This is a genomic window from Providencia sp. PROV156 (genome assembly GCF_028480905.1).
Lineage (GTDB): Bacteria > Pseudomonadota > Gammaproteobacteria > Enterobacterales > Enterobacteriaceae > Providencia > Providencia hangzhouensis.
The window spans coordinates 1-115343 of record NZ_JAMPPE010000009.1 but is presented as its reverse complement, the minus strand read 5'-3'; the positions used below and the strand labels follow the sequence as shown (position 1 = coordinate 115343).

Annotated in this window: 106 protein-coding genes, 1 tRNA gene and 1 pseudogene (1 of these 108 running past the window's edge); 56 read left to right on the top strand and 52 right to left on the bottom strand. The window is 40.6% G+C overall.

Features of this window, described 5'->3' with window-relative positions:
- The 8 genes from pstB to hemN all read left to right on the top strand — a co-directional run.
- Positions 1-110 carry the 3' end of a phosphate ABC transporter ATP-binding protein PstB gene (gene pstB / locus PSF31_RS08945; protein WP_004262838.1) on the top strand. 667 nt of this gene lie to the left of the window's left edge, so the window shows 110 of its 777 coding nt (coding positions 668-777); the start codon falls outside the window, past its left edge; its stop codon occupies positions 108-110.
- A 13-nt stretch (positions 111-123) separates the two neighbouring features.
- Complete coding sequence (gene phoU / locus PSF31_RS08940; RefSeq protein ID WP_036958602.1) at positions 124-837, top strand: phosphate signaling complex protein PhoU; 714 nt, start codon at positions 124-126, stop codon at positions 835-837.
- Between the two features lie 625 nt (positions 838-1462).
- A complete protein-coding gene (locus PSF31_RS08935) occupies positions 1463-2302 on the top strand; it encodes an ABC transporter substrate-binding protein (RefSeq protein ID WP_094960826.1) in 840 nt (279 codons plus the stop codon).
- A gap of 110 nt (positions 2303-2412) precedes the next feature.
- Positions 2413-3165: an amino acid ABC transporter permease gene (locus PSF31_RS08930; protein WP_094960825.1), complete on the top strand. Its 753-nt coding sequence runs from the start codon at positions 2413-2415 to the stop codon at positions 3163-3165.
- Between the two features lies 1 nt (position 3166).
- Positions 3167-3919, top strand: coding sequence for an amino acid ABC transporter permease (locus PSF31_RS08925; RefSeq protein ID WP_096863540.1), 753 nt, complete (start codon positions 3167-3169; stop codon positions 3917-3919).
- A 185-nt stretch (positions 3920-4104) separates the two neighbouring features.
- Entirely contained in the window at positions 4105-5439 is a 1335-nt protein-coding gene (locus tag PSF31_RS08920) for an NCS2 family permease (protein ID WP_004262814.1), read from the top strand.
- A 496-nt stretch (positions 5440-5935) separates the two neighbouring features.
- Complete coding sequence (gene yihI, locus PSF31_RS08915; RefSeq protein ID WP_096863541.1) at positions 5936-6451, top strand: Der GTPase-activating protein YihI; 516 nt, start codon at positions 5936-5938, stop codon at positions 6449-6451.
- Between the two features lie 332 nt (positions 6452-6783).
- On the top strand, positions 6784-8157 hold the full coding sequence (gene hemN / locus PSF31_RS08910) for an oxygen-independent coproporphyrinogen III oxidase (RefSeq protein WP_096863542.1): 1374 nt from the start codon (positions 6784-6786) through the stop codon (positions 8155-8157).
- 175 nt (positions 8158-8332) lie between these two features.
- Here hemN and ampC(Phz) read toward each other — a convergent pair whose 3' ends face one another.
- Entirely contained in the window at positions 8333-9475 is a 1143-nt protein-coding gene (gene ampC(Phz) / locus PSF31_RS08905; RefSeq protein ID WP_232062756.1) for a class C beta-lactamase AmpC(Phz), read from the bottom strand.
- Positions 9476-9657: 182 nt separating this feature from the next.
- On the opposite strand from ampC(Phz), the gene PSF31_RS08900 reads away from it, so the two are divergent.
- The gene (locus tag PSF31_RS08900) at positions 9658-10539 is read left to right on the top strand and encodes a LysR family transcriptional regulator (RefSeq protein ID WP_096863543.1); all 882 of its coding nucleotides are present in this window, start codon (positions 9658-9660) and stop codon (positions 10537-10539) included.
- Between the two features lie 78 nt (positions 10540-10617).
- Here PSF31_RS08900 and PSF31_RS08895 read toward each other — a convergent pair whose 3' ends face one another.
- The 21 genes from PSF31_RS08895 to glnA all read right to left on the bottom strand — a co-directional run bounded on the left by PSF31_RS08895 (position 10618) and on the right by glnA (position 30510).
- Entirely contained in the window at positions 10618-10905 is a 288-nt protein-coding gene (locus tag PSF31_RS08895) for a helix-turn-helix domain-containing protein (protein WP_004262793.1), read from the bottom strand.
- A 100-nt stretch (positions 10906-11005) separates the two neighbouring features.
- Positions 11006-11227, bottom strand: a complete 222-nt coding sequence (locus tag PSF31_RS08890; protein ID WP_004262791.1) for a helix-turn-helix domain-containing protein — start codon at positions 11225-11227, stop codon at positions 11006-11008.
- A 189-nt stretch (positions 11228-11416) separates the two neighbouring features.
- Positions 11417-12403, bottom strand: coding sequence for a fimbrial protein (locus tag PSF31_RS08885; RefSeq protein WP_004262787.1), 987 nt, complete (start codon positions 12401-12403; stop codon positions 11417-11419).
- 9 nt (positions 12404-12412) lie between these two features.
- Positions 12413-12697, bottom strand: coding sequence for a helix-turn-helix domain-containing protein (locus tag PSF31_RS08880; protein WP_004262784.1), 285 nt, complete (start codon positions 12695-12697; stop codon positions 12413-12415).
- 44 nt (positions 12698-12741) lie between these two features.
- Entirely contained in the window at positions 12742-13239 is a 498-nt protein-coding gene (locus tag PSF31_RS08875; RefSeq protein WP_036958601.1) for a fimbrial protein, read from the bottom strand.
- A gap of 13 nt (positions 13240-13252) precedes the next feature.
- Positions 13253-13768, bottom strand: a complete 516-nt coding sequence (locus PSF31_RS08870; protein ID WP_004262778.1) for a fimbrial protein — start codon at positions 13766-13768, stop codon at positions 13253-13255.
- 9 nt (positions 13769-13777) lie between these two features.
- Entirely contained in the window at positions 13778-14761 is a 984-nt protein-coding gene (locus PSF31_RS08865; RefSeq protein WP_094960819.1) for a fimbrial protein, read from the bottom strand.
- Positions 14762-14773: 12 nt separating this feature from the next.
- Positions 14774-17284, bottom strand: a complete 2511-nt coding sequence (locus PSF31_RS08860) for a fimbria/pilus outer membrane usher protein (RefSeq protein ID WP_096863544.1) — start codon at positions 17282-17284, stop codon at positions 14774-14776.
- Positions 17285-17310: 26 nt separating this feature from the next.
- The gene (locus PSF31_RS08855; RefSeq protein ID WP_164561248.1) at positions 17311-17979 is read right to left on the bottom strand and encodes a fimbrial biogenesis chaperone; all 669 of its coding nucleotides are present in this window, start codon (positions 17977-17979) and stop codon (positions 17311-17313) included.
- 59 nt (positions 17980-18038) lie between these two features.
- Complete coding sequence (locus tag PSF31_RS08850) at positions 18039-18563, bottom strand: fimbrial protein (RefSeq protein ID WP_094960816.1); 525 nt, start codon at positions 18561-18563, stop codon at positions 18039-18041.
- A gap of 672 nt (positions 18564-19235) precedes the next feature.
- Positions 19236-19556 carry a helix-turn-helix domain-containing protein gene (locus PSF31_RS08845; protein ID WP_096863545.1) on the bottom strand — a complete coding sequence of 107 codons (321 nt, stop codon included), beginning with the start codon at positions 19554-19556 and terminating at the stop codon, positions 19236-19238.
- A 30-nt stretch (positions 19557-19586) separates the two neighbouring features.
- Positions 19587-19865 carry a helix-turn-helix domain-containing protein gene (locus tag PSF31_RS08840; RefSeq protein WP_110592680.1) on the bottom strand — a complete coding sequence of 93 codons (279 nt, stop codon included), beginning with the start codon at positions 19863-19865 and terminating at the stop codon, positions 19587-19589.
- 153 nt (positions 19866-20018) lie between these two features.
- Positions 20019-20516 carry a fimbrial protein gene (locus PSF31_RS08835; protein ID WP_094960814.1) on the bottom strand — a complete coding sequence of 166 codons (498 nt, stop codon included), beginning with the start codon at positions 20514-20516 and terminating at the stop codon, positions 20019-20021.
- 15 nt (positions 20517-20531) lie between these two features.
- Positions 20532-21047 (bottom strand): fimbrial protein, encoded by a 516-nt coding sequence (locus PSF31_RS08830; protein WP_036958600.1) that lies wholly within the window; start codon positions 21045-21047, stop codon positions 20532-20534.
- Positions 21048-21057: 10 nt separating this feature from the next.
- Entirely contained in the window at positions 21058-22041 is a 984-nt protein-coding gene (locus tag PSF31_RS08825) for a fimbrial protein (protein ID WP_094960813.1), read from the bottom strand.
- Between the two features lie 14 nt (positions 22042-22055).
- Positions 22056-24578 carry a fimbria/pilus outer membrane usher protein gene (locus PSF31_RS08820; RefSeq protein ID WP_164561247.1) on the bottom strand — a complete coding sequence of 841 codons (2523 nt, stop codon included), beginning with the start codon at positions 24576-24578 and terminating at the stop codon, positions 22056-22058.
- 25 nt (positions 24579-24603) lie between these two features.
- Positions 24604-25272: a fimbrial biogenesis chaperone gene (locus tag PSF31_RS08815; protein WP_096863579.1), complete on the bottom strand. Its 669-nt coding sequence runs from the start codon at positions 25270-25272 to the stop codon at positions 24604-24606.
- 57 nt (positions 25273-25329) lie between these two features.
- Positions 25330-25860, bottom strand: a complete 531-nt coding sequence (locus tag PSF31_RS08810; RefSeq protein WP_096863547.1) for a fimbrial protein — start codon at positions 25858-25860, stop codon at positions 25330-25332.
- A gap of 552 nt (positions 25861-26412) precedes the next feature.
- Positions 26413-27885, bottom strand: a complete 1473-nt coding sequence (gene glnG / locus PSF31_RS08805) for a nitrogen regulation protein NR(I) (protein ID WP_004262724.1) — start codon at positions 27883-27885, stop codon at positions 26413-26415.
- Positions 27886-27894: 9 nt separating this feature from the next.
- A complete protein-coding gene (glnL, locus tag PSF31_RS08800; protein WP_004262719.1) occupies positions 27895-28944 on the bottom strand; it encodes a nitrogen regulation protein NR(II) in 1050 nt (349 codons plus the stop codon).
- Positions 28945-29100: 156 nt separating this feature from the next.
- Entirely contained in the window at positions 29101-30510 is a 1410-nt protein-coding gene (gene glnA / locus PSF31_RS08795) for a glutamate--ammonia ligase (RefSeq protein ID WP_004262716.1), read from the bottom strand.
- A gap of 503 nt (positions 30511-31013) precedes the next feature.
- Between glnA and PSF31_RS08790 the strand changes: the two are divergent.
- Positions 31014-31235: pseudogene (locus PSF31_RS08790) on the top strand (colicin Z C-terminal domain-related protein); the annotation flags it as partial.
- Between the two features lie 570 nt (positions 31236-31805).
- On the opposite strand, the gene PSF31_RS08785 reads toward PSF31_RS08790, so the two are convergent.
- A complete protein-coding gene (locus PSF31_RS08785; RefSeq protein ID WP_232062921.1) occupies positions 31806-32615 on the bottom strand; it encodes a PadR family transcriptional regulator in 810 nt (269 codons plus the stop codon).
- A 433-nt stretch (positions 32616-33048) separates the two neighbouring features.
- Here PSF31_RS08785 and typA point away from each other — a divergent pair, with 433 nt between their 5' ends.
- Positions 33049-34872 carry a ribosome-dependent GTPase TypA gene (gene typA, locus PSF31_RS08780; protein WP_004262702.1) on the top strand — a complete coding sequence of 608 codons (1824 nt, stop codon included), beginning with the start codon at positions 33049-33051 and terminating at the stop codon, positions 34870-34872.
- Positions 34873-34953: 81 nt separating this feature from the next.
- On the opposite strand, the gene PSF31_RS08775 is transcribed toward typA, so the two are convergent.
- Positions 34954-35556, bottom strand: coding sequence for a hypothetical protein (locus PSF31_RS08775; RefSeq protein ID WP_004262700.1), 603 nt, complete (start codon positions 35554-35556; stop codon positions 34954-34956).
- 351 nt (positions 35557-35907) lie between these two features.
- On the opposite strand from PSF31_RS08775, the gene yihX reads away from it, so the two are divergent.
- The 3 genes from yihX to fabY all read left to right on the top strand — a co-directional run bounded on the left by yihX (position 35908) and on the right by fabY (position 37959).
- Complete coding sequence (yihX, locus tag PSF31_RS08770) at positions 35908-36522, top strand: glucose-1-phosphatase (protein ID WP_004262697.1); 615 nt, start codon at positions 35908-35910, stop codon at positions 36520-36522.
- 61 nt (positions 36523-36583) lie between these two features.
- Positions 36584-37021 (top strand): D-aminoacyl-tRNA deacylase, encoded by a 438-nt coding sequence (dtd, locus tag PSF31_RS08765; protein ID WP_004262693.1) that lies wholly within the window; start codon positions 36584-36586, stop codon positions 37019-37021.
- 23 nt (positions 37022-37044) lie between these two features.
- Positions 37045-37959: a fatty acid biosynthesis protein FabY gene (gene fabY, locus PSF31_RS08760; RefSeq protein ID WP_036958598.1), complete on the top strand. Its 915-nt coding sequence runs from the start codon at positions 37045-37047 to the stop codon at positions 37957-37959.
- 76 nt (positions 37960-38035) lie between these two features.
- Here the strand turns inward: fabY and PSF31_RS08755 are convergent, their stop codons facing one another.
- On the bottom strand, positions 38036-39793 hold the full coding sequence (locus tag PSF31_RS08755) for an AsmA family protein (RefSeq protein ID WP_096863549.1): 1758 nt from the start codon (positions 39791-39793) through the stop codon (positions 38036-38038).
- Positions 39794-39919: 126 nt separating this feature from the next.
- Positions 39920-41308, bottom strand: coding sequence for a uracil-xanthine permease family protein (locus PSF31_RS08750; protein WP_096863580.1), 1389 nt, complete (start codon positions 41306-41308; stop codon positions 39920-39922).
- A 235-nt stretch (positions 41309-41543) separates the two neighbouring features.
- On the opposite strand from PSF31_RS08750, the gene gltS reads away from it, so the two are divergent.
- Positions 41544-42758, top strand: coding sequence for a sodium/glutamate symporter (gene gltS / locus PSF31_RS08745; RefSeq protein WP_004262677.1), 1215 nt, complete (start codon positions 41544-41546; stop codon positions 42756-42758).
- Between the two features lie 97 nt (positions 42759-42855).
- On the opposite strand, the gene recG is transcribed toward gltS, so the two are convergent.
- Genes recG through gmk form a run of 5 tightly spaced genes read right to left on the bottom strand, consistent with a single transcriptional unit; the run spans position 42856 to position 48781 of the window.
- Complete coding sequence (gene recG / locus PSF31_RS08740; RefSeq protein ID WP_096863550.1) at positions 42856-44937, bottom strand: ATP-dependent DNA helicase RecG; 2082 nt, start codon at positions 44935-44937, stop codon at positions 42856-42858.
- Between the two features lie 15 nt (positions 44938-44952).
- Positions 44953-45666: a tRNA (guanosine(18)-2'-O)-methyltransferase TrmH gene (gene trmH, locus PSF31_RS08735; protein ID WP_096863551.1), complete on the bottom strand. Its 714-nt coding sequence runs from the start codon at positions 45664-45666 to the stop codon at positions 44953-44955.
- Between the two features lie 22 nt (positions 45667-45688).
- The gene (gene spoT, locus PSF31_RS08730; protein ID WP_004262666.1) at positions 45689-47806 is read right to left on the bottom strand and encodes a bifunctional GTP diphosphokinase/guanosine-3',5'-bis pyrophosphate 3'-pyrophosphohydrolase; all 2118 of its coding nucleotides are present in this window, start codon (positions 47804-47806) and stop codon (positions 45689-45691) included.
- 19 nt (positions 47807-47825) lie between these two features.
- On the bottom strand, positions 47826-48101 hold the full coding sequence (gene rpoZ, locus PSF31_RS08725) for a DNA-directed RNA polymerase subunit omega (RefSeq protein ID WP_004262665.1): 276 nt from the start codon (positions 48099-48101) through the stop codon (positions 47826-47828).
- Between the two features lie 56 nt (positions 48102-48157).
- Positions 48158-48781 (bottom strand): guanylate kinase, encoded by a 624-nt coding sequence (gene gmk, locus PSF31_RS08720; RefSeq protein ID WP_004262662.1) that lies wholly within the window; start codon positions 48779-48781, stop codon positions 48158-48160.
- Positions 48782-49101: 320 nt separating this feature from the next.
- Between gmk and ligB the strand changes: the two genes are divergently transcribed.
- Complete coding sequence (ligB, locus tag PSF31_RS08715) at positions 49102-50829, top strand: NAD-dependent DNA ligase LigB (protein ID WP_096863552.1); 1728 nt, start codon at positions 49102-49104, stop codon at positions 50827-50829.
- Between the two features lie 37 nt (positions 50830-50866).
- Here ligB and PSF31_RS08710 read toward each other — a convergent pair whose 3' ends face one another.
- Positions 50867-51481 (bottom strand): trimeric intracellular cation channel family protein, encoded by a 615-nt coding sequence (locus tag PSF31_RS08710; RefSeq protein ID WP_004262660.1) that lies wholly within the window; start codon positions 51479-51481, stop codon positions 50867-50869.
- Positions 51482-51603: 122 nt separating this feature from the next.
- Here PSF31_RS08710 and PSF31_RS08705 point away from each other — a divergent pair, with 122 nt between their 5' ends.
- Positions 51604-52935 carry a DUF3748 domain-containing protein gene (locus PSF31_RS08705; protein ID WP_176489279.1) on the top strand — a complete coding sequence of 444 codons (1332 nt, stop codon included), beginning with the start codon at positions 51604-51606 and terminating at the stop codon, positions 52933-52935.
- Positions 52936-53237: 302 nt separating this feature from the next.
- On the opposite strand, the gene PSF31_RS08700 is transcribed toward PSF31_RS08705, so the two are convergent.
- Positions 53238-53552, bottom strand: coding sequence for a YceK/YidQ family lipoprotein (locus tag PSF31_RS08700; RefSeq protein WP_096863582.1), 315 nt, complete (start codon positions 53550-53552; stop codon positions 53238-53240).
- A gap of 391 nt (positions 53553-53943) precedes the next feature.
- Here PSF31_RS08700 and PSF31_RS08695 point away from each other — a divergent pair, with 391 nt between their 5' ends.
- Positions 53944-55602 carry a putative transporter gene (locus tag PSF31_RS08695; RefSeq protein ID WP_004262657.1) on the top strand — a complete coding sequence of 553 codons (1659 nt, stop codon included), beginning with the start codon at positions 53944-53946 and terminating at the stop codon, positions 55600-55602.
- 330 nt (positions 55603-55932) lie between these two features.
- On the opposite strand, the gene PSF31_RS08690 is transcribed toward PSF31_RS08695, so the two are convergent.
- Both PSF31_RS08690 and PSF31_RS08685 read right to left on the bottom strand, forming a co-directional pair.
- Positions 55933-57189: a valine--pyruvate transaminase gene (locus PSF31_RS08690; protein WP_096863553.1), complete on the bottom strand. Its 1257-nt coding sequence runs from the start codon at positions 57187-57189 to the stop codon at positions 55933-55935.
- 205 nt (positions 57190-57394) lie between these two features.
- The gene (locus PSF31_RS08685) at positions 57395-57958 is read right to left on the bottom strand and encodes a DNA-3-methyladenine glycosylase I (protein ID WP_096863554.1); all 564 of its coding nucleotides are present in this window, start codon (positions 57956-57958) and stop codon (positions 57395-57397) included.
- A gap of 202 nt (positions 57959-58160) precedes the next feature.
- Here PSF31_RS08685 and glyQ point away from each other — a divergent pair, with 202 nt between their 5' ends.
- The 11 genes from glyQ (at position 58161) to PSF31_RS08630 (ending at position 72088) form a co-directional block, all read left to right on the top strand.
- Positions 58161-59069, top strand: a complete 909-nt coding sequence (gene glyQ / locus PSF31_RS08680) for a glycine--tRNA ligase subunit alpha (RefSeq protein WP_004262647.1) — start codon at positions 58161-58163, stop codon at positions 59067-59069.
- A 9-nt stretch (positions 59070-59078) separates the two neighbouring features.
- The gene (glyS, locus tag PSF31_RS08675; protein ID WP_004262644.1) at positions 59079-61148 is read left to right on the top strand and encodes a glycine--tRNA ligase subunit beta; all 2070 of its coding nucleotides are present in this window, start codon (positions 59079-59081) and stop codon (positions 61146-61148) included.
- 219 nt (positions 61149-61367) lie between these two features.
- Positions 61368-61444, top strand: a tRNA-Pro gene (locus PSF31_RS08670).
- Between the two features lie 177 nt (positions 61445-61621).
- Positions 61622-63208 carry a ShlB/FhaC/HecB family hemolysin secretion/activation protein gene (locus tag PSF31_RS08665; protein WP_096863555.1) on the top strand — a complete coding sequence of 529 codons (1587 nt, stop codon included), beginning with the start codon at positions 61622-61624 and terminating at the stop codon, positions 63206-63208.
- A 619-nt stretch (positions 63209-63827) separates the two neighbouring features.
- On the top strand, positions 63828-65435 hold the full coding sequence (dppA, locus tag PSF31_RS08660) for a dipeptide ABC transporter periplasmic-binding protein DppA (RefSeq protein ID WP_004262639.1): 1608 nt from the start codon (positions 63828-63830) through the stop codon (positions 65433-65435).
- Between the two features lie 168 nt (positions 65436-65603).
- A complete protein-coding gene (dppB, locus tag PSF31_RS08655; protein WP_004262635.1) occupies positions 65604-66623 on the top strand; it encodes a dipeptide ABC transporter permease DppB in 1020 nt (339 codons plus the stop codon).
- Positions 66624-66633: 10 nt separating this feature from the next.
- A complete protein-coding gene (gene dppC, locus PSF31_RS08650; protein ID WP_004262633.1) occupies positions 66634-67536 on the top strand; it encodes a dipeptide ABC transporter permease DppC in 903 nt (300 codons plus the stop codon).
- Between the two features lie 12 nt (positions 67537-67548).
- Positions 67549-68529, top strand: a complete 981-nt coding sequence (gene dppD / locus PSF31_RS08645; RefSeq protein ID WP_094960799.1) for a dipeptide ABC transporter ATP-binding protein — start codon at positions 67549-67551, stop codon at positions 68527-68529.
- Complete coding sequence (gene dppF, locus PSF31_RS08640) at positions 68526-69530, top strand: dipeptide ABC transporter ATP-binding subunit DppF (RefSeq protein ID WP_096863556.1); 1005 nt, start codon at positions 68526-68528, stop codon at positions 69528-69530. Before dppD ends, dppF begins: the two co-directional genes overlap by 4 nt.
- 193 nt (positions 69531-69723) lie before the next feature.
- The gene (locus PSF31_RS08635) at positions 69724-70422 is read left to right on the top strand and encodes a HAMP domain-containing protein (RefSeq protein ID WP_036958595.1); all 699 of its coding nucleotides are present in this window, start codon (positions 69724-69726) and stop codon (positions 70420-70422) included.
- Positions 70423-70591: 169 nt separating this feature from the next.
- Complete coding sequence (locus tag PSF31_RS08630) at positions 70592-72088, top strand: insulinase family protein (protein WP_036958594.1); 1497 nt, start codon at positions 70592-70594, stop codon at positions 72086-72088.
- A 66-nt stretch (positions 72089-72154) separates the two neighbouring features.
- On the opposite strand, the gene PSF31_RS08625 is transcribed toward PSF31_RS08630, so the two are convergent.
- Complete coding sequence (locus PSF31_RS08625) at positions 72155-73153, bottom strand: serine hydrolase domain-containing protein (protein WP_176489280.1); 999 nt, start codon at positions 73151-73153, stop codon at positions 72155-72157.
- 209 nt (positions 73154-73362) lie between these two features.
- Here PSF31_RS08625 and PSF31_RS08620 point away from each other — a divergent pair, with 209 nt between their 5' ends.
- A complete protein-coding gene (locus tag PSF31_RS08620) occupies positions 73363-74424 on the top strand; it encodes an NAD(P)H-dependent flavin oxidoreductase (protein WP_096863558.1) in 1062 nt (353 codons plus the stop codon).
- Positions 74425-74469: 45 nt separating this feature from the next.
- Here the strand turns inward: PSF31_RS08620 and yhjD are convergent, their stop codons facing one another.
- Together yhjD and PSF31_RS08610 are read right to left on the bottom strand one after the other, a co-directional pair.
- The gene (yhjD, locus tag PSF31_RS08615) at positions 74470-75462 is read right to left on the bottom strand and encodes an inner membrane protein YhjD (RefSeq protein ID WP_004262608.1); all 993 of its coding nucleotides are present in this window, start codon (positions 75460-75462) and stop codon (positions 74470-74472) included.
- Between the two features lie 204 nt (positions 75463-75666).
- The gene (locus PSF31_RS08610) at positions 75667-76071 is read right to left on the bottom strand and encodes a DUF1090 domain-containing protein (protein WP_036958592.1); all 405 of its coding nucleotides are present in this window, start codon (positions 76069-76071) and stop codon (positions 75667-75669) included.
- Between the two features lie 233 nt (positions 76072-76304).
- On the opposite strand from PSF31_RS08610, the gene PSF31_RS08605 reads away from it, so the two are divergent.
- A complete protein-coding gene (locus tag PSF31_RS08605) occupies positions 76305-77147 on the top strand; it encodes a 23S rRNA (adenine(2030)-N(6))-methyltransferase RlmJ (RefSeq protein WP_096863559.1) in 843 nt (280 codons plus the stop codon).
- 138 nt (positions 77148-77285) lie between these two features.
- The gene (gorA, locus tag PSF31_RS08600) at positions 77286-78638 is read left to right on the top strand and encodes a glutathione-disulfide reductase (protein ID WP_036958623.1); all 1353 of its coding nucleotides are present in this window, start codon (positions 77286-77288) and stop codon (positions 78636-78638) included.
- Positions 78639-78695: 57 nt separating this feature from the next.
- Here the strand turns inward: gorA and PSF31_RS08595 are convergent, their stop codons facing one another.
- The 4 genes from PSF31_RS08595 to mobA form a co-directional block, all read right to left on the bottom strand.
- Complete coding sequence (locus PSF31_RS08595) at positions 78696-79295, bottom strand: glutathione S-transferase family protein (RefSeq protein ID WP_096863560.1); 600 nt, start codon at positions 79293-79295, stop codon at positions 78696-78698.
- 49 nt (positions 79296-79344) lie between these two features.
- Positions 79345-80043: a helix-turn-helix transcriptional regulator gene (locus tag PSF31_RS08590; RefSeq protein ID WP_096863561.1), complete on the bottom strand. Its 699-nt coding sequence runs from the start codon at positions 80041-80043 to the stop codon at positions 79345-79347.
- Between the two features lie 78 nt (positions 80044-80121).
- Positions 80122-80640 (bottom strand): molybdopterin-guanine dinucleotide biosynthesis protein MobB, encoded by a 519-nt coding sequence (mobB, locus tag PSF31_RS08585; protein ID WP_096863562.1) that lies wholly within the window; start codon positions 80638-80640, stop codon positions 80122-80124.
- Positions 80637-81230 (bottom strand): molybdenum cofactor guanylyltransferase MobA, encoded by a 594-nt coding sequence (gene mobA, locus PSF31_RS08580; RefSeq protein ID WP_096863563.1) that lies wholly within the window; start codon positions 81228-81230, stop codon positions 80637-80639. The genes mobB and mobA overlap by 4 nt, the downstream gene beginning before the upstream one ends.
- Positions 81231-81446: 216 nt before the next feature.
- Here mobA and PSF31_RS08575 point away from each other — a divergent pair, with 216 nt between their 5' ends.
- The 5 genes from PSF31_RS08575 to PSF31_RS21105 all read left to right on the top strand — a co-directional run bounded on the left by PSF31_RS08575 (position 81447) and on the right by PSF31_RS21105 (position 86977).
- The gene (locus PSF31_RS08575; protein ID WP_004262581.1) at positions 81447-81716 is read left to right on the top strand and encodes a YihD family protein; all 270 of its coding nucleotides are present in this window, start codon (positions 81447-81449) and stop codon (positions 81714-81716) included.
- Between the two features lie 6 nt (positions 81717-81722).
- On the top strand, positions 81723-82718 hold the full coding sequence (locus PSF31_RS08570; protein ID WP_096863564.1) for a serine/threonine protein kinase: 996 nt from the start codon (positions 81723-81725) through the stop codon (positions 82716-82718).
- Positions 82719-82751: 33 nt separating this feature from the next.
- Positions 82752-83372 carry a thiol:disulfide interchange protein DsbA gene (gene dsbA / locus PSF31_RS08565; RefSeq protein ID WP_004262579.1) on the top strand — a complete coding sequence of 207 codons (621 nt, stop codon included), beginning with the start codon at positions 82752-82754 and terminating at the stop codon, positions 83370-83372.
- Between the two features lie 398 nt (positions 83373-83770).
- Positions 83771-86563 (top strand): DNA polymerase I, encoded by a 2793-nt coding sequence (gene polA, locus PSF31_RS08560; protein WP_096863566.1) that lies wholly within the window; start codon positions 83771-83773, stop codon positions 86561-86563.
- Positions 86564-86929: 366 nt separating this feature from the next.
- Positions 86930-86977, top strand: coding sequence for a hypothetical protein (locus PSF31_RS21105; RefSeq protein WP_438361642.1), 48 nt, complete (start codon positions 86930-86932; stop codon positions 86975-86977).
- Between the two features lie 112 nt (positions 86978-87089).
- Here the strand turns inward: PSF31_RS21105 and yihA are convergent, their stop codons facing one another.
- On the bottom strand, positions 87090-87701 hold the full coding sequence (gene yihA, locus PSF31_RS08555) for a ribosome biogenesis GTP-binding protein YihA/YsxC (RefSeq protein WP_036958591.1): 612 nt from the start codon (positions 87699-87701) through the stop codon (positions 87090-87092).
- A gap of 323 nt (positions 87702-88024) precedes the next feature.
- Between yihA and ppiA the strand changes: the two genes are divergently transcribed.
- The 3 genes from ppiA to PSF31_RS08540 all read left to right on the top strand — a co-directional run bounded on the left by ppiA (position 88025) and on the right by PSF31_RS08540 (position 90966).
- Positions 88025-88597, top strand: a complete 573-nt coding sequence (gene ppiA, locus PSF31_RS08550; protein WP_004262568.1) for a peptidylprolyl isomerase A — start codon at positions 88025-88027, stop codon at positions 88595-88597.
- Between the two features lie 431 nt (positions 88598-89028).
- On the top strand, positions 89029-89604 hold the full coding sequence (locus PSF31_RS08545; RefSeq protein WP_004265957.1) for an aminodeoxychorismate synthase component II: 576 nt from the start codon (positions 89029-89031) through the stop codon (positions 89602-89604).
- Positions 89605-89733: 129 nt separating this feature from the next.
- Positions 89734-90966, top strand: a complete 1233-nt coding sequence (locus PSF31_RS08540) for an aspartate aminotransferase family protein (protein ID WP_096863567.1) — start codon at positions 89734-89736, stop codon at positions 90964-90966.
- 151 nt (positions 90967-91117) lie between these two features.
- Here the strand turns inward: PSF31_RS08540 and PSF31_RS08535 are convergent, their stop codons facing one another.
- Both PSF31_RS08535 and crp read right to left on the bottom strand, forming a co-directional pair.
- Positions 91118-92443, bottom strand: coding sequence for a hypothetical protein (locus PSF31_RS08535; protein ID WP_164561246.1), 1326 nt, complete (start codon positions 92441-92443; stop codon positions 91118-91120).
- A gap of 191 nt (positions 92444-92634) precedes the next feature.
- Positions 92635-93267, bottom strand: coding sequence for a cAMP-activated global transcriptional regulator CRP (crp, locus tag PSF31_RS08530; protein ID WP_004262556.1), 633 nt, complete (start codon positions 93265-93267; stop codon positions 92635-92637).
- 356 nt (positions 93268-93623) lie between these two features.
- On the opposite strand from crp, the gene PSF31_RS08525 reads away from it, so the two are divergent.
- On the top strand, positions 93624-94025 hold the full coding sequence (locus PSF31_RS08525; protein ID WP_004262554.1) for an OsmC family protein: 402 nt from the start codon (positions 93624-93626) through the stop codon (positions 94023-94025).
- A 90-nt stretch (positions 94026-94115) separates the two neighbouring features.
- On the opposite strand, the gene PSF31_RS08520 is transcribed toward PSF31_RS08525, so the two are convergent.
- From PSF31_RS08520 to PSF31_RS08510, 3 genes are all read right to left on the bottom strand, one after another.
- Positions 94116-94985: a phosphoribulokinase gene (locus PSF31_RS08520; protein WP_096863570.1), complete on the bottom strand. Its 870-nt coding sequence runs from the start codon at positions 94983-94985 to the stop codon at positions 94116-94118.
- 177 nt (positions 94986-95162) lie between these two features.
- Complete coding sequence (locus tag PSF31_RS08515) at positions 95163-95381, bottom strand: YheU family protein (protein WP_004262551.1); 219 nt, start codon at positions 95379-95381, stop codon at positions 95163-95165.
- Positions 95378-96361 carry a hydrolase gene (locus PSF31_RS08510; RefSeq protein ID WP_036958590.1) on the bottom strand — a complete coding sequence of 328 codons (984 nt, stop codon included), beginning with the start codon at positions 96359-96361 and terminating at the stop codon, positions 95378-95380. The genes PSF31_RS08515 and PSF31_RS08510 overlap by 4 nt, the downstream gene beginning before the upstream one ends.
- Positions 96362-96462: 101 nt before the next feature.
- Here PSF31_RS08510 and PSF31_RS08505 point away from each other — a divergent pair, with 101 nt between their 5' ends.
- On the top strand, positions 96463-97068 hold the full coding sequence (locus PSF31_RS08505) for a LysE family translocator (protein WP_096863571.1): 606 nt from the start codon (positions 96463-96465) through the stop codon (positions 97066-97068).
- Positions 97069-97145: 77 nt separating this feature from the next.
- Here PSF31_RS08505 and murP read toward each other — a convergent pair whose 3' ends face one another.
- Complete coding sequence (murP, locus tag PSF31_RS08500; protein WP_004262534.1) at positions 97146-98612, bottom strand: PTS N-acetylmuramic acid transporter subunit IIBC; 1467 nt, start codon at positions 98610-98612, stop codon at positions 97146-97148.
- Between the two features lie 27 nt (positions 98613-98639).
- A complete protein-coding gene (murQ, locus tag PSF31_RS08495) occupies positions 98640-99551 on the bottom strand; it encodes an N-acetylmuramic acid 6-phosphate etherase (RefSeq protein ID WP_004262531.1) in 912 nt (303 codons plus the stop codon).
- A 255-nt stretch (positions 99552-99806) separates the two neighbouring features.
- On the opposite strand from murQ, the gene PSF31_RS08490 reads away from it, so the two are divergent.
- Both PSF31_RS08490 and adiA read left to right on the top strand, forming a co-directional pair.
- On the top strand, positions 99807-100667 hold the full coding sequence (locus tag PSF31_RS08490; RefSeq protein WP_096863572.1) for a MurR/RpiR family transcriptional regulator: 861 nt from the start codon (positions 99807-99809) through the stop codon (positions 100665-100667).
- A gap of 104 nt (positions 100668-100771) precedes the next feature.
- Positions 100772-103039 carry an arginine decarboxylase gene (gene adiA / locus PSF31_RS08485; protein WP_096863573.1) on the top strand — a complete coding sequence of 756 codons (2268 nt, stop codon included), beginning with the start codon at positions 100772-100774 and terminating at the stop codon, positions 103037-103039.
- 80 nt (positions 103040-103119) lie between these two features.
- Here the strand turns inward: adiA and PSF31_RS08480 are convergent, their stop codons facing one another.
- Complete coding sequence (locus tag PSF31_RS08480; protein WP_096863574.1) at positions 103120-105054, bottom strand: ABC transporter ATP-binding protein; 1935 nt, start codon at positions 105052-105054, stop codon at positions 103120-103122.
- Positions 105055-105276: 222 nt separating this feature from the next.
- On the opposite strand from PSF31_RS08480, the gene kefG reads away from it, so the two are divergent.
- The 4 genes from kefG (at position 105277) to slyD (ending at position 108544) form a co-directional block, all read left to right on the top strand.
- Positions 105277-105831, top strand: a complete 555-nt coding sequence (gene kefG / locus PSF31_RS08475; protein WP_004262516.1) for a glutathione-regulated potassium-efflux system ancillary protein KefG — start codon at positions 105277-105279, stop codon at positions 105829-105831.
- A complete protein-coding gene (gene kefB, locus PSF31_RS08470; RefSeq protein WP_004262513.1) occupies positions 105831-107639 on the top strand; it encodes a glutathione-regulated potassium-efflux system protein KefB in 1809 nt (602 codons plus the stop codon). Before kefG ends, kefB begins: the two co-directional genes overlap by 1 nt.
- Positions 107640-107648: 9 nt before the next feature.
- Positions 107649-107852 carry a YheV family putative zinc ribbon protein gene (locus PSF31_RS08465; RefSeq protein ID WP_004262510.1) on the top strand — a complete coding sequence of 68 codons (204 nt, stop codon included), beginning with the start codon at positions 107649-107651 and terminating at the stop codon, positions 107850-107852.
- Positions 107853-107938: 86 nt separating this feature from the next.
- Entirely contained in the window at positions 107939-108544 is a 606-nt protein-coding gene (slyD, locus tag PSF31_RS08460) for a peptidylprolyl isomerase (protein WP_004262508.1), read from the top strand.
- Between the two features lie 82 nt (positions 108545-108626).
- Here the strand turns inward: slyD and PSF31_RS08455 are convergent, their stop codons facing one another.
- A complete protein-coding gene (locus tag PSF31_RS08455; protein ID WP_004262507.1) occupies positions 108627-108848 on the bottom strand; it encodes a SlyX family protein in 222 nt (73 codons plus the stop codon).
- A 246-nt stretch (positions 108849-109094) separates the two neighbouring features.
- Here PSF31_RS08455 and fkpA point away from each other — a divergent pair, with 246 nt between their 5' ends.
- The 8 genes from fkpA to fusA all read left to right on the top strand — a co-directional run bounded on the left by fkpA (position 109095) and on the right by fusA (position 115265).
- The gene (gene fkpA / locus PSF31_RS08450) at positions 109095-109838 is read left to right on the top strand and encodes an FKBP-type peptidyl-prolyl cis-trans isomerase (RefSeq protein WP_004262506.1); all 744 of its coding nucleotides are present in this window, start codon (positions 109095-109097) and stop codon (positions 109836-109838) included.
- A gap of 297 nt (positions 109839-110135) precedes the next feature.
- Positions 110136-110840: a helix-turn-helix transcriptional regulator gene (locus PSF31_RS08445; protein WP_004262503.1), complete on the top strand. Its 705-nt coding sequence runs from the start codon at positions 110136-110138 to the stop codon at positions 110838-110840.
- On the top strand, positions 110837-111241 hold the full coding sequence (gene tusD, locus PSF31_RS08440) for a sulfurtransferase complex subunit TusD (protein WP_096863575.1): 405 nt from the start codon (positions 110837-110839) through the stop codon (positions 111239-111241). The genes PSF31_RS08445 and tusD overlap by 4 nt, the downstream gene beginning before the upstream one ends.
- A gap of 24 nt (positions 111242-111265) precedes the next feature.
- Entirely contained in the window at positions 111266-111625 is a 360-nt protein-coding gene (gene tusC / locus PSF31_RS08435) for a sulfurtransferase complex subunit TusC (RefSeq protein WP_004262499.1), read from the top strand.
- A 57-nt stretch (positions 111626-111682) separates the two neighbouring features.
- Positions 111683-111970: a sulfurtransferase complex subunit TusB gene (tusB, locus tag PSF31_RS08430; RefSeq protein ID WP_036958589.1), complete on the top strand. Its 288-nt coding sequence runs from the start codon at positions 111683-111685 to the stop codon at positions 111968-111970.
- Between the two features lie 136 nt (positions 111971-112106).
- Entirely contained in the window at positions 112107-112481 is a 375-nt protein-coding gene (gene rpsL / locus PSF31_RS08425; RefSeq protein WP_004265905.1) for a 30S ribosomal protein S12, read from the top strand.
- Positions 112482-112578: 97 nt separating this feature from the next.
- Positions 112579-113049, top strand: coding sequence for a 30S ribosomal protein S7 (rpsG, locus tag PSF31_RS08420; RefSeq protein WP_004262486.1), 471 nt, complete (start codon positions 112579-112581; stop codon positions 113047-113049).
- Positions 113050-113138: 89 nt separating this feature from the next.
- Positions 113139-115265 carry an elongation factor G gene (gene fusA, locus PSF31_RS08415; RefSeq protein WP_004262483.1) on the top strand — a complete coding sequence of 709 codons (2127 nt, stop codon included), beginning with the start codon at positions 113139-113141 and terminating at the stop codon, positions 115263-115265.
- The last annotated feature ends 78 nt before the right edge of the window (positions 115266-115343 follow it).

The window sequence follows — 115343 nt, the reverse complement described above, 5'->3', positions numbered from 1 at the left end:
CGGCTTTCATGTATTTAGGGGAGTTAGTTGAGTTTAATCATACTGACAAAATGTTTACTACCCCAGAAATGAAGCAAACTGAAGATTATATTACTGGCCGCTACGGTTGATATGGAGCCGACGATGGATACGCTGAATCACAACAAACATATATCGGGGCAGTTCAATGCTGAACTGGAACATATCCATACTGAATTGATGACGATGGGGGGGCTGGTCGAAGAACAGCTTACCAAAGCCATTACGGCCATGCATAATCAGGATGAAGCCTTAGCGCGTGAAGTTATCGAAAATGACCATAAAGTCAATATGATGGAAGTGGCCATTGATGAAGAATGCGTTAAGATCATCGCGAAACGCCAACCAACGGCGAGTGATTTGCGCCTGATTATGGCAATTTCAAAAACCATTGCTGAGCTGGAAAGAATCGGCGATGTTGCAGACAAAATTTGCCAAACTGCATTGGAAAAATTCTCTCATCAACATCAGCCTCTGTTAGTGAGCTTAGAATCATTAGGCCGCCATACAGTGCAAATGCTACATGACGTATTAGATGCATTCGCACGAATGGATCTCGAAGAAGCCATTCGTATTTACCGTGAAGATGAGAAAGTTGACCAAGAGTATGAGGGCATCGTACGCCAATTGATGACCTATATGATGGAAGACCCTCGGACGATCCCAAGTGTATTAACGGCATTGTTCTGCGCACGTTCAATTGAGCGCATCGGTGACCGCTGCCAAAATATCTGTGAGTTTATTTTCTACTATGTGAAGGGGCAAGATTTCCGTCATGTGGGTGGGGATAGTCTTGAAAAGATGCTAACGAACAAATAAATGCTCGTCATATTTCGTACTGTGGCGGTGTTGGCTACACTCGGCTACTCGGGTCACATACTTGTGTATGCTCCCCGAGATATCCTTGCTTGCCGCCTAGCCACAATACGAACTATTTAGAGCATTGATGTATTGAATGTTTGTCATACTTCAAGCGGTGGCGGTGTTGGCTTCGCTCGGCTACTTGGGTCACATACTGGTGTATGCTCCCCGAGATATTCTCGCTTGCCGCCTTGCCACAACACGAACTATTTAGAGCATTGATGTATTGAATGTTTGTCATACTTCAAGCGGTGGCGGTGTTGGCTTCGCTCGGCGATTCGGGGCACATACTGATGTATGCTCCCCGAAATATCCTAGCTTGGTGCCTAGCCGCAACACGAACATGGGGTTACTTCAAATTGTGGTGGTACTGCATCACAAACTACCGACTTTCTTCTTGCTCAATAAGAGTCTATTGATGGTTTAACCATGTTGGGGCCTTTGTACAAAGTTTGCCCCTTTTTTGTGTGGTTTTATATTCTATTTTGTTATAAATATATTATTTAATATTATTTCAAGTGCTAAGCAATAGTTGATAGCTTGTGGTGGTCGATTTACAAAAATTTACCGTCAGGGGTGTTCAATGAAAGCTCGTATTCTAACGACTGTTTTACTTACAGGTTTAGCGCTGACAGCGAATGTCGCTAGCGCAGATAAATTAGATGATATCAAACAAGCGGGAGTGATCCGCATTTCAGTATTTGATAGTAACCCACCATTTGGTTTTATTGACCCACAAACTAAAAAATTAGCGGGTTATGATGTTGATATTGCGCAAGAAATTGCAGATGGCCTAGGGGTAAAACTTGAGCTTCGTCCAACTAATCCAGCAAATCGCATTCCACTTCTAACTTCAGGTAAAGTTGACTTGATTGGTGCTAACTTCACCATTACAGATGAACGCGCAAAACAAGTTGATTTCTCAATCCCTGATTTTGCGACAGGCCAAAAATTTATTGCCCGTAAAGGCGTATTAAAAACACCCGAAGACATCAAACCACTGCGTATTGGCGCAGACAAAGGTACTGTGCAGGAAGTGACTCTGCGTGAGCGTTTCCCTGAGACTAAAGTGATTTCTTATGACGATACCCCACAAGCTTTCGCTGCACTGCGTAATGGTAACGTGCAAGCTATCACACAAGATGATGCAAAACTGGTGGGCTTATTAGGCAATTTACCTGAAAAAGTGAAAGCAGATTTTGAGATTTCCCCATTTAGCCTGACGAAAGAATACCAAGCATTGGCAGCAAGCAAAGGTGAAACGCGTTTGGTTGAAAACGTCAACGAAACACTGTTGAAACTGGAGAAAGACGGTAAAGCCGAGGTGATCTATAACCGTTGGTTTGGGCCAGATACCAAAGCCGCACAGCCACGCGGAGACTTTAAATTCGCACCACTGAGTGAGCAACAGCCACAGTCTTAATGGGGAACGGTAAGTACTCAGTGATTTGAAGCCCCGCACTCTGTGTGGGGTTCTTGGTTATAAGGGATGAGTTTTTAATCACAAGCTGTGAAGGCAATAGGTCGTGAACAATGTTTGAAAAATTTTTAAATGGTGATTTTTGGTCTGCCCATTTCTTGGCACCGCAGTATTTAGAATGGTTTGGCTACGGCTTTTTGATCACTATTTGGATCTCGATTTGTACCATTGTTGCAGCCACTGTATTGGGTTTTATAGTTGCATCAGCAAAGGATAGCCAAATTACTCTTGTGCGTTGGGCTGTGAGTATCTACATCTCTATTTTCAGAAATACGCCTTTGTTGGTGCAGTTATTCTTTTGGTATTTCGCTTCTGGTGAAATTTTACCCTCTGCTGTAATGGAATGGCTCAATACTCCCCATGAAGTCCATTTACTTGGAATCACAGTGGGTTGGCCGTCATTTGAATTTTTAGCCGGTTTTATCGGTTTGACCCTTTATACCGTGCCGTTTATCGCTGAAGAAATTCGTGCTGGGATCCGTGGCGTTCGTCAGGGACAGAAATATGCGGCGTTTGCTTTAGGGCTAACCTCATGGCAGGCCATGAAACTGGTGGTATTACCGCAAGCCGTTAAAATCGCGATGCCTCCACTACTGGGCCAATATATGAATGTGGTGAAAAATTCATCATTAACGATGGCGATAGGCGTCGCAGAATTGTCTTATGTCTCCCGCCAGGTTGATAGCCAGACACTGCAAACCTTTGCTGCATTTGGTGTCGCAACCGTTTTGTATATTGCCATTATTGCGGTAATGGAAGGTTGGGGCCAGTGGCGTCAACAGCGTAATTTGGCTCAGGGGGTATAAGATGGATTTTTCGATTATTGAGCAGAACTGGCAATATTTATTGTTTGGTACTTTTCCAGATGGGCCACTCGAAGGCGCTGCACTGACGTTAGTCATTAGTTTACTTGCTGGTGCGGCTTCTATTGTATTAGGAACATTGGGCGGAATAGCTTTAGCCATGCTGCGGGGCTTCTGGGTTAACCTATTTGCGGCGATTTTAGGTTTTTTCCGTGCAATTCCGGTCATTATGTTAATTTTTTGGACCTATTTTCTGTTGCCAATCTTATTGGGTATGGAAATTCCGGGTATTGCAACAGTCGTCTGTGCATTGGCATTAATTACTTCTGCATATTTGGCTCATGCCGTGAAAGCCGGCATTTTAGCGATAGGAGCAGGGCAGTGGCAGGCAGGGTTATCTTTGGGGTTTAGCCGCTGGCAGGTATTGTGGAATGTCGTATTGCCACAGGCCTTACGTATGATGGTTCCTTCATTTATTAACCAGTGGGTAGCATTAATTAAAGATACCTCATTAGCCTATGTTGTTGGTGTTGCGGAGCTTTCTTTCTTAGCAACCCAAGTGAATAACCGTGAAATGGTTTATCCTCTCGAAGTTTTCTTATTCGTAGCATTTATTTATTTTGTGATGTGTTTTGCGGTAGAAATTATTGCGAATAGGGTGGCGACAAAGCTGAGCGTGCAACATCAACCCCAGAAACTGGCTGCGAAACATCGTTTATTGTTTTGGCGCCGACAAAAATTGTTAGCACTTTCCTAAATCAAAAGTGGTGGTGAAATACTCACCACTTTTTCACTCCACTATTTTGGTTTCTATTATTATTTCATCTTGGCGTATCAGTTAGTTAGGACATTTTTGCCCCTTATAGTTTACGCAATCGTTTTCTTTTGTGATTTTTAATTGTAGTATAGGGCGAAAAAAACTTTTTTTGGGCGCAATATCTAATGAGTAATCAATCTTCTAGCTCGGCACAACCGCAGGGCTTGTTTCAGCGTGTTTTTAAATTGCAAGAGCACGGCACGACAGCACGGACAGAAGTTGTTGCAGGCTTCACCACCTTCCTAACGATGGTATATATCGTCTTTGTTAACCCTCAAATTCTCTCAGTTGCAGGCATGGATATCAAAGCTGTGTTTGTCACCACCTGTTTGATTGCGGCTATTGGTAGTATTTTGATGGGGCTGTTGGCAAATTTACCGATTGCAGTAGCACCTGCTATGGGGCTGAATGCTTTTTTTGCTTTCGTTGTAGTTGGCGCGATGGGCTATTCATGGCAAGTTGCAATGGGGGCCGTATTTTGGGGGGCAGTCGGGTTATTTATTCTGACATTATTCCGTATCCGTTATTGGATTATCGCCAATATCCCGCTTAGTCTTCGCGTCGGGATCACCAGTGGTATCGGCCTATTTATTGCGATGATGGGGCTGAAAAACTCCGGTATTATTGTCGCTAATCCAGACACGTTAGTCTCTATCGGTAACTTGACTCACCATAATGTTTGGCTGGGAGCCCTCGGGTTCTTTATTATTGCAATCTTAGCGGCTCGTAATATTCATGCCGCGGTATTAGTTTCTATTGCAGTGACCACCTTGATTGGCCTAGCTCTGGGGGATGTGAAATATTCTGGGATATTCTCAATGCCGCCAAGTATCACGAGTGTCGTCGGGCAGGTTGATTTCGCTGGCTCTTTAGACTTAGCGTTATCCGGTGTGATTTTTGCCTTTATGTTAGTAAACCTGTTTGACTCATCAGGCACCATGATAGGTGTGACTGACAAAGCTGGTATCACAAATGAACGCGGAACTTTCCCACGGATGAAGCAAGCGTTATATGTGGACAGCTTGAGCTCTGTTGCAGGTTCAGCGATGGGGACATCTTCTGTCACCGCCTATATTGAAAGTTCTTCTGGTGTTTCTGTTGGTGGGCGTACAGGTTTAACTGCGATTGTCGTTGGTATTCTATTTCTATTGACCATGTTTATCTCTCCTCTTGCCGGTATGGTTCCTGCTTATGCAACTGCGGGTGCCTTGATTTACGTGGGCGTGTTGATGACTTCAAGTTTAACCCGCGTGAAATGGGATGACTTAACTGAGTCTGTACCCGCATTTATTACCGCAGTGATGATGCCATTTAGCTTCTCAATCACAGAAGGTATCGCACTAGGCTTTATTGCGTACTGTGCAATGAAAATTGGTACAGGCCGCTGGCGTGATTTGGGGCTGTGTGTGATTTTAGTGGCGGCGATGTTCCTACTAAAAATGGTGCTCGTCGACGCCTAAAATACGCTTTATATTTTGAACTGTAGCGGTGTTGGCTGCGTTTGCTAACCCTAGTCACATACTTTTGTATGCTCCTAGGGATTAGCAACTCTTGCCGCCTTGCTACAGCTCAAACTATTTAGCGTATTAATATTCGTCATACTTCAAGCTTTGGCGTTGTTGTCTTCACTCGGCTACTCGGGTCACATACTTATGTATGCTCCCCGAGATAACCTCGATTGACGCCTAGCCACAACTTGAATTATTTAGAATATTTCTCAAGATGGCTCTCTATTTTTTTAGGTAAAACCACTTGGAAGATTAATCCCCCTTCAGATGGCTTTCCCGTCTTGTTACTTGCATGCAACTCAAATTATTTAAGGTATAATCATTAAAGTACTATTGCGAAGGCAGGGTGGAGTAAAAAATCCGCTGAAATTGCAAACTAGTGCTTTCCCCCTTTATGGGATCCTGCTAGATTTCGCAGCAGAAACTGACTTTATCAAGGTATCAGACCATGAATGCACCAAAAAAACCGGCTGCTAAGCCAAAGAAAAAATACCGTAAAACTAAAGAAGAGATAAATGCTGAAGGCCGTGAGCGTAAGCGCGAGAAAAAACATCGTGGTCATAAATCTGGTAGCCGTAACCAAGAATCTGCTTCTAACAATGCTAAAGGTGGGCAATCTACCACCACAGACCCGCGTATTGGTAGCAAAAAACCGATTCCATTAGTTGTGGATGATAACAAACCTGTAGCGCGTCCAGTGGTGAAAGAGATGCCAGTCGCTAAAGAAAAATTGACGCCAGAAAAAGAGTTGGAAATGCTAGAAAGCGATGACCGCCTAGATAGCATTTTGGCGCGTCTGGAGGATGGCGAAACTATCACTGCGCAAGAACAGCAGTATGTTGATACCTGTTTAGACCGTATTGATGAACTGATGAATATTCTCGGTATTGAATATAGCGAAGAAGAAGAGGAAGAAGACGAAGAAAAACTTGATGACATTATGCGCATCTTAAAAAGTAAATAATTTCGTTTAAAAGATCCCTCGTGCTAGCGGGGGATTTGGTTATTTTTTCTGCTAACTCACTTTTCTTTGATGTTGCATCAAGTCTCTTTTCGCTAACATATTTATACTCGTCATATTCAAAGCTGCAGCGTTGTTGACTATGTTCATTCGCACGAGTCTCATACTTATGTATACTCCTAGGGACTCATTCACTTGTCGCCTAGCTGCAACTTGAAATATTTAGAGTCTATAATGCTTATGCAGGTTATAAAATTTTCACTCTCATCGAATAACAAATTAAATAGAGTGAAGTCATCGTTATAGTTTGAGCTTTTGGTCAATTGAGGAATGTTATGTCAGAGCAAAATATTGTTTGGGATCTTTCTCTCATTCAAAAATACAATTATTCAGGGCCTCGTTATACCTCGTATCCTACCGCCTTGGAATTCAATCAAGATTATGATGATAATGCGTTTGTTCAAGCAACACAACGTTATCCTGATCGACCTTTATCGCTCTATGTCCATATCCCTTTTTGCCATAAACTTTGTTATTTCTGTGGCTGTAATAAATTAGTGACACGCCAAAAACATAAAGCCGATGAATATCTTAAAGTAATTGAACAAGAAATTATTCAGCGCGCAGCTTTATTAAAAGGTCGTATTGTGACCCAGATGCATTGGGGCGGTGGTACTCCGACTTACCTCGATAAAGCTCAAGTCAGCCATTTGGTTGGTTTATTGAAAAAGCATTTTCATTTTGCGGATGATGTTGAAATGTCCATCGAAGTCGACCCGCGTGAAATTGAACTGGATATGATAGACCATCTGCGCGATGAAGGGTTTAACCGCTTAAGCATGGGAGTTCAGGATTTTAATAAAGAAGTTCAGGTGCTGGTTAACCGTGAACAGGACGAAGAATTTATTTTTGCCCTAATTAAACGAGCCAAAGAAACGGGTTTTACCTCAACGAGTATTGATTTGATTTATGGTTTACCTAAACAAACTCCTGAAAGCTTTGCATTTACCTTAAAGAAAGTGGCTGAATTATCACCAGATCGCTTAAGTGTGTTTAATTACGCGCATTTGCCTAATTTATTTGCGGCGCAGCGTAAAATTAAAGATGCTGATTTACCAAGTGCAGAGCAAAAACTCGATATTCTGCAAGACACAATCGCAACCCTCACCAGAGATGGCTATCAATTTATTGGTATGGACCACTTTGCTCGCCCTGAAGATGAGCTCGCTGTGGCCCAACGAGAAGGGGTTTTACACCGTAATTTCCAAGGTTATACGACTCAAGGCGACTGTGATTTATTAGGATTAGGCGTTTCTGCGATCAGTATGTTAGGCGATAACTACGCGCAAAATCAGAAAGATTTGAAAACCTATTATGCGCAAGTTGAAGAGCAAGGCCAAGCGCTGTGGCGAGGTCTCGTCTTAACCGATGATGATTGCTTGCGCCGTGATGTTATTAAAACCTTAATCTGTAACTTCCAATTGGATTTTGCACAAATTGAAGCAATCTATCCAATTGACTTTAAATCTTATTTTAAAGAGGATTTAGAGCTATTGAAGCCAATGGCAGAAGACGGGTTGGTTGAAATGACAGACAGAGGTATTAAAGTTACGCCGCAAGGGCGTTTACTTATTCGTAATATTTGTATGTGTTTTGATGTTTACTTACGTAGTCAGATGAGGCAGCGGCAGTTTTCCCGTGTCATCTAAATGCTCTTTATTTTTCGTACTGTCGCATTGTTGTCTTCATTCAGTCACACGGGTCACATACTTAGTGTATGTGACCCGCGCTGTCTTTATTTCGACGCCTTGCTCTAGCACGAACTATTTTGAGTATTACTGGTTCGTTATCTGATTATTTAGAACATTGGATGTTCTGCGTGGGCTAGTGTTTCGCTTTTTCGATTAGCTGGTAGGCCGCAGTGATGCGGTCAGGGATTGGATACCATTTGTTGGATAAAATAATAATACCCACTTGGTTTTCCGGAATAAATGCCGCATAGGTTGCAAAACCATTGGTTGAACCTGTTTTATTGTAAAAAGCCTGTGTTTCAGGTGGCATTACAGGATGGATAGCTTCAACTTTTTGCGGTGTGAGCGCCATTTCATTTCGGTTACCTTGCTGTAATTGAGCAAGAGATACTGGCCATGAATAGCTTTCCCACATCATATCTTGCATAAATGAATCGGTCATATAGAACCCAGTATGGGTGTTCTCTACGGCTTCTTGCCATGGCTTAGCGACTTTCTTCGTTTGCATATTAATATCTAAGAAGCGAATTAGATCTTTAGCATTAGATTTCAAACCATAAGATTCAGCATCTAAAATTTGTGGTGCCACACGAATGGGCTGATCGTGCTTATTATAACCTTGAGCATAATTTTTCTGTTGGTTTTTAGGGACATGAATATAGGTATGTTTTAGCCCAAGTGCAGGCAACATTAATTTTTCCATCGCTTGCTCAAATGGCATTTTGAGTTGTTTAGCGGTAACGATACCGAGTAGCCCCACGCCAAGATTTGAATAAGAGCGATATTGCCCAATGGCTTTGGTCGGTTTCCAATGTTGGTAATAACGGATTAATTCCGCTGAATTAGTAATGCTATCAGGCACAAATAACGATAAACCGGAAGTGTGAGTAGCCAAGTTCATTACTGTGACTTGGTCAAAAGCAGACCCTTTTAATTCAGGAAGATAGTGGCTTACCTTTTGCGAAAAATCGAGTTTTCCTTGGTCTTGTGCATAGGCTGCGAGTGTGGCAGTAAAGGTTTTAGACAAAGAACCAATCTCAAATAAAGTCTCATCACTGACAGGTACTAAGCTTTGCTTAGACTGCACACCATAGTGATAAATATAGTGTTTCCCTTCAACGGAAATTGCGACAGACATCCCTGGGATCTGTTTTTGTTCCATCAGAGGTTTAATAATGTCATCCACATCCTTTTGAGTGAACGCATTAGCGGATAGCGTGGTTAACGCCAAACTCAGTGCGACAAAAATTCGCCCCTGACGAAAAAGAGTTTTCATAGAGTTATTCCAATAAGTACAAGTTTAAGTTATTGCTAACAGGAATTGAAAGCACTTCATTGTAAATTTAAAGTGCTTTAATATAGGCTATTAGGCGGTTAAACCGCGACTGCCAAGCAGTATGCATGCTTTCGGCCATTATTTAAAACGATATAAAATTCGATGAGGTAAAAGGAAATCTTATGGCAGAAAATTATCGTCATCGGCTTCCACTCAATGCGCTTAGGGCATTCGAAGCTTCAGCGCGGCATTTAAGTTTTACACGAGCAGGAATAGAGTTGAATGTCACTCAGGCAGCTGTTAGTCAACAAGTTAGGTTGTTAGAGGAGCAGCTGGGACTAGAACTCTTTATTCGCTTACCTCGAGGGCTTGCATTAACTGATGAAGGGCTTGCATTGCTACCCGTATTGAGCCGCTCTTTTGACCAGATTGAGTCACTACTATTGCAATTTGAAGATGGCCATTATCGAGAAGCTTTAAGTATTTCAGTGGTCGGTACATTTGCTGTGGGCTGGTTATTGCCAAGATTAACCCAATTCTCGGAACTATACCCTTATATTGATTTACGCATTATGACTCATAACAATGTGGTGAATCTCGCTGCCGAAGGCGTTGATTTTGCTATTCGCTTTGGGGAGGGCTTATGGCCACTGGTTGAAAATATTCCTCTATTTTCAACGGCTCATACTGTACTTTGTTCAGAGAAAGTCGCGAGCCAGCTCAAACATCCATTAGATTTAAAATCCCACCAGTTAATGCGTTCATATCGTAAAGATGAATGGGAAAAATGGTTTTTAGCTGCGGAGATTGAACCTTGGCGTGTCAAAGGCCCTGTATTTGATTCATCACGTTTAATGGTTGAGGCTGCGTTATTAACCGACAGTATAGCATTGGTGCCAAGTTGCATGTTTAGTCATGAATTAAGTGCTGGGGCGTTAGTTCAACCTTTTGATATATCTGTAACACTGGGTGGATATTGGTTGAGCCGTTTAAAGTCGAGAGTCATGACACCAGCAATGGCGATATTTTGTCATTGGTTGGTGGAGGAGTCTAAAAAAGAATAATAAGTCGGTGCTATACTATAAATAGAAATAGCACCGATATTTAATTTATTGGCATATTATAATGCTCATATTTAGAGGTTAGAATACCAAAGCTTCAGCAGAGAAATAATTCTTTTTATTAACAGAGAGCTCTGTACTATTAATATCCGTAATGGTTTCAGTAAAGAAATAGGTCGGCGAAACATTAAATATTTGTGCCAACTGGTAAATAGTATCGACATGAATATTAACCTCGCCATTTTCATAGCGTGATTGGTGTTGTTGGCTAATGCCTAACAATATGCTTAAATCTTTACCACTCATTCCGTGACTTTCTCTTAATGATCTTATTTTTAAACCGACGGATTTAGATATTTTTCGTTTCATGATTTTCTCTCTAATTTATTTTAAATATTATAATGTTAATATAATTAAATATTTTTAATGTAATTGGATCTTCTAGTGATATGTATTATTACTTAATTTATTAAAAATCATGGGACTGAAAGAAGGTTTTAATATCAATTTCAAAATACGTTGCATACTGGAACAATCTATCTAAAGTAATTCTATTTACTCCTCTTTCATATCGTGACTGTTGTTGTGGGCTGATGCCAATAACCTCGGATAGTTCATTAACTGAAAGTCCATTCGTTTTCCGATAATAAAGTATTTTTTTGCCAATTAGGTGAGATGTTGAATAAGGCATATATACTCCTATAATTATATTTTTTATTTCTAACTAAACACGATGAAAGATTACCTCTCTATCTTAACCATTTTAATAAAATAGTAAATTTGCTATTTATCAATTGTTCGATGATATTTTTCGATGTTAGCAATAAAAATCAAGTTATAAATAAATTAATATCTTTTTATGATTAATGTTGGATGCTATTTATTCATATCTTATGTTAACCGAAGCTGTTGAGTTTGCAGTTCCTGCAGTTATATTATTAGCAGTCTTAATATATCTAGCTTTCCAATTAAAAATATAATCGCCACCTGCAACATTGTTTTGCAAAGTGAACTTTGAGTTGAGCTTTATCGGGTTACTATTTCTATCCAATAATTGAATGGCGACTCCGGTTGCTTGCCCTTGCCCAGACAATTTAATCTTCCCTGTATTGATATCAACATACCCAGCACTACTTGTGACTGTCACTTTTAGATTGGTGCCTGCAGCGCAGCTTAATGTAATGGGTATATTGACACTATTGCTAGTAGAGCCAATAGCTTTAAACTGAGTATCATACCAAGTCCCTAAGTTAACATTGTAACTTGTCGCTTTTGTTGAGCACTTTAATACATTAATTTTGATAGTACCTGCTGGAATATTCAGCGATGTTAAATTCCACGTACTGTTATGTGGCGCAGGGTTACGCTGTGTTAGTCTTCCCACATGCCCTGCCTTTAAATTTCCCCCTTGTGTGACTTGTCCTGTTTTTTTTATGGTAATCGTCCAATATGGGTTAGCAATAGTCCAAGCGGCTGGGTTAGCTGCTGTTGGTGGTCCATAACGTGTATTTAAAAAACCGATATTGGTTGCTTTCACTTGAATGCTGATGCCCGGTATATTACTGGCTGCAATTTTATTGCCGTTTGGTACCCAACCATTGACATAGTCAGCGTGTAAGTAGGCATCACCACATTGACCATTACTTTTTGGGCCTGAAAATGTATTGACTTGTGAGCCTTTAAAATTGACCTGAATAGTGGCTAAATCGCGAGCCCCTGTATCATCATATTGCAGCGAATAGGTTCTTGCTGGTACATTCACCACAACATTCCGTAAATTAGGATTTTGAATACAGGCCGCTTGTGTATATGCAGAATAAGCAAAAACCGAGCCTATTATTACCAGTAAAATTTTCTTTTTAGTCATAAAATATCCTTAACATTTACTTTTTTTATTTAAATATTTTTCTTCTGCATGCTCAATCTCATTGATCTCTCTAGAATTGAAAATAAAAAAAGCCATAATATCAATTTCAAATATCTTAGAGTAATGATAAAGCCTATCAATATTAATTCGATTAATACCACGCTCATAGCGTGACTGTTGTTGTTCACTCACACCCACGATATTAGATAAATTTTCTAATGTCATGCCTTTCATTTTTCGGTAATAGGTGATTTTATTGCCAATTATTTTTGATATAAGATAGTAATTAGGCATACCGCTTTCCCCTATTAAAACTGATATAATTAAAACAAACTTACTTACTGATATGTAAATGTAAATTCTAAATGGCTTTTAAATGAACCTGCAACCATACCACTTCCATAACCCGAGACTCTTGCCGATAATGGGATTTCAACATTTCGCGTTTGAGTATTAACATTCGCGGTAATGGTATCGCCATTTTTTATTGTTGTTTTATTGCCGGTATTGGCTAAATTTAATGCCACATTTTTCGCCGTACCATTATTAATAAAATGTTCAGTTATTGTTGAGTCTGGCGTACCTGATATTTTCATTACAGCTTTGGTGGTGCCTACAGGGCAATTTTTTAGCTTCACGGAAAAATCAACCCACGGAGATTTTTGCGTATCTTTGATATTCCAAATATTAATTTTTTTCAAATCGATTAAATAATTATTTTTTTCAACCTCACAAGGAGCAGCAATAACGACGCCATGCACTTTAATATTTGCTGTTAGCCCAAATGCAGTTAAAGAACAGCTCATTAGTGATAGTAATAGGATAAAATGTCTCATATTATTTTCTCTTTTATAAATAGGTAATTGTTGCCGTAATATTGGCGGAAATAGTTCCCGGAGTGGCATTACCTAATGAGCTAAAGGCGCGTGTGCGTAATGGAATATTAATATTCGCTTGCCCATTTGTCGGAACTTGTAATACTTTTTGGTTACCTAAAGCGGTTGTTCCATTACCATTTTGTAGTTGAACGGCTAAGTTTTTAGCCGTACCTTGATTTTTGTATAAGCTTGCTGCATCCGCAGTATCTGCGGTTCCTGTAAACGTCAGTTTTACTTGATTAATAAAAGATGAACAATTATTTAGGCTAATATTAAATGTGTTCCAGTTAGAACCTGAACTCGCATTACGAAATACATCAGCAGAAATATTTTTCAGGTCAATATCAATATTATTCCCACCGGTAATATTGCAAGTTGCGGCTCTAATATTTCCGGTAAAGTTCAATGTCACTGTGCTAGCAGCAAATAAATTCCCACTGAATATTAAGCTACTAAGTAAAAGTAAATTTTTAGATATTTTTTTCATTTTTTATTCCTACTCATAGCGAATATTTACAGTAGCAGAGGCATTCGCTGTACCCGGCGTGATGTTATCTGCCGTTTTGATATAGCGAGCTTTCCAATCAAACATATAATCACCAGCCGGCACATTATTTTGCAGGCTATTTAAAGTGTTCAACTTGATCGGGTTATTATTTTTATCTAGCAATTGTATTGCGACACCAGTGGCGCTATCAGGTCCCGTTAGAGCTAATTTTCCTGTAGCGGTATCTTCATATTTAGAACTTGTGACCGTCGCTTTAATATTGGTACCCGCTGCACATGTTAAGGTAATTGGAATATCTACAGGCGCACTGGTTGAGCCTATATTAGGGAATTGTGTATCATACCAATCTTGCATATCAATATTGTAGGTTGACTGGTTGTTCTTTAATGAACAGCTAAGTACATTGATACGAATCGCATTTGCAGGCATGTTTAAGGTTGTTAGATACCAAGTGCTAATGGGCGTCTGATTTTTTTGAGTTAATTGAGCTACTGGGCCAGAGCGCAGGGTATTTGACGAGGTTACCTGCCCTATTTTTTTTATTTTAATATACCAAACGGTATCTGATATTTCCCATGGTTGCTTGCCACTTGAGGAAGGGCCAAACCAACGATTGAAATCTCCACCTATTGATGCAGTTTGAACTGAAATACCGATACCAGGAATATTTGATGTTGCAACACCATTATTGGGAACCCAGTTATTAATAAAATCACCATATAAGTAAGATATACCACAGCTCCCATTTCCTTCAGAATAGGTAGTTGTCATCGAACCAGATAAATAACGGACACTTAGTGCCCCTAATTCTCTGGTAGTTATATCATCATACTGAATGTTATAAGTTGCTGTAGGAATATTCACTTGTATATTATTAAATCTTGGATTCTGGATACAGGCTGCATTTGTATAGCTTGAATATAAAAATAGACTTATAAATATAAAAGTAGACTTATAGAATAAATTTTTCATTTATATCACCGATTATTTACAAATTGCAGCTGTTTTATATAACCCCATATAATTCGATATACCTGCTAAGTTATAATTTACTTGGCATTGTTGTTTATCGTTATATTGAATGGTAAAGCTGCCATTTTCAGCTAAACCAGATAAATAAATTTCGCCATCATTGCCCACTATATTATTTAGCTGAGGATTATCTTTAAATATCGCCTGAGCACCAAAAGGTACGGGGTTACCATCAGCAAAGGTTAATATCATGATGGCTCGGTACCCGACATTTGCGGCAAAGCTGGCTTTCACTAGAGCGCCACGGCTTGGTGCAACACTTTGGCTGGTTAACTCCATTTCCGTATTTTCAGGTAGTTCAGAAGTATCAATATCAATCACATTTTTACGATAAGCCGTGATATAAGGCACGAGTGCATAACCTTGGTTATTAGTGACAACCCCTGCTTGGTTTAATACTGGTACATCACCTGCATCTGGGATTTCAACAATAGCCGCGGTTTCGCCTAATTGTTGACCGAGTACAAGGCCGCCAGAGTGAGCCACTAAGCTACCATTAACACCGTAATAGAGGTTATAGTTGTCTTTGCTATAGCCTGTTCCACCTGAAATTTCACCATATTGGCCTTTATAAGAAGCGTTCATATTACCGCTAGTACCTTGTTCTTGAGTGGTGAAACCCTGCTGCATGCTCCAATTTAAGCGGTTATTAAGTTGTGAAGCAGAAAGCCCAATACTGCCTGTGCTTGGGCCGTTGCTGCTACTATTACTGTTAAAGTTGTAATAGAAGGTGTTATCAAACACGGTAAATGGCACACTGATAGAGAAGGCAAGCTGATGATCATCTTCACTTTTCGTACGGCTACCGGAAGTATATGAGTAGCTATTAGTATTTTTATTATAGGTATAATTCAAACTATAACTGATGCCTTGCCAACTATTGTTATAACCTACTGTAGCAGATTGAGTTTTACGGTCACTATTCCAGTAGTCTTCATTGATATAGCCTACAGAGATTGAACCAAAGTTATCCCCTAAGTTTTGGCTGAGGGTGATCTCACCACGATTACGGCGGCGTTCAATTTCAGGGATATAGTTTGTATTTCTATAGCCGTCAAAGACTTCCGCTAAACTGTAAAAACCTTTAGTGGAATAACGATAACCAGCCAATGCGATATTAGTACCAATATCGTTGATATTTTTGTTATAGCGGAAACGGTATGATTGGCCTTTTTCCTTAACGTCATTACTTAGCGTTGAATTTGCATGGGTAACGTCAATGGATAACGCACCAAATCGCCCAAGGTTTTGGCCTGTACCGATGGAGTAAGATTGGTAATGCTCACTCACTTGGCTACCACCATAAGCGGTAATACCATACGGTAGACCATAGATTAAGGTAAATTGGCCAAATTTTGTTTTATCAATGCTACTGTCATAAGCGCGGTATTCCCCGCCCGTTACGCTATAAGAAAAATATCCTTCACGTTGTAATACAGGTAATGAAGCAAAAGGAACGATTTGATATTGCTCGCTACCGTTGGATTCTTTGATGGTGACATGCAAATCACCGCTTCCCCCTGTTGGGTATAAGTCGTTGATTTCAAAAGGGCCCGCAGCCACCTCGGTTTGGTAGATAATGTAACCATTTTGGCGGATCGTCACCTGTGCGTTGCTACGAGCAATCCCACGTACAACGGGCGCATAGCCGCGTAAACTCTCAGGGGACATATCATCATCTGTCGCAAGCTGAGCACCCCGAAATGGCACGCTATCAAAAACCATCGAAGGTGAGACACTATCCCCCAAGGTCAACTGACTTTTGATGCTATTAATACCGCGTGATGCGTAGGTATAGATGGTATCCCATTTACCGGATTGGTCGGTACTACTTGACCATGTTGTGTAATTGCGTAGCCGCCATGCTCCAATATTTAAGCCAGGTCTTAAATTTACATAATGGGATGTGTTATCCGAACCACTACTTTTACGATCGTAATTTTTAGAGCCGTTATAGCTGTAATTTAATAGCAGTGCGTTGATGCCATTATCGATATTGGCTAAGTCAACGTAACCCCTTGGGTTTCTATCCAATGCGATTTGGGGGATGCTTAAATATAAACGTTGAGAATCAAACTCAAAATTACTTGTGGCATCAGGGATCGCTGCAAGGTTTACACAGTGACTTCCTGCGGTTTGTAATTCAGGGTATTCCGCTGTTTTGATACCAAACTCTTTAATATCAGCAAGTGATAAACATGGAACTAATTGGTTACGGCTATTTTTTTCAAATTTAAGATTTTTAGCACCAATTAAGTTGGTGTTGACATAAATATCAACATAGTAGTCACCGGCTAATTGCTCATTATTCTCGAACTGTGACAAATCAACCGAATCTTTATTCGGTAGCTCTAAAAAGTCAGGATCAAAGTAGACATTATTTTCTGTTTTTTCTTCAGCATATAGCGATGCGGTATAGCCTAAATATAATAGTAGGCCTAGAGATATTTTATTTATTTTCATGATAAAGCCCAACTTATTTTATAGTTTTATATTTTCTTTTCGAGTGCTTCTGGTGCTGCACCATAATCATTAATAACTTCCCATTTAATTGTTCCATTAGTATTTGAGTTATTAACCTCGAAAGTCGCACTTGAGAAAGGTGCCGCATAAGAAACATCATTAGCCTTTGTTCCGTTAAAGCTGATGCTCTGGAAATTCATAAAATAAGGTGTTGGGTTTTTAACCGTAATTTTATTTCCAGATTTAGACCACACTAATTTTTTTTGCTCTTCAATAAAATTAACATCTTTTAATGTTTTAGGGCGATAAATTAATTTCATTTGCGTTTTAAAGGCAATTTGTAATGAGTTCTCTGTTCTTTCTGTTGCTGGAATAGTTTTTATATTTAACCAGAACAATGACTCTCTATCATTAGGTAATTTATTTTCTGTTAAAAATATTCTAAGCGCATTAGTTCTATCTGCATTTAGCCTAAATAATGGTGGTGTGATAGAAAAATCAGACTGTTTTTTTTCATCTATATTATCTATCCAAGATTGAATCAAATAAGGGATTTTATCTGGATTTTCTACGCTGATGCTGACATCTTTGTTTCCCTCATTATAAATAACACGGGTTCCACCAATAATAACACCAGCATTCGCAGTATTTATTAGCGTAAGTAAGGAAATGAAAATATAGATAATAGATTTCATAATACCACCATTGATTATTATTAGATAAGGCTTAAGTCCTTTTAAACCTTATTTATTACTTAGTTATAATTGATTGTGAAAGTTGCTGTCGCATTTGCAGGACCAGGAGTCACTGTGTCAGACTTAGCAATATAACGTGCTCTGAAATCTAAATTATTTTCCACATTTTGTTGTAATGGATATGCTTTAGAGGCAGTAAATAATGGAACAATTTTATTCGTATCATCAGTAATTTGAATTCCAACGCCAGTTGCAACGCCAGTTTCTTCTTTTAATTTAATAACTTCATCATCACCAATATAAGAATCAGCATCAAATTTTACTGAAGCCGTTGTTACTGTAGCAGGGCAATTAATTAATTTAATCGTAAATTTAGTTGCTGCCGCTGTACTTCCTGCGTTTGGTAATGCTTTTTTAGATACTTGTCCTAAGTTTACTTTTAGTGCATCAGAGCCAGCTGCTAATTCGCATGCTTGGTCGATGATTTCACCTGTAAAATCGATAGTACCATCTGCTGCTAATGCATTATTAACAGCAAAGATTGAGGTTGCAGCAATTAATGATGCAAGTAAGTTCTTTTTCATTTGTTTTTCTCCAAAAGATAATTATTTATTTTTATTGAGTAGGTGGAATTACCAATTACTCAATTGGAGAGTATTTTGAAACTATTTATTAAAATAAACAAGTTTTGTAAAATTTGGTAAAATATAATTAAATTTTAAAGTATTTAATTTTTTTAATTAAGTTAACACATTATAAGAGAAGGATTAATACACTATATTGAGCTAAGTTAAATATAATTTTTTTTGATTTTTTCACTAAAGTTAAATAACGATATAAAACTAAGAATAATTACAAGGAGGGATATAAATTTAATTTATCTCTCATATGGTGATAATTTGGGATTATAAGGTTTTGACTTATTAGACCACATACAGTGGATGTTGTATTTTTACTATCGAAAAATGAAATAATAGTATAGTTATCGGATTTAGCAGGTCTAAATGTGCTATTTATTTGGTTTTTTATAGAGAAAATGGTGTTGCCATTCAGTAAATGAATAAAAATAGGGGTAACTTTGGTTTTAAGGAAACATTAAATGACTATCAAAATGTTCTTATTAAATTCAATTAAGTAGCCTTAATTTTAATTCGCTATGTTAAGGCTACGTGAGAGATTTCTTACTTATAGATACCTTTAGCTATAGTTGTCATGACTATAAATTTCCTATAAATAAATTTAGTTTTGTATTAACGCTATTTGTATAAATTGAAATTATGTTCTGGTGATAATAGGCTTTCTGCTTGCAATATTTTTTTTCTATTCTGTTTATTACTCATTATGTTAACTGGTAGTGGGGTAGCAAAGTCAACAATTAACTCTTGAATATCAAGGTCGAGTATTTCGGAAATAGAATATAACGTATCAACATGAATTCGGATTTCGCCTAATTCATGGCGAGATTGATGCTGCTGACTAATTCCAAGTAATGTGCTGAGTTGCTGAATACTCATGTTTTGGTCTTTTCTTAGTGTGCGGATCCGCGCTCCGACAATTTTAGAGGTGTTTTTTTTCATACAGTATCCAATAATGATTAAGTAAAAATACTATAAAGAAAATGATTTTTTAATTTCATAACCATTTTTAATTTTTGTTTTTTCATCGTCACTAAACGAAAAAAAGTAACTAATGTTAATATCAAAATAGTTGGAATATTGTTTTAGTCTATCTACCGATATTCGGTTATTTCCCCGTTCATAACGTAGTTGCTGTTGCTCACTAATTCCAACAGTCTTAGCGAGAGTAATAAGAGAGAGTCCTTTATTTTTACGCAATGACTTTATTTTATTACCAATAACCGCAGAGACAGGGTAATAATTGCTCATTATTCAACCTCATTGATTTTTTATTCTTAATAAGTAAAAGAATGCCTTGTACCTTCAAGATACATCTATCAGGTACTATGGTTTTTATCTTGATTTAAATCACACGTATACAGTTTTTATTTGGATATTAGTTAATATAATAGCCAGACCTTGTTAATGATAAACAAATGTAAAATCAAGGTGGCTATTAAATGAACCACTTGTCATACCTGAGCCATAGCCTGCCATTCTCGCTGATAGCGGAATATCAACTTTGCGGGTTTGTTCATTAACGGGCACCGTAATTTTTTCACCATTTTTTATCGTGGTTTTATTTGCATGGTGAGCTAAGTTTAATGCGACATTTTTAGCACTACCGGTGTTGATAAAATAATCCGTTGTGGTTGAATCTGGGGTGCCTTTAATTTCCATAATGGCTTCCTTGGTACCCATAGGGCAATTTTTCAATTTAATTGAGAAATCAACCCACGGTGAAGTTTGTGTATCCCGAATATTCCAAACATTCACTTTTTTCAGGTCAATGACATGATTGATGGTTTCTAATTCACAGGGCATAACTGCGACATAACCATGTACATTGATATTAATTTGCTGGTCTGTTGCCAATACGGGGCTGGAAGCAAGACAGAATAACAGCACTATTTTCTTCATATTATATGCTCCGGTTTATAAATAGGTGATGGTGGCGGTAATATTGGCTGAAATAGAGCCAGCCACGACATTACCTGCCATGCTAACAGCCCGCGTACGCAGTGGAATAGCGACATCAGATTGCCCATTTAAGGGCACTTGTAATATTTTTTGATTACCTAACGGTGTGGCACCATCACCGCTTTGTAATTGCACAGCTATATTTTGAGCAGTACCTAGGTTTTTATATAAGCTAGTCGTATCAGCTGTGTCCGCAGTGCCTGCAAATGTCAGTTTGATTTGATTGATAAATGACGAACAATTATTTAAATGAATATCAAAATTTCTCCAGTCGGACCCTGTCTGCGCGCCACTAAATATATCAATAGGTAAACGTTTTAAGTCAATATCAATATTGTTGCCGCCAGAGATATTACAGGTAGCGGCTTTGATATTGCCTGTAAAGTTAACGGTAATATTTGACGCTGCAAATGAATGAGATGACATCGCAAGTAAATTAATCGATAAAATAGTGAATAATATTTTCTTCATACGGTTATTCCTATTCATAGAGCACATTAATTGTCACGGTGCCATTAGCGGATCCGGGTGTCACTTTATCGGCAGTTTTAATGTAGCGCGCTTTCCAACCAAAGATATGCTCGCCTGCTGCGACGTTACTTTTTATTGTTTGCTTGCTACCTAAAGGAATGGGGTTTTTATTTGCATCAACAAGCTGTATGGCGATCCCTGTCGCTTTATCTGTACCCGATAAGCCTATGTGCCCCTGAGATGCATTAATAACACCACTGGTACCGACTACTGTTGCTTTTATATTGGTGCCCGCTAAGCAGTTTAAGGTAATTGGAATGTCAACTTCGCTACTGGTGCTGCCAACAGTAGGAAATTGAGTATCATACCAATCACCTAAGTTAATGGTAGGAACAGTATTTTTTAAAGTACAACTGAGAACTACAATTTTAAAATTCACAGGTACTCTTAGTGTTGAAAATGACCATCGGCTATAACTAGGTAGCGAGTTCGTTTGGTAGAGTTCTGCAAGGTTGCCTGACTTTAGGTCGCCTGATTGAATTACCCGGCCATCCTTTCTTAAACGTACCGCCCAACTGATTCCTCCTGGAGAGGCCCAAGCTAAGTATGCTTTGTTATAAGGAAGGCTTCTTTTCCAGTTAAATGCTGAATTGATTCCTGCCGCGGGTATTGAAATATGTATACTTACCCTAGCAATATTCGTGTTTGCATAACCATCGGTGCCTTGACTCCAGCCATTAGAATATTGCCCGTATATCGTGCTATAACCGCATTGATCTCCATTAGATGTCGTTGCATTAGCCGCACTTCCCATCGACATGACCTTATGATATATCTCTTTTGTACTATCATCATCATACTGAAGGTAAATCGTCTCGGAAGGTAGAGTAGTAATACGATTCTTGAATTGAGGATTTTGATTGCAGGCTGCACTTACATACCCGGTATATAAACATCCCACCGCTAATACAGAGTTGACTATTAATTTTTTCATTATCGATTTCCCTCTTATCGGCATACCGCAGTAGTTTTATATAACCCCATATAATCTGAAATACCGGTTAAGTTATAATTTACTTGGCATTGCTGTTTATCGTTATATTGAATAATAAAGTTCCCACTCTCTGCTAAGCCGGATAAATAAACTTCGCCATCATTACCCACGAGATTATTGAGCTGCGGGTTATCTTTAAATATGGCCTGCGCACCGAATGGCACTGGCTTTCCATCAACAAAGGTTAAATTCATAATGGCACGATAACCGACATTGGCGCTAAAACTGGATTTCACTAGCGCCCCACGGCTTGGGGAGACTGACTGGCTGGTGAGTTCCATTTCCGTGTTGTCAGGTAACGCCGAAGTATCAATGTCGATGGTATTTTTACGGTAGGCTGTCACGTATGGCACTAACGCATAACCTTGGTTATTGGTCACTACACCCGCTTGGTTTAGTATTGGTACACCTCCTGCATCGGGCACTTCTACCAATGCGGCGGTTTCACCTAATTGTTGCCCTAACACTAACCCGTCCGCGTGGGCGACAAGGCTGCCATTAGTTCCGTAGTACAGGTTATAGTTATCTTTGCTATAGCTCGCACCACCAGAAATTTCACCATACCTGCCTTTATAGGTGGAGTTCGCATTACCAGAACTGCCTTGTCCCTGATCGGCTAAACTTTGTTGCATGCTCCAATTTAAACGGTTGTTCAGGTGAGATGCTGATACACCGATGCTACTCGAACTGGAGTCTCGGCTACTGTGGTTACTGGCAAAGTTAATGTAGGCGGTATCTTCAAACAAACTGAACGGAATATTGACCGAAAAAGTAAATAAATGGTCTTCATCACTGTATTTTTTTGCCCCAGCACTCTGCGAATAGCTGCTGGTATTCTTGTTATAGGTGTAATTCAGCCCATAACTGATCCCTTGCCAGCTATTGTTATAGCCAAGGGTTGCTGACTGTGTTTTGCGGTCACTATTCCAATAGTCTTCATTAACATAACCCATTGAAATAGAACCGTAAGTATCCCCTAGGTTTTGGCTGAGGGTGATTTCACCGCGATTACGGCGGCGTTCGATCTCAGGGCTGTAGGTGGTATCACGGAAGGTGTCAAACACCTCGGATAAACTGTAATACCCTTGGGTTGAATAGCGGTAACCTGCCAAAGCAATATTGGTGCCGATATCATTGAGGTTTTTGTTATATCTAAAGCGGTAAGACTGACCACGTTCTTTGCTGTCATCACGCATTTTGGCGTGAGATTGAGTAATATCAATAGAAAGCGCCCCGAAGCGCCCCAAGTTTTGCCCAGCACCTATCGAATAAGATTGGTATTTTTCACTGAACTGACTTCCTCCGAACATAGTGATGCCATAGGGTAAACCGTATACCAAAGTGAACTGACCAAATTTGGTTTTATCTACATGGCTATCATATGAACGGTATTCACCTGCGGTGGTGCTATAAGATAAATAACCCTCACGTTGCAGCACGGGGAGTGAGGCAAAGGGTACAATTTGCACCTGTTCGCTGCCGTTCGACTCTTTTATCGTCACATGTAAGTCACCGCTGCTGCCGGTTGGATAGAGGTCAGTGATTTCAAAGGGGCCTGCTGCCACATCGGTTTGGTAGATGGTGTAACCGTTTTGGCGAATGGTAACCTGTGCGTTGCTGCGAGCTATCCCGCGCACGACTGGCGCATAGCCACGCAGACTTTCAGGGTACATATCATCATCGGTGGCGAGCTGAGCCCCACGAAACGGTACACTGTCAAATACGTCTGACGGAGATACGCTGTCTCCCAAGGTTAGTTGGCTTTTTATGCGGTTGATCCCACGGGAGGCGTAAGTATAAATAGTATCCCATTTATTGGGCTGCCCTGTGCTGTTGGACCACGTGGTATAGTTGCGCAGACGCCATGCCCCAATATTTAAGCCGGGGCGTAAATTGACGTAGTTTGAGGTGGTGTCTTCTCCACCTTTACGATCGGTATTTTTAGAACCGCTATAGCTGTAATTCAGTAATAGGGCGGTAATACCGTTATCGATATCTGCAAGGTCAACATAACCCCTCGGGTTTTTCGCCAGCGCGATTTGCGGAATACTGAGGTATAACCGTTGTGAATCAAATTCAAACTGGCTTGTTGCGTCAGGAATGATTGCTAAATTGACGCAGCCTGTTTGGCTATTTTGTAGCTCAGGATAATCTGCAATTTTAATATCAAAGCTTTTTAAATCATCCAAAGTTAAGCAAGGAACCAGTTTGTTTTCAGTATTTTTATCAAATTTTAAACTTTTTGCCCCGATTAAGTTGGTATTGACATAAATATCAACGTAATAATTACCAGCCAATTGTTGGTTATTTTCAAATTGGCTTAAATCGACCGCATCTTTATTAGGCAACTCTAAAAAATCAGGGTCAAAATAGATATTTCCCTCTGTTGTATTATTGCCGATGGCATTTTCAGCGTATAAAGGTACCGTATAGCCTAAATAAATAAGTAGGCTAAAGCATATTTTATTTATTCTCATTTTAACAACCTAAATCAATTTTGGGCTATATTTTCGCTTCAGCCAGTTCAGATGCGGAGCCGTAATCATTAATGACTTCCCATTTCACCGTACCATGATTCGCAGCATCGTTAATCTCAAAAGAAGTGCTAGAAAACGGTGCAGCATAAGAGACGTCATTCGCTTTTTTACCGTTGAAGGTAATACTTTGGAAATTCATAAAATACGGTGTCGGGTTTTTTACTGTAATCATATTGCCTGTTTTTGACCAAGTTAATTTTTTTTGTTCTTCAACAAAATCAAAATTTTTAATTGCAGAAGGACGATAAATTAATTTCATTTGCGTTTTAAAGGCAATCTGCAATGAATTTTCTGTTCGCTCCGTTGCTGGGATTGTTTTTATATTTAGCCAAAATAATGATTCTTTATCTTTCGGTAAGGTATTCTCTGTTAAAAATATTCTTAACGCATTGGTTTTATCTGAGTTTAATCTAAATAATGGTGGTGTAATGGTAAATGCGGATTGCTTATTTTCATCAATGCCATCAATCCATGATTGAATTAAATAAGGGATTTTATCAGGGTTTTCGACACTAATACTGACATCCTTATTTCCCTCATGATAAATAACACGAGTGCCGCCAATAATAACGCCTGCATGGGCTAAATTAATCAATAAAAATGAAGAAATAAAAAAATAAACTAAGCGTTTCATATTAGTACCATTGAATAGAGGAATAAGGTTTAAATCCATTTAAACCCTAAAAGCCTATTAGTTATAATTGATAGTGAAGGTTGCGGTTGAGTTTGCTTGACCAACGCCAACGCTATTAGACATTGCAATATAACGAGCGGTAAAATCTAAATTATTTACTGTCTTTTCTTTTAATGCATACGCGCTAGATTCAGTAAATAGTGGAACGGTTGTTCCTGTGGCGTCCTGAATTTGAATACCAACATTTTTTGCTGTTGTCGCAGCAGTAGGGTCGGTTAACTGGAGTACACTATTATCACCTGCGTAACTGGTGGCATCAAATTTAACCGTTGCGCTAGTCACGGTTTGCGGGCAGTTTTCTAATTTGATGGTAAATTTAGTCGCTGCTGCCGTGCTACCCGTACTCGGTAATGCCGTTTTAGAGATTTTCCCTAAGTTTACGGTAAATGCATCAGAACCGGTTGCAAACTGACAAGCCTGATCGGTAATTTCACCTGTAAAATCTATCGTTCCATCAGCAGCTAATGCATTATTAATGGCAAAAACAGACGATGCCGCAATTAAATAGGCAAAGACATTCTTTTTCATTTTTTACTCTCCAAGAGGACATTTATTTGATGTGATTGAGCCAGTGAAAATATTCAGTTACTCAGTCGGGGAGTATTTTGACTTTTATTTTAAAAATAAACAATATGAGAGTAATTTGGGTTTAATATCCTTATTTGATGCTATTTTTATATCTTGTATTTGGTATTCACATTATAAGTTGGGAGTTTTTTATGGATATTTTAAGAAATGTTGATTTTTTAATTATGGGATTTTTATTGCAGATAAAAATAAAGATTAAATAGTTAAATTAGTTTTAAATTGGTTCTTTTTGTTATTGTTTAACTCATAATGTGTTTTGATGGATTTTAATATTATTGCTGCATTTTAAATATTTCATTTTAAAACAAAAAACAGTCTAAAATGTATTATATTAAAGGTATTATCCGAAACCAATCATCATTAATGGTGATTTATTTAACGTTTTAATATCTTTTTTTGATGTAGATTGGTATGGCGTTATTGAATATTAAGATAAGCATGAAATAATAAATTAAGTCATGCCTATCTTAATAGGATAGTAAGTTTGGGGGGTTATTCAATTCCTAGCTCTTTTAATTTTCGAGTTAATGTGTTTCTTCCCCATCCTAATAAACGGGCCGCTTCTTGCTTATGGCCATTGGTGTATTTCAACGCGCAATTTAACATTGTACGTTCGAGTAAGGGAATAGTCTGTGCAAAGAGGTCTTCTTTGCCTTCTATTAACGCGTTATCGGTCCACTCTTCCAGTAATTCAAACCACTGAGCTGCAGAAATAGGATTTTGTGATGACAATGATTGTGTTGGCATGGAATCAGCTTGCGATGATTTTACCACTGCATTTTGTTGTGGGTGCTCTTCAAGTAAATCATCGGGCAAATCTTGCGGTAAAATTTCTTGGCTTGCTGCCATCACGGTTAACCAACGGCAGACATTCTCCAATTGGCGAACGTTACCTGACCAATAATAGCGCTGAAGAATTTTTTCGCTGTCAGGGTGGAGAACTTTAGCTTCGACACCGAGTTCTTTTGCCGTATTTTGTAGAAAATAATCGGCGAGACGTGGGATATCTTCAGTGCGTTCACGTAGCGGTGGTAATTGTACTCGAATGACATTTAACCGGTGAAATAAGTCTTCGCGAAATAAGCCTTCTTTAACTCGTTTTTCAAGATCTTGGTGGGTCGCTGCAATAATCCGTACATCCACATTGACTGGGGTATAACCCCCAATACGATAGAATTGGCCTTCAGCCAGAACACGTAACAAGCGAGTTTGTACATCAAGGGGCATATCGCCGATTTCATCTAAAAACAATGACCCATGGTTAGCTTGTTCAAATCGGCCCTGACGTACTTGAGTCGCACCCGTAAATGCGCCTTTTTCGTGGCCAAATAGCTCAGATTCAATTAAGTCTTTGGGAATAGCCGCCATATTTAATGCAATAAAAGGGGCGTCGGCACGAGGGCTGTGTTGATGTAACGCGTGGGCAACCAGCTCTTTTCCCGTTCCTGATTCGCCATTAATAAGCACACTAATTGATGAGCGTGATAAACGGCCAATAATGCGATAAACCTCTTGCATCGCTGGTGCTTCCCCGATCATGGTCGAAGAGACTGTAGGGGCAGGCTGCTTAGCTTCACGGCTAGTATGGTTTTGTTCACGGCTATGATTCAGAGCACGTTCGACTAATGCGACGGTTTCATCAATATCGAAAGGCTTTGGTAAGTAATCAAATGCCCCTGATTGGTAGGCATTTACGGCAGCATCAAGGTCAGAGTGTGCTGTCATAATAATAATCGGCAGAAGCGGGTGTGATTGCTTGATGGTATTCAGAAGCTCAATACCATTTGTGCCTGGCATACGGATATCAGATAACAACACATCAGGGAGTGAATTTTCTAATGCGGCGAGTACAGCATCCGCACTGTCAAAGCAGGTGCAAGCGAATTTTGCATTATCTAATGCACGCTCAAGTACCCAACGGATGGAACTATCATCATCAACCACCCAAATTTTTCCCTGCGTCATGGTTATCTCCTATTTCTTAATTGGTAGATAAATGGAAAACTCAGTGTGGCCTGGCCAACTGGTAAATTCGATTTTTCCTGCGTGTTGGTCAACTAAACTGCGAGCAATCGATAGGCCAAGCCCTGTGCCATCAGGCCGTCCGCTCACCATGGGATAAAATAATGTATCCTGAATTGCCAATGGAATACCCGGACCGTTATCTTCAATATCAATACGTGCAGCTAATCGATAACGTTCACCTTGTAGTGTGACTTGAAAAGCCGTTCGTGTACGCAAAGTGATATAGCCTCCCGTTTCGGCGAGGGCTTGTAAGGCGTTTCGGGTGATATTTAGCAGCACTTGCTCGATTTGGTCTGGGTAATACTCTAATTCGGGCAGGCTTGGGTCATAGTCACGAATTAGTGTCACATTATCGGGCTTTTCTAATGACACCAACCGCGTTACATTTTCCATAATATGATGAATACTTTGCTGTGTTTTTGGCCCTGGATATTGTGGACCAAGCAGACGATCAACCAATGCTCGCAAGCGGTCGGCCTGTTCGATAATCACTTGAGTATATTCATTTAATTGTGGGTCAGGCAACGCTTTAGATAGCAATTGCGCAGCGCCTCGCAAACCTCCGAGAGGGTTTTTGATTTCGTGAGCAAGTCCACGGATCAGTTCGCGGGCAGCCAATTGCTGGGCATTCTGTGCGAGTTCTTGGCTCAAACGCCGTTGGCTATCTAATTGTGAAAGCTCAACTAAAATAAATTGCTCTGAAAAAGGCTGTGCACTGAACGACATCACGTGGGAATGGTTGTTAAATACTAAGGTGACTTCGTTCTCGGTAAAACTATGGCCATCTTTTAAGCTATTGAGCATGAGTTCATCATTGAGCGAACAATAACTGAATAATAGTGGCAGTGGCGTACCGTATAGCTTGCGCTGGCTTTGGGTTAAGATCTGGAGTGCAGCATGGTTGGCGTAATGGATAACCAAGTCGTAATCCAAAATTAGCACGCTATTAATGAGTGAGTCGAGAATATGTTCCGGTGCTGGCAAATGTTCGGTTTTCATGTAATGTTGCTCCTGCACTATTTTGGTGCATTATACCTGATAGACCAAACAACCGATATTTGATTTTTGTTGCGTAAATACGTTAGAGATAAAAGGCCCCATCAAAAGATGGGGCAAGTGCTTCACGGCAACAAAGACTAACAGTGGAACGGCGTGTTACACACTGTAGTACATTTCAAATTCGAGAGGGTGTGGCGCCATACGAACACGTTGGATGTCGGCACGGGTTAATTCGATATATGCATCGATAGCATCATTAGTGAATACGCCACCACGGGTTAAGAATTCACGGTCTTTATCTAATTCCGCTAATGCTTCGTCTAAAGAGCCAGAAACTGTTGGAATTTCTTTGGCTTCTTCTGGTGGTAAGTCATATAAATTTTTGTCCATCGCATCACCAGGGTGGATCTTGTTAATGATGCCATCAAGGCCTGCCATTAACTGAGCCGCAAACGCTAAATATGGGTTAGCTGCTGGGTCTGGGAAGCGAACTTCAATACGGCGTGCTTTAGTGCTCGCAACGACTGGAATACGAATCGAAGCAGAGCGGTTACGTGCAGAATATGCCAACATTACAGGTGCTTCAAAGCCCGGAACTAAGCGTTTGTATGAGTTAGTGGTTGGGTTAGTAAATGCGTTCAGTGCACGTGCATGTTTAATAATACCGCCGATGTAGTACAGCGCCATTTCGGATAAACCGCCATATTTGTCACCTGCAAACAGGTTAACGCCACCTTTAGATAAAGACATATGGCAGTGCATACCAGAGCCGTTATCGCCCACTAAAGGTTTAGGCATAAAGGTGGCTGTTTTACCGTAGGCATGTGCAACATTGTGAACAACATATTTATAAATTTGAGTTTCATCCGCTTTTTTCGTCATAGTATTAAAGCGGGTCGCAACCTCGTTTTGGCCAGCTGTCGCCACTTCATGGTGGTGAGCTTCAACAACTAAGCCCATCTCTTCCATTGTGGTACACATGGCTGAACGTAGGTCTTGTGATGAATCAACCGGTGGAACTGGGAAATAACCGCCTTTTACTGCAGGGCGATGGCCTTTATTACCACCTTCGTATTTGGTTCCCGTATTCCATGCCGCTTCGATATCATCGATATGGTAGTAACTACCATGCATGTTGTTGCCAAAACGAATGTCATCAAAAACGAAAAATTCAGGTTCTGGTCCAAAGAGAACGATATCGGCAATTCCACTTGAGCGCAGAAAATCTTCCGCACGTTTTGAAATTGAACGTGGGTCTCTGTCATAACCTTGCATCGTGCCCGGCTCTAAAATATCGCAGCGAATGATCAACGTGATATCGGCAAAGAACGGGTCTAACATTGCAGTTGATGGGTCTGGCATTAATACCATGTCTGACTCATTGATGCCTTTCCAGCCACCAATAGATGAACCATCAAACATCTGGCCTTCTTCAAAGAAGTCTTCGTCAACTTGATGAGCAGGGATAGTGATGTGTTGCTCTTTACCTTTAGTGTCGGTAAAACGCAGATCAATAAATCTAACATTGTGCTCTTTAATTAACGATAAAACATGTTCAGCGGACATCTCGGCTCTCCTGGTCGGGTCTAATCAACAAATCACAGGCTATCATATTGATAATATGTTTGTTGTTTGTCTGGCGTGTTAGTCATATATAAATAGGTAGCACGCGCTCTATAAATAGATAAGCGAAAAGCGTGCCAACTTTTTAATTATAGTAAATACTGATTGTTACGAAGGAATGTCAATCGATTGAGTTAAAAATAGGCATGAATTGCACTATTTTGGTGCTTCTTGTTGGATGTTTGCACTATTTTGGTGCTAATTTAAACGCGGATCATTTATGTCATGCATTCATAATAAATGTAATATTTTATGTTCTTTGCTTATGTCAGTATTAATAAAGATATATTTGAGCAACATTTTGAGTTGAATCTAAATATATTTTTTGCACTTTACATAATACTCATGTGAAAAAGTGACGACATAGTTAATGGGGGAATAAATATATGGCAAGATCTCAAGGTTGGGCACCACCACTAGTATGGGGACCGTAGGTTAATCTCCATACGCACGTAGGGAATAGCGCTTATACTGTTTCATTTAATGCAGTATCAAGTCTGCAATCAACATTTGATGCTGAAATACAATATGTAACCAATTCAGGTGATAGAACCATTCACACTATGGGGCCTAGCTCATATAGAATTAATGGAAATAATGGGGCAGGACAAGACCGAATTAGGTTTAAGAGCCATTCAGTCGGGCTGACGATAGAGGTCAGGTACTAAATATAAAAGTTGCTTCATGCTAACTTTAATTATTCATCAAAGATTTAAATAAATCTAAATTAGATTGATTATTTAGATTTTGATAAAAACCATTATCTAATGAATGGATGTTTCCTAAATAAATGTCTTTTTGAATAAGAACGTTGTTAAAATAAACATTCATTTTTTCATTTTTATTTTTTGTTAGAAAATCATACAATTTAGGTCGGCAATTATTTGTATTGCTAAGCGTTATAAAAACAGTATGTTCATTATTTTTTGATTCATCCTGATATGATTCGATACACTCTATATCTAATTGAAAAGATGAATTATTTGTAGAGTAAGATAAAATGTTATCGCTTTTAATTTTGCAACTAATGAGCGATAGTCCCGTTATAATTGCGATAGATGAAACAAAAAAAATTTTTTTTGAATTGTTCATAAATATTATTATCATTCCAAAGGCTAAATTTTTTATAGTATATACCATAAACAGAAAATTTTATGTTATTTATTCTGATGTGCGAGAGGAGTAGAACTCGTATATATAAAGAAGGCCCATATAACAAAGAATATGGGCCTCTTGCATTATTCATCATCACTATTAGTGAGTAATGTATTCACTTCTTCAATTTGTTTTACTGCATCATTGATGATGGATGCAATTTGGCGAGTTTGCTCTTCATTTAGCTGTTTTAAAACCATTTTGTGACGTAATAAAGCTTTAAAGCGACTGACTGCCACCTCAATGTCTTCTGCTAAATTACTGCCTTGTTGCATATCACGTGCTTTTGCCAGCTTACGAGCAATAACCGCTTCAATTTCTTTATTTTGAGCTAGATGGGCAGAGCCTTCAGGTGTAATCGTAAAACTTTTGCGATTGCGTTCAACAATCTGAGACTCCAAGAAACCTTGTTCTTCAAGCAGTGTTAGCGTTGGGTAAATAACCCCCGGGCTAGGAACATACAAGCCATTTGAGGCTTCTTGAATATCTTTGATAATTTCGTAGCCATAGCTTGGTTTTTTAGCGACTAACGAGAGTACCATAATATGAAGATCGCCATGGTCGAATAAACGACGAAGGCCTTTACCTCTTCCACGGCCTCTTTGGCTGTCATCACCATGGCCTCGACCATGACGGCCTTCGCCGTGGCAGCGTTCACCGTGCCCATGACCATGACGGCCTTCACCGTGGCAGCGCTCACCGTGCCCATGACCATGACGGCCTTTGTTGTGGCAGCGTTCACCGTGCCCACGACCATGACGGTCTACGTCGTGGCAGCATTCACCGCTTCCATGACCATGACGGCCTTCATCGTGGCAACATCCACCGCGGTGGCCATGTTGATTTTCATCATGGCGTGCATAATATACATGACGACAAGATTTAATTAGCATATAGTTACTCCTTAGTTTGTAACTTTAGATATATCGAATTTATTTTATGGTTTTACTATATTTAGATATATCTAAATAGTCAATTTAGATATATCTAAATAATGCAAAAAGATATTTAAACTGGCAGTTAAGAAAGAAAGTCTATTTTTTGTTCTTTTTTTGGGCTGCGAATATTAAGTTTTTAGCGTATTATTCTGTCACTTCGTGGTTTCGCAGAGATGATGCTCATTATTTTGTGAGGGAATCTGGCACTGTTACGCAACTGAATGTTTTTTCGCTAAAAACTTTTTATACAGTGATGGGTTTCACATTTATTCCACTTGTGCGGAAAAACGTGTAAAATAACAGCAAATTAACGTAGAAAGTATGCTTTGGGTGTGAATAACGGCTCAGTAAGCATATTCCTTTCCTGTCAATTAAACGGTAAAAATCCTTGTCAATTCAAAATTTAAGAAACATCGCCATCATCGCTCACGTTGACCATGGCAAGACCACACTGGTTGGTAAATTATTGCAGCAATCAGGCACGTTCGGTGAACGTGAAACTGTTGATGAGCGTGTTATGGACTCCAATGACTTGGAGAAAGAGCGTGGTATTACTATCCTTGCTAAAAATACCGCTATCCAATGGAATGGTTATCATATCAATATCGTAGACACCCCAGGTCACGCCGATTTCGGTGGTGAGGTTGAGCGCGTTATGTCTATGGTTGACTGCGTACTGCTGGTTGTTGATGCGATGGATGGGCCAATGCCACAAACTCGTTTCGTAACGCAAAAAGCGTTCGACCACGGTTTACGTCCTATTGTTGTTATCAATAAAGTTGACCGCCCAGGCGCACGCCCTGATTGGGTTGTTGACCAAGTATTCGACTTATTCGTGAACTTAGGTGCAACGGATGAGCAACTCGATTTCCCTATTGTTTATGCATCTGCATTAAACGGTATCGCAGGCCTTGACCACGAAAACATGGCTGAAGACATGACTCCACTGTATGAAGCGATTGTGGAACATGTTGCACCACCAGCAGTGGATATCGACGGTCCATTCCAAATGCAAGTTTCGCAATTGGATTACAACAGCTATTTAGGTGTTATCGGTATCGGCCGTATCAAACGTGGTGTTGTTAAGCCTAACCAACAAGTAACAGTTATCGATAGCGAAGGTAAAACTCGTAACGGTAAAATTGGTAAAGTTCTGACTCACTTAGGTTTAGAGCGTATTGATTCACAACAAGCTGAAGCGGGTGATATCGTTGCTCTGACAGGTTTAGGTGAACTGAACATTTCTGACACCATTTGCCAAGTCGGTAGCGTTGAAGCATTGCCTGCGTTAGCGGTTGATGAGCCAACAGTTAGCATGTTCTATTGTGTTAATACCTCACCATTCTGCGGTAAAGAAGGTAAGTTCGTGACTTCACGTCAGATCCTTGACCGCTTGAATAAAGAATTGGTTCACAACGTTGCACTGCGTGTTGAAGAAACTCAAGATCCAGACGCATTCCGTGTTTCTGGTCGTGGTGAGCTTCACTTATCTGTTCTGATTGAAAACATGCGTCGTGAAGGTTTCGAATTAGCAGTATCGCGTCCAAAAGTTATCATTCGTGAAATCGATGGCCGTAAACAAGAGCCATTCGAACAAGTGACTTTAGACGTTGAAGAACAGCACCAAGGCGACATCATGAAAGCTTTAGGTGAGCGTAAAGGTGACCTGCGCGACATGATGCCAGACGGTAAAGGCCGCGTACGTCTTGACTACGTGATCCCAAGCCGTGGTCTGATTGGCTTCCGTACTGAATTCATGACAATGACATCAGGTACTGGTTTACTGTATTCAACATTCAGTCATTACGATGATGTTCGCCCAGGCGAAATCGGCGGCCGCCAAAACGGTGTTCTGATCTCCAATGGTCAAGGTAAAGCAGTTGCTTATGCGCTATACAGCCTGCAAGACCGCGGTAAGCTGTTCTTAGGTCACGGTGCTGAAGTGTATGAAGGTCAAATCATCGGTATTCACTCACGTTCTAACGACTTAACCGTTAACTGCTTAACGGGTAAAAAACTGACTAACATGCGTGCGTCAGGTACTGATGAAGCAACAACACTGTCACCACCAATTAAAATGACTCTGGAACAAGCACTAGAGTTCATTGATGATGACGAGTTAGTTGAAGTGACTCCGCAGTCTATCCGTCTGCGTAAACGCCACTTGACTGAGAACGATCGCCGTCGTGCAAACCGTTCTAAAGAAGACTAATTATCGTTACGTGATGTTGTTGATTACGTCATTGTAGTTATCCAGTAAGGCGCCGAAAGGCGCCTTACTTATTTATAAGGTTTATAATGTCTTGTCTTTTTTCATAAAATACAGCGACGAAATAAACAGTCCGATAATTAAAGGGATTTCGTATAATTCTTCGATAAGGCTTTGTAGTTCAGAATGATATAGGAAAACTGAACTGAGAAATCTATGGTGTTCAACACTATCTGAAATCACAAAAGCGCACAGGGTCAGTAGTAGGCTCCAAAGTGGAATAGCTGTGTTTTTTAGGTGAAAAATAATACTTTTTCTTAATGAAGAAGCAAATAGCATCAAAACTAAACTGCCAATCAAGATGATAGAAATTAGCCTGAAGTAAGAGTGATCCAGATTAGGAAAAAATTCACGCCCCCAATTTATTCCTCTGCCAAATAATGTTACCCACCAGATAGTTGCCCACACCCAAAATAATTTCATTCCCTGATTTTTTTGCTGTAATGGTTTCATATAAAACCAAGTGAAAATGGCACTGATAATTAGAATAATAGATTGAAAATGTTCAATAATTTTTGTTGTAAGGTCGATATTAAAATCCAGAGGGATAGTATTAAATAATGGAATTAAAAATAAGCTTCCCCACAGAATAGCAATCGGCCAAGAGATTGTTTTATCTATTTTCATAGTATGACTTTTATATTTTAAGATTTATTTATTACTGATATCGGATAGATATCAGCTCACATTGCTTGTGGCATGGCTTGCTACGTAAAAACTATTATGCAAAAAGCGTATGGAGGGACTTAACATTTAGTATCAAAAACCGATAGTGCTGTGTGAAATAGCACCTTTGGGATAAAAAGCGTTTTCTCATTAATGGAACAAATCGTCTGGTTTGTTGTTCATTAATTGCGCTAAGTGTGGATTGCTTAATCGATAAATTGACAAAATAACGTGAATTATCACTAATTAGGGCTGTTCAGTTGCGTGAATAATGATTAAAGTAAATTTAGTGAATAACAATGAGGAAAATTTATGCTGTATATCTTCGATATGGGTAATGTGATTATTGATATCGACTTTAATCGTGTATTTGATAAATGGTCTGAACTCAGTGGTACACCAAGTGAAGAGATCAAATCACGGTTTACTTTTGGTAATATCTTTCAATTACATGAGTGTGGAAAAATTTCAGACATCGAGTTTGCTGAGCTGCTTTGTGAAGAAATGGACATCACTCTAAGCTTTGAAGACTTTGCTGAAGGCTGGCACGCTATTTTTATTTCGTTAAGACCTGAAGTCATTGATATTATGGAACGCCTGCGTGAGCAAGGGCACCGAGTGGTGGTTTTATCGAATACCAACCGTCTACATCTAGACTACTGGCCAGCACACTACCCAGAAATTGCAGCCTCCTCCGATTTCCTATATCTGTCCCAAGATTTAGGCATGCGTAAGCCTGATCCTGAAATCTACAAATATGTACTGCAATCAGAAGAGTTTGATGCTGCAGATGCTATTTTCTTTGATGATGTCGAAGAAAATGTAAAAGCCGCAGAATCCCTTGGTATTCGTAGTATTCATGTTGTGGATAAAGACACCATTCCTGAATATTTCCGCACTTACGATTTTAGTGCAGAAGTTGAATAACATCCTGATTTTATAGTGGGGCAACGGCTAACGTTGCTCCATCTTTTTGTAAAGAGTCATCATGATTGCATTAATCCAAAGAGTCACTCATGCGAGTGTGGCTGTTGATCAGAAAATAGTAGGGCAAATAAATGCTGGGTTGTTGGTTTTGCTTGGCGTTGAAAAAGATGATGATGAGCAGAAAGCCAAACGTTTGTGTGAAAAAGTACTGGGCTACCGTATTTTTAGTGATGAACAAGGGAAAATGAATCTCAATGTTCAACAGGCGGGAGGCAGCCTTTTGGTCGTTTCTCAATTTACTTTAGCAGCTGACACTAAAAAAGGTATGCGGCCTAGCTTTTCAGGGGGAGCAGAGCCTGAAAGAGCGGATGCTTTGTACCAATACTTCGTTGAACAGAGCCGCCAGCAAGGGGTTGAAACACAAACCGGTGAGTTTGCCGCTGACATGCAAGTGAATTTAACCAATGATGGCCCTGTTACCTTCTGGCTACAAGTGTGAGTTCATTTTTAAAGGGGGAAGCGATGTACCATTTACGTACACCGAAAGATGATATTGAATTTGCAACTTACTACCATTTTCGCTGGGAAATGTTGCGAAAACCGTTTAATCAACCCCTAGGTTCAGAAAAAGATGGTTATGATTTAACCGCACACCATCAAATGGTCGTGGATGATAAAAACCGTATTCTTGCCATTGGTCGCTTATATATCAATGCTGACAACGAGGGAGCAATCCGTTTTTTAGCCGTTAACCCTGCCATGCAAGGTAAAGGACTCGGTAAATTGATTATCATGGCCCTAGAGTCCGTTGCACGCCAAGAAGGCGTCAAACGCATCGTATCCAGTGTTCGTGAAGAAGCAGTACCCTTTTTCGATAAAATGGGCTTTGAGAACCGTGGGCAAGTTGCTGGGCAGTTAAAAACACCTGTGCGCCATTACTTGATGATCAAACCCATTGAGACATTAGACCAAATTCTACATCGTCCAGACTGGTGTGGTGAGTTACAACAAGCTTGGTATAAGTATATTCCATTAAGCGAAAAAATGGGTGTCCGAATCGACCAATACACGGGGACTCGTTTTATTACTACCATGCCGGAGGCGGGCAATCAAAACCCCCATGAAACGATTTTTGCAGGGAGCCAATTTTCATTAGCCACACTGACAGGATGGGGGCTGATTTGGCTGTTAATGCAAGAACACCAGCTTGGTGGCGATATTGTATTGGTCGATGCCAGTATTCGTTATGGTAAACCTGTAAGTGGCAGGCCTACAGCAACTGCGGACTTAGCTAATATGAGCGGTGACCTTGACCGTTTAGCTCGGGGTAGCAAAGCGCGAGTAAAACTGAAAGTCGAGGTCAGTAACCCCGATGGTAAAGTGGGCGCTGTATTCAGTGGTGTCTATATGGTGTTACCTGTAGAGCCCGCAAAGTAACGTTGTTTATTGAAAATTAAAAGATAAAGGCAGGTATGATTGACCTGCCTTTTGTATTTCTATGGATTGATAGTTTCTATGGATTGCTAAGAGCGGGGAGCGGCTCTACCAAAGAAGGCTCGGTAGGCTGTAAATCGGCTTCGGACTCTACTGAAGAAGTGACAACCCCGTTAACAACGGTACGGAATAGGCGTTTACCTTGCAATGGTATGGCCATCAATTCCCCATTCAAACTTTTTGCCACTGATGGGGCGAGTAAGTCCCCTTGTAATGTCGCATCAAAGTCACCGATAACTTGAGCTGGGAAGCCTGCCCAACCCCATTGGTTTAAATCGACGAGGTCAATATTAGAACCTGATGCCCTGAGTAAGAAGGGGACTTTTTTGGGCTCTTGTTTTACCAGCAAGCCAATTTTACTGATACCTTTATCAGTACTGACCGTTAAGCTCGCTGCTGCCGAGGATTTACCACTTTGGCGTATTTCGACAAATGGACGGCGCACTATAACTTGGTTGATTGTGCCGCTATCTGCATTGAATGTCGCTTTACCGCTCCAAATTCCCCATTGTTTCTGTTTGATTAAATCAACATTTTCAATATTACCGCTTAATGCCGTCAACTCGAAAGGAAATTGCGGCTGGATATTCATCAAAAGTGATTGGGAAAGGGTGAATTTCTTAATATTTAAACCGGACAACCACGCTGGCGTTGGTTGCGCGAAGAAGGACAACCAATTTTCAGGTAAGGTATATAAGATACCCGCAAGTTTACCTTCATCGATAGTGAGTACTTGATTATTGCGTTGCCAAGACCCACTGAGGTTAAAAATGCCTTTATTATAGTAACCTGATAACTTGCTGATATTGAGGTTATCACCGTTAATATTCAGCTCTCCAATTAAGGTACTCAGCAGCTGGTCTTTCACGACGAATTGGTCGACATTAAAGCTAATGCTGCTTTTAGGGCTAGTCCAGCTGCCTCTAACGAAGCTGAGTTGGTCAATTTCGGTGCTTAAGCCAGAAAGTGCCCAATCTTTACCTTGAATATCAACATTGGTTAGTTCTACTTTTTTGACTTGTAGTGATTTATCACTCGTTATTGCATCAAATAGTGAATCGAAATCAACATTATTTTCCCAGCCAACTTTATTCATGGTGAGGGAGTCAACCATGATAGAGCCATCATTAAGTACCTTCCCAGTGCCCGCAATATAGCCATTATTTAAGTAGGCGCTTGCTTGGCTTATTTCTGTTCCTTGCTGCTGTAATTTACCGGTAATGGCAATATTCTTGAATGCAAGGTCATTGAATTTTAATTGGTTAGAGGTAAATCGAAAATCACCGTAACCAAAAGGAGTGTTTTCGGTAGGTTTCCAAGGGGTCATTCCTCCCGTAAAGCCGGCGACTTGTACCGTATCATTGCCTTTTTTAAGCGTAATCTGGCTATTTTCAAATTGCAAAATAGTCGCGGAAATAGGGAACAACACCGTATTTGGTGAGACTGTTGTAGATAATGTCCCTTGAGTGATAACCAAACGTTTTATTGCGGTGCCACTAAATAGGTTTAGCCAATTAACATCAACCACGACTTGCCGTGAATCTAAAGATAGGTCACTGTTTTTAGCCGTTAACTTAACATCTTGGAAGATGAACTCACCGGGGTTAGAAAACTCATGCCCCATAATTCCCACATCAATATCGTAACCGGTAAATTTACTTAAAAATTGACTGGAGTAGGATGCGCCCCAACGGGTTTGTAGCCCGATATAAGTAAAAATAAACAATAGCAGCAGTAACAAAAGTGCATAGGTAGTAAATTTGATTAACCATTTCACAGTTTACTGCTCCTTTGGTTTGTGAACGAATAGGCACAGGAAGAAACCGTCTAATATAATGACAATTTAAGGATAGCATACAGAAAAACCGCCAGAGTGTTCAACACTGGCGGCTAGAATGAAAGGTTATTTTTCGAGAGGGAAGACTAAATTCAGAACAATTGCAGTTAAACCACCCGCAGCAATACCTGAAGAAAATAATGTTTTTAACCAGTCAGGCGCGAATTGCAAAATCAAGGGTTGCTGTGACACACCCATACCCACGGCGAGAGAAAGGGCTATAATCATGATGGCGCGGCGATTGAGTGGCTCACGAGACACGATACGCACTCCTGAAGCGGCAATGGTACCAAACATCACAATGGTTGCTCCGCCTAATACGGGCTCAGGGATTTGTTGTACAAAGCCTGCAACCGCAGGGAATAGCCCTAATAACACTAACATTAAAGCAACAATGTAACCGACATAGCGACTTGCCACCCCTGTTAATTGGATAACACCGTTGTTCTGCCCAAAACAAGAGTTAGGGAAAGTATTAAATACCGCTGAGACCATTGAATTTAAACCATTGGCAAGTACGCCACCTTTGATACGTTTCATATATAAAGGGCCACGAACGGGTTGTTCTGACACATCTGAAGTGGCGGTAATGTCACCTATCGTTTCTAAGGAGGTCACCATAAAAATGAGAATTAGTGGGATCAGCAGGTTCCAGTCAAAGGATAAGCCATAATAGAAAGGCTCAGGGACAGTAATAATTGGCTGATTGGCTTCCATTGGTTGCGCATTTGGTAACATGTCCATCCACCAAGCTGCAATATAACCAACGGCCATGGCAATAACTAAAGATGCGACACGCAGGTAAGGGTTTTTCTGCCGATTTAGCAAAATAATAACCGCTAAAACAACCCCTGCCAAAATCAGGTAATCTGGTGAACCGAAGGTATTATCGCTAATCGCACCATAACCACCACCAATGGAGGTTAAGCCGACTTGAATTAAAGATAAGCCGATGATCATGACAACGACACCAGAAACCAGTGGTGTAATGACTCGACGGGCTAGATGTAGAAAACGTGAAAGAATCACTTCGGTTAATGCGGCGACGAGTAACGTGCCAAATAAAGCTGCCATCATGGATGGGATATCAGCTCCACCTTGCTTGAGTGCAACACCTCCCATGATTAAAGGTGCAACAAAGTTAAAACTGGTACCTTGAATCGAAAGTAGGCCTGAGCCGATAGGGCCCCATGCACGAATTTGAATTAAAGAAGCAATACCGGAGGCAAATAAAGACATACTAATGATGCGCTGAGTATCGTGAGCTGGCAGCCCCAGAGCCTGACAAATCAGCATCGCTGGGGTAATAACAGCGACAAACATCGCCAGAAGATGTTGCCCAGCAGCAAACAAAGCTTGCGGCAGTGGTGGACGGTCTTCTAATTTGTAAATGAGTTCGCTTTGCGTTTGTATGGTTGCTTCGGTAGTTTGCTTTTCAGACGTCGCAGTATTCATTGCCTTCATTTCTCGCCAACAAAAAACGCATTGTAATGTGTCGAAATTAAAAAGCAATCGTTTGCTTTTAAAAAATATATTCATTAGTTAAATAGTGTCGTCACATTTATATATATTTTAACTTGTATTTATAACAGTTTTTTTTTCTAATCCTACAACCTGCTTTTGGCGTTTTAAGGAAGAAATTAACGTCTAACTAGTTTTTGATAATTTTAACAACAGACGAGGTACGTGAATGTATCATCTCGATGTCTACGGTACACTGGTAGCTGCTACCTTAGTATTATTGCTTGGGCGTAAACTGGTAAAATCAGTCCCTTTTCTTGAAAAATATACCATCCCTGAACCTGTTGCGGGTGGGTTGTTAGTTGCTTTTAGTCTTTTATTGCTTAAACAATTATTTGACTGGAGCCTTTCTTTTGACTTATCACTGCAAGAACCTATGATGCTGGCATTCTTTGCCACAATTGGTCTTAATGCCAACCTTGCTAGCTTGAAAGCTGGTGGTAAGGCATTGTTTATATTTATTTTTGTGGTTGTAGGCTTATTGCTAGTCCAAAACACAGTGGGGATTGCCCTTGCTGAATTATTGGGGCTAGACCCTTTAATGGGGCTGTTAGCTGGCTCAATTACCTTATCTGGCGGCCATGGTACTGGTGCGGCATGGGGTAAAATTTTCACTGAAAATTATGGTTTCCAAAGTGCAACAGAAGTTGCAATGGCGTGTGCTACATTTGGACTCGTTCTTGGTGGTTTAATTGGCGGACCTGTTGCACGTTTTCTAACACGTAATATTCCAACGCCAGGAACGGCAGAAGATGATAAAGATGTGCCAACTGCATTTGAGAAGCCTCAATCAGGGCGCATGATCACGTCAATGGTTTTAATTGAAACTATTGCATTGATTGCTATCTGTTTGCTGATAGGAAGTTATATTGCAGGTGAATTAGCCGATACTCCTTTTGCACTGCCTAAATTTGTATGTGTACTGTTTGTTGGTGTTATTTTAAGCAATAGCCTATCACTGCTTGGTTTTTACCGAGTGTTTGACCGCGCCGTTTCTGTTATGGGTAACGTGAGCCTATCATTATTCTTAGCGATGGCTTTAATGAGCTTGAAGCTCTGGGAATTAGCATCACTGGCCATTCCAATGATCATCATTCTTGCTGTACAAGCTTGTGTAATGGCAGGGTATGCAATTTTTGTTACCTTCCGTGTGATGGGGAAAAACTATGATGCCGCTATTTTAGCTGCGGGGCATTGTGGTTTCGGTCTTGGGGCTACGCCAACAGCGATTGCGAATATGCAAGCGGTAACGGATAGGTTGGGTCCATCTCACCTTGCGTTCCTTGTGGTCCCAATGGTTGGGGCATTCTTCATTGATATTGTTAATGCGATAGTCATTAAATTGTATTTAATGTTGCCACTATTCCCAACTATTGCGGGATAGTTTTTATTTAATAATAAATCAAGTTAAGCAGGTATTGCCGTGAAAATATTCACGGCAATTTTCATTTTAAGGAATGGATAAAAAGAAGATATAAAACTTAAGCGTGGCTGTATTGTTCTCGCTCAGGTAACCAGCGCTCAATAAGTTGTTGTGCATTTTCTGGGTAGTTTTGTTGAATATGGCGAGCGAGGCGTTGCACTTCTGGCAACATATATTGGTCACGTAACAAATCAGCGACCTTAAATTCTGCATTTCCTGTTTGTCTAGTGCCTAATAATTCCCCAGGCCCGCGAATTTCGAGATCTTTTTGTGCGATAACAAAGCCATCATTGCTGTCCCGCAACACTTGTAGCCGTTGTTTAGCGGTGTGGGTTAGCGGTGTCTTATATAATAATACGCAGTGAGATGCGATAGCTCCACGGCCAACTCGCCCTCTCAATTGGTGCAATTGAGCTAAACCAAGGCGCTCAGGGTTATCAATGATCATCAAACTGGCATTAGGCACATCAACACCGACCTCAATGACCGTTGTAGCCACAAGCAGTTGAATTTCATTCCTTTTAAAAGCCGCCATAATGCTTTGTTTTTCAGCTGGTTTCATTCGCCCGTGGACTAAGCCTACTTTTAATTCAGGTAGTGCCAGTGCGAGTTCTTCGCTGGTCACTTGAGCCGCTTGTGCTTCTAATAATTCAGAGTCTTCAATGAGTGTACAGACCCAATAGGCTTGGCGACCTTCTTCAATACAGGCTTGGCGAACGCGTTCAATAATATCGTTACGGCGAGTGTCCGGGATGGCGACAGTAGTGACAGGCGTACGGCCCGGAGGAAGCTCATCGATGACAGAGGTATCTAAGTCTGCATACGCTGTCATCGCCAGTGTCCGTGGGATTGGCGTAGCGGTCATGATCAATTGATGAGGGTGGTACCCTTGCTGCTCACCTTTCTCACGCAGAGCGAGCCGCTGATGAACGCCAAAGCGATGTTGTTCATCAATGATAACAAGCCCCAGCGCTTTAAAGCTCACTTGCTCTTGGAAAATAGCGTGTGTTCCAACAACCATCGCAACTTCTCCACTTGCGATGGCATCTTGCTGAGCCTGACGTGCCTTACCCTTCTGTTTGCCCGCTAGCCAACCCACTTTAATGCCTAAAGGCTCTAACCATTGTTTGAATGTATTGGCATGTTGCTCTGCAAGAATTTCGGTGGGAGCCATCAAAGCTACTTGTTTGCCATTCTCGATGGCACAAACGGCCGCTAAGGCTGCAACAAGCGTTTTTCCTGACCCTACATCCCCTTGAATCAAACGCATCATAGGGGCATCTTTGGCGAGGTCTGCTTCAATTTCGCTAACAACACGGTTTTGTGCATTTGTTGGCGAGAAAGGTAATTGTGCGAGTAACTGTGATTTTAATTGACCACTTGTTGTTAACGGCTCGGCATATAGGCGTTCGTTGCCTGCACGGATGGCTAGCATACTGAGGTGATGTGCTAAAAGCTCTTCGAGTATAAGCCGTTTCTGGGCAGGATGGTGCCCTTTCTCCAGTTCAATCAAAGCGACATTCGGTGGTGGATTGTGTAATAAGCGAATGGCATCTGGTAGGCTTATCATTCCACGGCTAAGCTCTTCTGGTAGCAATTCTTTTATTTTTCCGCTATCAAGTAACCTTAGCGCTTGTTCCATTACCTTGCGTAAAGTGGCCTGACGAACACCTTCCGTGGTTGGGTAAACAGGTGTTAAGTTCTCTTGTAAGCTGATATTGCTGGTGTCTTGGGAGACTTTATATTCGGGGTGAATGATTTCTGGCCCTGTATTTCCTCTGCGAACTTCCCCATAGGCGGTGACCTGTTTTCCTTCTGCTAAGTTATTCTTCATTGCAGCTGAAAAATTAAAAAAACGTAAGGTGAGGTTACCTGTGCCATCGGAAATCAAGCAGGTCATCATTCTTTTGCGGCCGAATACCACTTTAGTTTGCAGTATTTCACCGGTAATTGTTGCGGTCGTACCGGGGAGGAGATCTTTTATTTGATATAGACGGGTGTGGTCTTCATAGCGTAATGGGAAATGAAGAAGAAGGTCTTGAACGGTGTTCAAACCGATTTTACGCATTTTTTCTGACTGGCTTGCTCCAATTCCGTGCAATGAAGTCAGTGAAATGGTATCAAGTAGCCCATTATTCATGTTATTTCCTTTTATTTAACCAAACTGCCGTCTTTTCATTTTTTCGGTTAATTGCATTTGTGCCCACCACGAGTCATCAGCTTCAATTTGCCCTTGGTTATTGATAAATGGGCGAGGAAGTCCCTTACGTTTAGCAACTTCAGCCAGTACAGGGTAACCTCCTTCAAATAACCAAGTTTGTTGTTCATCTGGTGAGAGTAAGCAATGGTCACGTTCGTACATACCCGCCTGCTGCCGTTGCCGTTGGGCTTCATATAAAATCAGTGCAGAAGCAACGGAAACGTTCAAAGATTGCACCATGCCAGCCATTGGAATGATAATGTGTTTATCAGCCAGTGCGAGGGCTTGTTGTGAAATCCCTGTTTTTTCTTGCCCCATCATAATACAAGTTGGCAAAGTATAATCAATTTCACGAAAATCAACGGCATGTTCTGACAAGTTAGTCGCCAAAACCTGCATATTTTGTGATTTTATGTGGGCAATTGCTTCTTCGGTGGATGTGTGTGAAATAATTTTAACCCAGCTATTACTCCCCGCAGCAGAAGAAACGGACAGTTTGACTTGTTGGTCCGGCCAAATAGCATGAATTTGATGGATCCCTACGGCATCCGCACTGCGTACAATCGCAGAAACATTGTGCGGTTTATGAATTTCTTCGAGGCAGAGAGTTAGGTCAGGCTGCCGCATCGCCATCATTTGGCAAATGCGGCGATAGCGGCGTTCATTCATAGTTATTAATTACGTATGGTCGTTAATTACGGTTTCGGCTAACACGTAGAACGTCAGGCATAATACGGATTTTCCGCATCACATTTGCCAATTGAACACGGTTTTTAGTTGTAAGGCGAATAAAAGCGCAATATACACGGCCATCTTTTTCTTCTGTATTCATACTTTGAATACTTGAGTTGGCGTCATTAATGGCGGCAGTTAAATTCGCTAAAGCACCTTGGTGATTAATCATATCCACTTTAATTTCAGCGATAAAGTCGGTATCAGTGTCGTTGTCCCATTCAACAGCCATAAATTTATCAGGTTCTTTTTGATAACCACGAATGTTGCGGCAGGATTCATGATGAATAACGAGACCTTTACCAGGACTAATATGTGCAACAATTGGGTCACCAGGAATAGGACGACAACATTTTGCAAAGGTGATTAAAACACCATCAGCACCTTTGATAGAGAGTTTATTCCGGCTTTCAACTAACACTTGTTCTTCAGGTGTATTTTGTGGATTGTTCTGTAGGTTACGTGCGACAACCACACTCATTGCATTACCCAACCCAATTTCAGCAAGCAAATCATCGATAGAGTGCAGCTTCATGCGTGCCAATTCCGCATCAATATTGGCTTGAGGGATATCAGTGAGTTTATTTCCTGCCCCTAGCGCATGGTTGAGTAAACGGCGACCTAAATTAATAGAATCTTCACGTTTTAAGTTTTTCAATAACTGGCGAATTTTGGCCCGCGCTTTTGAGCTGACAACAAAATTGAGCCATGCTGCATTTGGCCGTGCGCCTGGCGCGGTAATAATTTCGACAGTTTGGCCACTCGTAAGGGATTGCGAAAGTGGGTAAGGCTGGCGATCAACGCGCGCGCCCACGCAAGCATGACCAATATCCGTGTGTACTGCGTAGGCAAAGTCAACAGGTGTTGCACCGGTAGGTAATTCAACAATACGGCCTTCTGGGGTGAAAACGTAGATTTCATCCGGAAATAGATCCGATTTAACGCTTTCAATAAATTCAAACGAGCTACCTGCACTTTGTTGTAACTCAAGTAGACTTTGCATCCAACGTTGAGCTCTAACTTGTGCTGTTGTACCTTGTTCGCCTTGCTCTTTATAGGCCCAATGCGCAGCAACCCCCATCTCAGCCATTTGGTCCATGTCTTCTGTGCGAATTTGAACTTCGACAGGAACACCATGTGGCCCAATCAATGAGGTATGTAGCGATTGATAGCCGTTGGCTTTAGGGATAGCAATATAGTCTTTAATACGCCCCGGACGCGGTTTGTATAAACTATGCATTTGGCCTAAAACGCGGTAGCAAGTATCCACATCTTTTACAATTACCCTAAAAGCATAGATATCCATAATGGAATGGAAACGTTGCTCTTTTTGGTGCATTTTGCGATAGATGGAATAAAGGTGTTTTTCTCTGCCACTTACGCGACAAGGAACTCCTGCCTCGGTTAGCCTACCGTCAATTTCCGAGAGAATTTTTTGGATCATCTCTTTTCGGTTACCGCGAGCAGCCTTGACGACTTCCTTAATAACACGATAACGGTTGGGATATAACGCTTCAAAACCCAGCTCTTCAAGCTCTGTTTTGATGTGGTGTATACCTAGCCTGTGGGCTAACGGGCTATATATTTCAAGGGTTTCACGTGCAATGCGCCGACGTTTATCGGGCCTAAGTGACCCTAACGTGCGCATGTTGTGAGTGCGGTCTGCCAGTTTTATCAAAATGACACGGATATCTTTTACCATCGCCATGATCATTTTGCGGAAGTTTTCTGCTTGGGCTTCTTTTTTGTCGCGAAAGTTGAGCTTGTCTAGTTTGGATACACCTTCGACGAGACCGGCGACGGTGGTACCAAACAATTCTTCTATATCTTGAAATGTCGCTGGAGTATCTTCAATCACATCATGAAGTAGCGCTGCCATTAGTGTTTCATGGTCCAAACGCATCTCAGCAAGAATACAAGCAACAGCAACTGGGTGAGTAATATAAGGCTCACCACTTGAACGGGTCTGTCCTTCATGGGCATCCCGAGCAACAACATAGGCTTTTCTTAGTAATTCAATTTGTTCTTTAGGAAGATACTTTTGAATGACTAAATTAAGGCTTTCAAACAGATACAAGGCAGACCCACCTTAGTGATTAGCGACGACCTTCAGCGATTGCAGAAACTGCTTGCATTTCAGCCGCTTCTTGCTCTTGCTGTTCTTGGCGCTCACGCACATCTAAAATGTGACCGTTGATTAAGCCTTCTTCTACTTCACGTAATGCGATAACAGTGTATTTATCATTTTCTTCAGGAACTAAAGGGTCTTTTCCACCCGTTTGTAACTGACGAGCTCTACGTGCCGCAACCAATACGAGGTCAAAGCGGTTACCAATTTTTTCTACTGCGTCTTGAACAGTTACGCGTGCCATAAATGTGCTACTCCAAAGAAATAAAAAAATGACCTGATATGATACTGAAACTATTCTCAGTCTGCTAGTAATTTGCTGATTAAAGCATCATGTCGTTGAACTTGACGCCCTAATTTTAAACGCTCAGTACGGATGATAGATTGTAAATCGCTCAGTGCGGTATTGAAATCATCATTAACAATAAGGTAATCATACTCGTTGAAATGTTCAATTTCACCTACTGCTTGTGACATGCGTTTTTCAATAACTTCATCGCTGTCTTGCCCACGACCACGCAGTCTGCGATAAAGTTCATCTTTTGATGGTGGGAGAATGAAAATACTACGCGCCTCAGGCATTTTGGCTCTTATCTGCTGCGCTCCCTGCCAATCGATATCAAGAAAAACATCAACACCACTATTTAATACATCTTCAATGATAGGTTTGGACGTCCCATAATAATTCCCAAAAACGCATGCATGCTCTAGGAATTCACCTTTGTCGACCATTTGTAAAAAATCAGTTTCAGATACAAAGAAATAGTGCTCGCCATGGACTTCTCCTGGACGTGCAGTTCGAGTTGTATGAGAAACGGAAACCTGTGTGTCATACAATGGTTGTGTTTTTAATAAAGCCTGAATCAGACTTGATTTCCCTGCTCCACTAGGGGCAGAAACAATATATAACGTGCCTTGTATCATGATGATTTCTTGAATAGTCGAGGATTAAACATAAAAGATGGTGATAAACCCGACATAGTATACACGGACTTGCATCAACATGCAGCGATATCAATAAATCATGAATTTTAATTAAATGAATTTGATTAGTAACTAAATTGTGAACGGGCTCGAGAAATTAACTTATTACTCATGAAAGCATCATTAGTTTTGCGAAGCCTTTTGCAAACAACTTCTTTTGAGGATGAAGACTTTGAGAAGTTGTTTGATGCTTAGCAACTGAGGGGAAAATACTTTAAAAGAGTAATGTCTTAATGGATTGGTAATAACAAGGAATAGTTATGATTTATATTTTGTATGGTTATTGGTTCGCGTCAGTTTATAGATTAAGTGGGTTAATTGTTGGGGGAATGGTGTGTATTAATGTAGCTCAAGCAACGCAGCAAATTGCCGTTAATAAACCGTGTGAAAAACAAAATAGTAAAATAATAATTCAGGAAAGTCATCGGTTAGGAAAACAATTACAACTGTGGAACCAAGCTTACCGTTTGGCGGGTAGCAGTTCCATTAGTGATGAAGCTTATGACCAGCTATTTAATTTATGGCGTTCTTTGCAACGATGCCAGCAACTCCCCGAAGAATTGCCAGAAGTACTATTACCTGAAAAATCACAGCTAACTATGCATCCCATTCCTCATACAGGGTTAAAGAAACTTAATGAATTAGAAGTTTATAGCTGGATAGAAACACGTAAAAATATCTGGCTACAACCTAAAGTCGATGGTGTAGCAGTAACGTTGGTTTATAAAAATGGCAAGCTTATTTCCATGATTAGCCGAGGAAATAGTGTTGAAGGAATCGAGTGGCGGGCAAAAGCAGATTTTATTCCTGCGATACCCAAACAAATCAAATATTCAGGCATGTTAGTTCTTCAAGGCGAATTATTTTGGCGTATGAATGGACATATTCAAGCTAAAAGTGGGGGAGTGAACGCTCGTAATAAGATTGCGGGGTGGTTAATGCGAAAAAATGAGCCAACCGCCCTTGAAGAAAATATTGGTATTTTTATTTGGGCATGGCCTGCGGGGGATGCTAATCCAAAAACACAGTTAACATTACTTTCTGAGATAGGTTTTCCGCTTGCTGAACAATATAGCCATAAAATTGAAAATAAGATTCAAGCTAAGCAACTAAGGGAATACTATTATCAAGGGCAATTACCATTTGCTACAGATGGCGTAGTGCTTAAAAATTTTCCAGCGCCAGCAGCATCAGCTTGGCAATCAAAACAAAATAGTTGGGCGATTGCATGGAAATATCCATTACGCAGTGTGCTATCAGAGGTAACTAAGCTTCAGTTCAATATAGGAAGGACCGGGAGAATTAGTGTTGTAGCTAGCATAACTCCCATCAATATTGACTCGAAAACTATTTCAAAGGTAAATGCTGGATCATTATCATCATGGGAAAAACGAGATTTACTTGTTGGAGATAAAATACTTGTCTCTCTTTCAGGGCTAGGAAGTCCAAAGATTGAAGATGTTATTTGGCGACGAGAGGAACGCGAATATCCAGAGACATCAACCTTAAAACAGTTTCACTCACTAAGTTGTCTTACTTATACTGAAGTTTGCTCACAGCAGTTTGTCGCAAGGTTAACGTGGTTAGGTAAACAACTACGTATGCGAGGAATAAGTGAGGCTACATGGCGCCAGTGGGTAGAAAACCATAACCTAACTCGATTAACAACTTGGTTGTCAGAACAATGGCAAAGCGATTTATCGAAAGGTAAAAAACACCAAATGTTAGTAAAGCAACTGAAAATGGCAAAGGATCAACCTATTTCGCTTTGGTTAAAAGGTCTCGCAATTCCACTAACTAAATTACAAGTAGGGAAAGTGACTGACATAGGTATGTTGTATGACCCATCATGGGTTAACAGTCTAAATTTGACGAAGCTGCAAAAGAAAAAATTAGCTAATTGGCTAGCGGAACCAGAAATTGAATCTATTTTACGTATATTGTCTGACATGAAAGCGATTCAGCCACCAATAGAAAGCCATCAATAGTAAATCATTAATGGCTGAAACTCTTTTATTGATTAGATTAATCTTGGTTTTCGTAATTAAAAATAGGCAAACCGAGACGATAACGAATGGCTATTAGCCTTGCACTCAAGCCAACAACGAGTGTGATAATAACCACGATATCTTTAGGTAAAGGCGTTTGTAATAGGCCAATATAGATCCAAGCGGCAGCGAAAGAAACGCCAGCATAGACTTCTTTTTGGAAAACTAAAGGGATTGTGTTACACAGCATGTCTCTTAACACACCACCAAAAACGCCAGTAATCACTGCTGCAATAGCTGCAATGATTGGGCTGTAGTGCATATCGAGTGCTATTTGGGCGCCAAGTATAGAAAACACAATTAGTCCGATAGCATCTAATATGAGGAATAATCGGCGTAAATGTTTCATCATAGGAGCTATCCAGATTGTCACAATCGCAGCGCCTGCAACAGTCAGGATATACTCAGGATGTTCCACCCAACCTAGGGGGTAATGGCCAAGTAAGATATCACGGACGGAACCACCACCAATTGCCGTCGCGGACGCAATAATAATGACGCCAAAGACATCCATTTTTCGTCTGCCAGCCGCAAGTGCTCCAGTCATGGCTTCTGCGGTGATACCAATAATATAAAGTACACTTAATAACATGGTAGTTTTGTTCGAGATTAAGGTTATTGCTAAAGGGTAATATTACTTATGAAACTTCTCGACTGAGATTTTCTAGTATTGATTAAACTAGATTAGTTAAAGTAATCCGATAGCGATATTAAATGATGTCAAAGGATAACAGATTGAATAATAAATTGCCCTATAAAGAAACATGTTTAACGCATGATGAACGAAGCCACCAACTAACGAATATTAATATCTGGACTCCAGACAGCCAGTGGTTAGCGTATGATATACGGCCGAGCGGTAGTTCTTTTACAGGTTTATCTATAGAAAAAATTCATGTAAAAACATTACAAGTCGTTGAGGTTTATCGTGCAAGTCATGGGGCTCATGTTGGAGTGGTAACGGTAAGTCCTCAACTGCCAACTCAATATGCTTTTATCCATGGCCCTGAGTACCCTGATGAACAGTGGCAATATGACTTTCACCATCGAAGAGGGGTGTATGTTAAAGAAGATCAATTAAATGTAGCTCACCCAATTGATGCAATGTGTATTACCCCTCCGTATTTAGTGGGAGCGTTGCGTGGGGGGACTCATGTCCATGTTTTTAGTCCAGACGGAAAGTGGTTGAGTTTTACCTATAATGACCATGTAATGCATGAATTAGATGTGCAATTAGACCAACGAAATGTGGCAATTGCAGTACCTATTGGGCCCGTTAATGTGAGTCCTAAAATACATTTTCGAGAATATAGTGGCGATTACTTTTGTTGTGTTGTGACGCGAACAACGCAACAGCCTAAGCCTAGCAGCGATGAGATTAGCCGTGCATATGAAGAGGGTTGGGTAGGTCAAAAAGGTTATCAAAAAGAGAATGGAGAGTGGCAAGAAAGAGCGCTGGTGTTTATTGGTGACACTCATTCTACAAATGGAGAAATTATTCCTGAGATCTATATTGTTGATCTACCTTCACAGCTTGAGGATTACATGATTGCGGGGGAATCTCCTATCCAAGGAACAGAATCAAGCATGCCTTCCCCACCAAAAGGTATACAGCAAAGGCGTTTAACTTATACACACGATAAAAAATTTCCTGGTTTAGCGAAGCAGCCACGACATTGGCTAAGAACTTCGCCAGATGGTAAATCAATCGCTTGTTTGATGAATGATGATGACGGTAATGCTCAATTGTGGTTAGTTGATACGCTGACTGGAGTGCAAAGGCAGATAACTCAGGGTTCTTCACCGGTTCAGTCTGCCTTTAGCTGGGATAGTAAAGGTGAGCACATTTGTTTTATTTGTGACAATAGTGTCGTGTATTGTCACGTCGTGAGCGGAACCATACAAAAATTAACACAGCGTACTGAACTTGCTCCTGTTGCTGATGCCGTTGTATTTTCACCTAATGATGAATTGATTGCGTTTATGCGAGATATTGATGGATTTAGGCAAATTTATACCGTAGAAACGGGTTTAAACAGCAAATAACATAATTATGTTACTACAGTCACGAATAAAAAAAGTATTGATAAGCTTTTTTTTATCTGTGACTGTTTTTATTTTTCTCTGATTAGCATTTAAAAAATTTAATTGTTAATTATTCATGTAATGAGTGCAAAAATACTTATAAATAGAATATTTAAGTTAAGAAGATAGTTATCATAATAAGATAATAACTAAACAGATATTATATAAATGATTGGTCAGATCTTAGATTAAAAAATAATGTATTCATAAATACAGTTAATACACAATGAAATTTTAATTACAAACGTTTGATTGAGCCTGAATTACTTTTTGGTTTTATCTTTATTTTCAAGTTCTTCTATGCGTTTTTTGGGTGAGTCTGCTTTATCATCATTACCCGATTTCGCGTAATCTAAAGGAATTAAAAGAGTATCCATAACAACAGAAAAGGGTAAATCAATAGCAAGTAAAGGTTTAACAACCCAGCCGGTCTCATCATCTTTAATCATTTTAATACTGTTTTTCGAACCAGGGTAATAACCTTCTGATGGGCCTGCATGAGTCATAATACTGGAGCAACCACTCAAAATAAGAGGTGCGATAAGAAAATATAATCGTATTGAAATTAAACTCGGCATAGACATTGTTAACCTGTATTTAGTTTGTCGTTCCCAATATTTACTTATAATAACTAAAAACAAGAAATTCACAATAATGGTGTCGTATTATTATTTTATTTAACCGTATGTATTTTTTTAGTTAATAGTTTACTTGTAGCTATTAACTAAAAATGTTTGTCTTAAGTAGCTATTTCTATGAATGATAAATAACGTTAAGAAATAAAGACATACTATTTTATATTTGTTATCAGGTTGAAAATTCTAAAAAAATAGATCATTTATTCCTTCTGAACTGTGCTCTATGGCACATATTACCCTCATGCTATTTGGCATAATCGATTCAGTAGTATGTTTTATCACCTATTTGGGTGTGTTTAACGGGTAACTTGTCGTCAAAAGGATGCGGTCTATGAGTGAATTAGCTCTTACTGTAAGTTTGTTGGCGTTAGCTGCTGCTTTAGGGCTATGGATTGGAAATTGGAAGATCCGTAGTGTTGGGCTAGGGATTGGTGGTGTTCTATTTGGGGGGATCATTGTTGGACACTTCGCCCAAAGTTATGGCTTGCAACTTAATAAAGACATGCTGCATTTTATTCAAGAATTTGGCTTGATACTGTTTGTATACACGATAGGTATTCAGGTTGGGCCTGGTTTTTTCTCTTCTCTACGCGTTTCTGGGCTGAAACTAAATGGCTTTGCGTTGATGGTCGTTGTCTTAGGCGCGGTGGTAACAGCAATCATATATAAAGTCGCGAATATTCCATTACCGATTATCCTAGGTATTTTCTCAGGGGCGGTAACGAATACGCCATCTTTAGGTGCTGGTCAGCAAATTTTAACTGACTTAGGATCTGACCCTAATCTTGTTGGCCAGATGGGGATGGGCTATGCCATGGCTTACCCTATGGGGATTTGTGGCATCTTATTGGTGATGTGGTTAGTACGCATTATCTTTAGAATTTCAGTAGAGAAAGAAGCTTCTGCATTTAATAGTTCCACTTTTCAACAGCGCGACTCTCTGCAGACGATGAACATTGCCATTCGTAACGCCAATCTTGATGGCTTAATGATGCAAGACATCCCACTGCTTGGTAGTGAAGCTATTGTTTGCTCAAGATTAAAACGTGGGGACATGCTGGTTGTTCCTCAGCCTACCACAGAAATTCATTTAGGTGACTTATTGCACGTTGTTGGTTTAAAAGATGATTTAAATAAAGTTCGTTTAATATTAGGTGAGGAAGTTGACGTATCCCTGTCGACATCAAGCTCTATTTTGCATTCCGTTCGTGTGGTGGTGACGAATGATGCCGTACTAAGTAAAAGGCTGAAAGACTTAAACTTAAAACAAAAATATGATGTTGTTGTGACACGATTAAACCGTACTGGTATTGATTTAGTTGCTAATAACAATTCGGTTTTACAATTTGGTGATATTTTAAATATTGTTGGACGTCCTGAGTCAATCGAAGCCGTCACCGCTTTGTTAGGTAATGCGAAACAGAAACTACAGCAAGTTCAAATGTTACCTGTATTCCTCGGGATAGGGCTTGGAGTTGTGCTGGGGTCAATACCCGTTTTTGTTCCTGGTTTTCCTGCTGCGCTGAAACTGGGGTTAGCGGGAGGGCCACTGGTTGTTGCTCTAATTCTCGGTCGTATAGGGACTATAGGGCGTTTATATTGGTTTATGCCTCCGAGTGCAAACTTAGCGCTGAGAGAACTGGGAATCGTCATGTTCCTCGCTGTTGTTGGGCTCAATTCTGGTGGTGGCTTCATTGATACTTTAATTAAAGGCGATGGGCTAACGTGGATTGGTTATGGGCTATTGATTACGTTTGTACCACTATTTATTACAGGTGTTGTAGCTCGAATTTTTGGCAAAATGAACTATTTGAGCCTTTGTGGGGTGCTAGCGGGCTCTATGACAGACCCTCCTGCACTGGCTTTTGCAAATAATATTCATGCGGCCAGCGGTGCTCCGGCATTGTCTTATGCAACGGTTTATCCATTAGCGATGTTTTTAAGAATTATTTCTCCACAATTGCTGGCTATTTTATTTTGGGCGGTTTAGCTAGATGTGATTGTTAAACCGATGAATAGCAGAAATTCTATTGAAATTTCTAAAATTATAGCTTTTTCAATATGATAGTTGGATTTTGATGTTTGATGTATAAGGCAGTAATGAAAGGTATCACGATATATAGGGGCAAAAAGTGCTTTTGTTTAAGCAATAACCAAATAGAAAAGATGTTCTAATAGTTTTGAATGATATTCGTATTGAAAAGTTAATTTGATTTCAATTACGGAGTTCTCGCTAATTTTTAGCCCCTTCTATATGAAAGGGCTTTTTTTTACCTAAATATTACAATAACAGGGCTAAAAGTACCTTGTCGTTTCACAACTAGCAGGTCACTTCTTGATAAGCTTTTTCAAGCTCTTCAGCTAATATCTTGATCCCTTGTTCAATTTTTTCTGGCTCAGGGACATAGTTCATGCGCATACATTGATGTGCATGTGGCCAATCTTGTTCAATACCAGGAAAGAAGTAGTGACCCGGTACCATCAATACACTGCGTTTTTTTAAGCGTTGATATAGTTCTAAACAATTAATTGGTAAGTCTTTGAACCATAACCAAAGGAAAATAGCACCTTCAGGCTTATGAATTAGACACTTATCTTCTGGAATATAACGACGAATAATTTCGATGGCTTCTTCTACACGTTGCTTATAAAAAGGGCCAATTACATTTTTAGATAATGAAATAAGGTCATCTTTTTTAAGCATTTCTAAGGCAAGCGCAGGGCCTATGCCACCAGGAGCAAGGCTGATGATGCCATTCATATTACTAACAGCTTCAATGATTTCTTCGTTAGCGATGATAATACCGCATCGAGTTCCTGGTAAACCAAGTTTAGATAAACTCATACAAAGAATGACATTTTCGTTCCAAAATGGCGTAGCTTCGCTGAAGATAATGCCAGGGAAAGGAACACCATAAGCATTATCTATTAATAGTGGGATATTATGTTGTTTAGCTAGTTGGTCTAAATGCTCAACTTCTTCATCAGTAATGACATTACCAGTCGGATTTGTTGGGCGAGACACACAAATCACACCAATATCATCAGTAACCTCTAATGTGTTGAAGTCGACTCGGTATTTAAATTGACCATTAGGTAAAAATTCAATTTGTGGCTTATTAGCAACGAATAAGCCATCATCAAGACCTGAGTCTGCATAACCGACATATTCAGGGGCAAGAGGAAATAGCACTTTACGGGTGATACCATCTTCAAAGCGACCGGCTAGCAAGTTAAATAGATAGAAAAAAGCACTCTGGCTGCCGTTAGATAGGGCAATATTTTTCGCGCTAATATTCCAACCTAGTTTTGCTTTTAGCGTTGCTGCAAGCGCTTTCAACATGGCATCTTTACCTTGAGGACCATCATAATTACATAAAGTGTCCGTCAATTGGCCATTAGCACACATCTCAGCTAACAGATCTTGGAAATACTTATCCATTTCAGGGATATGAGCAGGATTTCCTCCCCCTAACATAATGGAGCCAGGGGTTCTTATGCCTTCATTCAAGTCTTTCATTAATAATGAAATACCTGAATTTTTAGCAAATTTATTGCCAAATTTAGAAAATATCATCGCATTTATTCACATATATTTATTAGATTGTTAATGGAATTTAAAACATACTCCGCTGCACCTCAGAGTTCAACCACCAATTTCTATCTTTTATTAATATAAAATATCAATATGAATATATTTAGCGGTGTAAAATGTTGCAATGTTAATGCTTTGGTGGTTTATTTTTCTTTTTACTCGATGAGTTACACCGATAAAAACTAATTTATTTAAATTGGCAACAATTCACTAAATGGTCATTTATCATGCCAGTTGCTTGCATAAAGGCGTAGCAAGTAATTGAGCCGACAAATTTAAACCCACGTTTTTTGAGCGCTTTGGAGAGAAGCTTAGAAAGTTCTGTTTCCGCAGGAACTTGCGATGAGAATTCCCAACCGTTGACAATGGGTTGGCCATTAACAAATTGCCAAATAAAAGTGGAGAAGTCTTCACCATTTTCTTTCATGGCTAAATAAGCTTTTGCATTTGCAATAATTGCATTAATTTTTAATCGATTACGGATGATCCGAGTATCTTGCATGAGTCGCTCAATATCGTCTTCATTCATTGATGCAATTTTTTCAGGGTCGAAATGATGAAATAGATCACGATATCCTTGGCGTTTTTTTAAAATGGTGTACCAAGAGAGCCCGGCTTGTTGGCCTTCAAGGCAGATCATTTCAAATAATGTTAAGTTATCATAAGTGGGTTTCCCCCATTCATGGTCGTGATAAGCGATATATTCAGGATCTTGATTGACCCAATGGCAACGTGTTAGTGCGGTATCCATTTTTCATCCTTTTTACAATGGTAATTGGTTTGCTTCAAAAAACAAACTATTTATACTGTATAAATAACCAGCTTAAAAGGGGTGAAAGTATTTTTTTTTATTTTTAGAATAAATACAGACATATTCAATGCTGTATATCTTGCGGTCAAAGGGTATACTGGCGTACTTTCATTAAATTTTACGTATCGCGTGCGGATCTAACATGCAAAAGTTTGATACCAAAACCTTTCAAGGTCTTATCCTGACATTACAGGACTACTGGGCGCGTCAAGGCTGTACCATTGTTCAACCATTGGACATGGAAGTCGGCGCTGGAACTTCTCACCCAATGACGTGTTTGCGTGCATTAGGCCCTGAGCCTATTGCAGCGGCTTATGTTCAACCATCTCGTCGACCAACTGATGGCCGCTATGGTGAAAACCCAAACCGTCTACAACACTATTACCAGTTTCAGGTGATCATCAAGCCATCACCAGACAATATCCAAGAGTTATACCTTGGTTCTTTAAAAGAATTAGGTGTTGACCCAACAGTTCACGACATTCGTTTTGTTGAAGATAACTGGGAAAACCCAACATTAGGTGCCTGGGGATTAGGCTGGGAAGTCTGGCTTAATGGGATGGAAGTCACTCAATTTACTTACTTCCAGCAAGTCGGTGGTCTTGAGTGTAAACCAGTAACAGGTGAAATTACATACGGTTTAGAGCGCTTAGCGATGTATATCCAAGGCGTGGACAGCGTGTATGACCTTGTTTGGTGTGATGGCCCATTGGGTAAAACTACCTATGGTGATATCTATCATCAAAACGAAGTTGAGCAATCAACCTATAACTTTGAATACGCAAATGTTGATTTTCTTTTCAAATGCTTTGAAGAGTACGAAAAAGAAGCTCAACACTTGCTGGCTTTGGAAACGCCACTTCCACTACCTGCATACGAACGTATCTTGAAAGCGGCTCATACTTTCAACTTACTCGATGCACGTAAAGCCATTTCTGTTACTGAACGCCAGCGCTATATCTTACGTATTCGTACCCTAACCAAAGGGGTTGCAGAAGCGTATTATGCTTCTCGTGAAGCGCTTGGATTCCCTATGTGTCATAAGAACTAAGAGGCTGTCATGACTCAACAGACTTTCCTTGTGGAAATCGGCACCGAAGAGTTACCGCCGAAGGCTCTTCGTTCATTAGCTGAATCATTTGCTGCAAATTTTACGGCTGAACTTGATGGGGCAGATATTGCTCATGGTGCAGTAACGTGGTTTGCTGCTCCTCGCCGGTTAGCACTTAAAGTCGCTGATTTAGCGGCTTCACAGCCAGACCGTGAAATTGAAAAACGTGGCCCTGCTATCTCTCAAGCATTCGGTCCAGATGGCCAACCAACTAAAGCCGCTGAAGGCTGGGCTCGCGGGTGTGGTATTACCGTTGATCAAGCTGAGCGTTTGACCACGGATAAAGGCGAGTGGCTACTCTATCGTGCCCAAATGAAAGGGCAGGCAGTCAGTGAATTACTGGCTGATATGGTTAGCCGTGCATTGGCCAAATTACCTATACCTAAATTAATGCGTTGGGCAGATAAGGACACACAATTTGTTCGCCCTGTGCACACGGTAACATTGTTACTGGGTAGTGATGTTATTGATGGCGAAATTTTAGGTATTAAGAGCGGGCGCACAATTCGTGGTCACCGTTTCATGGGTGAATCTGAATTTACTATTGATAATGCGGAACAATATCCAGCCATTTTACGTGAACGCGGTAAAGTCATGGCAGATTACGCAGAACGTAAAGCGGTTATTAAAGCAGATGCGGAAAAAGCGGCTCAGGCTCTTGGTGGCCAAGCTGACTTAACAGATAGTTTGCTTGAAGAAGTGACTTCATTGGTTGAATGGCCAGTCGTTTTAACAGCTAAATTTGAAGAGAAATTCTTAGATGTTCCTTCAGAAGCGCTAGTTTATACCATGAAAGGGGACCAAAAATATTTCCCAGTTTATGATAAGACGGGCAAGTTAATGCCTAATTTTATCTTTGTGGCAAATATTGAGTCTTCTGATCCTCAGCAAATTATTTCAGGTAACGAAAAAGTTGTACGTCCGCGTTTAGCAGATGCTGAATTTTTCTTTAAAACTGACCGTAAACAACGTTTGGAAGATAACTTACCACGCTTAGAAACTGTATTGTTCCAAAAACAATTAGGTACACTGCGTGATAAAACTGACCGTTTAGAAGCATTAGCTGGCTGGATTGCAAACAAAATTGGTGCGGATGTAAACCATGCAACACGAGCTGGTTTATTAGCAAAATGTGACTTAATGACTAATATGGTGTTTGAATTCACAGACACTCAAGGCGTTATGGGAATGCATTATGCACGCCATGATGGTGAGTCAGAAGACGTTGCATTAGCTTTAAAAGAGCAGTACCAACCGCGTTTTTCTGGAGATGCACTTCCATCGACTGATGTTTCAGCCGCATTAGCATTGGCTGAAAAAATGGATACGCTTGCTGGTATTTTTGGTATTGGCCAACATCCTAAAGGCGATAAAGACCCATTCGCTTTGCGCCGTGCTGCATTAGGTGTCTTACGCATCATCGTAGAAAAAGGCTACCAGCTTGATCTTGTTGAAATGACAGAAGAAGCAGCTCGTTTATACGGTGATAAATTAACCAATAAAAATGTGGTTAATGACGTTGTCGAGTTCATGCTTGGTCGTTTCCGTTCTTGGTATCAAGAATTAGGCTATAGTATTGATACCATCCAAGCGGTATTAGCTCGTCATCCAACACAACCTGCTGACTTTGATGCACGAGTGAAAGCCGTTACTCACTTCCGTTCATTAGAAGAGGCGCAGGCACTTGCAGCGGCAAATAAACGTGTTTCCAATATTCTGAGCAAATCAGAAGAAAAATTGGCTGATAACGTTTTAGCTTCTGTTCTAAAAACACCTGAAGAAGTCAAACTTGCGACCCATGTTGTGGTATTGCAAGATAAACTTGCGCCAATGTTTGCAGAAAGGAATTATCAAGAGGCTTTAGTTGAATTAGCTTCTTTACGCGATATCGTAGATGAATTCTTTGCAAATGTTATGGTAATGGATGAAGACCAAGCGGTTCGTATTAATCGTTTGACGCTATTAAGCCAATTACGTGAGTTGTTCTTAAAAGTAGCGGATATTTCTTTGCTTCAATAGCCTTAAAAATAGGTTATTAGCTTGTAGTTAACGTTATTTTTATAAACGCTAACCTGTTTGATAAATAAGCACTAAAATATTCTAGTGCTTATTTTTACTTAAAATAAGGTAATTTGCATATAAGCCTTACTGTTTTGGTGGTTTTATCAGCAAACGAACAGAATTGGCGAAAAATGGGTTGACGATCTCCGTTCTTGGCAGTATTATTCACACCGTTTTCGGCGAGTAGCGCAGCTTGGTAGCGCAACTGGTTTGGGACCAGTGGGTCGGAGGTTCGAATCCTCTCTCGCCGACCAAATTTTAGAACCCACCTCATTGAGGTGGGTTTTTTCGTTTATATCCCTTCTTATTTTTCACCCCAACTATTTCAGACTAACTTGGCTTGCACTCAATAACCTATCTCTGTTGATATATAAGCTGATTCACTCATGTTGTTTTAGGTAAAAACGCTTTTTCATTACAAGGACTCGTTAATGAAAGTTAATAACGTTTTATCGATACATCTTTGTTTCTTCTTATTAAGTCTTTATACCGTTATTGGCTTTAAAGCTTATAGCGCGCCTATAGCCCCTCCAAATGGTATTGTTGAGATGCCATCTACTTGTATTATGATAAACCAAGTACATTTTATTGGGCTTGAGCAGATTAAGGAAATAGCTGTTAGCCAAGTCAATAAATGGCGGCAAAAGATAGAGGGCCAATGTATTGATGAACAAGGCTTACTCAACTATGCAGATGATATTACGGCGAAGTTAATTCATGCAGGCTATCTGACCTCTTACTTGTATTACCCTGAGCAAACTTTTCTGTTTGGTATTTTGCAAGCAAAAATAATAGCAGGAACGGTTTCTTCTGTGGTTTATCAAAATGAGCAGTCAGAAGACAAATCATTACCACACATATTTCCTTTCCAGTTAGGTGATACGCTTAATTTACGGCAAATTGAACAAGGCTTGTACAATTTGCAAAATACATCTTTACTTCCTTTCCATATCAAACTAATTCCTGATGATACTTATGGGAATGCCACGCAAATTGTCGTGGTAGGCCAGCACCGACGCGAATTCCAAGGTGCACTTTCTTTTGAATCACACTCAATTTCTCGGCAAGTCGGTAGCACTGTTGGCCATACTTTTATGGTCGCCAATCCTTTTTTACGAAGTGATTTTTTATATTCAGAAATCAGCCGTCAGTTTAGTAACACAGAAGAAACTGAAATTAAATCAGCAATATTATTTTACTCTCTCCCCTATCAATATTGGTTGTTTTCAATATTTAGTGGGTATCAGGAAAATAAAACAGTTATTACCAGCAATGATGTCGCTTTACCACTACAGCAGCATAACGGCTTCTTATTACTACAAGCCGAATATTTATTAAAACGAACAGAAAAAACGGTAACTTCATTAAGTCTAGGGTCTGAAAGCCAAAAAAGTGACACGTTTTTGGCTGACCTACACTTACGAACACAACAACGCTTGGCTCATTACATCATTGGTGGGTTAACTCATCAGGTCAATTTTTTACGGGGAAGTGCTTTAGTTACATTAACGTATAAACAAGGAACTAACTGGTTTGGTACCAATGTACAGCAAATTACGGGTTTAAATAAGCCACAGGTTTTACAGATTTCGGCTTCAGCAATGAAGGAAGCCTCCCCTTTTCAATATCAAAGCCAATTTGATATGCAATTAAGTCGTGACAAGCTAGATGTTTTATTAGACCAAGGATCACTTACTGGTTTTGGAGGTGTTAGTGGTTTTATCGGTGGAGCTGAGCACCTTGAAATGGGGGATAATAGCTTAAAGCTACAAAACGAGGTGCTCTGGCAGAGCCCATGGCCGCATATGGCTTTATATACCTCGTTAGGTTTAGGTACAACATCAAATGATAGAGCCACATTTTGGAAAGAAAACCTATTGCTGGGAGGGAGAGTCGGAGCTAAAGGCCAAATTGGGAGTTTGTCATATCATTTATTTGTAGAAGCGCCAGTTTGGCAAACTGACCGACTACTGGTAAATTCAATGAGTTCGAGCCTTCAAATGAAATTTCATTATTAATTAAATCATAGGGTTAAAGCTGGTGATTGTATCTATTTAAAATGACCTAGGTAATATTAGGCAATTGTAGTTTTTATCATCAGTATTAAAGCATATTCTGTACTTTGGAAAATAAGAATACAAACTACAGCCAGTATTATTTTATTCTTTAAGTTATCAATTGGTTAAAATTATGTTTAGTGAAAGCAGTTGAATGTTTTTTATTTGCATAAAAAACAAACTAAATAATTACATACTAAAATAATTTCCACATCGATTCTCTCTAGTGTTTTATTTCGTATCATGCCAATAAAAGCACTATATTCGTTCAGTAATTCAGCACTTAATCACAAATATAAAAATAAATAACCTCGATATAAAACCCTATTCACTACTAATTATATGGTTATAACACCTGCATCTTGCACTTCATTATGAAATTTTAAGCTAAATTGCAATGCTAATTGTTTCTAATATGTTACATGAATTGTGGGTGGAGCGTAAATGTGGCTATTGACGAAGTGAGTGACAGTTGATTAATTGCACAATGAATAACAAAAAATACAGATACTACATCTGTCGCTTTTATGACGGATCTAGACATCAAGCAAAACAACATGAACACCATAGGAGCATACAGATGCGCTCTATTAAAAAGACAGGTCTACTGACTGTAGGACTTACATTGGCAGCATTAGCAGTATCAGCAACAGTACAGGCAAAAACGTTAGTTTACTGTTCTGAAGGTTCTCCAGAAGGCTTTAACCCACAGTTGTTCACATCAGGAACAACCTATGATGCAAGCTCTATCCCGCTGTATAACCGTTTAGTTGAATTCAAATTAGGAACAACGGAAATTGAACCGGGTTTAGCGGAAAGCTGGGAAGTGAGTGATGATGGTAAAGAGTACACTTTCCATCTACGTAAGGGTGTCAAATGGCACTCTAACAAAGAATTTAAACCGACCCGTGATCTTAACGCAGATGATGTGATTTATACATTTATGCGCCAAAAAGATGCAAATCACCCATATCATAAAGTTTCAGGCGGTAGCTACGAATACTTTATGGGAATGGATATGGATAAAATTATCGATAAAGTTGAAAAAGTCGATGATAACACAGTAAAAATCACATTAACTCGCCCAGAATCACCATTCTTAGCTGATATGGCAATGGACTTTGCATCGATTCTTTCTGCTGAATATGCAGACCAGATGTTGAAAGCGGGTACGCCAGAGAAAGTGGACTTAAACCCAATTGGAACGGGCCCATTTGTTCTGCAACAATACCAAAAAGACTCTCGTATTCTTTATAAAGCCAATGACCAATATTGGGGTACAAAACCTAAACTTGACCGTTTAGTCTTCTCTATCACACCAGATGCTTCCGTTCGTTATGCAAAACTGCAAAAAAATGAATGCCAAGTCATGCCATATCCAAATCCGGCTGATTTAGAGCGCATGAAGCAAGATAAAGACATTACATTAATGGAGCAACCAGGCCTAAACGTCGGCTATCTCTCTTATAATGTTGAGAAAAAACCATTAGATAATCAAAAGGTTCGCCAAGCACTGTCTATGGCGGTGAACAAAGATGCAATTATCGAAGCGGTTTATCAAGGTGCAGGCCAAAAAGCGAAAAACCTTATCCCACCGACAATGTGGGGCTATAACGATGCGGTAAACGATTACGAATATAATCCTGAAAAAGCCAAAGCCTTATTAGCAGAAGCGGGTTTCCCGAATGGTTTTGAAATTGACCTGTGGGCAATGCCTGTTCAACGACCATATAACCCAAATGCACGCCGTATGGCGGAAATGATCCAAGCAGACTGGGCAAAAGTTGGCGTTAAATCAAAAGTTGTTAGCTACGAATGGGGAGAGTACCTCAAACGTGCGAAAGATGGTGAGCCACAAACAGTAATGATGGGTTGGACGGGTGACAATGGGGACCCTGATAACTTCTTTGCAACCTTGTTTAGCTGTGCAGCAAAAGAGCAAGGTTCTAATTACTCAAAATGGTGTAATGAAAGCTTTGAGAACTTGATCCAACCAGCGCGCCAAACAGCAGATCATGACAAGCGAGTCGAACTGTACAAACAAGCGCAAGTTGTGATGAATGAGCAGGCGCCAGCCCTGATTATCGCGCACTCTACAGTGTTTGAACCTGTACGTAAAGAAGTCAAAGGCTATGTGGTTGACCCACTAGGCAAGCACCACTTCGAAAACGTCGATATTGAGAAGTAATCGTATCTAATCTGTCTATGCCCTTCGTTGCTGGTTTAGAGCGGAGGGCGTTTTCTTCTCTAGAAGAAGCAGAGAAGTTAAGTTGTTTGTGAGCACCCGGAAAAGCAATTTTCTGAGTAGCCAAACGGACTAAGAGCCGTCAACGGCATTATTAAAGAGATTCAGGATATGTTGCAATTTATCCTCCGACGATTGGGGCTTGTGATCCCCACGTTTATCGGTATTACATTATTGACTTTTGCCTTTGTCCACATGATCCCAGGCGACCCGGTGATGATCATGGCCGGTGAAAGGGGACTATCCCCTGAAAGGCATGCTTATTTAATGGCAGAGTTAGGGCTTGATCAGCCACTTTGGAAACAATATCTTCATTATATCAATGGGATATTTCATGGTGATTTAGGGATTTCCTTAAAAAGTCGCATCGGTGTATGGGAAGAGTTTTTGCCCCGTTTTTTAGCGACAGTGGAATTGGCAACTTGTGCCATGATTTTTGCAATTTCTGTAGGGATCCCAGTTGGGGTTTTAGCCGCAGTAAAACGTGGTTCAATCTTTGACCATACTGCGATTGGCCTTTCTTTAACAGGCTACTCAATGCCTATCTTCTGGTGGGGGATCATGCTCATCATGTTAGTGTCGGTGCAATTAGACCTCACCCCTGTTGCAGGACGAGTGAGTGACACTGTTTTTCTTGATGATTCCCAGCCTCTGACCGGTTTTATGCTAATTGATACCCTAATTTGGGGTGAAGATGGCGATTTTATTGATGCGGTAGAGCACTTGATATTGCCTTCCATTGTTTTGGGTACGATCCCATTAGCCGTTATTGTGCGTATGACTCGCTCGTCAATGCTGGAAGTATTGGGAGAGGATTATATTCGTACTGCACGTGCTAAAGGTCTTGGCCGCGCTCGCGTAATTTTAATTCACGCACTACGCAATGCATTATTACCCGTTGTTACGGTGATTGGTTTGCAGGTTGGGGTGATGTTAGCAGGGGCTATCTTGACAGAAACTATTTTCTCATGGCCTGGGTTAGGGCGCTGGTTAATCGAAGGGCTACAGCGTCGTGATTACCCTGTGGTACAAGGGGGAGTTCTGCTGGTTGCTACACTGATTATCTTCGTAAACTTAGTGGTCGACGTGCTGTATGGCATTGTAAACCCACGTATTCGTCATAAGAAATAAGGAGCGCTAAATGTCTCAATCTACTGAGCCAACCGTTGTCAGCGCCCCACAGCCGATGACACCATTACAAGAATTTTGGCATTATTTTAAACGTAACAAAGGGGCAGTTGTCGGGATGTTCTACATTATCCTGATGGTACTGATTGCGATTTTTGCAGGTATATTAGCTCCACATGCTCCAGATGAACAATTTCGTGATTTCTTACTTGCTCCGCCAGTTTGGGAAGATGGGGGAAGTTGGCAGTTTATTTTAGGCACTGATGATGTTGGGCGTGATTTACTCTCTCGTTTAATGTATGGCGCCCGCCTGTCACTGCTAGTTGGTTGTTTAGTGGTTGTGCTGTCGTTAATCATGGGGGTCACTATTGGTGTGATCGCTGGCTATTTTGGTGGTGTCGTTGACGCATTAATTATGCGAGTTGTCGATATCATGTTGGCATTGCCAAGTTTGTTATTAGCTTTGGTACTGGTCGCCATTTTTGGACCTTCGATTGTTAATGCCTCGATTGCTTTGACGTTTGTTGCATTACCTCACTATATTCGATTAACACGAGCGGCTGTTTTAGTGGAAGTCAACCGTGACTATGTGACGGCTTCTCGTGTTGCGGGTGCAGGGGCAGTACGCCAAATGTTCGTGAATATTTTGCCTAACTGTTTGGCACCATTGATTGTACAGGCCTCTTTAGGTTTTTCGAATGCCATTTTAGATATGGCTGCTTTGGGTTTCCTCGGAATGGGCGCGCAGCCACCAACTCCTGAGTGGGGAACGATGCTGTCTGATGTGCTGCAATTTGCACAAAGCGCATGGTGGGTTGTGACTTTCCCTGGACTGGCAATTTTATTGACGGTGCTTGCGTTTAACCTGATGGGTGATGGGTTACGTGATGCATTTGATCCAAAACTCAAGCAGTGATGAGGTAACCAAATGGCATTGTTAAATGTAGAACAACTTTCGGTTCATTTCGGAGACGAAAAGGCACCGTTTCGCGCCGTTGACCGCATCAGCTATAGCGTTGATAAAGGCCAAGTCGTTGGTATTGTAGGGGAATCTGGTTCAGGTAAATCAGTGAGTTCACTGGCTATTATGGGGTTAATTGATTACCCGGGAAAAGTGATGGCGAATTCATTGCAATTTGATGGGCGAGATTTACTGTCAATCCCTGAAAAAGAGCGCCGGCAAATCGTTGGAGCCGATGTGGCGATGATTTTCCAAGACCCGATGACCAGTTTAAACCCATGTTTTACGGTGGGTTATCAGATTATGGAAGCATTGAAAGTCCACCAAGGCGGCAGCAAAAGTACGCGTAAGCAACGGGCAATTGACCTGTTAGACATGGTGGGTATCCCTGACCCACAATCACGTTTAGATGTGTATCCTCACCAATTGTCAGGAGGAATGAGCCAGCGTGTGATGATTGCTATGGCAATAGCATGCCGGCCTAAATTATTGATTGCGGATGAGCCGACAACGGCATTAGATGTCACTATTCAAGCCCAAATTATTGAATTATTGTTGGAATTGCAGCAGCAAGAAAATATGGCATTAGTGCTTATCACGCATGACCTCGCTTTAGTGGCAGAAGCTGCGCATCATATTATTGTGATGTATGCGGGGCAGGTGGTGGAGTCCGCCAAAGCAAGTGATATTTTTAAACATCCTCGCCATCCTTATACACAAGCGCTATTACGTGCCTTGCCGGAATTTGCGACGAATAAATCCCGTTTAGCCTCACTTCCTGGTGTGGTCCCCGGAAAATACGATAGGCCTGTAGGGTGTTTATTGAACCCACGTTGTCCGTATGCAACGGAGAAATGCCGTCAAGAAGAGCCAATGTTACAAACCGTTGGTGATCGCCAAGTCAAATGCCATATGCCGCTGGATGATATGGGGAGGCCAACATTATGAGTGATAAACAACACACTCCATTGCTCAAAGCGGTGGATTTGAAAAAATATTATTCCGTCAAAAGAGGGGTTTTTGCTGCTGAAAAAACCTTAAAAGCATTGGATGGAGTCTCTTTTGAGCTAGAACGAGGTAAAACACTGGCCGTGGTTGGGGAGTCGGGGTGTGGTAAATCGACATTAGGTCGTTTATTAACCATGATTGAGCAACCTTCTGAGGGCGAGTTGTATTACCAAGACCAAAACTTGTTAGTAAAAGATAAGTCTGCAGAGAAACTGCGTCGCCAAAAAATCCAAATTGTGTTTCAAAACCCTTATGGCTCTTTGAATCCACGTAAAAAGGTGGGGCAAATTTTGGAAGAGCCGTTATTGATTAATACTTCACTGTTGAAAGAGCAGCGCAAGGAAAAAGTATTATCGATGATGGCTAAAGTGGGTTTAAAAACAGAGCACTATAGCCGATATCCTCACATGTTTTCTGGTGGTCAACGCCAGCGTATCGCGATAGCACGTGGTTTAATGCTTGACCCTGACATTGTGGTTGCAGATGAACCCGTTTCCGCACTGGATGTTTCTGTTCGTGCTCAAGTATTAAATCTGATGATGGATTTACAGCAAGATTTAGGTTTGTCTTATGTCTTTATTTCACATGATTTATCGGTGGTAGAGCATATTGCTGATGAAGTCATGGTGATGTATTTAGGCCGCTGTGTGGAGAAAGGAACAAAAGAGCAGATTTTTAATAACCCTCTTCACCCTTATACTCAAGCGTTATTATCAGCGACACCAAGGTTGAACCCAGACGCTCGGCGCGAACGTATTAAGTTAACGGGAGAGTTACCAAGTCCTTTAAACCCACCACCGGGGTGCGCATTTGCAGCGCGTTGCCGTAGAGCATTTGGTCAGTGTACTCAATTTCAACCAACATTGAAGGAATATAACCAACAGTTAGTTGCGTGTTTTGCGGTTGATGAAGATGAAAAACAAACGGTTGTCGTGAGTTAAGGAGTGAAACGGTGGAAAGGCTAACTTTCTGCCGTCTTTTATTCTAGTGCCACTTTAAGCCGCTTTAACATGCTGTTTGTCCTAAATACCCAATCTTTCTTTTTAAGCTACTCTTTTACGGATAAAATCAAGTATACTGACTGATGTTTCCGTTTTCTTTAAAAAGCTGCTTGATTAGAAAGGTTGTGGCCAAATGAATACCCGAGTCCAACGCTCACTAACATTAAAAAGTATGGTCGTATTCTTTATGATTACGCTACTATCACTTGCGCTTTTTTTAGCTATTCAATTCAGTTACTTAGTTGAACAACGTAAGCAAGATTATTTAGACCAGCTCAGTAACGCTGTAGTGCAAATTCAAAAACCATTAACAGATTCCCTCCTAAGCTCCGACCTTAATGAAGTTAAACGGCTGCTGATAAGCTTAAAGACATCAGGCATTATGGGAAACGCGATTATTACTGTTGATGGCACAACGGTAATGAACCTAAGCTTTGCAACGCCGAAGCCGATACCCAATTGGGTTACCCATTTTGTGGGGATCCCTGTCGAAATGACCGTACCATTGTATGCGTATGGAAATGTTGTGTTGCAAGCGAAGCCTCAAGGGTATTTAACATTACAAGTGGATCCTAACCGTGTTTATCGGTTTGCGCTAAATACCCTTGCTTTGATGACAACAACTTATTTATTGTTGGTACTCATTATTGCTATTGGAATGACGTGGTGTGTCAGTCGTATGATAATAAGGCCGCTACGTAAAATCGCAATTGAATTACAGACAAATTCTGAAGTTAATCAAATTGTTGTGTCTGAATATCATCGTGACGATGAGCTCGGTTTACTTGCAAAAGGGTATAACCGTCAAAGAAAACAGCAAAAATCAGATTAAGTCATGAACATGAACTCAGCTTTATGGTCTAATATCGTTATAGCGGTAACAATGAAAAATGGAATAAAGCCAAACTATATCGTTTAACCCGATAAGTTCACGTTTTTCGTTAATTTATCTGTTGCTATTTGCGGTTAAATATAAAGATATAAAACACATAGGGGTTTACATGCAGGGCTTGAAAGTTCGGTATATCATTGGTGTTGTATTATTCTCAGTCGCGCATTTAGCGGGAGCTGAGCCTTTACAACCTGATCCAGCATGGCAGCAAGGGAAGCTAGAAAATGGCTTTAGCTGGCAATTATTACAAACACCGCAACGTCCTAATGATCGTATCCAGCTTAGGTTAGCAATTAAAACAGGCTCATTAACAGAAAAAGCGAGCGAGAAAGGGTACAGTTACCTCATTCCTAAAATGGCGTTGCTTCATCAAACTGAAGCATTTCCAACAGCAACATTACAAGATTTCTGGCGTCAGGCCACAGACCCTGACATGCCAATTCCACCCGCTGTTGTTTCTTATGACTACACCATTTATAGCTTAAGTTTACCGAATAATCGCCCGGACTTAATTAAGCAAGCACTCAGCTGGTTAGCAACTTCTGTTGCAGGAGCTGAGTATACAGAAACGACATTACATAATGGTTTGACAGCACAAAATGTCCCAGTTGCAACACTTCCTTTAAATGCCAATGATCCCGTTTGGCGAGCGCGTTTAAAGGGGTCAACGATGATGGGGTATGACCCAGGCCAAAAACCGAATGATGTTGTAGCTCTTGATAGTGTGAATTCTTTTTATCAAAAATGGTACACACCGGACGTCATGACATTATATGTAGCGGGCCATGTTGATTCTCGAATGTTATCTGATTCAATTTCACAAACTTTCTCATCATTAGAAGGTAGGCGCTCTGAACCTGTTTCTGTTGCAGTACTATCGGCGGTAAAACCACAATCTATTGATATTTTACAGGAACAGCCTGCACAGGATACGCTTTCATTAATTTGGGATATTGATTGGCTCCCCATTAAAGACTCAAATGTTTTACTGCGTTATTGGTCGAGCGATTTAGCACGTGAAGCGGTTTATCGTTCTTTGCAAAAAGCGTTCAATCAAAAATTTAATCAAGGAGAAGTTGTTCCGGGGTTAGATTGTCGTGTGCAATATCAGAAAGCCAGTTGTACGTTAACGGTGACAGCAGCACCTGAAAAAATGGCAGCGGTAACGGATATTGTTGCGAGTGAGCTTGCATCGATTAACCAAAATGGTATTGCTGCTGAGCTATTTGACGATATGCTTAAAGAAAAACAAGTGCAGTTATCGCAACTATTTGCAGCCTATGCGCGTACGAGTACTGATGTTTTGATTAGCCAACGTTTGATTTCCCAACAAAATGGGGTGGTTGACATTGCTCCTGAACAATACCAGCGGTTAAGGCAATCTTTCTTGGCATCACAAAGCCTTGAACAGGTGAATATGGAAGCCCGTCGGTTATTATCTCAAGAGGCAGCGTTTGTATTAGCGCAGCCAAAAGATAAACAAATGATGGATGCAGAACAAATTCGCCAGAAATTTACCAAGGTGTTATGGCCCCAAATTGCTGCGCCAGTACCAACAGAAGCGGCTCCCGCTGCACCAGCAGAAGAAAACCACACCTCACAATAAACATGAAAAGATAGATATATGAAAAGATAGTCATTGAATGATTCAGTGGCTACCTTTTCATTAATGTTATTGGCTTAATAGCGATTCAATAACGCGAATTAGAGTCTCTCGCGACTCTCTGTCATCAACAAATCCTGCCGCACTGATTTTTGCTTCTGGTGCGTAATAGGCTACAGATCCCCAAAAGCCTAAATGGGAATACAGGGTGATACCATTGACCACATTAACCATAATGCCTAATCGGTAAAGTTTTGCACCTTCGTGAGAGCCCATACTAAGCATCGTCTTTAGCGTGTTCGGTGATGAAAAAATATCCCCCTCAAACAAGGCTTCTAGGAAGGTAGCCATTTGTTTCGATGACATAACTAAACCCCCACCGCCATAGGTATCCATGGAAGCATGAATATGTGTTCCATCCAATTTACCTAAATATTGACGAGCCCGTGGTGCTGCGATTTGCGGCGGTTGTTCTAATGACTCCCAATAGGCGCTCTCGAGACCAATAGAATCGAAATGCAAAAGTTCCCTAACAGCTAGGCCAAGAGATTGCCCCGTAATCCGTTCAATAATATTACCGAGCAAAATATAACCCGTATCTGAATAGATAAAGGATTTTGCAGGCGAAAACGTGGGAAATTGTTTACGCATGTACATTTCGATTTGTTCTGTTCGGCTCCAAACATAGTTAGGTTGTTTGAGAACGGCTTTTAGATAGTCACCATCTGCATGGTCTAGCAGGCCACTACTGTGCTCCAGTAAATGGCGGATAGTGATAGCGTGAGTATTATATTGGGTACTGAGTAGCGTATTATATTGAGGGTCAATATATTCAGATATTGCATCATCAATACTGAGTTTTTCCATTTCAGCAAGACGTAAAATTGCAGCTGCGGTAAATGTCTTTGTATTACTGGCAATTCGTAGTGGTGTATCAACAGTAAGAGGCCTACCTTCAATATCCATTCCTCTAGCACAGAAGGCACCCACGCTATTTTTGCTTTGATTATGATAGTAAAGGACGACGCCACAAGTTAAATTTTCGAGTTGTTGAATAGAGGTGGTCATAATAATCTCATTATTGAATGATTAAGATGAGGATATATGGCATCTTAATCATATCTATACGATCCCTGTACGCTTTAAATGCGCTTAAAGTGACAATATGGCGATGACACAATGGCCAGTGTTTTTTCTTTTTATATAAATTTGGTGCTATGTTTATCCTCAATATAAGAACATAAAATGTACCCAGACATTGAAGTAAAGGAAATAACATGAATAGCTCGAATATATTTCTACAACGGTTAGGTTTGCGTTATCCCATCATACAAGCCCCAATGGCGGGAGTTTCTACTCCGGCGCTAGCCGCTGCGGTTTCAGAAGCTGGAGGGCTTGGCTCACTAGGCCTAGGTGCAAATTCAGTAGAACAAGCTCGCCAATTGATTACTCAAACACAAGCACTGACAAGTAAAGCATTCAATGTCAATTTATTCTGCCATTTACCTGCGAAACGTCATCCTGATAATGAACTGGCATGGAGCCAGTATTTAGCGCCTTATTTCGCTCAATTTAATGAGACTCCTCCTACCTATCTCAATGAAATTTATCACACTTTTTTAGATAACTCAGAAATGTTATCTATGTTACTTGAAACAAAACCTGCAGTAGTGAGTTTTCATTTTAATATTCCATCCATCGAGGTGGTACAGCAATTGAAACAACATGGTATTTATACCATGGCGACGGCAACGAATTTACAAGAAGCACAACAAATTGAATTGGCTGGAATTGATGCTGTTGTTGCACAAGGTATTGAAGCGGGAGGGCATCGAGGCATGTTTGATTTGCAAGCTTTAGATGAAGAACTCACCACTTATGAATTAGTGACGTTAATCTCTCAACATATTGATTTACCTGTGATTGCTGCGGGTGGCATAATGGATGGGCAAGATATCAATAGGGCTTTAGAGTGCGGTGCTGCTGCCGCTCAATTAGGCACAGCATTTTTACTTTGCCCTGAATCTGCCGCGAATGCAGGTTATCGAGCTAAGATCAAATTGCAAACAGCGGATCACACTCAACTAACTTCTGCTATTTCAGGGCGCCCAGCGAGAGGGATTACTAATCAATTTATTCGAGCAGGTAACGGCTATGAGACAAGTCAATTACCTGATTATCCATTGGTTTATGATATTGGTAAGCAGCTCAATGCAGCAGCAATGAAGTCAGGTAGCGATGAGTTTGCGGCATATTGGGCGGGGCAGAATGTGGCGAAAGCTCGTGAGATGTCTGCGTCTTTATTGGTTAGAACGTTGGCAGAAGAAATGAAACGCTAGTTTTAAACAGTGGTAGGGCGGTTTGTCTTACCGCCCAATAAGTTGTTATTTAATTATTTCGTTATCCAATGAACCTTTTGGCTCATCAGTTGCTATCCAAGCTGCACAAAATAAGGTTAAACGCGCAAAGAAGTAAAAGAATGCCATTAGGCCAAGTACTGAACCAAACGCAGCTCCAGAAGGTGACGAAGCAAGGTTAGGTAAAATCCATGTCATGATGGATTTAATGATTTCAAACCCAATAGCTGCAAGCAATGTTCCTTTAAATAGTGACCTGCGGCGATGCTGCATACGCGGTAGGATCCAAAAAATCCATAAAAATAGTAGGAAATTAGCTGTAATTGATATTGTTAAACCAATCAGTGTCCAAGCAGGTTTAAGCCATTCTATACCATCTAACCCAAGCGTACTGACAATCGTCGCTTGTGCAGAGCCAGCAACAGAGGTAAGTGTAATTGTCACAATTAAGGCAATAAGTAGGCCAATTAAGGCAAAGAAGTCGCGAATGTAGCGGAAAATAATATTTTCATGTTCATCTTCATTACGTTCCCATACAGAACGTGATTGTGCCAAAATAGCTAAACGTAAGTTATTAACCCAATTAACCCCTGAGTACACGGCTAAAGCCAATCCTGTCAGCCCAACTGTCGTACGTTGGCGGATTGCGGTGTCTATTGTTCTTTCTAATGTATTTGCGAGCGTAGGGTCAGTAATATTTGCAGAAATTCCACGAACTAATTTTTCAAGCAATTCAGGATTACTGGCTAATACAAAACCGGCAGCGGCGAATGAAAACATTAAAACGGGAATTAAAGAGAGAAAGGAGAAATAGGTAATTGCAGCCCCAAACTGGTTCCCCATTCGGTCATTAAAACGTTGCACGGTACGAATGATGTGAGCAATAAAAGGAATTGCACAAATAAAGTTCACAACTCGCATTGAGAAGGTCACTGCTTTTTTACTGCCATCAATACTTTTATTCAGTGTCGCTTTCAGTTTATTAGTATCTTTCTGTTCTTCTTCCTGCGTATTCGACATTTAATCCCCTTTTCCCGCAACTAAAAGTTGTCTGACTTTTCGACCTATTTAATGCCTATAAATGAATGATATGCATAGTACTATAGCTTAAATTGGACAGTAACTTCATCCCAATGACTGTTTTAAGAGACAAATAGTCATTGGAACGTTTGTTTAAAGTCAAAGCAACTGGTTAATTAATCAGAGGAAAAGGGGCGTTAGAAATTAAAGCGCATCTTTATAAACTTGCAGTTCAGCTTGGGCTTCTTTTAATTCTGCTTGAGCTTCTGCGAGTTTTCTTTCACGTTTTTTAATTTTACTACTGTCATCGCCTTTTAATTTTTCTTCCTGCAGCTCAGCTTCGCGTTCCTGCACTTTTTCTGTTTTCTCAGCTACATCTTTTTGACTATCACGATATAAAGATTCTGGAGTGCAATAACGATTCACATTATCTAATGCTTCTTCTAAGCCTTTAACTCGATGCTGATTACCATGTTGTTTTGCGTAATCAATTTGTTCTTGAATGCGTTGTTTCTTTATTTCGCAGCCATTTTGTGTTTTTGCTGCCATTACTGATGCGCTAGCAAAAAAGGAAATACAAATACTAGTTGTAAGGAGTAGTTTATTCATCATTTACCTCTGTTTATTTTAAAATTTGTGTTTAGGATAGCGTTTTATTTCTTTTCAGTCATGTGAATTTTAACACAGCTATGGTTATGACATTTGTAGTCAATTTTAGCTATAATGACGCGGATGAATAAATCCGGTCTATTTTTTGTTCAAAAGGGCTATCTTTAAAGAACCTATTTAATAATAGTCATCTTAGTGGCTAGTATTGAATTTCCTCAGGAAACAAACGTTACATGTTAAGTTATCGTCACAGCTTTCACGCAGGCAACCATGCTGATGTGTTAAAACACACAGTACAGAGCTTGATCATTGAATCTCTGAAAGAGAAAGAAAAACCGTTTCTGTATTTAGATACACATTCAGGTGCTGGCCGTTATCAATTAACGGGGGAACATGCAGAAAAAACAGGTGAATATCTTGAAGGGATTGCGCGTATTTGGGAGCAACCTGATTTGCCTGAGGAATTATTGCCGTATATGAATATTGTGCGCCAATTGAATGATAATGGGCGTTTACGCTATTACCCGGGTTCACCATTATTAGCAAAATATTTATTACGTGAACACGATAAGCTGGTATTAACTGAACTACATTCGAGCGATTATCCGTTATTACGTACAGAATTTTCACGGGATAACCGCGCGCAAGTTTTCAAGGAAGACGGCTATCAACAGCTAAAATCGAAATTACCCCCACAGAGTCGACGTGGCTTTGCGCTGATGGACCCTCCTTATGAGATGAAGACGGATTATGAAGCGGTCGTGAAAGGGGTGGTGGAAGGCTATAAACGCTTTGCAACAGGAATATATGCAATTTGGTATCCTGTTGTATTGCGTCAACAAATTAAGCGTATGGTCAATCAATTAGAAGCAACAGGCATTCGTAAAATATTACAAATTGAATTGGCGGTACGTCCTGATAGCGACCAACGTGGGATGACGGCATCCGGTATGATAGTGATCAACCCACCTTGGAAACTTGAGCAGCAAATGAAGAATGTGCTGCCATGGTTACATAAAACACTCGTCCCAGAAGGCACTGGGCATACGTTAGTTGAGTGGATTGTGCCAGAGTAAACTGTATTTTTGATAGGTAATACCGATTAAATTAACAGGTGTTATCTATCGTAAAGCGCTATTTATGCCATGACAATCAATAGCATGATGCGAGAAAATGCATTCATAAATCATTCAATCAATGGGAATAACCAAATTATGAGCAAACATTACGACTATATCGCAATTGGTGGCGGAAGCGGTGGTATTGCGTCGATGAACCGTGCAGCAATGTATGGGCAAAAATGTGCCTTAATTGAGGCGAAAGCATTAGGTGGGACTTGTGTTAACGTGGGCTGCGTACCGAAAAAGGTGATGTGGCATGCGGCACAAATCTCGGAAGCTATTCGCAATTATGGTCCCGATTATGGTTTTGATGCGACAATTAATCGTTTTGATTGGAAAACACTTATTGATAGTCGTACTGCTTATATTGACCGAATTCACCAGTCTTATGACCGTGTCTTAGGGAATAATAAAGTTGATGTCATCAATGGTTTTGCACGTTTTATTGATGCCCATACTGTTGAGGTAAATGGTGAAACCTACACGGCAGACCATATTTTGATTGCAACTGGCGGGCGTCCAGTGATCCCTGCTATCCCAGGTGCAGAATATGGCATGACTTCTGATGGCTTCTTTGAACTTGAAGCATTGCCAAAACGTGTTGCGGTTGTGGGTGCCGGTTATATTGCCGTTGAACTTGCTGGTGTATTAAATGGTTTAGGCGCAGAGGCGCATTTATTTGTGCGTAAACATGCCCCGTTACGTTCATTTGACCCACTGATTGTCGAAACATTAGTGGAAGTCATGAATACGGAAGGCCCTAAACTGCATACGGAATCAATTCCGAAAGAAGTCGTGAAAAATGCAGATGGTTCACTGACATTAAAATTGGAAAATGGCCAAGAACAAACCGTCGATGCATTAATTTGGGCTATTGGTCGTGAACCAATGACAGATAACCTGAATATTGAAGCCACAGGCGTCGCACTGAATGAAAAAGGTTATATCAAGGTTGATAAATACCAAAATACCAATGTACCGGGTGTCTATGCGGTTGGTGATAATACTGGCGCCGTTGAGTTAACCCCTGTTGCGGTTGCTGCGGGTCGTCGTTTATCTGAACGTTTATTTAATAATAAACCGGATGAGCACTTAGATTACAGTAATATCCCAACGGTGGTGTTCTCTCACCCACCAATTGGTACAGTTGGTTTAACTGAGCCAGAAGCGATTGAAAAATATGGTGCTGATAAAGTTAAATGCTATAAGTCATCTTTCACAGCCATGTATACCGCCGTCACTTCGCATCGTCAGCCTTGCCGTATGAAATTGGTCTGTGTGGGTGAAGAAGAAAAAATCGTGGGTATTCATGGTATCGGTTTTGGTATGGATGAAATCTTACAAGGCTTTGCGGTTGCATTAAAAATGGGTGCAACCAAAAAAGACTTTGATAATACGGTGGCCATTCACCCAACAGCGGCAGAAGAATTTGTGACCATGCGTTAAGTATTGGTTATTTAAATTAAAAGCTAAGTTCATTTGAGCTTAGCTTTTTTTTGGGCATTATTTTGTCAACAGTTCTGCAATCGCAGGAATAGTCGCTAAGCTATCAAGGTATTTTTGCATCGCAGGGGTGGTTTCCATGATTTGGTATTTGACTAAAAACATCACAAATGCACCGACATACACATCGACAGCAGTAAATTGCTCACCACAAATAAACGGTTTAGCATTGTTTAAACCGATTTCTAAACAGGCCATTGTGCGTTCGACAGAACCAAAGCCAGAAGATTTTTGCTGTTCTTCATCTAATTGAATCCCTAAGTTATTGATAGTGAAGGCGGATTCAATTGGACCTGCAGTAAATAGGAACCAACGGTAGTAATCTGCACGTTTAGGGTCATTCAGGGCTGGCGCTAAACCTTTTTCAATAAATTTATCTGCTAAATACAAACAAATTGCAGCAGTTTCAGTGACAACAGCATCTCCATCAACAAGCGCAGGGACTTTTGCCATAGGGTTAATTGCAAGATATTCAGCGGTGTGCATATCTGCACCATAACCTAATTCAATACGCTTGTAAGGAACATCTAAAATTTTTAATAGTAGGTCGACCGTGTTGCCACGTGACATTGAATTAGTAAAAAGAACCAGTTTGCTCATGGTGATTTCCTTATATGAAGTTGAGTGCTTACTATAAGGGAGTGGAGTGTCAGAAATTGTCAGGAGAGACGCACAAGACTTCTTTTTGCCAGCGCTCTAGTAGGTAATTTTTGGGGTAAGGTAGTTTATCTGAAAGTGCATGATAAGACTGAATGCGGTCTAAACGAAAATGGCGGTAACTTTCACGTAATTCACACCAAGCGGCTAATACTTGGGAGTCTTTCATATAACCAATGGCAATTGGCCAAATAATTCGTTCACTAGGTTGATTTTGCCCATCAAGGTAAGTCATTTTGGCTTTGCATTCTTCTCGTAAACTTAAACGTAAGTCTTTAACAATGACGTCATTAATTTCATAGAAATGTGTGGTGGGGGCAAATAAGGTATTTTGATTTAGGATTTTCTGTGAATGACCTGCAACTACAGCATTAATTTTGCTTATCGCCCGTATTGCTGAGTTTTTTAGTTCAGTGTCTGCGTTACTTTTTACCCAACGTAAACCTAATATTAAGGCTTCAAGTTCATTTTCATCGAAAGCTAAAGGCGGTAGTAATAGTCCAGCTTTTAATTGGTAACCAATACCGGCTTCCCCGATAATTTCAGCACCTTGATCACGCAGGGATTCAATATCTCGATAGATAGAACGCACGCTAACTTGAAGTTGTGATGAAAGTGCTTCAGCCGTAATAGGATAGCGATTTTCTTTGAGTATCTGCAATAGGGTCAGTAAACGTTGAGTACGGGTCATGAGTGTTTTTTAGGTTATTGTGAATGAATCTCTAAATTGCGTCTATTTTATCTAAACGATAGACGCAATATCAGAGAGTTACTTGCTTTTTTGCCACCAAGACACAATGTAATCTGCGATTTGCTCTGGGTTATTGATATCTAATTGTGGCACGTTGGTATCAATGATTTCATCACTGGCAACAGCCACCACATAGTTATCTATCAAACCGTTGAGAGGTTTGCCCACTTCAGAGCGAAATAATGCGATTTTATCGATCGGTTCGTGCTTAAAGCCCTCAACTAAAATCAGATCTAATGTTGTGTGATCGAAACGACTGGCTAAATAGTGTAGATCCATTTCATTAGCTTCGGGGGTTTCGGTCATCAGCGCCCAGCGCTTTTCACTGGCAACAAGCGTTTGGTTTGCGCCAGCTTTACGTAATTCAAAACTGTCTTTGCCCGGTTTATCCACTTCCATGTCATGGTGAGTGTGCTTAATTAAACCAACACGAACGTTACGCAGCTTAAGCAGAGGGATAACTTTTTTTAATAGAGTCGTTTTTCCTGTGCCGCTATAAGCGGTAATTCCAAGTAGGGGTAGAGTATTTTGCTTCATAATTCTTTTTGTTGTAACTCCCAGTTACGGCTATCTTCCAGTGTATTAAGATTCGCAAATGAACCCGATTCGGGTGAGAAAATAACACCTTTTGCATTAATTTCATGCATAAAGAGCATTAATTTACGGTCACCTCTTGCAAGGTAATCATCAAGTTGAGCTTTTAGTGAGCGATGCAATAAAGCAAACGTAGGGTGCTCTCGTTCTGTATCACAAGCGTAGCAGGCTAAATGTTTTTCTTTCTCATTGAACATTTTTTCCGCTAAATTGAGAGGGAAAGCAGGAACATCGCAAGGCACAAACAGTAACCAATCTGTTTTGGCATGGTGTAAAGCCGCTTGCATTCCTGCTAATGGGCCAGAAAAATGGTTATTTAAATCAGAGATAACCGTCAATTGGCTTTCACTGTAACGCGGTTGATTACGGTTTGCATTGATGAGTACTTCGCCAACTTGGGGTTGCAAGTGTGCTAAAATATGTTGATAGAGGGGCTTTCCCGATAAAAGTACCAATCCCTTATCTTGACCACCCATTCGAGAGCCTCGGCCACCAGCAAGTATCACACCAGTTATTAACTGACGAAATGACATGTTCAATATCCTTGAATATCTTCAAGAAAATGTTTCAACATTCCTAGAAAACACTTTCGAGTATAGTAATTACTAAAATTTATTCTATTTTGCTATAAAATCAATGAATATTCGTGCGTATTGCAGTTAAACTTTACGTAGATTGACAACAGTTCGCTTTTTCTCTTGTATGATTATTGGTAACTTGTATCGAATATTCGTGATAAAGGAATAAACATGAAATGCCATCGCTTAAATGAAGTTATTGAGCTTCTGCATCCTGTCTGGAAAGATAATTCAGATTTAAACTTGGTAGAATTATTGCAAAAACTGGCTGATGAAGCAGGTTTTAAAGGCAGTTTATCTGAATTAACAGATGATGTGCTAATTTATCATTTAAAAATGCGTGGTTCGGATAGCAATGAAGCGATCCCGGGTTTAAAAAAAGATTATGAAGATGACTTTAAAACCGCTATTTTGCGTGCCCGTGGCATTATTAAAGACTAAAACGCGATGGACGAAATAGAACATTCGAATTTCCATTTTAGTGGAATCTCCCCTGACTTAATTTTAGACGCCTTAATGGAAGTCGGGGTTTACCCCGAATCAGGTCTGCTTGAATTAAATAGCTACGAAAATCGGGTTTATCAATTCCAAGACGAAAATCGGCAACGTTATGTGGTTAAATTTTATCGTCCTGAGCGTTGGAACCGTTCACAAATTCAAGAAGAGCACGATTTCACTTTAGAGCTTCGAGATGAAGGGCTGTCTGTCGCAGCGCCTCTTGAGTTTGCTGGGCAAACGGTATTGGAGTTTGGTGGGTTTATATTTGCAATTTTTCCGAGTATCGGTGGCAGACAATATGAAACAGATAACTTGTTTCAATTAGAAAGTGTAGGCCATTTGCTAGGACGTATACACCAAATTGGCCAGCGTAAAAACTTTGCATTTCGTCCGACAATGGGTCTTGATGAGTATTTGGCACAGCCTCGCCAAGTGATAGCCTCAAGCCCTTTGATTGCAGAACGCTATAAATCTCAATTTATAGAGTCTTTAGATGCATTGATTGCACAAGTAAAATTACACTGGACTGACTCAATTTCATCAATTCGCCTACAAGGTGATTGCCACCCAGGCAATATTCTGTGGCGTGATGAAGCTTGGCTGGTGGATTTTGATGACGCCCGAAATGGGCCAGCAGTCCAAGATCTTTGGATGCTACTTAATGGCTCTCGCCAAGAACAAGTCATTCAATTGGATACGTTATTAGAAACGTATAATGAGTTTTGTGATTTTGATGTAAAACAGCTGAAGCTTATTGAACCTCTTAGAGCAATGCGTATGGTACATTACCTCGGGTGGATTATCCGCCGCTGGCAAGACCCTGCGTTTCCTCGAGCATTTTCATGGCTACAAGCTGATGATTTTTGGCAAAAACAATCGCTCGAATTTAATCAACAGATTGAACGGTTGCAAGACGCCCCTTTGCAGTTAACCCCTCAGTTTTAACTTTTAAGTTTTTGTTTTTGGAGAATGTAGTCTATGAAAAAAATTATGTTGGCTTTGCTTGGTATTGCCATGTCTTTTAGTGCTGCAGCGGCAAATTACACGGAAGGTAAAGAGTATACTGATGTTAAAGCTGTACCAAATTTACCTCAAGTTCTGGAGTTCTTCTCGTTTTATTGCCCACACTGCTATCAATTTGAGAGCGTGTATAAAGTGCCTCAAACTGTAGAGAAAAACTTACCAGAAGGCGTGAAAATGGAACGTTATCACGTTGATTTTCTTGGCCCTTTAGGTGCCGATTTAACTCAAGCTTGGGCCGTTGCGATTGTCTTGAAAGCAGAAGACAAAGTCACACCTATCCTGTTTGAAGGTATCCAAAAAACGCAAACTATCAACAGTAAAGCAGATATCCGTAATGCCTTTATCAAAGCAGGTATTTCTGGTGAAGAGTATGATGCAGCTTTAAACAGCTTCGTTGTGAAATCTATCGTTGCGAAACAGCAAAATGCAGCGCAAGACTTAAAACTGCGCGGTGTTCCTGCATTATTTGTTGATGGTAAATACCAAGTTCGTAATAACGGTATCTCAGTTGATAACGCAGCGGACTACGGCAAAGAGTTCTCTAATGTTGTGAACTTCTTAGTAAATAAAAAATAATCGTAAATAGACGGTGGTATACTCGCCATCGTCTCTTTTTTTCTATTAATATCCACAATTCAAAGACTTTCTCTCACCTGTATTAAACCCATTCAATTATGCGCTAACCCTTTGATTTTACTTTTCTGTTTATATTGTTAACAGCCATATTACTTGTTGAATTTACTGAGTAACACAAATTTACACACAAGCTTATCCACAGGATGTTAGTCAGATACTTAGTTAATCGGCGTGATTAATTTTAATTAACTGTAATCAATGGTGTACTTATAATAGTGGATGATTTGGTGTGTTTTTAATTATCTAACTAAGCGGAATATAAAACTTGGGATGTATCTGAGGCCACATTATGGCATCCTATTGGTATTCGTTCCTGACTAAAAAGATGATGACAGATTATGGCTCAGATTGCAGAAAACCCTCTTATTTTGGTTGATGGTTCCTCTTACCTATACCGTGCTTACCATGCATTCCCTCCACTGACCAATAGTGCTGGTGAGCCTACAGGGGCAATGTATGGCGTGCTTAATATGCTACGTAGTTTAATTATGCAGTATAAACCTAGCCATGTAGCGGTTGTCTTTGATGCGAAGGGAAAAACATTTCGTGATGAATTGTTTGAAAGCTATAAGTCACATCGCCCACCCATGCCTGATGATTTACGCGCTCAAATCGCCCCATTACATGAAATGGTGGAAGCGATGGGCTTGCCTTTACTGGTGGTTTCAGGAGTGGAAGCCGATGACGTCATCGGGACATTAGCCTGTGAAGCAAGCCGAAAAGGTACGCCAGTGTTAATTAGTACGGGCGATAAAGATATGGCGCAATTAGTTGAGCCTAACATTACGCTCATCAATACCATGAATAACACTATTCTAGGGCCTGATGAAGTCAAAGAAAAATACGGTGTTCCCCCTGAACTTATCATCGACTTTTTAGCATTAATGGGGGATTCGTCAGATAATATTCCTGGGGTGCCTGGCGTTGGTGAAAAAACAGCACTCGCTTTACTGCAAGGTATTGGTAGCTTAGAAGCAATTTATAATGACCTTGAGGCTATTGCTCCATTAGGTTTTAGAGGTTCTAAAACGTTAGCCCCTAAAATGGCTGAAAACCGTGATGTTGCTTTTTTATCATACCAATTAGCGACGATTAAAACGGATGTTGAGCTGGAAAAAACATGTGAAGAGCTACAAGTTGCTCAGCCAGATGTGGATAAACTGCATCAATTATTCAGCCGTTATGAATTTAAACGTTGGCTAGCCGATGTTGAAAATGGGACTTGGATGGAGGGTAAAGGCTCAAGTGCGAAACCTAGCCCAACACCAGCAGCGTCACCTGTGAAGCCATCAAACCCAACTGTGCCAACATTGTGTGCCGAAAATTACCAAACGATTCTAGAAAAAGCCGATTTAGAGCGCTGGGTTGAAAAATTAAGCAAAGCATCATTATTTGCTTTTGATACTGAAACCGATAGTTTAGATACCCAAGAAGCTCGTTTAGTGGGGATGTCATTTGCAATTGAGCCGGGGCATGCCGCTTATTTACCATTAGGTCACGATTACCTTGATGCGCCAGTACAGCTTCCTCTGGAAGAGGTTTTGGAACTTATGAAGCCTATCCTTGAGAGTGAAAACATCCTCAAAATTGGCCAAAACTTGAAGTATGATGCAGAAGTTCTTGAAAATTATGACATCGAATTAAAAGGTATCGGTTATGACACCATGCTGGAATCGTATGTGTTAAACAGTGTTGCGGGGATGGGACGCCATGATATGGACAGCTTGGCCGATCGCCATTTGAACCATAAAACCGTGAGCTTTGAAGAAATCGCAGGTAAGGGCAAAAAACAGCTGACATTTAACCAAATTGCTTTAGAAGAAGCCGCTAATTATGCGGCGGAAGATGCAGATGTCACGCTATTACTGCATCAAGCGTTATATCCACAATTAGAGGCTGAACCTAAGCTTAATCACATTTTCCAGAATATTGAAATGCCACTTGTGCCTGTGTTAGTCCGAATGGAGCGTAAAGGTGTTCTAATTGATGCTAACGTGCTTGCTGCGCAGTCAAAAGTGATTACCGCTCGTTTAGCTGAACTGGAAAAGGAAGCTTTTGAGCTTGCGGGGGAGGAGTTTAACCTCGCTTCACCAAAACAATTACAAACGATTTTATTCGAAAAATTGCAGTTGCCAGTGATCAAGAAAACGCCAAGTGGGGCAGCATCGACGAATGAGGAAGTGCTTGAAGAATTAGCGCTAAACCATGCATTGCCAAAATTGTTGCTTGAGCACCGTAGTTTAGCCAAATTAAAATCCACGTATACGGATAAACTGCCACTCATGATTAACCCGCGTACTCAGCGTGTTCATACTTCTTACCACCAAGCTGTTACAGCAACGGGGCGTTTATCTTCTCGAGATCCTAACCTACAAAATATTCCAGTTAGAACGGAAGAGGGTCGCCGGATCCGCCAAGCCTTTATCGCGCGTGAAGGCTACAAAGTGATGGCAGCGGACTATTCACAAATTGAATTACGTATTATGGCGCATTTATCTCAAGATAAAGGCCTATTAACTGCGTTTGCGGAAGGGAAAGATATCCATAAAGCAACGGCCGCTGAAGTCTTTGGTGTACCACTGGAACAAGTCACCAGTGACCAGCGTCGTAGTGCCAAGGCGATTAACTTCGGGCTTATCTATGGCATGAGTGCATTTGGTTTAGCGCGTCAATTAGGGATCCCTCGTGGTGAAGCTCAACGCTATATGGATCTCTACTTTGAACGCTACCCTGGTGTATTACGTTATATGGAAAACACACGCTTACAAGCTTCTGAACAAGGTTATGTTGAAACACTTGAAGGCCGTCGCTTATATTTAGCGGATATTAAGTCGAGTAATGGAATGCGCCGTAAAGCGGCAGAACGCGAAGCGATCAACGCCCCAATGCAAGGAACCGCAGCGGACATCATTAAAAAAGCCATGATTGCCGTTGATAATTGGTTGCAAACTGAAAAACCGCATGCAGATATGCTAATGCAAGTTCACGATGAGCTGGTCTTTGAGGTCAAAGAGTCTGAATTAGAGCGTGTTCAAGCTCAGGTCCAGTCATTAATGGAACAAAGCATGAAACTGGATGTGCCATTAAAAGTGGATGTGGGAATTGGTGACAACTGGGATGAAGCCCACTAATTTTTAATCATATTGAATATATAGAACCTCCATTATGAAGAGACCCCCAAGAGTTGGATAATCAATTACTGGGGGTTTTTTACGTTTAAGCGAAGGTATAACAGATAATTATGCATTTGAAATTATTATCTAGAAATTCAATATAACTCTGCAATAAATCAATTATTTTTGTGATGACAGTCAAGAAAATGATTAACATTTTTATGCGACATACATCTCATAAATATGTAATTAAAATCCGTTTTTTAGCTTATTTCATTCATATTTCTGTGCTGAATCGTAGAAAGCTTTGAAAAAAAATTACAAAAAGGCTTTTTTTCGAGCGAAAAATAAAGTACATTAATAGGCGTAGGGTACAGAGGTAAGATGTTCTATCTTTCAGACCTTTTACTTCACGTAATCGGATTTAGCTGAATATTAGCTGCTCCAGTCAAGTTTTTTGACTGGAGCATTTTTTTATCTAAAATTCAGTGGATTAGAATACGTAAGGGTGTTATGAGCCATTTCTGACTCACAATAAAAGAAATCAAGCCGGTGTGTTATACCAACTATCTAGCTTAATGCGGAGTTTATCGATACCAATCTTTTTCAGTGCTGAAAAGTATTCGACTTCAATATCCCCTTCAAGTGGAGCCAATGCCTGGCGAACTTCCATCAGTTGTTTTTTTCTTGCTCCAGAGGCCAGTTTGTCTGCTTTTGTGAGTAAAACTAAAACGGGTACATTCATCGCAACAGACCATTCAATCATTTGCATATCGAGGTCTTTTAATGGATGGCGGATATCCATTAATACAACCAGCCCCTTAATGCATTCTCTTTTTTGGAGATATTCCCCGAGTGCTTGTTGCCATTTACGTTTCATTTCTTCAGGAACTTCGGCATAACCATAGCCTGGAAGGTCAACAAGGCGAACGCCTTCCTCAACTTCAAATAGGTTGATTAGCTGAGTTCTTCCTGGTGTTTTACTGGTACGTGCTAAGCTTTTTTGCTGTGTTAATGCGTTTAACGCACTGGATTTCCCCGCATTAGAGCGGCCAGCAAAAGCCACCTCAATTCCAGTATCTTTAGGTAGATGACGGATATCGGGTGCACTGATGACAAACTTTGCCATCTGGTAGTTATGATTTTTAATTGCCATTTGTCGTTCTCCCTGAGTTAGCCTCAAAAGGCTTGGGGATTATAGCTTTGCTTAGCACTTCCCGACAACTTGAAATCTCCCCTCAACGGTTTTTCTCTTTGAATCTGGTATTATTTTTCCTGTGTTATGAGCCGCGCAATTGTAATAATAGAAAAATAGCCATTATTCATGACGCCTTTTGCTGAAAGTGGTCTAGAATTTAACGCATTTGATGCACTTTTGTTTTTGGGCGTAAATATAGGTAAATCTTCAGCATTCTTGTTAGCTTCACTCTAGAATTGCTTGATTGCAGTTGTAATGAGCTATAACGAAAGGGACCTTACATGTTAAAACGAATTTTTGTGCCACTTTTGGCCGTCTGCGCAATGAGCGCATCTTCTCTTGCTTTATCTGCGGGTGAGACTTATGTCAAGCTAGTCACGTCGGCGGGTGATATCGAATTAGAACTGAATAGTAAAAAAGCCCCTGTTACGACAGAAAATTTCGTTCAGTATGTTAATGAAGGTTATTACAACGGAACTACTTTCCACCGTGTTATTCCAGGTTTTATGATCCAAGGCGGTGGCTTTAATAAAGATTTACAGCAAAAGCAAACCCGTGCCCCAATCAAAAATGAAGCAGATAATGGCTTACGTAATTTGCGCGGTACTATCTCTATGGCACGTACTGCAAATAAAGACAGCGCAACGAGCCAATTCTTTATTAATGTTGCTGATAACGCGTTCTTAGACCACGGACAACGTGACTTCGGTTACGCCGTATTTGGTAAAGTGGTGAAAGGGATGGATGTTGCAGATAAAATCTCTAAAGTAAAAACAGAGAACGTCGGCCCGTATCAAAATGTTCCTGTAGAGCCAATTACAATCATTTCTGCTGAAGTGATTAAAAAGCCTTAGTGATTAAAAAACAGTAGTAATTAAAAACTATCGTGTCGAATACAGTGGGTAGGTTGTTTTAACGTGCCCACTTTTTTTAAAATCCGCTTTTCCTTCCCCTTTGAGTTTCTCTTTATTCACTATGTTAGTTAAAATGTGTCAGTGCTTATTATGTTTTAATCGCCTTTTATTTCATTGTATTTAAAGTAATTCTTAATCAAAATGTGAGTTTGTTATAGGGATGTAAATATAATTCCATGATTTTTATATGGAAATTTTCTCTGATAAAAAATAATCATTGACTTAAATAGGCTATTTTCCTGCTTTGGCTGTGCTATGATAGCCGCCCTTATTATTTTTATGGTGTTTTAATCATCGTTCTGATTGCCAACACAATAAAAATATGCATAAGAAATAATATATAATGATAAAAATCAGTCGGATAGGCTAATATGCTTCTACTTATTGATAATTACGATTCATTTACTTACAACTTATACCAATACTTTTGTGAGTTAGGGGCTGAAGTTGTTGTAAAACGTAATGATGAAATTACCATCGAAGAAATTGAACAGCTTTCGCCTACACATCTTGTGATTTCACCTGGGCCATGTACACCGGATGAGGCTGGCATCTCCCTTGAGGCGATAAAATATTTTGCAGGTAAGCTTCCCATTTTAGGTATTTGCTTAGGGCATCAAGCCATTGGGCAAGCTTTTGGTGCATCAGTTGTTAAAGCACGAGAAGTTATGCACGGTAAAACCTCTGCGATTCACCATAATCATCAAGGGGTATTCAAAGGCTTGAACCGGCCCTTGACGGTGACACGTTACCACTCTCTGGTAATTGCGGCAGAGACACTCCCTGTTTCTTTTGATGTATCAGCATGGTCACTGAATAATGGTGATGTTGATGAAATCATGGGAATACGGCACAAAACCTTGCCTATAGAAGGCGTTCAGTTCCATCCTGAAAGCATTCTGAGTGAGCAAGGCCATGAATTACTAAATAATTTTCTAAAATATTAATTTATAAATCTGGTTCAGAATAAATTAATTATGCATATTATGCCCTTTGCTATTGCTCTTTTTTGATTTTTTATTCATATTTAATGATTATATTTTCATTATCGCATTAAATAAGAGCAGGTGAGGGGTATGTCAGAACAATACGCAGCAGCAGAACAACACGCAGTTAATCGGCAGACTTTCGATCAAGTTATGTTGCCTATTTTTTCGCCGGCGGAATTTATTCCAGTTAAAGGTGAAGGGAGTCGCGTTTGGGATCAGCAAGGTAAAGAATATATTGATTTTGCCGGTGGGATCGCGGTTCTTGCTTTAGGGCATTGTCACCCTAGTTTGGTGGCTGCTGTGCGTGAACAAAGCGAAAAGCTATGGCATGTCAGTAATATTTTCACCAACGAGCAGGCGCTAAAGTTAGCACAAAAACTTACGAATGCGACATTTGCTGACCGTGCGTTTTTTGTGAATTCAGGCTCAGAAGCTAACGAAGCCGCGTTTAAATTAGCGCGTCGCTACGCTATCACCAAATATAACCCATATAAAACGAAGATTATTGCTTTCAAACAAGCCTTCCATGGGCGCACATTATTTACCGTCTCGGTTGGCGGGCAAGCGAAATATGCAGATGGTTTTGGGCCAAAGCCTGCGGATATTATTCATGTGCCTTTTAATGACCTGGATGCGGTCAAAGCGGTCATTGATGAAAATACCTGTGCTGTGGTGTTAGAGCCCGTACAAGGGGAAGGTGGTGTCACCCCTGCGACATCAGAATTTCTGCAAGGAGTGCGTAAACTTTGTGATGAAAATAACGCACTACTTATCTTTGACGAAGTGCAAAGCGGAATGGGGCGTACTGGTAAGCTATTTTCTTATATGCACTACAATGTCACTCCCGATATTCTAACGACAGCAAAAGCGTTGGGTGGTGGTTTCCCTATCAGCGCTATGATCACCACGGAAGAAGTGGCAAAAACCATGGAGGTGGGTTCGCACGGCACCACCTATGGTGGCAATCCCTTAGCGTGTGCAGTAGGCAATGCGGCATTTGATATTATTAATACTGAAGAAGTGTTAAAAGGTGTCGAAAAGCGTCGTGAGCTGTTTGTTGCCCATTTAAATAAATTGAACGATAAATACGGCATTTTTTCTGAAATCAGAGGAATGGGATTATTAATCGGCGCGGAGTTAGATGGCAAATTATTAAACCGTTCGAAAGATATCCTGCAAGCCAGCGCAGTAGAAGGGCTGATGATGCTCAATGCAGGCACTAATGTTTTACGTTTTACGCCTTCGTTGATTATTTCGGAAGACGAAATTAATAGCGGCATGGCGAAATTAGAAATGGCGATTGAGAAGTTGCTAGGTTAACCATTGTATTAAAGGTGCAGAAATGAATTTTCTGCACCTCACCCTTACCTTTGCTTTAATTAAGCTTCTACCTTATGCGTTAAATTATTTAATTGAATTCTTATTTCAGTAGAATTGGCTTCTTCCTTTTCTATTTCTTTTTTGAGATGGCTCAAATCATTGACTGTTTCCTGTGATTTTTTAATTGAGTATCTAAATTTGTAGTATCTGGCTTTCCATTATTTGAAATTATTTTTGGTGAGCTTCCATTTAGTGCAAATTGATATATTTTACTATTATGTTTAGCTCTTGATATTGATGTGTTAGTTTGATAAATTTCCCCATTAAATTTATATGTTATTTTTTTTGGTTTCACGGGAATGTATGTTTTTTTATGAGGCGTTTCTGTATTTTTTAATTTTTGATTTTCTAGCTCATGACTTTTTTGATTAATAATATTATTAATCACATCTCTATTTTCAGCCTCTTCTGAGCTATAACCTGATTCATCAACTGTTTCTGAAAAATAACTTGAGGAATTTGAGCTTAGGCTCTCATTACTATTGAATATGTTTTTTTTAGATGTAAGTTTTATGTTTTCCTCTTCATTTTTTTTAAGAGAACTGAGTCGAACATTTAATTCATTAATGAGTCCATTCATAGTGTCAATGGTAGCACTAAATTTAGTATTTCTTTTATTAAATGGGGATGAAATACATTCACTAATTAAATCTTGAGTGGATTTTGTATATTTAAATTTATCATCTGCATTGTTGAAATGTTCATAATGTAGTATCTTTTTTTCGAGTTCATGAATTTCATTTTTTAGACTTTTAGTTTGAATAAATTGTTCTTTATCCTTGTCTGAAAGTGATATAGGAGGGTTCTTTTCTTCGTTTATAACCCCTATGTCTTGTTTGTTAGCCTTTTGTATTTCAGATACCCCATTTTTGCTATAGAACTTAACGCTGTATAAATCTTCCTTTCTAGGATTCAGTTTGTTTTTAACCACTAAAGCTTGAATCTTGCCTGTCGATTGTATTTTTTCAATCGAATTATAAAAGAATTGTTTTATTTTATTGATACCAAAATCGTTAATTAAAAGATTTTTTCTGTTGGTATTAATTAGCTCGGCATTAGCGCTGGTGATTTTCATGTGCGTATTTTCCAGGTTGATTTTTATTGGTAAATCATGTTCTATAGTGATGCTATTTTCAAAGATATCTGATGGGGAAACTAAATCATCTTGATAATAGGTATAAGGCAATAAGAGTTTTTCAACAGGTGGTGAGTAAGGTAGTTGGCTTAGCTCGGGTTGTTCTCTCTTGTAAAACTCACAAGTTTTAATAGCGAAATTTACTTTCTTATAACCTCCAGTATTTAATGGTTTAATAACATTTAATCCTTCAATAAATGAAAGGTTTTTGGATGTAATTTTTTTATTATCCATACAGCTAGGTGATTTTTTTATATTATTTTCTTGAGTGTTTAACTCCACGACTAATAATCTCCTAATAATGATTAACTCCTATTATCTTAGTTTGATCATTAGCTAGAAAAATATAAAGAAACGACACTCATTAAAAAATGATATATAAAGAATCGTATTTTGGAGAAATAGCGTTATACCCATGTTATAACGCTATTCGAAATGCGCGCCTCGCCAAGAGAGCGAGGCTGAAAGGTTAATTAACGTGTGCCGTAAACAACGATGGTTTTACCATGTGCAGAGATCAGATTTTGATCTTCAAGCATTTTCAAAATACGGCCAACTGTTTCACGGGAACAACCCACGATTTGGCCTATTTCCTGACGGGTAATTTTGATTTGCATACCGTCTGGATGTGTCATCGCATCAGGTTGTTTGGCTAAATTCAATAGAGTTTGAGCAATACGGCCTGTAACGTCTAAGAATGCGAGGTTACCGACTTTCTCAGATGTTGTTTGTAGGCGACTAGCCATTTGCGCAGAAAGGCGCATTAAAATATCAGGGTTAACCTGAATCAATTGACGGAATTTTTTATATGAAATTTCAGCAACTTCGCAGGCTATTTTTGCTCTAACCCACGCAGTACGTTCTTGCCCTTCTTCAAATAACCCAAGCTCACCAATGAAATCCCCCTGATTCAGGTAAGAGAGGATCATTTCTTTGCCTTCTTCATCTTTAATTAAAACAGCCACCGAACCTTTAACGATATAGTAAAGGGTTTCTGCTTTCTCACCCTGATGGATAAGAGTGCTCTTGGATGGATATTTATGAATATGGCAGTGTGACAAAAACCATTCAAGAGTAGGGTCTGTTTGTGGCTTGCCGAGAACCATTAGCGTTATCCTCTGTATGTTATTGCAGCCATTCGGAAAAACGTACAAGAAAGGCTGGCTTTAAAGTCACTAGCTTAGCATATTAATTTGCCTTATATACCTTTAAATAATCTAACAGCTGATTGCTTCAGCGTTTTTGATTGCTTTGGGTAACGCAAATTGATATCAACACTATAATATGATCAATTAAACCGTTGAGTTTTGATCTTAATCCTATCAACTAAGTATTGTTTGTAGCATATCCAATAAAGAAAGTCTTCCCTGTATCGCTTCAGCCAAATAAAGTTGATATAACATTCATTGTATCTATGGAACAATGTAGCCTTTAAACCGATTTCATTTCAAGGGGAAATATAATGGAAGCAAGAGTTAAGTGGGTTGAAGGACTTTCTTTTCTAGGGGAGTCAGCGTCTGGGCACCAAGTGATGATGGACGGTAATGCAGGTGATAAAGCCCCAAGCCCAATGGAAATGGTGCTAATGGCTGCGGGTGGTTGCAGCGCGATTGATGTCGTTTCGATTCTACAAAAGGGCCGCTATGATATTACGGATTGTGAGGTGAAATTAACCTCACAGCGTCGCGAAGAAGCCCCTCGTTATTTTGTGAAAATCCATTTACATTTTATTGTAACAGGGAATGAATTAACGGAAAAAGCGGTCGAACGAGCCGTTCAACTTTCTGCTGAAAAATATTGTTCAGTCGCATTGATGTTAGAGAAAACCGTTGAAGTCACACACAGCTTTGAAATAAAAAACTAAAAATAAATTTAATTTTTATTGGTATATTTGAATTAAAAGATGCTTACCTTAATTAATGATAAGCATCTTATTTTTTAATCAAAAAATAATTTAACTGTTGTTCTTTTGATTAATTAGTTTTTCGACTATTGGTGCCATAATTAATTCCATTGCTAAACTGAGTTTCCCTCCTGGGACGACAATTGTATTCATTGCTGAAATAAAAGAGCCGGATATCATTGACAGCAAATAGGGGAAATCAATTTGCTCTAGCCCACGAAAGCGGATCACAATAAAGCTTTCGTCTTGTGATGGGATAGCTTTAGCCGAAAATGGGTTAGAGGTGTCTACCGTAGGAACGCGTTGAAAATTGATATGGGTGCGAGAAAATTGTGGCGTGATGTAATTAATATAGTCCCCCATTGAACGTACAACAGAGTCCATAACCGCTTCGCGGGAGTGCCCTCTCTCTGTGGTATCGCGGATCAATTTTTGGATCCATTCGAGGTTGACAATAGGGACAACACCTACAAGCAAATCAACATGTTGTGCAACATTATGTTCTGGAGTGACAACGCCACCATGCAGCCCCTCATAAAATAAAATATCTGTTTTGTCTGGTAGTGGCTCCCAAGGGGTAAATGTCCCAGGTTGCAAGCCATACGGTACCGCTTCATCATAAGTATGTAGATATTTACGGGATTGCCCACAACCTGTTTTTGCATAGTCGATTAAGGTTTGTTCAAGCAACGCAAAATCATTCGCTTCGGGGCCAAAGTAACTGATGTGCCGGCCTTGTTCTCTGGCTTTACGGATAGCCATATCCATTTCAGGGCGTGTATAGCGATGAAAGCTATCCCCTTCTAATGTTGCTGGTTGGATATTTAATTGGTGAAAAACTTTACGAAATGCTTGGCTAGTTGAGGTTGTGCCAGCTCCGCTCGAACCAGTGATAGCAATGATTGGGTGCTTTTTGGACATCGTGGACTCCCTGTGTTGCGCTTATAAGCACTATTTTAATCAATAGTGCATGAAGCGGATTAACGGGTGTTAGGGTTTTGAGTTTTATTTGATGGTTTTACGACATGATTATGTGGAAAACCCGCAACTTAATTCATGATAGATGATGACGTAAAAATGAACCATAGAATAAAAACATCAGACAGAAAAACTCCCCTTAGGCATGAAATTAACCGATTCATGCAATTCAGACCAGACTAGCACAATTTCACCAGAAACTAACTGCCGTTTCACATCGTTGACCTTATCTTGTAAGCTTTTTTCATGGGAGCCGTAGTCGGTTCCTTCCCGTAAGACATAGCTTTCAATTAGGTTTTCCAATGTTTCAGGTTCAAGTTCTTGCCAAGGAATAATCACATTATTTCCTTATCTAAATAAGGCGTTAACCATTGAGGGATGCGTGTTTCTAACCACATTTGCGGTTTCCTCAAGGTACCGCTCACAAAGCCTACGTGCCCACCATGTTCTGTCATTTGGTATTCCACATTGTGGGGTAAAAATGATAAATCAGGAACAACCTCAGGCGCCATGAATGGGTCATCTTTAGCGTGGATAATCAACGTTGGTTTAGTGATATAAGCTAACTTGGGTAATGCGCTGCATTTTTGATAATAATCTGTCGCATCATCAAAACCATGAATACGAGCAGTGATCACATCATCAAATTCACGGATGCGTTTTAGTTGTTTAAGCTGCAGCAAGTTTAAAGGTAGTGAGCCAGGGTAGCGTACCAATTTACGCGTTGCATTACGTTTTAAGCCATTTAGTAAATAGCGTTGATAGAATTGAGATATTCCTTTTTCCATCCGCAAAGAACAGGCTTCTAGCATTAATGGGGCCGAAACCACGACGCCCGCATCTAAATCTGCATTTTGCCCACTTTCTGCGAGATAGCACGCTAACATATTACCACCAAGAGAATAGCCGACTGCGGCCGTCGGCGTATCACCATAGGTTTGTTTTAACCAACGGAGAAAATAGCGAGCATCACTGGTTTCACCTGAATGGTAAATTCGCTGTTGGCGATTGGGTTCACCGCTACAACCGCGAAAATGCATAATTACACCCAACCAACCATGCTTTTGGGCCGTTTCTAGCATCCCGTGGGCATAAGGGCTCTTAAAATTGCCTTCGAGACCATGGAAGATCACTAAACGTGGCTTATGTGCCGCTAGCTCAGGTTTTTCACTCCAAGCGAGATCGATAAAATCGCCATCAGGCAATTCAAGCCGCTGCCATATAGGTTTGATTTTCGGTGTTCTACGGAAAATCCTTGGCAGTAATGTTTGGAGGTGTGGATTTTTAGCCCAACTTATTGGACGAAAGTTTTCTGACATAGCCTTATTTTTATTTAATGGAGACTCTTGTGAGTCACATAACATACTGTTATTTTTTTGTGATGCAAGTAAACAAATTTGAGTTTGAGGCTAAATTATAAATGACATTGGGGCTGGTTTTTTCTCTTTTTACGTTTTTATTCATTGCTGCAGTCACTCCCGGCCCTAACAATATGTTGCTAACGTCAAGTGCAGCAAACTACGGTTTTCGCCATACAATAATATTATGCCTTGGTATTATGTTAGGGATGCAGTCAATACTCTATCTCTCCGCATTCGGGGTTGCTGCACTTTTATTGCTCTATCCTGCGCTTCATGTCGCCTTAAAATTCGCCGGAAGTCTATATTTGCTATGGCTAGCATGGAAAACAGCGACGGCAAATTATGCACCACTGAAGACGAATAGCGAAGTTGCGAAAAGCATTACTTGGTATCAAGGCGGCTTATTACAGTTTTTAAACCCCAAAGCATGGATGATGGGGCTAGGCGCTGTCGGGGGATTTAGCCTCCCCGGTGAATTATTTACCCAATCTATTTTAATGATGAGTATTGCATTTGTGGTAGTTAACTTAGTGGCGGGTTTAATTTGGATGGGGTTTGGTTCATTAATCAGCCTATTTTTACGTAGCCGCCGTGCTTGGTTTATTTTTAACTGGGTGATGGGGATGTTAACGGCTTTGTGCGTTCCCCTGATTTGGTTGGAATGATTTTCTGATAAAAGTGCAGTTTATATGACCCATCAAAAAGCAGCCCATGGGCTGCTTTTTACATGTAAGGGAGGCGATTAATCTAAATCGACGTTTTTAGTGCCGAAAAAGTAGGTAAAAATAAAACCGAATAAATAGGAAACGAATAACCCGCCCACATAAACTAACATCCCTGGGAACACGCCATCAGCAGAGGTCATCATTGGGATAGCGACTAAGCCAGACGGGCCAAAGACAGTATTTAAACCAACGGGTAAACCCATCCAAGCCACGAGTCCAACAAAGAACCCCCCAGCAGCACCGCCTAAACATGCGGTGACAAACGGCTTCATCCGAGGAAGGGTTACACCGTAGATAAGTGGTTCACCGACACCTAAGAAACCTGGAATGATAGCTCCACGAATTTGGTTACGTAATACTGAATCTTTTGCGGCTTTAACGTACAACGCCATCGCTGCACCAACTTGCCCACCACCAGCCATTGCTAGGATAGGGAAAAGTGAGTTAAAGCCTTGGGTTTCAACGAGTGCCATATATACCGGAACAAAACCTTGGTGCACGCCAAACATTACTGCAATTAAGAATAGCCCAGCAAGTATAGCGGTTCCGAATGGGTTGCTGCTTAAATGAACAAAAAGCCATGACATACCAGAGAATAACCAACTGCCAATTGGCATGATGAAGATAAACACTGCAGCACCAACAATTAACAAGGTAATTGTTGAAGTTAAAATCATATCAAGGTTAGCTGGAATAATTTTACGGACTTGTTTTTCGACCCATGCCCCAAAAATACACGCAATTAATACCCCAATAATGTTACCTCTTGGGTCGATAGCCAACCCGAAGAAGCTATTCATATCAGAATAGAACCCCTTAGCTATTTCAGGGTTGTACCCAAGAACAAACAGTGAAGCAATGATGGCGCCATTTACTGCGCTACCGCCAAAGGCTTTTTGAGTGTTATAACCGATAAGAATACTTAGGAAGCTAAACAGCCCTTTGCTAAATACCGACATATACAGAATCGTATGTACGAGTAGGGTCTGCTCTTCAGGTTTTGTCGGGAGCCCTGCTGGAAAATAGGTTTGTTTCGCCAGAGTTGCAAAACCTAATAGTAAGCCCGCAGCAATAAAACCTGGAATTAGCGGAGTAAATATGGTGGCAAATTTGGATAAAAATCGGTGAACGGCACTGGTTTGTTTCTTTTTCAGTTGCTGCTTATTTGCGGATGCAATATCGTTCAGATCCTGAGGCTGGGCTGCTGCTTCGTGGTTATCCTCTTCATCACTATCTAAAAGTTGGTTCATCAAGTCCGCGGCAGTTTGCGCTTTACCTGGGCCAAGGATCACTTGCAGTTGTTCATCACTTTCAATAACGCCAAGCACTCCTGCAATTTGTTTGAGTGCAGCTTTATCGACTAGCTGGTCATTGTTGAGTGTGAGCCGCAAACGGGTCATACAATTGCCCGCTAATTTAATATTACGGCGTCCTCCAACGTGTTGCAGGATCTGCTGTATCATTTCTATTGTTATTTTAGCCATACTATTTATCCCATTGAAGTCCGCAAGTTAGGCGGATGAGGCCATATTGAGAGCCGTACGAATAAAACCGTTGTTATCTAAGAGTAGTTGACGTGCGTCATCGGCATTTAAACCCGATAACACCATTAAAATGGCAGTTTTGCAGTGCCGGTTACATTGTTGAAGGGCGGTCTCTGCGGTAGTTCGGTCGCAGTCGGTTGCTTCCATCACAATTTTAGTTTGTCTTTCAATGAGTTTGGCATTTGTTGCTTCGACATCGACCATTAAATTACCAAACACCTTTCCAATACGGATCATCGCCCCAGTGGTGATCATATTCAGCACTAATTTTTGTGCTGTTCCTGCTTTCATGCGTGAAGAACCGGTGACAACCTCTGCACCTACAATGGGAGTAATAGCAATATCTGCGGCATTGGCAATTGGGCTATTTGGGTTACAGCTAATGGCCGCTGTTGTTGCACCAACAGCCTTCGCGTAAGCTAAAGCGCCTAATACATAAGGCGTTCGCCCACTGGCTGCGATACCAACTAACACATCATTATCATTAAATTGAATATCTTTGAGGTCTTGTTCACCCAGTTCAGGCTTATCTTCTGCATTTTCTACGGCACGGAAAATAGCTTGATGGCCACCGGCGATTAAACCCACAACTTGTTCATGTGGCGTCCCATAAGTTGGCGGGCACTCACTGGCATCAAGGATCCCTAAACGGCCAGAGGTTCCTGCACCTGAATAAATCAGACGACCGCCTTTTAAGAAAGCCTCTGCGACTTTATCAACCAGTTGAGCAATTTCAGGGAGCACTTTTTCAACTGCTAACGGAACGAGCTTATCCTCATCATTAATGACCTTCAGCATTTCAGCCGTTGATAGTTGGTCGATATTAGTACTGGCTGCATTGCGGCTTTCAGTTACCATTTTGCTTAAGTCGATAGTCATAAAAATTGCTCCTAAATCAGTTATTGGGCTAATATAAGGAATTATTTATTCCTTATATGTGATTAACATCACGGTGCTATCTATTCTAACTTGTGAATATACAAGAATATTTTGTGATTAATTTTATAAGCTAAAGTCACGACTCTTTGAATTATAAGTATTATTCATCAGGTATCAGTGGCTTGATTGAGGAATAATTTATTATTATTTTTTTATCTATAGGTCTGGCTATTACAATTATTATTAGAGGTCACCATGACATTATTGGACATCATTACCTACTCACTACCGCGATTAGCGGAAAACCAACGCAAAATTGCCCAATTTATCCTTGAAAATCCCGAAAATGTACTAAATTTGTCGTCTCAGCAATTAGCGGAAATTTTAGATGTTAGCCAATCAGCCATCGTTAAGTTTAGTCAGAAAGTTGGTGTAAAGGGGTATCCCGCTTTGAAACTTGCACTTAGCGAGATTATTGGGCGCCAACAACTCAAAGATGGAGCGCCTCATTCTGCTCTACATAACCGTATTGCGCCTGATGATAACTTGATGGTTGTTGCTCAGAAACTAGCAATGGAAAAAAATCACTCCATTACAGAAACAACAAAATTGATTGATTTCAAGCAGTTTGAACGCATTGTTGAGCGAATAGACCAATCACAGCGAGTACAGATTGTCGGGATTGGTGGGTCAGGTTTAACCGCAAAAGACCTCAGTTACAAATTACAAAAAATTGGTATCACAACACTTGTGGAGTCAGACCACCATGTGCAAATTACTGCGGCGCTGACTCTCAATACTCATGATGTACAAATCGTTATTTCTTTTACAGGAAGACGTAAAGACATGCTAACAGCAGCGAATATTGCGCGTAAGCAAGGGGCATGCGTCATCGCGATTACTCGTGATTGTGATTCCCCCTTGGGGCAACTTGCTGATTATGTTCTTGAAAGTATCGCGGAGGAAGATGAATGGCGTAGTTCATCAATTTCTTCAAGAACCGCACAAAATACGCTAACAGACTTGATCTTTATGGCGTTATTACAACGAAGAGAAGCGAAAGCGAAGTCGTTGGTTATGAATGCAAGAGTAGTAATTAATAAATTAGATGAATAGCTGGCGGCTTGAATTCTCATCGATAACTTTGCAATAAAACCTTATTTACGTTAAGACTAATATTATAAGTATTTTGATTTTAAAAAGTTAAAAGGGAGTTATTGATGAGAGCACTCATAGTTTATACGGAATTAACTGATGACGACTCCGTTATTAGCCATGCCGTAGCAAGACTCGCCAGTGAACTTAACGATGAGCACGTAGAAACCGTGATCATTCGTAATTTTGAAGATGGAATGGCATACATTCGGTCAAATACCAGCATTGACTGCTTGTTATATGGCCGTGATATGTCAGACAAGCAAGAACAAACTCAGGCACATCAGTTAATTACCCAACTTCACCGTAGGCAAGAAGATGTCCCCGTATTTTTATTAAGTGATCGTGAAGAAGCTTTGACGGCATTCGACCGCAAAATGATGGAACAAGTCGATGAATTTGCATGGATTTTAGAAGACTCCGCAGATTTTATTGCAGGTCGTGTCCTTGCCGCGATCATCCGCTACCGCGCCAATTTACTGCCCCCTTTGATGAAAAGTTTGATTAAATACAGTGATGTACATGAATATTCATGGGCAGCACCGGGGCATCAAGGTGGTGTTGGGTTCACCAAAACTCCCGCAGGTCGCATTTATCATGATTTCTTTGGTGAAAACTTATTTCGGACGGATATCGGTATTGAGCGGGTTGCTGTGGGTTCACTGTTAGACCATACCGGCGCATTTGGTGAGTGTGAAAGGAATGCTGCGCGTATATTTGGTGCTGACCAATCTTACTCCGTGGTTGTGGGAACATCGGGTTCGAACCGAACGATTATGCAAGCTTGTATGACAGATAATGATGTTGTTGTGATTGACCGTAACTGCCACAAATCTATTGAGCAAGGTTTGATCTTAACAGGGGCAAAACCGGTTTATATGACACCAAGCCGTAATCGTTATGGCATCATTGGCCCAATTTACCCTCAAGAAATGACACCCGAAGCGATTACTGAAAAAATCGCTAAAAATCCATTAACGTCGGATAAAATAGGCAAACGTCCTGCATATAGCGTCGTAACCAACTGTACTTACGATGGCGTATGTTATCACGCACGTAAAGTACAGGATTTGCTGGATGAATCATTGGATAGAATCCATTTCGACGAGGCATGGTACGGCTACGCACGCTTTAACCCTATCTATCGCGACCACTTTGCGATGCGTGATGACCCTAGAACAGACGATGAGCCCACCGTTTTTGCAACTCACTCTACGCACAAATTATTGAATGCACTTTCACAAGCTTCATTTATCCACATTCGAAATGGCCGTAATGCGATTGATTTTAATCGTTTTAACCAAGCCTATCATATGCATGCGACCACTTCGCCGCTATATGCAATTTGCGCTTCAAATGATATTGCCGCAGACATGATGGACGGTAATAGTGGGCGTTCACTCACTGATGAAGTCATCCGTGAAGCTATCGACTTCCGTCAATCACTGGGCTACCTATACAAAGAATTTATCAATGACGATGAGTGGTTTTTCAAACCATGGAATCAAGAAATGGTGAAAGACCCAGCAACAGGCAAGCGCTATGCTTTTGAAGATGCGCCTGTTGAGCTGTTGATGAAAGAGCAAAGCTGCTGGGTGATGAACCCTGAAGATAAATGGCATGGTTTTAAAGATATCCCTGAAAATTGGGCGATGCTTGACCCGATTAAGGTGAGTATTTTGTCGCCGGGAATGGGAGATGACGGTAAATTACTGGATAGCGGCGTCCCAGCCGCGTTAGTCACGGCATGGTTAAACCACTATGGTATTGTACCAACCCGCACGACTGATTTCCAAATTATGTTCTTGTTTTCTATGGGGATCACAAAAGGAAAATGGGGAACCCTGGTCAATGCGCTGCTGTCGTTTAAGCGCCATTATGACAACAATACGGCACTGAAAAAGGTATTACCTGAAGTGGTTGAAGCGTCTCCTGAGATCTATGGCGAGATGGGGCTACGTGATTTAGGCAATAAAATGTTTGTGTATCTACAAAAAAATAACCCAGGTGGCCAGTTAAATCAGGCTTATGAGCAACTCCCCGCCGTGATGATGAGCCCACGCGATGCCTATCAAGAAATTGTTGCTAACCGCGTTGAGGCGGTTCCTTTAGATAAACTAGCCGGACGTATTGCGGCTAACTCGATTATTCCCTATCCACCGGGTATTCCTATGTTGTTATCAGGTGAAAGTTTTGGCGATAAAAATAGCCCGCATATCGGCTATTTGCATAGTCTTCAAGCGTGGGATAGCGAATTTCCGGGTTTTGAACATGAAACCGAAGGTACTGAAATTATTGATGGCCAGTATTATGTGATGTGTGTGAAAGAATAAGATTCAGTAATGATAAAAACGAAAAGCTATCAAAAGATAGCTTTTCGTGATTTTAATGGATTGTGATGTTTTATAACGAATTAATTTAATTCAAACTCACTAGTCATGGTTTCTAACTGCTCTTGCAGTTCCATCCACTCCATTTCGACATCTTCAAGCGCGGCTTTATGTTCAGTTTGTTTTTTCAAACATTCCGTCAATTCAGCTTTTTTATCTTGTTCATAGATGGCTGCATCAGAAAGTTTTGTTTCTAGCTCATTTAGGGCATTCGAGTGCTTATCCATCTGCTTTTCCAATTCCGTGATTTTTTTGCGGATCGGTTGAGTCAGTTGGCGGAACTCCGCTTCACGACGTTTTTGGTCTTTTCTATCTTGTGCCGTCACCGTTGCAGCGGCTGCTGGCTTATCTTTCTCTTGTTGATCACGTGCTTGCTGTAATTCGAGCTTATTTTGCTCTGCCAGCCATTGTTGGTAATCTTCTAAATCACCATCAAACTGCTCTACAGTACCGCCGTGGACCAAATACAGTTCATCGGTAGTGGTGCGCAGTAAATGCCTATCATGGGAAACGACAACTAAAGCACCTTCGAAGGCCATTAAGGCTTCAGTAAGCGCTTGTCGCATATCTAAGTCCAAGTGGTTGGTTGGTTCATCGAGCAGCAGTAAATTAGGGCGTTGCCAGACGATTAATGCGAGAACTAAGCGCGCTTTTTCCCCACCAGAAAAACGGCCGCTTGGGTCAGTGACTTGGTCGCCTTTAAAACCGAAGCCCCCTAAATAGTCACGTAATTGTTGCTCAGTTTGCTCAGGGGCAAGGCGAGCAAGATGCTGCAAAGGGGATTCTTCAGGGTGCAAATATTCTAATTGGTGCTGGGCGAAATAACCGAGTTTAATCCCTTTTGCGAGGGAAATTTCCCCCTGTAACGGTGGCAAATCGCCCGCTAACATCTTAATTAATGTGGATTTACCTGCACCATTTCGGCCTAATAATCCAATACGTGAGCCTGGTACTAAGTTCAGCTTGATGGATTGTAAGATGACTTTTTCACCATAGCCTGCGCTGACTTTTTCCATTTTTAATAATGGATTCGGTAAGCTTTCTGGTTTACGGAATGAAAAATGGAATGGGTTATCCACATGAGCTGGGGCAACCATTTCCATTCTTTCAAGCATCTTAATGCGGCTTTGTGCTTGTTTAGCTTTGGTGGCTTGCACTCTAAAACGGTCAATATAACTTTGCAAGTGTGCAGCTTTAGCCTGCTGGCTTTCATATAGTGCTTGCTGCTGAGCCAGTTTTGTTGCGCGCTGACGTTCAAATGAAGAGTAGTTGCCCGTGTATTCGAACATGGTTTCTTGTTCGATATGCAGCACTTTATCAATAATCGGGTCGAGGAAATCCCTATCATGGGAAATCAAAATCAGGGTGCCTTGGTAGCTTTTCAACCATTTTTCTAACCAAATTACTGCATCTAAATCAAGGTGGTTGGTTGGCTCATCGAGCAGCAACAAATCTGAGCGGCATAACAAGGCTTGTGCCAAGTTTAAACGCATCCGCCATCCACCGGAAAATGATTTTACTGGAGAGTTTAATTGCGCTTGGCTGAAACCTAAACCATGTAGCAAACTGGCTGCACGGGAGCGGATGGTCCATGCATCAATGGCATCAAGTTGCCCATGAACCACAGCGATGGCATGGCCGTCATTTTTTTCATTGGCTTGTTGAAGTTTTTGCTCTAAAGCTCGAAACTCGCGATCACCATCAATCACATATTCAAGAGCGGGCACATCAAGGGCAGGGGTTTCTTGGTTCACCCATGCCATGGACCAATTGCTTGGAAAGGTTGCAGAACCTGCTTCAGCTTGTAATTCGCCTTTTAATAACGCAAGAAGTGTCGATTTACCGCAGCCGTTTTTACCCACTAAACCAACTTTTTGGCCGGGGTTAATAGTCGCAGTGGCATTGTCCAGTAGGACACGAACACCTCGGCGAATTTGGAGTGAAGAGAAAACAATCATAGCAACCGTCTATTAAAAATATGTTAGATTATCAACGTATATACTCTAAATAATTTACGGTGCTGTTAGGCGACAAGCACATGAGTCGCTAGGAGCCTACTTAAGTAGGTGACTAGTGCGAATGCGCGTAGTCAACAACACAGCAACGTGAAGTATGACGAGTATAGCAGGCAGCATGGTAACGGAAAATGTTCCGTCTGACACGCCTTTGAGGAGGGAAAGATGTCAAATACACCGAAAGTGCTGGTGGTCTACGCTCACCCGGACCCCGACGAATCGATGGCAAATAAGGCGTTATTGGAGGCAGTGCGTGATTTTGACCATGTGACTGTACACGATTTATACGCAATTTATCCAGATTATTTTATTGATGTAACCGCGGAACAAAAATTACTGTGCCAGCACGATATCATTATTTTTCAACATCCTCTCTATACATATAGTTGCCCTGCGTTGTTGAAAGAGTGGTTTGACCGCGTGTTAACCCGCCGTTTTGCGACCGATGTAGGGTACCAAAAATTAAAAGGCAAATACTGGCGTTCTGTGATTACCACAGGCGAGCCTGTTCACGCTTACCAATATGATGGATATAACCATTATCCACTTACAGAAATACTTCGCCCATTTGAATTGACCGCACTAATGTGTGATATGCAGTGGTTGGAACCAACCATTATTTATGCAGCACGTCGGCAGCCTAAAGAACGATTTGAACAGATTATCGATGACTACCGCCAATGGATGCAACAGCCGCTAGGTGCGGGAGGGTTATCCTAATGTCAGAACTAGGGCTATTTGAATCCGTTATCATCTTCCTCTGCGCAGGGGTAGTCATGGTACCTATTGCACAAAAAATCCGCTTAGGTGCTGTACTGGGGTATTTGCTTGCCGGGATCATGATTGGGCCATTTGTTTTTGGCTTTATTCGTAATGTTGATGATATTTTGCACTTCTCCGAAATGGGAGTGGTGTTCCTGATGTTTCTCATCGGGTTAGAGCTAAAACCTTCTAAATTATGGGAGCTTAGGCGCTCGATTTTCGGTGTAGGTACGCTTCAAGTGGTTGTCACTGCGGCTATCATGGCGTCACTGTTGTTTTTAGCCAAATTTTCTTGGCAAGCTGCCATTGTTGGTGGATTAGGAATGGCGATGTCATCAACGGCAATGGCACTTCAGTTGATGAACGAAAAAGGGATGTCCAACAAAGAAAGCGGGCAACTTGGTTTTTCTGTTTTACTTTTCCAAGATATGGCCGTGATCCCAATCATGGCACTGATCCCGTTGCTAGCTGGGGACTCAGCAACCAGTGATTGGCAAAAAATTGGCTTGAAGATAGTGGCGTTCGCAGGTTTATGGGTAGTTGGCCGCTATTTATTACGGCCGATGTTCAGGCTTGCCGCTAAATCTGGGGTACATGAAATTTTTACGGCTGCAGCGCTGCTGGTGGTATTAGGTTCCGCACTCATTATGGAAAGCCTTGGGTTTTCTATGGCTCTGGGAACCTTTATGGCAGGGGTCATGTTAGCGGAAACAGAGTTCCGCCATGAGCTGGAAATTAATATCGAACCGTTTAAAGGTCTGCTACTGGGGCTATTTTTTATCTCAGTAGGTATGTCATTGAATTTAGATGTGTTGTGGGCCTATTTACCACAAGTATTGATTGCTGTTGCAGTATTAGTCGCAGTTAAAGCGTTAGTGCTTTACGGACTGAGTTTAGCCGCTAGGCTTCGAAATGGAGCAAGAGCTCAATTTTCCGGGGTGCTTAGCCAAGGTGGTGAATTTGCTTTTGTGATCTATGCAACTGCTTTTGGTGCAAGTGTGATAAATGAACGGCAGATGGACTTATTACTGGTAGTTGTCACACTTTCGATGATGACTACTCCACTTGTGATGCAGTTGATAGATGCCTATTTAAACTACCGGTATAATCAACAACCAGCCTCGAGCGAAAAACCATTTGTAGAAGACAATGACCCACATGTTATTTTGGTCGGTTTTGGTCGCATGGGGCAGGTGGTTGGCCGCTTATTAATGGCGAATAAGGTTAAAATTACAGTACTAGAACAAGATGTTACGGCGATTAGTACCATGCGTCGCTACGGCTATACGGTCTATTACGGTGATGCACGTGAACTGCAATTATTACGCTCAGCAGGAGCCGATAAAGCAAAATCTATCGTCATCACCAGTGATGTGCCTGAAGAAGTGATGGAAATTGTGCAAATTTGCCAAGAAAACTTCCCTAACTTGCATATTATTGCACGTGCTAAAGGTCGCCTTGAGGCCCATGAGCTATTACAAAGTGGAGTGACTGATTTTAGCCGTGAAACATTCTCGAGCGCACTTGAATTAGGAAGCAAAGCGCTTGTTAGCACAGGGATGCATCCTCATAAAGCTTATCGCGCGAAGCAGCATTTCCGCCGTTTAGACATGAAAATGCTTAGAGATATTTACCCAGAGAATGAAAATAGTGATAGCGGGCAAATTTCACGCATTAAAGAGGCACGTCGTGAACTGAATGAACTCTTTGAGAAGGAAATGCAAAGAGAACATCGGCAGCCTCATAGCTGGAATAATGAACAATAAGGGTTAGAAATGGCTTCAACACGTAAACGCTTTATTGCCGGGGCGACGTGCCCTAAGTGCAAGTCACAAGACACATTAATGATGTGGCGTGAAGATAAAATTGATGTTGTCGAGTGTGTCAATTGCGGCGATCAGCAACGCCAAGCAGGGGATGAAGCAACGGGACATGTTAGGCAAAAAGAGCAGGTTATTGGAATTTTTACACCTGAATAATAGAAATTTGTCAATTCTCAATACATCACTATAGTTTTTCGGTACAATTGGCAAAAATTTTTCCCTTACGGGTAGTAGGAGATGTCATGAAAGTAGCAAAAGACTTGGTGGTCAGCTTGGCTTATCAAGTAAGAACAGAAGACGGTGTTTTAGTTGATGAGTCGCCAGCAAGCGCGCCAATGGACTATTTGCATGGTCGTGGGTCTTTAATTTCAGGTTTAGAAAAAGCATTAGAAGGTCGCTCTGTTGGCGAAAACTTCGATGTTGAAGTCGCTTCAGACGATGCATATGGCCAATACGATGACAACTTAGTTCAACGTGTTCCTAAAGATGTATTTATGGGCGTTGATGAGCTAGAAGTCGGCATGCGTTTCTTAGCTGACACTGACATGGGCCCAGTTCCTGTTGAAATTACAGGTATCGAAGGTGATGAAGTTATCGTTGACGGTAACCACATGTTAGCAGGTCAAAACCTGAAATTTAATGTTGAAATCATGGCTATCCGTGAAGCAACAGAAGAAGAAATCGCACATGGCCACGTCCATGGTGCAGGTGGTCACGACCATGACCACGACCACGAAGGTGGTTGCTGTGGCGGTGGCGGTCATAGCCACGGTTCAGAAGGCGGTTGCTGCGGTGGCGGTGAAGGTCACGGACACGGTCACAAACAAGGCGGCTGCGGCTGCCACTAATACTTCGTATTAGTGTTTGTAAAAAAAAAGGAAGCGAAAGCTTCCTTTTTTTAATTTAAAATCAATAGGTTCGCATTTTAAATTAATAATGTGGTGGCGGCGTTTCTTCTTCAGGCCTTGCTAAGTGAGAATCTTGGGATGATTTCAGCCTTTCAGCTACAATGCGTAAATGTTCCTGCAGACGGCTCATTTGCATTTGTTGGTCAGTAATAACCTGGTTTAGTTGTTCAATCGCCAGTTCTTGAAAGGCAACTTTACTTTCTAAAAGTTCTAAGCGTTGTTCAAATGTATCAGATGAGTCCATATTCGACTCTCCTTAAGCGTTTATATCGTAATTAAACCATCATAATAACTGAACATTACAAATCAATAGATAAGTTTTAGTTAAAGATATAGGCGACGAAACGACTTTTTGTTAATGTGGTCTCAGTAGTTATTATATTTTTTTAATACTCAATGGGGTAACGGGGTCTAAACTTAAAGAGCCCTACCCATAAAACGAATAGTTCGCTATTCGAATATAATCGAATAAAAGTTATCGGAGACTAGGATGAAATCACTGTTTAAGGCAAGCCTTTTAGCAACTACGCTAGCATTTACTTTTGCTGCTCCGCAAGTGATGGCAGCGGAAGCCAAAGCACAAAGCAGCGCATTCAAAAACGCAGAAGAGCGTAATGCGTATGCACTGGGTGCGTCTTTAGGCCGCTACATGCAGAATTCTTTAGAAGAACAAAAAACAATTGGTATTAATTTGGATAAGGCTCAATTACTCGCTGGTGTCCAAGATGCATTTAACGGCAAAAGCAAAATGACCGATGCAGAAGTTGAAGAAACATTGCGTCAGTTTGAAGGTCAAGTCAAAGAAGCTGCCGACAAAAAAATGAAAGAAGAATCAGCCAATAATGAGAAAAAAGGCGCTGAGTACCGCGAAAAATACGCGAAAGAAAAAGGCGTTGTTAAAACTAAATCAGGCTTACTGTACAAAATTGAAAAAGACGGTACAGGGGCGAAACCTAAAGCAGATGAAACCGTTGTGGTTCACTACAAAGGTTCTTTGATTGACGGTACTGAATTCGATAGCTCATATTCACGTAATGAGCCACTGACAATTCCATTAAATTCAGTGATTAAAGGCTGGACTGAAGGTTTAGTTAACCTGAAAAAAGGCGGCAAAATGCAGTTGGTTATCCCAGCTGAATTAGCTTACGGCGAAAATGGCGTGCCGGGTATCCCAGCAAATTCAACATTAGTCTTTGATGTTGAATTATTAGATATCAAACCTGCTGCTAAATAAGTCCTCACTAAGCATTAGCTAAGTGTATTTTGATGCCCAATGCATTCATGCCTTGGGCTTTTTTATATTTCTCATCAAAAAAACTCTCAAATTGTTTAAAACTTGTGATAAAACAGACTGTCTTGCATTCATTCGCTTGACGGCAACGCCGTGGAGTTTTAACTTCAGAATACTCTATTTTATTTTTTATCATCACAATTGTTGGCTACAAACAAAGTAATGAAGGCCAAATAGTCGAATAATGAACGCCTTTTTAGTCAACAGGATGAGTTTTTACATTAGAAGGATGATGTTGAAATGTCTGATTCTATACAATCACACGACCTCAGCGATATTAACATATTGGATAACCAACCTTTTTCTGAGACAGACCATGAGATTTTAAAATCGTATGAAGCTGCTGTGGATGGTCTGGCAATGCTAATCGGTGGGCACTGTGAAATTGTTCTTCACTCTTTAGAAGATCTAAACTGCTCTGCAGTCAGAATCGCAAATGGCCAGCACACTGGGCGTAAAATCGGCTCACCGATTACAGACCTAGCGTTGAGAATGCTGCATGATATGGCAGACGAAGAATCGAATGTCTCGAAGGCTTATTTTACGAAAGCAAAAAGCGGTGATTTAATGAAATCCGTTACTATTGCTATTCGTAACCGTAAGCAACGTGTGATTGGCTTGTTATGTATCAATATGAACTTAGATGTGCCGTTCTCTGAAATTATTCAATCGTTTGTTCCAGAAACTAAGCAAGAAGTTACTTCAGATGTAAACTTTGCCTCTTCAGTTGATGATCTTGTCGCACAAACATTGGAGTACACAATTGAAGAAGTTGGCGGTGATCGCAATGTCTCAAATAATGCGAAAAACAAGCAAGTGGTTCTTAACCTATATGAAAAAGGTATTTTCGATATTAAAGATGCCATTAACCAAGTTGCTGACCGTTTGAACATTTCTAAACACACCGTTTATTTATACATTCGTCAATTCAAGAGCGGTGAATGAGTAATACAAATTCGTTAACCTACTGCTTAGTTGTGACTGGCCCTGCTTATGGTACACAACAAGCAGCGAGTGCGTATCAATTTGCAAAAGCCCTTCTTCAAGAAGGGCACATATTGAAAACACTCTTTTTTTATCGTGAAGGCGTTTTCAATGCGAACCAGCTTACGTCACCAGCAACAGATGAATTCAATTTAGTTTCAGCTTGGCAGGAACTGGCAAAACAATCTGGGTGCGAAATGCATATCTGTGTTTCTGCTGCGTTGCGGCGGGGGGTTGTTGACCAAGAACAAGCGCAAAGTTTATCTCTTTCAACGGCTAACCTTGCTGAGGGTTTTATCATGAGTGGGTTAGGAAGCCTTGCGGAAGCGATGATAACTACAGACCGAACGATTCAATTCTAAAAACAGCTCAATACAAGGTACCGTGTGAAAAAAATAGCTTTTGTCTTTACAACCATGCCCCATGGAAATGCCAGTGGCCGAGAAGGGTTAGATGCATTATTAGCAACTTCAGCACTGACAGAAGACATTCAGGTGTTTTTTCTCTCTGATGGTGTTTATCAGCTTCTAGCAAACCAACATCCCGCTGAAGTGCTTGCTCGAGATTACATCGTAACATTTAAAATATTGCCGTTATATGACATTGAAAAAGTTTATCTCTGCGGCTCTTCGCTACAAGAACGGGGGCTGGGAGAGCATTGTGAATGGGTTTTAACACCAACAATTCTTAGCAAGAAAGAGGTAAGCGCTAAAATAGCGGAATGTGATGTGGTGCTTAATTTTTAATCTATTGTGTGAATTTTGAGCTTGGGTTGTTTTTTGATCTATAGTAGGATCTTTTCTATGCTGTATACATTAGCAACATCTCCGTTTAAATGTGATTTTTCTACAATGGTAGGCTTTATTACGGCTGAAGATGTCGTTTTACTGATGCAAGATGGCGTGGTTGCGGCAGTCGCACAGTCGCCTTATCTTGTTGCACTACAAAAAACAGGGGCGCAGTTGTACGCTTTGGATGTAGACATCAATGCTCGTGGGTTGCAAAATACCCTATCAACCGCAGTTTCTGTAATCACATATCAAGGTTTTGTGAAGCTAACAGAAGTCCAAAAACAACATTTTGCCATATAAAGGCACTAAAAGTTGTATATTTCTTGACACCTGAGCCAGTCAGCAATAAAATTTCGCGTCCTCGTGTATCGTCATGTTGGCGAACGGGGTCAAAATCCGTGTTTACGAAGCAATAAAACCAGGAGCTTTTTTAATAATGGCAACTATTAATCAGCTGGTACGCAAATCTCGTAGCTCGAAAGTTGTTAAAAGCAACGTTCCAGCACTGGAAGCTTGCCCGCAAAAACGTGGCGTATGTACTCGTGTATATACTACCACTCCTAAGAAACCAAACTCAGCATTACGTAAGGTATGCCGTGTTCGTTTAACTAACGGTTTCGAAGTTTCTTCCTACATCGGTGGTGAAGGCCACAACTTGCAGGAGCACTCCGTTATCCTTATCCGTGGTGGTCGTGTTAAAGACTTACCAGGTGTGCGTTATCACACCGTTCGCGGCGCACTGGACTGTTCTGGTGTTAAAGACCGTAAGCAAGCTCGTTCTAAATACGGCGCGAAAAAACCTAAGGCTTAATGGATTTCCGTTAAGTAAGGCCAAACATTTTAATCTTAATGTCAAAATACTCTCGTAGAGTTTTGGACAAACCTGAATTAACAACGGAGTCATATCCATGCCACGTCGTCGCGTAATAGGTCAACGTAAAATTCTTCCAGATCCTAAGTTCGGATCAGAATTACTGGCCAAATTTGTAAATATCCTGATGGTAGACGGGAAAAAATCTACTGCTGAAGCAATCGTATATAACGCACTTGAAACCCTTGCTCAGCGTTCTGGTAAAACTGAACTTGATGCATTCGAATTAGCACTAGATAACGTGCGTCCGACTGTGGAAGTTAAATCCCGCCGTGTTGGTGGTTCAACTTACCAAGTTCCAGTTGAAGTTCGCCCGGTTCGTCGTAATGCCCTGGCAATGCGTTGGATCGTTGATGCTGCTCGTAAACGCGGTGATAAATCTATGGCGCTTCGCCTGGCAAATGAATTATCAGACGCTGCTGAGAACAAAGGTTCCGCTGTTAAGAAACGTGAAGACGTTCACCGTATGGCAGAAGCTAACAAGGCGTTCGCACACTACCGTTGGTAATTATTTCTTACCTACATTAGTGATGTATCTCAGGGTAGCCATTTGCTACCCTTTATATGAAGCATTGAACGCCCACGAGAGAGGAAAAAATGGCCCGTCAAACGCCCATAGCACGTTATCGTAATATCGGTATCAGTGCACACATCGACGCCGGTAAAACCACAACTTCTGAACGTATTCTGTTCTATACTGGTGTAAACCATAAAATTGGTGAAACTCACGAAGGTTCTGCAACAATGGACTGGATGGAGCAGGAGCAAGAGCGTGGTATTACTATCACATCTGCAGCGACTACTGCATTCTGGTCTGGTATGGCAAAACAGTATGAGCCACACCGTATCAACATCATCGACACCCCGGGACACGTTGACTTCACTATCGAAGTAGAACGTTCTATGCGTGTTCTTGATGGCGCAGTAATGGTTTACTGTGCAGTTGGTGGTGTTCAGCCACAGTCTGAAACTGTATGGCGTCAGGCTAACAAATATAAAGTTCCACGTATCGCGTTCGTTAACAAAATGGACCGTATGGGTGCGAACTTCTTACGTGTTGTTGAGCAATTAAAATCACGTTTAGCTGCTAACGCAGTTCCACTGCAATTACCAGTCGGCGCAGAAGAGTCGTTCACTGGTGTTGTTGACTTGCTGAAAATGAAAGCAATCAAGTGGAGTGATGAAGACCAGGGCGTTACCTTCGAATACGAAGATATCCCTGCGAACATGCAAGAAGCTGCTGAAGAGTGGCACAACAACCTGATCGAAACCGCAGCAGAAGCATCAGAAGAACTGATGGAAAAATATCTGGGCGGTGAAGAACTGACTGAAGCAGAAATTAAAGCTGCATTACGTCAACGTGTTCTTGCAAGCGAAATTATCCTGGTTACCTGTGGTTCTGCATTTAAGAACAAAGGTGTTCAGGCGATGCTGGATGCAGTTGTTGATTACTTACCTGCGCCAACAGATGTACCTGCAATTAATGGTATTCTGGACGATGGTAAAGACACTCCTGCAGAGCGTCACGCAAGTGATGATGAGCCATTCTCATCATTAGCATTTAAAATTGCAACCGACCCATTCGTTGGTAACTTGACGTTCTTCCGTGTTTACTCTGGTGTTGTTAACTCAGGTGACACAGTACTGAACGCAGTTAAAGCGAAGAAAGAGCGTTTTGGCCGTATCGTACAGATGCACGCTAACAAACGTGAAGAGATTAAAGAAGTTCGCGCTGGTGACATCGCGGCTGCTATCGGTCTGAAAGACGTAACTACAGGTGATACTTTATGTGCAGTTGATGCACCAATCATCCTGGAGCGTATGGAATTCCCAGAGCCAGTAATCTCTGTTGCAATCGAACCGAAAACTAAAGCTGACCAAGAAAAAATGGGTATCGCATTAGGCCGTTTGGCTCAAGAAGACCCATCTTTCCGCGTATCAAGTGATGAAGAGACTAATCAGACTATCATCGCTGGTATGGGTGAGCTGCACTTAGACGTTCTGGTTGACCGTATGCGTCGTGAATTTAAAGTTGAAGCGAACGTTGGTAAACCTCAAGTTGCTTACCGTGAAGCAATCACTATGAAAGTGACTGATATCGAAGGTAAACACGCGAAACAGTCTGGTGGTCGTGGTCAGTACGGTCATGTCGTTATCGATATGTTCCCTCTGGACAAAAACGATAAAGACGGTGTTCCAATGGATTACGAATTTGCCAACGACATCAAAGGTGGTGTAATTCCTACTGAATACATTCCTGCAGTTGACAAAGGTATCCAAGAACAGCTGAAATCTGGTCCATTAGCTGGTTACCCGGTTGTTAACATGGGTGTTCGTTTACATTTCGGTTCTTACCATGATGTTGACTCCTCTGAATTGGCGTTTAAACTTGCGGCTTCAATCGCGTTTAAAGATGGCTTCAAAAAAGCTAAACCAGTTCTGCTTGAGCCAATCATGAAAGTTGAAGTGGAAACACCAGAAGACTACATGGGTGATGTTATTGGTGACCTGAACCGTCGTCGTGGTATGATTGAAGGTATGGATGACCTGCCTACTGGTAAAGTCGTTCGTGCACAAGTACCATTGTCAGAAATGTTCGGTTATGCTACTGACCTGCGTTCTCAGACACAAGGTCGTGCTTCATACTCTATGGAGTTCCTGAAGTACAATGAAGCACCAAACAACGTTGCACAAGCTGTAATCGAAGCTCGTAACGCTAAATAATCGATTTTTATCGGTTAACTACTTTAATTTAAGTTCCTTCTTTATCGTGAAGAGGGAACTCCATAAGGAATAGAGTCG

What these genes read in the sequence shown, in the direction of transcription:
- dppB (WP_004262635.1), top strand. Translation starts at nt 65,604, where the DNA reads ATGTTGCAATTTATCCTCCGACGATTGGGGCTTGTGATCCCCACGTTT.
- kefB (WP_004262513.1), top strand. Translation starts at nt 105,831, where the DNA reads ATGTCAGAACTAGGGCTATTTGAATCCGTTATCATCTTCCTCTGCGCA.
- PSF31_RS08705 (WP_176489279.1), top strand. Translation starts at nt 51,604, where the DNA reads ATGATGTCAAAGGATAACAGATTGAATAATAAATTGCCCTATAAAGAA.
- PSF31_RS08815 (WP_096863579.1), bottom strand. Translation starts at nt 25,272, where the DNA reads ATGAAACGCTTAGTTTATTTTTTTATTTCTTCATTTTTATTGATTAAT.
- phoU (WP_036958602.1), top strand. Translation starts at nt 124, where the DNA reads ATGGATACGCTGAATCACAACAAACATATATCGGGGCAGTTCAATGCT.
- rpoZ (WP_004262665.1), bottom strand. Translation starts at nt 48,101, where the DNA reads ATGGCACGCGTAACTGTTCAAGACGCAGTAGAAAAAATTGGTAACCGC.
- PSF31_RS08820 (WP_164561247.1), bottom strand. Translation starts at nt 24,578, where the DNA reads ATGAGAATAAATAAAATATGCTTTAGCCTACTTATTTATTTAGGCTAT.
- glnG (WP_004262724.1), bottom strand. Translation starts at nt 27,885, where the DNA reads ATGACGCAGGGAAAAATTTGGGTGGTTGATGATGATAGTTCCATCCGT.
- PSF31_RS08935 (WP_094960826.1), top strand. Translation starts at nt 1,463, where the DNA reads ATGAAAGCTCGTATTCTAACGACTGTTTTACTTACAGGTTTAGCGCTG.
- PSF31_RS08850 (WP_094960816.1), bottom strand. Translation starts at nt 18,563, where the DNA reads ATGAAAAAGAACTTACTTGCATCATTAATTGCTGCAACCTCAATCTTT.
- fusA (WP_004262483.1), top strand. Translation starts at nt 113,139, where the DNA reads ATGGCCCGTCAAACGCCCATAGCACGTTATCGTAATATCGGTATCAGT.
- fkpA (WP_004262506.1), top strand. Translation starts at nt 109,095, where the DNA reads ATGAAATCACTGTTTAAGGCAAGCCTTTTAGCAACTACGCTAGCATTT.
- PSF31_RS08625 (WP_176489280.1), bottom strand. Translation starts at nt 73,153, where the DNA reads ATGACCACCTCTATTCAACAACTCGAAAATTTAACTTGTGGCGTCGTC.
- PSF31_RS08635 (WP_036958595.1), top strand. Translation starts at nt 69,724, where the DNA reads ATGAATACCCGAGTCCAACGCTCACTAACATTAAAAAGTATGGTCGTA.
- rpsL (WP_004265905.1), top strand. Translation starts at nt 112,107, where the DNA reads ATGGCAACTATTAATCAGCTGGTACGCAAATCTCGTAGCTCGAAAGTT.
- PSF31_RS08465 (WP_004262510.1), top strand. Translation starts at nt 107,649, where the DNA reads ATGGCTTCAACACGTAAACGCTTTATTGCCGGGGCGACGTGCCCTAAG.
- PSF31_RS08575 (WP_004262581.1), top strand. Translation starts at nt 81,447, where the DNA reads ATGAAATGCCATCGCTTAAATGAAGTTATTGAGCTTCTGCATCCTGTC.
- mobA (WP_096863563.1), bottom strand. Translation starts at nt 81,230, where the DNA reads ATGTCATTTCGTCAGTTAATAACTGGTGTGATACTTGCTGGTGGCCGA.
- tusB (WP_036958589.1), top strand. Translation starts at nt 111,683, where the DNA reads ATGCTGTATACATTAGCAACATCTCCGTTTAAATGTGATTTTTCTACA.
- kefG (WP_004262516.1), top strand. Translation starts at nt 105,277, where the DNA reads ATGTCAAATACACCGAAAGTGCTGGTGGTCTACGCTCACCCGGACCCC.
- PSF31_RS08610 (WP_036958592.1), bottom strand. Translation starts at nt 76,071, where the DNA reads ATGAATAAACTACTCCTTACAACTAGTATTTGTATTTCCTTTTTTGCT.
- PSF31_RS08930 (WP_094960825.1), top strand. Translation starts at nt 2,413, where the DNA reads ATGTTTGAAAAATTTTTAAATGGTGATTTTTGGTCTGCCCATTTCTTG.
- tusD (WP_096863575.1), top strand. Translation starts at nt 110,837, where the DNA reads ATGAGTAATACAAATTCGTTAACCTACTGCTTAGTTGTGACTGGCCCT.
- glyQ (WP_004262647.1), top strand. Translation starts at nt 58,161, where the DNA reads ATGCAAAAGTTTGATACCAAAACCTTTCAAGGTCTTATCCTGACATTA.
- PSF31_RS08695 (WP_004262657.1), top strand. Translation starts at nt 53,944, where the DNA reads ATGAGTGAATTAGCTCTTACTGTAAGTTTGTTGGCGTTAGCTGCTGCT.
- PSF31_RS08875 (WP_036958601.1), bottom strand. Translation starts at nt 13,239, where the DNA reads ATGAGACATTTTATCCTATTACTATCACTAATGAGCTGTTCTTTAACT.
- dsbA (WP_004262579.1), top strand. Translation starts at nt 82,752, where the DNA reads ATGAAAAAAATTATGTTGGCTTTGCTTGGTATTGCCATGTCTTTTAGT.
- PSF31_RS08700 (WP_096863582.1), bottom strand. Translation starts at nt 53,552, where the DNA reads ATGCCGAGTTTAATTTCAATACGATTATATTTTCTTATCGCACCTCTT.
- dtd (WP_004262693.1), top strand. Translation starts at nt 36,584, where the DNA reads ATGATTGCATTAATCCAAAGAGTCACTCATGCGAGTGTGGCTGTTGAT.
- PSF31_RS08895 (WP_004262793.1), bottom strand. Translation starts at nt 10,905, where the DNA reads ATGAAACGAAAAATATCTAAATCCGTCGGTTTAAAAATAAGATCATTA.
- PSF31_RS08880 (WP_004262784.1), bottom strand. Translation starts at nt 12,697, where the DNA reads ATGCCTAATTACTATCTTATATCAAAAATAATTGGCAATAAAATCACC.
- PSF31_RS08825 (WP_094960813.1), bottom strand. Translation starts at nt 22,041, where the DNA reads ATGAAAAAATTAATAGTCAACTCTGTATTAGCGGTGGGATGTTTATAT.
- PSF31_RS08540 (WP_096863567.1), top strand. Translation starts at nt 89,734, where the DNA reads ATGTCAGAACAATACGCAGCAGCAGAACAACACGCAGTTAATCGGCAG.
- yihI (WP_096863541.1), top strand. Translation starts at nt 5,936, where the DNA reads ATGAATGCACCAAAAAAACCGGCTGCTAAGCCAAAGAAAAAATACCGT.
- gltS (WP_004262677.1), top strand. Translation starts at nt 41,544, where the DNA reads ATGTATCATCTCGATGTCTACGGTACACTGGTAGCTGCTACCTTAGTA.
- murP (WP_004262534.1), bottom strand. Translation starts at nt 98,612, where the DNA reads ATGGCTAAAATAACAATAGAAATGATACAGCAGATCCTGCAACACGTT.
- PSF31_RS08595 (WP_096863560.1), bottom strand. Translation starts at nt 79,295, where the DNA reads ATGAGCAAACTGGTTCTTTTTACTAATTCAATGTCACGTGGCAACACG.
- polA (WP_096863566.1), top strand. Translation starts at nt 83,771, where the DNA reads ATGGCTCAGATTGCAGAAAACCCTCTTATTTTGGTTGATGGTTCCTCT.
- trmH (WP_096863551.1), bottom strand. Translation starts at nt 45,666, where the DNA reads ATGAATGAACGCCGCTATCGCCGCATTTGCCAAATGATGGCGATGCGG.
- PSF31_RS08445 (WP_004262503.1), top strand. Translation starts at nt 110,136, where the DNA reads ATGTCTGATTCTATACAATCACACGACCTCAGCGATATTAACATATTG.
- adiA (WP_096863573.1), top strand. Translation starts at nt 100,772, where the DNA reads ATGAGAGCACTCATAGTTTATACGGAATTAACTGATGACGACTCCGTT.
- PSF31_RS08665 (WP_096863555.1), top strand. Translation starts at nt 61,622, where the DNA reads ATGAAAGTTAATAACGTTTTATCGATACATCTTTGTTTCTTCTTATTA.
- PSF31_RS08490 (WP_096863572.1), top strand. Translation starts at nt 99,807, where the DNA reads ATGACATTATTGGACATCATTACCTACTCACTACCGCGATTAGCGGAA.
- PSF31_RS08785 (WP_232062921.1), bottom strand. Translation starts at nt 32,615, where the DNA reads ATGCTAATTAAATCTTGTCGTCATGTATATTATGCACGCCATGATGAA.
- fabY (WP_036958598.1), top strand. Translation starts at nt 37,045, where the DNA reads ATGTACCATTTACGTACACCGAAAGATGATATTGAATTTGCAACTTAC.
- PSF31_RS08775 (WP_004262700.1), bottom strand. Translation starts at nt 35,556, where the DNA reads ATGAAAATAGATAAAACAATCTCTTGGCCGATTGCTATTCTGTGGGGA.
- PSF31_RS08835 (WP_094960814.1), bottom strand. Translation starts at nt 20,516, where the DNA reads ATGAAGAAAATAGTGCTGTTATTCTGTCTTGCTTCCAGCCCCGTATTG.
- glnL (WP_004262719.1), bottom strand. Translation starts at nt 28,944, where the DNA reads ATGAAAACCGAACATTTGCCAGCACCGGAACATATTCTCGACTCACTC.
- recG (WP_096863550.1), bottom strand. Translation starts at nt 44,937, where the DNA reads ATGAATAATGGGCTACTTGATACCATTTCACTGACTTCATTGCACGGA.
- murQ (WP_004262531.1), bottom strand. Translation starts at nt 99,551, where the DNA reads ATGACTATCGACTTAAGCAAAATGGTAACTGAAAGCCGCAATGCAGCC.
- PSF31_RS08900 (WP_096863543.1), top strand. Translation starts at nt 9,658, where the DNA reads ATGGCAGAAAATTATCGTCATCGGCTTCCACTCAATGCGCTTAGGGCA.
- yhjD (WP_004262608.1), bottom strand. Translation starts at nt 75,462, where the DNA reads ATGTCGAATACGCAGGAAGAAGAACAGAAAGATACTAATAAACTGAAA.
- dppA (WP_004262639.1), top strand. Translation starts at nt 63,828, where the DNA reads ATGCGCTCTATTAAAAAGACAGGTCTACTGACTGTAGGACTTACATTG.
- yihX (WP_004262697.1), top strand. Translation starts at nt 35,908, where the DNA reads ATGCTGTATATCTTCGATATGGGTAATGTGATTATTGATATCGACTTT.
- yihA (WP_036958591.1), bottom strand. Translation starts at nt 87,701, where the DNA reads ATGGCAATTAAAAATCATAACTACCAGATGGCAAAGTTTGTCATCAGT.
- PSF31_RS08925 (WP_096863540.1), top strand. Translation starts at nt 3,167, where the DNA reads ATGGATTTTTCGATTATTGAGCAGAACTGGCAATATTTATTGTTTGGT.
- PSF31_RS08685 (WP_096863554.1), bottom strand. Translation starts at nt 57,958, where the DNA reads ATGGATACCGCACTAACACGTTGCCATTGGGTCAATCAAGATCCTGAA.
- PSF31_RS08865 (WP_094960819.1), bottom strand. Translation starts at nt 14,761, where the DNA reads ATGAAAAATTTATTCTATAAGTCTACTTTTATATTTATAAGTCTATTT.
- PSF31_RS08570 (WP_096863564.1), top strand. Translation starts at nt 81,723, where the DNA reads ATGGACGAAATAGAACATTCGAATTTCCATTTTAGTGGAATCTCCCCT.
- gorA (WP_036958623.1), top strand. Translation starts at nt 77,286, where the DNA reads ATGAGCAAACATTACGACTATATCGCAATTGGTGGCGGAAGCGGTGGT.
- rpsG (WP_004262486.1), top strand. Translation starts at nt 112,579, where the DNA reads ATGCCACGTCGTCGCGTAATAGGTCAACGTAAAATTCTTCCAGATCCT.
- PSF31_RS08520 (WP_096863570.1), bottom strand. Translation starts at nt 94,985, where the DNA reads ATGTCCAAAAAGCACCCAATCATTGCTATCACTGGTTCGAGCGGAGCT.
- PSF31_RS08870 (WP_004262778.1), bottom strand. Translation starts at nt 13,768, where the DNA reads ATGAAAAAAATATCTAAAAATTTACTTTTACTTAGTAGCTTAATATTC.
- PSF31_RS08710 (WP_004262660.1), bottom strand. Translation starts at nt 51,481, where the DNA reads ATGTTATTAAGTGTACTTTATATTATTGGTATCACCGCAGAAGCCATG.
- PSF31_RS08750 (WP_096863580.1), bottom strand. Translation starts at nt 41,308, where the DNA reads ATGAATACTGCGACGTCTGAAAAGCAAACTACCGAAGCAACCATACAA.
- PSF31_RS08630 (WP_036958594.1), top strand. Translation starts at nt 70,592, where the DNA reads ATGCAGGGCTTGAAAGTTCGGTATATCATTGGTGTTGTATTATTCTCA.
- PSF31_RS08830 (WP_036958600.1), bottom strand. Translation starts at nt 21,047, where the DNA reads ATGAAGAAAATATTATTCACTATTTTATCGATTAATTTACTTGCGATG.
- PSF31_RS08840 (WP_110592680.1), bottom strand. Translation starts at nt 19,865, where the DNA reads ATGAGCAATTATTACCCTGTCTCTGCGGTTATTGGTAATAAAATAAAG.
- PSF31_RS08855 (WP_164561248.1), bottom strand. Translation starts at nt 17,979, where the DNA reads ATGAAATCTATTATCTATATTTTCATTTCCTTACTTACGCTAATAAAT.
- PSF31_RS08455 (WP_004262507.1), bottom strand. Translation starts at nt 108,848, where the DNA reads ATGGACTCATCTGATACATTTGAACAACGCTTAGAACTTTTAGAAAGT.
- gmk (WP_004262662.1), bottom strand. Translation starts at nt 48,781, where the DNA reads ATGATACAAGGCACGTTATATATTGTTTCTGCCCCTAGTGGAGCAGGG.
- PSF31_RS08545 (WP_004265957.1), top strand. Translation starts at nt 89,029, where the DNA reads ATGCTTCTACTTATTGATAATTACGATTCATTTACTTACAACTTATAC.
- PSF31_RS08885 (WP_004262787.1), bottom strand. Translation starts at nt 12,403, where the DNA reads ATGACTAAAAAGAAAATTTTACTGGTAATAATAGGCTCGGTTTTTGCT.
- PSF31_RS08920 (WP_004262814.1), top strand. Translation starts at nt 4,105, where the DNA reads ATGAGTAATCAATCTTCTAGCTCGGCACAACCGCAGGGCTTGTTTCAG.
- dppD (WP_094960799.1), top strand. Translation starts at nt 67,549, where the DNA reads ATGGCATTGTTAAATGTAGAACAACTTTCGGTTCATTTCGGAGACGAA.
- PSF31_RS08480 (WP_096863574.1), bottom strand. Translation starts at nt 105,054, where the DNA reads ATGATTGTTTTCTCTTCACTCCAAATTCGCCGAGGTGTTCGTGTCCTA.
- dppF (WP_096863556.1), top strand. Translation starts at nt 68,526, where the DNA reads ATGAGTGATAAACAACACACTCCATTGCTCAAAGCGGTGGATTTGAAA.
- PSF31_RS08690 (WP_096863553.1), bottom strand. Translation starts at nt 57,189, where the DNA reads ATGATATTTTCTAAATTTGGCAATAAATTTGCTAAAAATTCAGGTATT.
- dppC (WP_004262633.1), top strand. Translation starts at nt 66,634, where the DNA reads ATGTCTCAATCTACTGAGCCAACCGTTGTCAGCGCCCCACAGCCGATG.
- glyS (WP_004262644.1), top strand. Translation starts at nt 59,079, where the DNA reads ATGACTCAACAGACTTTCCTTGTGGAAATCGGCACCGAAGAGTTACCG.
- glnA (WP_004262716.1), bottom strand. Translation starts at nt 30,510, where the DNA reads ATGTCCGCTGAACATGTTTTATCGTTAATTAAAGAGCACAATGTTAGA.
- PSF31_RS08525 (WP_004262554.1), top strand. Translation starts at nt 93,624, where the DNA reads ATGGAAGCAAGAGTTAAGTGGGTTGAAGGACTTTCTTTTCTAGGGGAG.
- PSF31_RS08510 (WP_036958590.1), bottom strand. Translation starts at nt 96,361, where the DNA reads ATGTCAGAAAACTTTCGTCCAATAAGTTGGGCTAAAAATCCACACCTC.
- PSF31_RS08845 (WP_096863545.1), bottom strand. Translation starts at nt 19,556, where the DNA reads ATGAAAAAAAACACCTCTAAAATTGTCGGAGCGCGGATCCGCACACTA.
- slyD (WP_004262508.1), top strand. Translation starts at nt 107,939, where the DNA reads ATGAAAGTAGCAAAAGACTTGGTGGTCAGCTTGGCTTATCAAGTAAGA.
- PSF31_RS08890 (WP_004262791.1), bottom strand. Translation starts at nt 11,227, where the DNA reads ATGCCTTATTCAACATCTCACCTAATTGGCAAAAAAATACTTTATTAT.
- crp (WP_004262556.1), bottom strand. Translation starts at nt 93,267, where the DNA reads ATGGTTCTCGGCAAGCCACAAACAGACCCTACTCTTGAATGGTTTTTG.
- PSF31_RS08810 (WP_096863547.1), bottom strand. Translation starts at nt 25,860, where the DNA reads ATGAAAAAGAATGTCTTTGCCTATTTAATTGCGGCATCGTCTGTTTTT.
- PSF31_RS08620 (WP_096863558.1), top strand. Translation starts at nt 73,363, where the DNA reads ATGAATAGCTCGAATATATTTCTACAACGGTTAGGTTTGCGTTATCCC.
- PSF31_RS08590 (WP_096863561.1), bottom strand. Translation starts at nt 80,043, where the DNA reads ATGACCCGTACTCAACGTTTACTGACCCTATTGCAGATACTCAAAGAA.
- ppiA (WP_004262568.1), top strand. Translation starts at nt 88,025, where the DNA reads ATGTTAAAACGAATTTTTGTGCCACTTTTGGCCGTCTGCGCAATGAGC.
- hemN (WP_096863542.1), top strand. Translation starts at nt 6,784, where the DNA reads ATGTCAGAGCAAAATATTGTTTGGGATCTTTCTCTCATTCAAAAATAC.
- ligB (WP_096863552.1), top strand. Translation starts at nt 49,102, where the DNA reads ATGATTTATATTTTGTATGGTTATTGGTTCGCGTCAGTTTATAGATTA.
- mobB (WP_096863562.1), bottom strand. Translation starts at nt 80,640, where the DNA reads ATGAAGCAAAATACTCTACCCCTACTTGGAATTACCGCTTATAGCGGC.
- PSF31_RS08505 (WP_096863571.1), top strand. Translation starts at nt 96,463, where the DNA reads ATGACATTGGGGCTGGTTTTTTCTCTTTTTACGTTTTTATTCATTGCT.
- PSF31_RS08605 (WP_096863559.1), top strand. Translation starts at nt 76,305, where the DNA reads ATGTTAAGTTATCGTCACAGCTTTCACGCAGGCAACCATGCTGATGTG.
- PSF31_RS08860 (WP_096863544.1), bottom strand. Translation starts at nt 17,284, where the DNA reads ATGAAAATAAATAAAATATCTCTAGGCCTACTATTATATTTAGGCTAT.